The 115,343-nt window shown below is 37.9% G+C and carries 79 protein-coding genes and 1 pseudogene (2 of these 80 running past the window's edge); 37 read left to right on the top strand and 43 right to left on the bottom strand.

Annotated elements, in window-relative coordinates; genetic code table 11:
• The 6 genes and pseudogenes from ACLLO5_RS03585 to coaE all read left to right on the top strand — a co-directional run.
• Positions 1 to 340 carry the end of a methyltransferase domain-containing protein gene (locus ACLLO5_RS03585; RefSeq protein WP_413174114.1) on the top strand. It extends 503 nt beyond the left edge of the window, so the window shows 340 of its 843 coding nt (coding positions 504–843); its start codon lies off the left edge, out of view; it ends in the stop codon at positions 338 to 340.
• Positions 341 to 493: 153 nt separating this feature from the next.
• Complete coding sequence (locus ACLLO5_RS03580) at positions 494 to 1,435, top strand: homogentisate phytyltransferase (RefSeq protein ID WP_413174112.1); 942 nt, start codon at positions 494 to 496, stop codon at positions 1,433 to 1,435.
• 4 nt (positions 1,436 to 1,439) lie between these two features.
• Positions 1,440 to 1,904 (top strand): tetratricopeptide repeat protein, encoded by a 465-nt coding sequence (locus ACLLO5_RS03575; RefSeq protein ID WP_413176007.1) that lies wholly within the window; start codon positions 1,440 to 1,442, stop codon positions 1,902 to 1,904.
• 93 nt (positions 1,905 to 1,997) lie between these two features.
• Positions 1,998 to 2,708 (top strand): annotated as a pseudogene (gene cobA / locus ACLLO5_RS03570) (uroporphyrinogen-III C-methyltransferase); the annotation flags it as partial.
• Positions 2,709 to 2,846: 138 nt separating this feature from the next.
• Positions 2,847 to 3,683, top strand: a complete 837-nt coding sequence (locus ACLLO5_RS03565; RefSeq protein ID WP_413174110.1) for a uroporphyrinogen-III synthase — start codon at positions 2,847 to 2,849, stop codon at positions 3,681 to 3,683.
• A 77-nt stretch (positions 3,684 to 3,760) separates the two neighbouring features.
• The gene (coaE, locus tag ACLLO5_RS03560) at positions 3,761 to 4,348 is read left to right on the top strand and encodes a dephospho-CoA kinase (protein ID WP_413174108.1); all 588 of its coding nucleotides are present in this window, start codon (positions 3,761 to 3,763) and stop codon (positions 4,346 to 4,348) included.
• A 99-nt stretch (positions 4,349 to 4,447) separates the two neighbouring features.
• Here the strand turns inward: coaE and ACLLO5_RS03555 are convergent, their stop codons facing one another.
• From ACLLO5_RS03555 to ACLLO5_RS03545, 3 genes are all read right to left on the bottom strand, one after another.
• Positions 4,448 to 5,686: an extracellular solute-binding protein gene (locus ACLLO5_RS03555; protein WP_413174106.1), complete on the bottom strand. Its 1,239-nt coding sequence runs from the start codon at positions 5,684 to 5,686 to the stop codon at positions 4,448 to 4,450.
• Between the two features lie 128 nt (positions 5,687 to 5,814).
• On the bottom strand, positions 5,815 to 7,209 hold the full coding sequence (locus ACLLO5_RS03550) for a TldD/PmbA family protein (protein ID WP_413174104.1): 1,395 nt from the start codon (positions 7,207 to 7,209) through the stop codon (positions 5,815 to 5,817).
• Between the two features lie 61 nt (positions 7,210 to 7,270).
• Positions 7,271 to 7,687 carry a hypothetical protein gene (locus ACLLO5_RS03545; RefSeq protein WP_413174103.1) on the bottom strand — a complete coding sequence of 139 codons (417 nt, stop codon included), beginning with the start codon at positions 7,685 to 7,687 and terminating at the stop codon, positions 7,271 to 7,273.
• A gap of 658 nt (positions 7,688 to 8,345) precedes the next feature.
• Between ACLLO5_RS03545 and ACLLO5_RS03540 the strand changes: the two genes are divergently transcribed.
• Complete coding sequence (locus ACLLO5_RS03540; protein WP_413174102.1) at positions 8,346 to 8,762, top strand: DUF4351 domain-containing protein; 417 nt, start codon at positions 8,346 to 8,348, stop codon at positions 8,760 to 8,762.
• A 443-nt stretch (positions 8,763 to 9,205) separates the two neighbouring features.
• On the opposite strand, the gene ACLLO5_RS03535 is transcribed toward ACLLO5_RS03540, so the two are convergent.
• Positions 9,206 to 10,045 carry an FAD-binding domain-containing protein gene (locus ACLLO5_RS03535; protein WP_413174101.1) on the bottom strand — a complete coding sequence of 280 codons (840 nt, stop codon included), beginning with the start codon at positions 10,043 to 10,045 and terminating at the stop codon, positions 9,206 to 9,208.
• Between the two features lie 136 nt (positions 10,046 to 10,181).
• On the opposite strand from ACLLO5_RS03535, the gene ACLLO5_RS03530 reads away from it, so the two are divergent.
• The 4 genes from ACLLO5_RS03530 (at position 10,182) to ACLLO5_RS03515 (ending at position 14,625) form a co-directional block, all read left to right on the top strand.
• Positions 10,182 to 12,107, top strand: coding sequence for a lipoxygenase family protein (locus ACLLO5_RS03530; protein ID WP_413174100.1), 1,926 nt, complete (start codon positions 10,182 to 10,184; stop codon positions 12,105 to 12,107).
• Positions 12,108 to 12,242: 135 nt separating this feature from the next.
• Positions 12,243 to 12,719, top strand: a complete 477-nt coding sequence (gene bcp, locus ACLLO5_RS03525; RefSeq protein WP_413174099.1) for a thioredoxin-dependent thiol peroxidase — start codon at positions 12,243 to 12,245, stop codon at positions 12,717 to 12,719.
• Between the two features lie 94 nt (positions 12,720 to 12,813).
• Positions 12,814 to 13,440 (top strand): restriction endonuclease subunit R, encoded by a 627-nt coding sequence (locus ACLLO5_RS03520; protein WP_413174098.1) that lies wholly within the window; start codon positions 12,814 to 12,816, stop codon positions 13,438 to 13,440.
• 15 nt (positions 13,441 to 13,455) lie between these two features.
• Positions 13,456 to 14,625: an IscS subfamily cysteine desulfurase gene (locus tag ACLLO5_RS03515; protein ID WP_413174097.1), complete on the top strand. Its 1,170-nt coding sequence runs from the start codon at positions 13,456 to 13,458 to the stop codon at positions 14,623 to 14,625.
• Positions 14,626 to 14,752: 127 nt separating this feature from the next.
• Here ACLLO5_RS03515 and ACLLO5_RS03510 read toward each other — a convergent pair whose 3' ends face one another.
• The 3 genes from ACLLO5_RS03510 to lepA form a co-directional block, all read right to left on the bottom strand.
• Entirely contained in the window at positions 14,753 to 15,805 is a 1,053-nt protein-coding gene (locus tag ACLLO5_RS03510) for a cyanophycinase (RefSeq protein WP_413174096.1), read from the bottom strand.
• A gap of 163 nt (positions 15,806 to 15,968) precedes the next feature.
• On the bottom strand, positions 15,969 to 17,156 hold the full coding sequence (locus tag ACLLO5_RS03505) for a glycosyltransferase family 4 protein (RefSeq protein ID WP_413174095.1): 1,188 nt from the start codon (positions 17,154 to 17,156) through the stop codon (positions 15,969 to 15,971).
• Between the two features lie 395 nt (positions 17,157 to 17,551).
• Complete coding sequence (gene lepA / locus ACLLO5_RS03500; protein WP_413174094.1) at positions 17,552 to 19,363, bottom strand: translation elongation factor 4; 1,812 nt, start codon at positions 19,361 to 19,363, stop codon at positions 17,552 to 17,554.
• A gap of 501 nt (positions 19,364 to 19,864) precedes the next feature.
• On the opposite strand from lepA, the gene ACLLO5_RS03495 reads away from it, so the two are divergent.
• The 4 genes from ACLLO5_RS03495 (at position 19,865) to ACLLO5_RS03480 (ending at position 25,043) form a co-directional block, all read left to right on the top strand.
• Positions 19,865 to 20,101 carry a hypothetical protein gene (locus ACLLO5_RS03495; protein WP_413174093.1) on the top strand — a complete coding sequence of 79 codons (237 nt, stop codon included), beginning with the start codon at positions 19,865 to 19,867 and terminating at the stop codon, positions 20,099 to 20,101.
• Between the two features lie 183 nt (positions 20,102 to 20,284).
• A complete protein-coding gene (locus ACLLO5_RS03490) occupies positions 20,285 to 22,066 on the top strand; it encodes an ATP-binding protein (RefSeq protein WP_413174092.1) in 1,782 nt (593 codons plus the stop codon).
• Positions 22,067 to 22,439: 373 nt separating this feature from the next.
• Entirely contained in the window at positions 22,440 to 22,670 is a 231-nt protein-coding gene (locus ACLLO5_RS03485; RefSeq protein WP_413176006.1) for a NifU family protein, read from the top strand.
• A gap of 138 nt (positions 22,671 to 22,808) precedes the next feature.
• Positions 22,809 to 25,043 (top strand): glycoside hydrolase, encoded by a 2,235-nt coding sequence (locus ACLLO5_RS03480; protein ID WP_413174091.1) that lies wholly within the window; start codon positions 22,809 to 22,811, stop codon positions 25,041 to 25,043.
• 165 nt (positions 25,044 to 25,208) lie between these two features.
• On the opposite strand, the gene ACLLO5_RS03475 is transcribed toward ACLLO5_RS03480, so the two are convergent.
• From ACLLO5_RS03475 to ACLLO5_RS03460, 4 genes are all read right to left on the bottom strand, one after another.
• Entirely contained in the window at positions 25,209 to 25,604 is a 396-nt protein-coding gene (locus ACLLO5_RS03475; RefSeq protein ID WP_413174090.1) for a salt stress protein, Slr1339 family, read from the bottom strand.
• A 27-nt stretch (positions 25,605 to 25,631) separates the two neighbouring features.
• Complete coding sequence (locus ACLLO5_RS03470) at positions 25,632 to 26,237, bottom strand: vWA domain-containing protein (RefSeq protein ID WP_413174089.1); 606 nt, start codon at positions 26,235 to 26,237, stop codon at positions 25,632 to 25,634.
• Between the two features lie 47 nt (positions 26,238 to 26,284).
• Positions 26,285 to 26,890, bottom strand: coding sequence for a vWA domain-containing protein (locus tag ACLLO5_RS03465; RefSeq protein ID WP_413174088.1), 606 nt, complete (start codon positions 26,888 to 26,890; stop codon positions 26,285 to 26,287).
• Between the two features lie 85 nt (positions 26,891 to 26,975).
• Positions 26,976 to 27,581, bottom strand: coding sequence for a vWA domain-containing protein (locus ACLLO5_RS03460; RefSeq protein ID WP_413174087.1), 606 nt, complete (start codon positions 27,579 to 27,581; stop codon positions 26,976 to 26,978).
• Positions 27,582 to 28,025: 444 nt separating this feature from the next.
• On the opposite strand from ACLLO5_RS03460, the gene trxA reads away from it, so the two are divergent.
• Entirely contained in the window at positions 28,026 to 28,352 is a 327-nt protein-coding gene (trxA, locus tag ACLLO5_RS03455; RefSeq protein ID WP_413174086.1) for a thioredoxin, read from the top strand.
• Between the two features lie 369 nt (positions 28,353 to 28,721).
• On the opposite strand, the gene ACLLO5_RS03450 is transcribed toward trxA, so the two are convergent.
• Entirely contained in the window at positions 28,722 to 31,565 is a 2,844-nt protein-coding gene (locus tag ACLLO5_RS03450) for an ATP-binding protein (RefSeq protein ID WP_413174085.1), read from the bottom strand.
• A 356-nt stretch (positions 31,566 to 31,921) separates the two neighbouring features.
• Positions 31,922 to 34,753 (bottom strand): ATP-binding protein, encoded by a 2,832-nt coding sequence (locus ACLLO5_RS03445; RefSeq protein WP_413174084.1) that lies wholly within the window; start codon positions 34,751 to 34,753, stop codon positions 31,922 to 31,924.
• Between the two features lie 59 nt (positions 34,754 to 34,812).
• On the opposite strand from ACLLO5_RS03445, the gene tmk reads away from it, so the two are divergent.
• The 3 genes from tmk (at position 34,813) to ACLLO5_RS03430 (ending at position 36,865) form a co-directional block, all read left to right on the top strand.
• A complete protein-coding gene (gene tmk / locus ACLLO5_RS03440; protein WP_413174083.1) occupies positions 34,813 to 35,442 on the top strand; it encodes a dTMP kinase in 630 nt (209 codons plus the stop codon).
• Positions 35,443 to 36,396, top strand: a complete 954-nt coding sequence (gene holB / locus ACLLO5_RS03435; RefSeq protein WP_413174082.1) for a DNA polymerase III subunit delta' — start codon at positions 35,443 to 35,445, stop codon at positions 36,394 to 36,396.
• Between the two features lie 67 nt (positions 36,397 to 36,463).
• Complete coding sequence (locus ACLLO5_RS03430; RefSeq protein WP_413174081.1) at positions 36,464 to 36,865, top strand: MAPEG family protein; 402 nt, start codon at positions 36,464 to 36,466, stop codon at positions 36,863 to 36,865.
• A 636-nt stretch (positions 36,866 to 37,501) separates the two neighbouring features.
• Here ACLLO5_RS03430 and lipB read toward each other — a convergent pair.
• Positions 37,502 to 38,185, bottom strand: a complete 684-nt coding sequence (gene lipB / locus ACLLO5_RS03425) for a lipoyl(octanoyl) transferase LipB (protein WP_413174080.1) — start codon at positions 38,183 to 38,185, stop codon at positions 37,502 to 37,504.
• Positions 38,186 to 38,815: 630 nt separating this feature from the next.
• On the opposite strand from lipB, the gene hpf reads away from it, so the two are divergent.
• Positions 38,816 to 39,454 carry a ribosome hibernation-promoting factor, HPF/YfiA family gene (gene hpf, locus ACLLO5_RS03420; RefSeq protein ID WP_413174079.1) on the top strand — a complete coding sequence of 213 codons (639 nt, stop codon included), beginning with the start codon at positions 38,816 to 38,818 and terminating at the stop codon, positions 39,452 to 39,454.
• 126 nt (positions 39,455 to 39,580) lie between these two features.
• Here hpf and ACLLO5_RS03415 read toward each other — a convergent pair whose 3' ends face one another.
• On the bottom strand, positions 39,581 to 40,042 hold the full coding sequence (locus tag ACLLO5_RS03415; protein WP_413174078.1) for a peroxiredoxin: 462 nt from the start codon (positions 40,040 to 40,042) through the stop codon (positions 39,581 to 39,583).
• A 128-nt stretch (positions 40,043 to 40,170) separates the two neighbouring features.
• Here ACLLO5_RS03415 and ACLLO5_RS03410 point away from each other — a divergent pair, with 128 nt between their 5' ends.
• Positions 40,171 to 41,301 carry an acyltransferase family protein gene (locus ACLLO5_RS03410; RefSeq protein WP_413174077.1) on the top strand — a complete coding sequence of 377 codons (1,131 nt, stop codon included), beginning with the start codon at positions 40,171 to 40,173 and terminating at the stop codon, positions 41,299 to 41,301.
• 1 nt (position 41,302) lies between these two features.
• On the opposite strand, the gene ACLLO5_RS03405 is transcribed toward ACLLO5_RS03410, so the two are convergent.
• From ACLLO5_RS03405 to ACLLO5_RS03395, 3 genes are all read right to left on the bottom strand, one after another.
• On the bottom strand, positions 41,303 to 43,183 hold the full coding sequence (locus tag ACLLO5_RS03405) for an ABC transporter ATP-binding protein (protein ID WP_413174076.1): 1,881 nt from the start codon (positions 43,181 to 43,183) through the stop codon (positions 41,303 to 41,305).
• Between the two features lie 320 nt (positions 43,184 to 43,503).
• Positions 43,504 to 44,856 (bottom strand): glutathione-disulfide reductase, encoded by a 1,353-nt coding sequence (gor, locus tag ACLLO5_RS03400; RefSeq protein WP_413174075.1) that lies wholly within the window; start codon positions 44,854 to 44,856, stop codon positions 43,504 to 43,506.
• A 176-nt stretch (positions 44,857 to 45,032) separates the two neighbouring features.
• A complete protein-coding gene (locus tag ACLLO5_RS03395; protein ID WP_413174074.1) occupies positions 45,033 to 45,563 on the bottom strand; it encodes a peroxiredoxin in 531 nt (176 codons plus the stop codon).
• A 189-nt stretch (positions 45,564 to 45,752) separates the two neighbouring features.
• Between ACLLO5_RS03395 and ACLLO5_RS03390 the strand changes: the two genes are divergently transcribed.
• Both ACLLO5_RS03390 and ACLLO5_RS03385 read left to right on the top strand, forming a co-directional pair.
• Positions 45,753 to 46,193, top strand: coding sequence for a Fur family transcriptional regulator (locus ACLLO5_RS03390; protein ID WP_413176005.1), 441 nt, complete (start codon positions 45,753 to 45,755; stop codon positions 46,191 to 46,193).
• Positions 46,194 to 46,460: 267 nt separating this feature from the next.
• The gene (locus ACLLO5_RS03385; protein ID WP_413174073.1) at positions 46,461 to 46,676 is read left to right on the top strand and encodes a hypothetical protein; all 216 of its coding nucleotides are present in this window, start codon (positions 46,461 to 46,463) and stop codon (positions 46,674 to 46,676) included.
• 112 nt (positions 46,677 to 46,788) lie between these two features.
• Here ACLLO5_RS03385 and ACLLO5_RS03380 read toward each other — a convergent pair whose 3' ends face one another.
• Genes ACLLO5_RS03380 through ACLLO5_RS03370 form a run of 3 tightly spaced genes read right to left on the bottom strand, consistent with a single transcriptional unit; the run spans position 46,789 to position 49,172 of the window.
• The gene (locus tag ACLLO5_RS03380) at positions 46,789 to 47,676 is read right to left on the bottom strand and encodes a heavy metal-binding domain-containing protein (RefSeq protein WP_413174072.1); all 888 of its coding nucleotides are present in this window, start codon (positions 47,674 to 47,676) and stop codon (positions 46,789 to 46,791) included.
• Positions 47,677 to 47,732: 56 nt separating this feature from the next.
• A complete protein-coding gene (locus ACLLO5_RS03375) occupies positions 47,733 to 48,767 on the bottom strand; it encodes a heavy metal-binding domain-containing protein (protein ID WP_413174071.1) in 1,035 nt (344 codons plus the stop codon).
• A 15-nt stretch (positions 48,768 to 48,782) separates the two neighbouring features.
• A complete protein-coding gene (locus ACLLO5_RS03370) occupies positions 48,783 to 49,172 on the bottom strand; it encodes a hypothetical protein (protein WP_413174070.1) in 390 nt (129 codons plus the stop codon).
• A gap of 194 nt (positions 49,173 to 49,366) precedes the next feature.
• On the opposite strand from ACLLO5_RS03370, the gene ACLLO5_RS03365 reads away from it, so the two are divergent.
• From ACLLO5_RS03365 to ACLLO5_RS03350, 4 genes are read left to right on the top strand one after another with little or no spacing between them, the layout of a single operon-like run.
• On the top strand, positions 49,367 to 51,748 hold the full coding sequence (locus tag ACLLO5_RS03365) for a hypothetical protein (RefSeq protein WP_413174069.1): 2,382 nt from the start codon (positions 49,367 to 49,369) through the stop codon (positions 51,746 to 51,748).
• A gap of 22 nt (positions 51,749 to 51,770) precedes the next feature.
• Positions 51,771 to 53,648, top strand: a complete 1,878-nt coding sequence (locus tag ACLLO5_RS03360; protein ID WP_413174068.1) for a WD40 repeat domain-containing protein — start codon at positions 51,771 to 51,773, stop codon at positions 53,646 to 53,648.
• Positions 53,649 to 53,669: 21 nt separating this feature from the next.
• Entirely contained in the window at positions 53,670 to 54,731 is a 1,062-nt protein-coding gene (locus tag ACLLO5_RS03355) for an ATP-binding protein (RefSeq protein WP_413174067.1), read from the top strand.
• Positions 54,732 to 54,789: 58 nt separating this feature from the next.
• Positions 54,790 to 55,239 carry a DUF29 domain-containing protein gene (locus ACLLO5_RS03350; protein WP_413174066.1) on the top strand — a complete coding sequence of 150 codons (450 nt, stop codon included), beginning with the start codon at positions 54,790 to 54,792 and terminating at the stop codon, positions 55,237 to 55,239.
• A 27-nt stretch (positions 55,240 to 55,266) separates the two neighbouring features.
• Here the strand turns inward: ACLLO5_RS03350 and ACLLO5_RS03345 are convergent, their stop codons facing one another.
• Entirely contained in the window at positions 55,267 to 57,486 is a 2,220-nt protein-coding gene (locus ACLLO5_RS03345; protein WP_413174065.1) for a recombinase family protein, read from the bottom strand.
• A gap of 87 nt (positions 57,487 to 57,573) precedes the next feature.
• Between ACLLO5_RS03345 and ACLLO5_RS03340 the strand changes: the two genes are divergently transcribed.
• Both ACLLO5_RS03340 and ACLLO5_RS03335 read left to right on the top strand, forming a co-directional pair.
• Positions 57,574 to 58,887 carry a proton extrusion protein PcxA gene (locus ACLLO5_RS03340; RefSeq protein WP_413176004.1) on the top strand — a complete coding sequence of 438 codons (1,314 nt, stop codon included), beginning with the start codon at positions 57,574 to 57,576 and terminating at the stop codon, positions 58,885 to 58,887.
• Positions 58,888 to 59,124: 237 nt separating this feature from the next.
• Positions 59,125 to 60,390, top strand: coding sequence for a murein transglycosylase A (locus ACLLO5_RS03335; RefSeq protein WP_413174064.1), 1,266 nt, complete (start codon positions 59,125 to 59,127; stop codon positions 60,388 to 60,390).
• A gap of 174 nt (positions 60,391 to 60,564) precedes the next feature.
• Here the strand turns inward: ACLLO5_RS03335 and modB are convergent, their stop codons facing one another.
• Both modB and patD read right to left on the bottom strand, forming a co-directional pair.
• Positions 60,565 to 62,373 carry a molybdate ABC transporter permease subunit gene (gene modB / locus ACLLO5_RS03330; protein WP_413174063.1) on the bottom strand — a complete coding sequence of 603 codons (1,809 nt, stop codon included), beginning with the start codon at positions 62,371 to 62,373 and terminating at the stop codon, positions 60,565 to 60,567.
• A gap of 176 nt (positions 62,374 to 62,549) precedes the next feature.
• Positions 62,550 to 62,900 (bottom strand): heterocyst frequency control protein PatD, encoded by a 351-nt coding sequence (patD, locus tag ACLLO5_RS03325; RefSeq protein WP_413174062.1) that lies wholly within the window; start codon positions 62,898 to 62,900, stop codon positions 62,550 to 62,552.
• 580 nt (positions 62,901 to 63,480) lie between these two features.
• Here patD and ACLLO5_RS03320 point away from each other — a divergent pair.
• Positions 63,481 to 65,757: a RelA/SpoT family protein gene (locus ACLLO5_RS03320; protein ID WP_413174061.1), complete on the top strand. Its 2,277-nt coding sequence runs from the start codon at positions 63,481 to 63,483 to the stop codon at positions 65,755 to 65,757.
• 457 nt (positions 65,758 to 66,214) lie between these two features.
• On the opposite strand, the gene ACLLO5_RS03315 is transcribed toward ACLLO5_RS03320, so the two are convergent.
• The 3 genes from ACLLO5_RS03315 to ACLLO5_RS03305 form a co-directional block, all read right to left on the bottom strand.
• Positions 66,215 to 67,783, bottom strand: a complete 1,569-nt coding sequence (locus ACLLO5_RS03315) for an AAA family ATPase (RefSeq protein WP_413174060.1) — start codon at positions 67,781 to 67,783, stop codon at positions 66,215 to 66,217.
• A 177-nt stretch (positions 67,784 to 67,960) separates the two neighbouring features.
• Positions 67,961 to 72,664 (bottom strand): P-loop NTPase fold protein, encoded by a 4,704-nt coding sequence (locus tag ACLLO5_RS03310; RefSeq protein ID WP_413174059.1) that lies wholly within the window; start codon positions 72,662 to 72,664, stop codon positions 67,961 to 67,963.
• A 356-nt stretch (positions 72,665 to 73,020) separates the two neighbouring features.
• Positions 73,021 to 73,851, bottom strand: coding sequence for a squalene/phytoene synthase family protein (locus tag ACLLO5_RS03305; protein ID WP_413174058.1), 831 nt, complete (start codon positions 73,849 to 73,851; stop codon positions 73,021 to 73,023).
• Positions 73,852 to 74,333: 482 nt separating this feature from the next.
• Between ACLLO5_RS03305 and ACLLO5_RS03300 the strand changes: the two genes are divergently transcribed.
• Positions 74,334 to 75,542 (top strand): hypothetical protein, encoded by a 1,209-nt coding sequence (locus tag ACLLO5_RS03300; RefSeq protein WP_413174057.1) that lies wholly within the window; start codon positions 74,334 to 74,336, stop codon positions 75,540 to 75,542.
• A 245-nt stretch (positions 75,543 to 75,787) separates the two neighbouring features.
• On the opposite strand, the gene ACLLO5_RS03295 is transcribed toward ACLLO5_RS03300, so the two are convergent.
• Positions 75,788 to 77,185: a diguanylate cyclase domain-containing protein gene (locus ACLLO5_RS03295; protein WP_413174056.1), complete on the bottom strand. Its 1,398-nt coding sequence runs from the start codon at positions 77,183 to 77,185 to the stop codon at positions 75,788 to 75,790.
• 528 nt (positions 77,186 to 77,713) lie between these two features.
• On the opposite strand from ACLLO5_RS03295, the gene ACLLO5_RS03290 reads away from it, so the two are divergent.
• Positions 77,714 to 78,502, top strand: coding sequence for a DUF1868 domain-containing protein (locus ACLLO5_RS03290; RefSeq protein ID WP_413174055.1), 789 nt, complete (start codon positions 77,714 to 77,716; stop codon positions 78,500 to 78,502).
• Between the two features lie 293 nt (positions 78,503 to 78,795).
• Here the strand turns inward: ACLLO5_RS03290 and ACLLO5_RS03285 are convergent, their stop codons facing one another.
• Both ACLLO5_RS03285 and ACLLO5_RS03280 read right to left on the bottom strand, forming a co-directional pair.
• On the bottom strand, positions 78,796 to 79,575 hold the full coding sequence (locus ACLLO5_RS03285) for an RDD family protein (RefSeq protein ID WP_413174054.1): 780 nt from the start codon (positions 79,573 to 79,575) through the stop codon (positions 78,796 to 78,798).
• A 169-nt stretch (positions 79,576 to 79,744) separates the two neighbouring features.
• The gene (locus ACLLO5_RS03280) at positions 79,745 to 80,578 is read right to left on the bottom strand and encodes a glycerophosphoryl diester phosphodiesterase membrane domain-containing protein (protein WP_413174053.1); all 834 of its coding nucleotides are present in this window, start codon (positions 80,576 to 80,578) and stop codon (positions 79,745 to 79,747) included.
• 79 nt (positions 80,579 to 80,657) lie between these two features.
• Between ACLLO5_RS03280 and ACLLO5_RS03275 the strand changes: the two genes are divergently transcribed.
• The 4 genes from ACLLO5_RS03275 (at position 80,658) to ACLLO5_RS03260 (ending at position 88,135) form a co-directional block, all read left to right on the top strand.
• Positions 80,658 to 81,641 carry a stage II sporulation protein M gene (locus tag ACLLO5_RS03275; RefSeq protein ID WP_413174052.1) on the top strand — a complete coding sequence of 328 codons (984 nt, stop codon included), beginning with the start codon at positions 80,658 to 80,660 and terminating at the stop codon, positions 81,639 to 81,641.
• Positions 81,642 to 81,815: 174 nt separating this feature from the next.
• On the top strand, positions 81,816 to 82,796 hold the full coding sequence (locus ACLLO5_RS03270) for an ABC transporter substrate-binding protein (RefSeq protein ID WP_413174051.1): 981 nt from the start codon (positions 81,816 to 81,818) through the stop codon (positions 82,794 to 82,796).
• Positions 82,797 to 82,805: 9 nt separating this feature from the next.
• Entirely contained in the window at positions 82,806 to 84,599 is a 1,794-nt protein-coding gene (locus ACLLO5_RS03265; protein ID WP_413174050.1) for a diguanylate cyclase domain-containing protein, read from the top strand.
• A gap of 362 nt (positions 84,600 to 84,961) precedes the next feature.
• Positions 84,962 to 88,135, top strand: coding sequence for an MFS transporter (locus ACLLO5_RS03260; RefSeq protein WP_413174049.1), 3,174 nt, complete (start codon positions 84,962 to 84,964; stop codon positions 88,133 to 88,135).
• A gap of 227 nt (positions 88,136 to 88,362) precedes the next feature.
• Here ACLLO5_RS03260 and ACLLO5_RS03255 read toward each other — a convergent pair whose 3' ends face one another.
• Together ACLLO5_RS03255 and ACLLO5_RS03250 are read right to left on the bottom strand one after the other, a co-directional pair.
• Positions 88,363 to 91,083 carry an AMP-binding protein gene (locus tag ACLLO5_RS03255; protein WP_413174048.1) on the bottom strand — a complete coding sequence of 907 codons (2,721 nt, stop codon included), beginning with the start codon at positions 91,081 to 91,083 and terminating at the stop codon, positions 88,363 to 88,365.
• Between the two features lie 791 nt (positions 91,084 to 91,874).
• Positions 91,875 to 93,194, bottom strand: coding sequence for a DUF58 domain-containing protein (locus ACLLO5_RS03250; protein WP_413174047.1), 1,320 nt, complete (start codon positions 93,192 to 93,194; stop codon positions 91,875 to 91,877).
• A gap of 72 nt (positions 93,195 to 93,266) precedes the next feature.
• On the opposite strand from ACLLO5_RS03250, the gene ACLLO5_RS03245 reads away from it, so the two are divergent.
• Positions 93,267 to 99,584: a PAS domain-containing protein gene (locus tag ACLLO5_RS03245; RefSeq protein ID WP_413174046.1), complete on the top strand. Its 6,318-nt coding sequence runs from the start codon at positions 93,267 to 93,269 to the stop codon at positions 99,582 to 99,584.
• A gap of 40 nt (positions 99,585 to 99,624) precedes the next feature.
• Here the strand turns inward: ACLLO5_RS03245 and ACLLO5_RS03240 are convergent, their stop codons facing one another.
• The 11 genes from ACLLO5_RS03240 to ACLLO5_RS03190 all read right to left on the bottom strand — a co-directional run.
• Positions 99,625 to 100,137: a response regulator gene (locus ACLLO5_RS03240; RefSeq protein WP_413174045.1), complete on the bottom strand. Its 513-nt coding sequence runs from the start codon at positions 100,135 to 100,137 to the stop codon at positions 99,625 to 99,627.
• Between the two features lie 136 nt (positions 100,138 to 100,273).
• On the bottom strand, positions 100,274 to 100,648 hold the full coding sequence (locus ACLLO5_RS03235; RefSeq protein WP_413174044.1) for a response regulator: 375 nt from the start codon (positions 100,646 to 100,648) through the stop codon (positions 100,274 to 100,276).
• Positions 100,638 to 104,897, bottom strand: coding sequence for a PAS domain S-box protein (locus tag ACLLO5_RS03230; protein ID WP_413174043.1), 4,260 nt, complete (start codon positions 104,895 to 104,897; stop codon positions 100,638 to 100,640). The genes ACLLO5_RS03235 and ACLLO5_RS03230 overlap by 11 nt, the downstream gene beginning before the upstream one ends.
• Before the next feature lie 136 nt (positions 104,898 to 105,033).
• Positions 105,034 to 105,480 carry a response regulator gene (locus ACLLO5_RS03225; RefSeq protein ID WP_413174042.1) on the bottom strand — a complete coding sequence of 149 codons (447 nt, stop codon included), beginning with the start codon at positions 105,478 to 105,480 and terminating at the stop codon, positions 105,034 to 105,036.
• Entirely contained in the window at positions 105,470 to 107,770 is a 2,301-nt protein-coding gene (locus tag ACLLO5_RS03220) for an ATP-binding protein (protein WP_413174041.1), read from the bottom strand. Before ACLLO5_RS03220 ends, ACLLO5_RS03225 begins: the two co-directional genes overlap by 11 nt.
• A 16-nt stretch (positions 107,771 to 107,786) precedes the next feature.
• Positions 107,787 to 110,213, bottom strand: a complete 2,427-nt coding sequence (locus ACLLO5_RS03215; RefSeq protein ID WP_413174040.1) for a response regulator — start codon at positions 110,211 to 110,213, stop codon at positions 107,787 to 107,789.
• Positions 110,214 to 110,268: 55 nt separating this feature from the next.
• On the bottom strand, positions 110,269 to 110,661 hold the full coding sequence (locus ACLLO5_RS03210; protein ID WP_413174039.1) for a hypothetical protein: 393 nt from the start codon (positions 110,659 to 110,661) through the stop codon (positions 110,269 to 110,271).
• A gap of 507 nt (positions 110,662 to 111,168) precedes the next feature.
• Positions 111,169 to 112,068 (bottom strand): DUF4344 domain-containing metallopeptidase, encoded by a 900-nt coding sequence (locus ACLLO5_RS03205; RefSeq protein ID WP_413174038.1) that lies wholly within the window; start codon positions 112,066 to 112,068, stop codon positions 111,169 to 111,171.
• A 411-nt stretch (positions 112,069 to 112,479) separates the two neighbouring features.
• Positions 112,480 to 113,430, bottom strand: a complete 951-nt coding sequence (locus ACLLO5_RS03200) for an AAA family ATPase (RefSeq protein WP_413174037.1) — start codon at positions 113,428 to 113,430, stop codon at positions 112,480 to 112,482.
• Positions 113,431 to 113,608: 178 nt separating this feature from the next.
• A complete protein-coding gene (locus ACLLO5_RS03195) occupies positions 113,609 to 114,694 on the bottom strand; it encodes a DUF4350 domain-containing protein (RefSeq protein WP_413174036.1) in 1,086 nt (361 codons plus the stop codon).
• A gap of 179 nt (positions 114,695 to 114,873) precedes the next feature.
• Positions 114,874 to 115,343, bottom strand: partial view of a DUF4129 domain-containing protein gene (locus tag ACLLO5_RS03190; RefSeq protein WP_413174035.1) — the 3' portion only. Its footprint extends 139 nt past the window's final position; 470 of the gene's 609 nt are visible here — the last part of the coding sequence; its start codon lies beyond the right edge, outside the window — the gene reads right to left on this strand; its stop codon occupies positions 114,874 to 114,876.

The raw sequence follows: 115,343 nt of genomic DNA, 5'->3' as shown, positions 1-115,343 counted from the left end.
GTGTCATCGACCTACCCATGAGTTACTACTAACTCCTGATGAAAAAAAGCATTTGCACGATATTTATCGGGTCTATTGTTTACCTTATGTGATTTCGTTACCAGAGTATGAAGCGATCGCACGTCAATTACCATTAAACAACATCCGCACAGCTGATTGGTCAACTGCTGTAGCTCCTTTTTGGAATGTGGTGATTGATTCAGCTTTTACCCCCCAGGCATTTTTCGGATTACTGTTTTCTGGTTGGAGTACAATTCAAGGTGCGCTTTCTTTGGGGTTGATGCGTCGGGGTTATGAACGCGGGTTAATTCGTTTTGGGTTGGTGTGTGGGACTAAGTGACAGGTGACAGGTGACAGGTGACAGGTGACAGAAAATAGAAGTTCAGGAGTTGAACATTTTTGCTGAGTTTATATTTATGTAAATAGTGATTTTTTACATAGCTGATCAAATCTGACAAATAATCATCCAAAATATCAAATCTAAAATCGAGTAATGAATCAAATTTTTCAACAAAATTCCCCTATCTTTCCAGGAAGTCGGCTTTATGCTTTTTGGAAATTTTCTCGACCGCATACGATTATTGGCACGAGTTTAAGTGTGTTGGGTTTATATTTGCTAACCCTTGGTGTCACTTCCACAAATTTTTCTACCGTTCATATTTGGCAAATCCTTGGAACTTGGGCTGCTTGTATATCTGGCAATATTTATATTGTTGGTTTAAATCAACTGGAAGATGTAGAAATTGACAAAATTAATAAACCTCATTTACCTATAGCTTCAGGGGAATTTACCAGAGAACAAGGAAATTTAATTGTCATTATCACAGGGATTTTAGCTTTGGTTATAGCATGGCTAAATAGTCCCTATTTATTGGGAATGGTAGCAATAAGTTTGGCAATTGGTACTGCTTATTCTTTACCACCTATCCGTTTGAAACAGTTTCCCTTTTGGGCAGCATTGTGTATTTTTTCTGTGCGGGGAAGTATTGTTAATTTAGGGTTATTTCTACATTTTAATTGGTTATTTCAAAGAAGCCAAGGTATCCCTGCGGCAGTTTGGGTTTTGACAGTATTTATCTTGGTGTTTACATTTGCGATCGCCATCTTTAAAGATATCCCCGATATGGAAGGCGATAAACTTTACAATATTACTACATTTACCCTCCAACTGGGTCAACAAGCAGTATTTAATCTTGCCCTTTGGGTATTAACTGTTTGCTATATCGGCATGATTTTTGTTGGTGTGTTACGCCTAGCTGAAGTTAACCCTATATTTCTGTTTATCACCCATATAATAGCCCTAATTATGATGTGGAGACAAAGTAGAAGGGTAGACTTGGAAGACAAAAATGCAATTTCTCGATTTTATCAATTTATCTGGAAACTCTTTTTTATCGAATACTTAATTTTCCCTATGGCCTGTATTTTAGCTTAAAATGATGTTAGATAATTCACCCATTGGTAACATTGTTGCTATCTCTTTAGTAACTATTAGTATTGGATTTCTCATTTATTTTGCCTGGAAAACAGTAATTACTGCAAATTTATTCCAAAAAGGCGTTAAGCTGTGTCAAAATAAAGATTATTCTGGCGCAGAAGCAGCTTTTCGCCAAGTAATTGCCATTAACTCTACTAATGATGTAGTGCGGTTGTTATTAGGCGATATTTTAAACCATCAAGGTAAAACTGAAGAAGCAAAAGAATTATTTAGTGAAGTAATTAGTCGTAGTCCTAAAAACCCTGATGCTTACTTAAGACTGGCAAATATTTTACTGCTGCAAAACAATCAGCAAGAAGCAGTAAATAACCTCCAAAAAGCCAAATATTTATTCCAAAAACAACGCCAACCTCAGAAAGCAGAAACCATAGATAAAATTCTTCAGGATATAGGGAATAAGAAATAGGTAACTTTTAACTAGGGAATAAATAGGAAATGTCTTCTTATTCTCTTGATAGCACAGCTTGGCATCAGCCATATTTCTGAAATTCTTTTGCCAATGACTAACAATAAAGTTTATCTCGTCGGTGCAGGCCCTGGAGACGTAGCATATTTAACTGTTAAAGCCTATCGTCTCTTAGCATCTGCTCAAGTATTAGTTTATGATGCTTTAGTAGACACTGAATTATTAAATTGTGTACCTCCTGATTGTTTAAAATTAGATGTTGGTAAACGTGGAGGTAAACCCAGTACCTCCCAAGCTGAAATTAACAATTTATTAGTGAAGTATTGCCTGGAAGGGAAACAAGTAGTTAGACTTAAATCAGGAGATCCGTTTATTTTTGGTCGCTGTATTTCGGAAATTGAAGCCCTCAAAGCTGCTGGTTGTGATTTTGAAGTTATACCGGGAATTTCTTCAGCTTTAGCAGCACCTTTACTTGCAGGAATACCCCTGACAGACCCCGTTCTCAGTCGCTGTTTTGCTGTCCTGACAGCACATGAACCAGATGTTTTGGACTGGGAAGCACTATCAAGATTAGAAACTTTAGTAATTTTGATGGGGGGAAAAAATCTAGCGGAAATAGTCCATCAACTGCTAAAATATGGAGAATCGCACTCCAAACCCATAGCCATTATTCGTTGGGCAGGAACTCCTAATCAAGAAGTTTGGACAGGTGAACTGGGTAATATTTTGGAAAAAACTGGGGGTCTATCTCTCTCCCCTGCGGTGATTGTCATAGGTGAAGTTGTAGGATTACGGAAATTTCTATAAAATCTCAGATACCTAACTCTTAGAAGAAGTCGGTGATATTATCGCTAGCAAATGAGTTAGGATTGGTACATAACATGAAAAAATATAAACTATTGAATATAAACTATTATTTACTCCTCTTACAACTATAAAATCGTGCATAGCCATCATTCTATCTCCCAATCACCCCATCCTCCCACCACTCCCCTTGCAGGTAAAACCATCTTAGTTACCCGTTCAATCGGACAATCTAGTCAATTTGGCGATCGCCTTGCCGCAGCAGGTGCTACAGTAATTGAAATGCCTGCTTTAGAAATTGTTCCCCCTTCCAGTTGGAAACCTTTAGATCAAGCAATATCTAAAATATCAACCTTCGACTGGTTAATTCTTACTTCCAGCAATGGCGTAGAATACTTTTTTAACAGGCTCCAAACCAAAGGTAAAAATAAAAGCGCCTTAAAAAAGCTAAAAATTGCTCTTGTTGGTGAAAAAACAGCCCAAAGTCTTAAAAAACACGATATCCAACCAGATTTTATCCCTCCCCACTTTATCGCCGACTCTTTAGTAATAAACTTTCCCGAAAGCCTAGCAGGTAAAAAGATTTTATTTCCCAGAGTTGAAAGCGGAGGAAGACAAGTTTTAGTCAAAGAATTAACCGCTAGAGGTGCAGAAGTCATAGAAGTTCCTGCTTATGAATCTTGCTGTCCTCAGAGTATTCCCCTCGCAGCAGAAATAGCTTTGCGAAATGGAACTTTAGATTTAATCACCTTTGCTAGTTCTAAAACAGTACAATTTTTCTGTCTATTAACAGCAGCTAAATTTCCAGAAGGAATCACACAATACTTAAGCAAAACTTGCATTGCTTCCATTGGTCCCCAAACTTCTCAAACTTGCCATGATTTATTTGGTCGTGTTGATATAGAAGCAGAAGAATACACTGTAGATGGATTAACTAAAGCAATCATTCAATGGGCGCAAGGGTTACTGGGGTGATGCGGTTGATAAGGAAGATGAGGAGAAAATACTTTACCTATTCCCTATTTCCAATATTTGCTAATTAACCATGACTAATGACCAAACGTTTAATCGGTTTAACTGGTGGTATCGCTACAGGTAAAAGTACAGTGGCTGATTATTTAGCTACTGCTTATGATTTACCAATTTTAGATGCAGATATTTATGCTAGAAATGCAGTATCTGCTGGTTCACCTATCCTCGCACAAATAGCCCAACGTTACCACAAAGACATTTTACTTCCAGATGGTAATTTAAATCGTGCCAAGTTGGGAGAAATTATTTTTAATCAACCAGAAGAACGTAATTGGGTAGAAAATGTGATTCATCCTTATGTCAGGAATTGTTTTCACCAAGAAATTACTAAATCATCTGCACCCATACTAGTTTTAGTTATTCCTCTTTTATTTGAAGCCGGTTTAGAAAATCTAGTTAGTGAAATTTGGGTTGTATCGTGTTCAGCAAAACAGCAACAAGAGAGATTAATTCAGCGAAATAATTTAAGCAGTGAACAAGCAGTAGCTAGAATTAATAGTCAGTTACCAATCTCAGAGAAAATTGGACGTGCTGATGTTGTTTTAGATAATTCCTCTAGTTTAGAATCACTTTTACAACAGGTAGATTTAGTGATGAAAAGGGTTTAATACCCCCACCATATTGAAAATTTGGTGACTCTCGTTCAGGTGGGATTTGAATCCTCATCTGAACGAAATCTTCTGCCTTCTTCAAATGGTAATTTTTGGTTATGGTTGTAACTCTAGAAGAATTAATTGCTTTAATGTTTTACGAATTTCTGGAAACCCAGAATTAGGATAAGGTGCGGCATTTTTGATCACTTTTTCTAAAGTCTTATAATAGGGGTCTTTGTCCAGCGATTTGGTCTTAAATGCACTATAGGTAGCAGGAATTAAATAACGCGGTATGGCATTTTCACCTGCATCTTTACTGCTTAAAGTCCATTCTTGAGTTTTCGGATCATCTAAATAAGTTGCGAACTTATTAGCAGCATTCTGACAAGCATTATCACAGTCTTTGCGTAAAACCAAAGCATCTGCAAATAGTAGAGGATTACTATCTTCATTCAGTGGTAAAGAAGATAATTTAATTTCTGGATTTATACCATTTTTAAAGATATAGTTGAGTCTTTCTGAATAACCAAAGAAAGCATCGACTTGATTATTGATAAAGGCTTCTGCACCAATATCTATATCACCATACTTATCAAAGCAAGGATTAACATCTCCTACTTGACAATTTTGAGCAAATTTTTTGAAAGATTTGATTACAGATGGATCTAAATTAGGTGATAAAGCAGAGTTAATTCCTTTTGTACCATAGGTATCAGCCCAAGCATCTAAATACAAAGCTGGCAAATTCCAACTTCCGGTTAAATCCCCTCCTAAATTGGGTATATCTGGAGTTATGGAGTTTAAAATAGTCAAAATTTTCTCTACAGATTTGGTTTTGACTACTTTATCATTACGAGAAAAAATAAAGTGTCCACATAATAAATGTGGGATACCATAGATGTTTCCATTGACAGTAACGGCATCTAAACCAGCAGGATACCAATCTTTGATATTTTCAGGATTATTCCATACTTTAGCTACATTTGCTTTGACCAAATCACCTAGTAATAAAGTATCTATCTCTACTATATGATAACCATCTTCGCTGGTAGAATTAGATAACCATTGTTTTAAAGTGTTGATGTCATAAAATCCTTCTTCTTCAGGGTTTAGAGGTTTTAATACTAAGTCAATACTGGAGTTTTGAGATTCAAATTCACTTTCAATTCTAGTTAATAGTGCTTGATATTGATCCTGTGCAGAGTCGGGAATATAGGGAAAGAGGGCAACTTTTAAAGTAGTTTTTGTGGTTGTTTGTGCGTAGGCAATGTTTGGAAAAGAAAAAGCAGTCAGTCCTAAAAATGTTAGGGTGAAGATGAGTAAGGAGAAAAGGATATTTTGTAGTTTTTTCATGTCGCACAGCTAATAAGTTCAAGATGTTCTCAAGAACTCATTATTTATTGCTGCGGAATATTTAGTGTATTTTTTTACAAAAATTTAATACACAGCGGTTTTTATTTAAGTAATTCTTACCAAATGATTTAACTTTCTCCCCCCACAACTACATCCCGAATACGCAAACTTGGTCCACCACAACCGACGGGTAAACCATTTTGTCCACCTTTACCACATCCACCGGATTCATCCCAGTAAAAATCATCACCTATAGCTTCTATATCTGCGAGGGTTTGGAAAACATTACCGGAAAGGGTTACATCTTTGACGGGTTCAGCTATTTTCCCATTTCTAATCATCCAAGCTTCCCCAGCACTGAAGGTGAACATTTCTCCGTTTGTCATTCCACCTAACCAGTTACGGGCATATACGCCTTCTTTGATATCAGTAAACAAGTCTACGACTGGTGTATTACCTCTCTCAATCCAGGTGTTTGTCATTCGCACAATGGGGGAAAAGTGATAATCGAGACAACGAGCATTACCTGTGGGTGCTTCTTCTAATTTGCCCGCAGTTTCACGAGAATGCAAACGCCCGACTAAAACACCGTCTTTGATTAATTGTGTAGTTGTTGCTGGTGTGCCTTCATCGTCGTAAAAATAACTACCACGATGACCTTGGGGGGCTGCACCATCAAAAATTTGCAGTTCTTGGGAACCAAAGCGCCTTCCCAGGGTCATAACTTCCAGTAAATCGGGGTTCTCATAAGCCATATCTGCTTCGGAAAGATGCCCAAAAGCTTCGTGGACAAATAAACCGCTCAGTATGGGATCAATTACGACTGTATAAGTGTTGCCTTTAACTGGGGGTAAGGATAAAGCTGTAACTGCTCTTTCGGCGGAACTTTTAACTTGAGCATCTAAATTGACTAAATCTTCGTAGGCTTTGCGCGAACCGATGGTTTCTCTACCTGTTTGTACGGTGTCGCCGTTTCTGGCTGTGGCTGCAAAGCGCATTTCCATATCTACCCAAGATTGCTCAATTAGTGTTCCTTCGGAGGTAGCAATAATCACTTTTTGGGCGCTGTCACCATAGCGGACTGAGGTGGTGGTGATGCGGTGGTCAACACTTTTTAATAATTCGGTATAGCGATCGCACAATTCTTTTTTCTGTTTGAGGGGAACTGTACGTGGGTCGATACCTGTCAGCGGTAACTCACAGATGGCTTTGATTGGGTCAATGGGTGCGAGTATGGTTTCTTCATCTCCCACTATTCTAGCCGCTGCGATCGCTTCTTCTATCCGTTCTTTGATAGTAGCTAACTGGTTGAAACTACTTAACCCCCAACCTCCTTTATAACAAGCACGAACATGGCCACCGATAGAGATGCCTTCGCTGAGAGTTTCTACCTTGTCACCACGCAACAAGATATCTGTTCCTTCTGCCTCTTCTAAGCGAATCATGAGATAATCCACACGGGAGGAATAGCGGGCGATTAACTCAGAAAGTAAATTTTGTATGTCAGCAAATGTATTTGGCATTGTTGTTAGTGATGCTCACGAACTATATTTATTTTCTAACTATTTAGGTCTATTTTTCTATTTATTTAAAAACATATTTTTCAGCCACTTTCCAATAACGCGAAAATCGCTTCAAGTCAATAAATCCATCATAATCGAAAAATGCTTCTACTTCCAACACTTCTAATTCTAAAGATTTTTCAATTTGATTACAAAGCTGCTGAAAGCGGGGACTAGGACTATCTGTAGTAACGACTAATTTAGCATCATGTTCTTGAGCAAACCGGATAATTTCATCTCCTACATTTCCCCGACGAATTTCCACAGGCAATTCTAGCAAACATTCATAGATAAAAGTGATACGTTTTAAACTCAATTGCCATTCTTCTATTAATGCATCATCCCAAACCCAAATTGCTGGAGTATTAGGGTATTCTTTTAATGCGGGGTTTTGAGGACTTAAACAATCTCCATTTATCCAAATAATTGATTTATTCATATAATTTTTCAGTCTTGAAGTATTTAATCAACAATCATATAGATTTTAGCAAATCCTCTTTTGTCCCTGTGAAATGTTCCCTGTGGTAATAGTGAGAGTAACGGTAAATGGCATTTTTTTATAGTTGGTTATTTAAGGTTGTCGTAAATATTATAGTTGAGATCCCCGACTTATTGGATCAAAATTGTGATTTATTTAACATTCAATTGAGAAGTCGGGGATCTGGGAATGGGATTTTGGAAAAAAAGACTTTTTGCAATAAATGCGGGTCTATTCTCATTATTATTGAGAATAGTGTCAATAATTTAACGAATTTTGGTTATTTCAGCTTGGAGGGTTGACAGTGTTCTGAGTTTTTGCTAATATAATCTTATGTCTAGAAATCTGTGTGCGCCATATATAACAGGTTTTTATTGATCAAAATAATTATTTCCCAAATAAATCTGATCAACAAGTAATTCAGCAATTTCGGATCTTCGGTACATATTATGCAAAATCTAGGTAAAAAATCTCAAAAAGCTTAATCTGTAATAAGATAGGAGGCATAATTTTTCACATTATTAATATTGCCTCTTGCCCTTGTTAAGAGTTCCCTCTTGCCGACTGGTAATTTAGCATAACAAGTACCTATAGAACCGAAATTTCAAAATCGGAAATAATGCACACAGATACGATATTTTACCAAATCTTCCTTACTTTCCACACTCTATTATTTGAAATCCTTGGTGAACCTCCAGAAAATGCCAAAGATTATAAATTCACATCTGTATTTTCACAATTAAGCCGTCAGGAGATAGAAGCAATGTTTTTAGTGAGTGATATTAAGCAAACAAGGGTCTATCAAGAAGCAAAGCAGGAAGGTAGACAGGAGGGTAGACAGGAAGGTAAAAAAGATGAAGCAACAAACTTACTACTAAGAATATTATCTAAACGGTTTGGAAAGTTAGAAGATAGTTATACTCAAAATATCAACAGCCTGAACATAGAACAACTGGAAAAGCTAGGAGAAGAATTATTAGATTTTACAGATATTAATGATTTGGAAACATGGTTAAAATCTGAGATAGACAAGTAATTTAGATGAGTGGTTTATTTAATTGTCAAAATCAGGATATCCAGGATTCATAGGATGTACAGGATGAAATGTAATATCCAGGATTTAATAATTTTTTGCATGGGTGAAAATAATGATGTTGAAAGTTGAAAATTTTACTATATATGCGCCCACAGATTTCCACTCCTAACATGACTGTATAATAAGCTTTTCGTCTTGTCAAGCCTTGAAGCAAAAAAATGGATAAAAATTTCTATTGCTAACTTAATATCGTGCAAATCCTCAAATCCTGATATGGCTAGGCTATCAGACAAATAAAAACCCTATATATATGCGCCCACAGATTTCCACTCCTAACATAAATATACAATAAGCTTCTCGCCTTGTCAAGTCTTAAAATGAGAAAAATATCAAAATATGAAACTTCAGATGCAAACTTACATCCTGATTCTGACAATAAATTCTTACCTGCCTTTTTTCCCCTTCTGCCAACTTTGACTATTTGGCTTTTTATTAAACACCCCGTTAGGAAAAAGTCGTTGTTCTAACTCCTCATAACTGCCTTCAAAATCACATTTCCCATAAAGCGGACATTGAGAACAATAAACGCCTTTAGTGTAACGTTCTAAATTTTCCCGATTGAAAAAATAAGGTTTGTGACTGAAGGTACTCGCAACCCATTGCCATGACATATTATTGCTTGCTGGGTCGCCATCTAACAAATGTTGCAAAAACCATTTTGCCCCGGCTTGCCACTGAATATGTCGCCAATGGATAATGTAAGCTGCTAACCACATTCTGATATGGTTGTGTAAATAACCAGTTTCTCGCAACTCCTGACTAAAGCTATCAATGCAAACTCGTCCTGTTATGCCTTTTGTGATATCTAAAGGTAAATTTGCCGCGTAATCTGCTGGTTTATAGCCAGTTTTGTATTCTTCTTGATTTTGCCAAATTCCTGTTCCCAGTTTACTATATAACCTTTGCCAATAGTCACGCCAAGCTAATTCGTTAATCAGTTTAGTAGCGTCCTCTGGATTTTCCACACGCTCAAGGATATAATTTCTAACTTCTCGTAAACTCAAAACCCCATAACGAATATAAGGTGATAATCTGGTGACAGCACCTGTTAGAAAATTGCGTGTTTTTGCGTAAGCAATAGGGTCTATTTTATGTAATAATTGTTCGGCTGCTTTCCGTCCTCCCGCAGTACGGCTAATATGATCATCTCGTTCTGCAACTTGGGGAAATTGTTCGCGCAGATAAGCTACTAATTCTTCGCGGTTGGTAAAATTACGTAACATAAATTTATTGATTTAGACATTATCTTAGTGACAATCTCGATGGCAACCGTTTAAATAGGAATACCATTTTAAACAGATGGCTACAAATTGAAAGTATATACCTGACACCATCCAAAATCCACATAGGAGTAAATTTATGAAAAAATATCCATCTTTACAGGAACAACAAGGTTACTATCGCTATAATCCCACTGACTTAGAGAAAAAAGGCCCTGCACAGTTATTTTCTGACGCTGGAGAAGATGGTGCTGTACGCTATATTTTAACTAAATTGTATAAAAATCTGTTAGCACAGGGGAAACTTTCAGAGCCTTGGACTTTATTACTGAATCAGCTAGATAAAGGAATTACAGATTTAGAAGAAAATTGGTTAAATATATCAACTTTATTAGTAGATTGCCAAGTTTTTCAATCGGGATGGTTTAATTTTAATTTACCTCCCAATGAACAATTTAATAGTAGTTATATTGGAGAGAGAAAGAAGTTAATCAAAACCTTAATAGCTGTAAAAAAAGCAGTAGATACTGTGGATCAGAATCTACCTTTGTTTAAGGTAAATGCAGAACAGCGTCAAAAATTTTATCAAGCCTTATCTAAAGGTGTGTATGGTATTAAACCGCCATTCATGAGTGCAATTCATGAACGAGATGGGGGTTTGAGCGATAGAGAATTTGTTCGTCAAAGGGTAGCTGGTGCTAATCCTACAGTTATTAGACGAGTGCAAGCTATTGACCAAAGTTTTATCCAAGCTATTGCTAATCAACCTTATAAATTAGCTAATAATGGTGCTATTGATTTAATCAAATCTGCCAGTGAAAACCGTTTATTTATTGCTGACTATCCTTTATTGAGAGATTTGAAAATTACTGATTTACAACCTGGTAAATACGTAGGAAGTCCGGTGGCTTTATTTCATCACACTGATAAAGGGTTAGAGCCTGTATTAATTGAAGTTGAAAAAGGCAGAGTGATCACACCAGGAATGACAGGAGAAGCAGCTGATGATTGGATGAAAGCAAAGTTATATTTTCAAACTGCGGATGCAACCCATCATGAATTAATTGCACATTTGAGTTATACTCATTTAGCAATGGAAGCATTAGCGATCGCAACGCCAAGACAGTTACCAACTAATCATCCAGTGTATCAATTATTATCGCCCCATTTTAAATTTTTAATAGCCATTAATAACCGGGGTAATAGTATATTGTTAGCAGAAGGTTCAGGAATTGAAAATTTAACTGCTCCCACTATTGAAACTTCATTGAATTTGATAAATAAGGCTTATCGAGAAAAATCTTTCTGGTATTATTCCTTATTAAATGATATCGAAGTGCGGGGAATAGAACCGAAGTTATTGCCAGACTTTCCTTACCGGGACGATGCTCTGTTATTATGGGAAGCGATCGCCAAATATACAACTCGCTATTTACAACGTTACTATCCAGATGACAAAGCAGTAATACAAGACCCCTATTTACAAAATTGGGCTGAAGAACTCAGCGCACCTTTAAACACCCGTCCCAAATCAGACTTTCCCCAAGCACCCGCATGGTTTCCCAAAGAACTAGTAACAGCATCAGGAATCGAACCCCAAGAATTACCTTCCTACCCCCGTATACCTGGATTTACAAAAATAGGTAGCTTACAGCAATTAATCGACATTGCAACTATCACCATTTTTACCTGTGGACCACAGCACGCAGCCGTAAACTTCAGTCAATACGATTACTTTGGTTATGTACCTAACGCACCTTTAGCAAACTATAGCCGACCAGGTACACCAGCCACTTTAGAGGAAATCTTACCTCCGAAAGATAAAGATTTACAACAGATGCAATTAACTTTTGCACTTTGTGGGATTAATTGGAGTAAATTAGGAAGTTCTGAGTTTATTCAGTTTGCAGATAAAATTGATAAACAAATTCTAGCCCAATTTCAAAGTGATTTATTGGAGATTGAACGCAAAATTACAGTCCGAAATCAACAGCGTTTCATAGAAACAGGTGTTGAATATCCTTACCTATTACCATCTCGTATTCCCAATAGTATTAATATTTGAGAATATAAAGATTTATAACTAACCGCAGATGGACGCAGATAAACGCAGATAAATTCCAATTGATGTTATCTTGATATCTGTATTAATCAGCGTGAATATGCGGTTAAAAACTCTTGTTTTTATCAATTTTCTATCATGATCAACATTCCCCAAACTGGACAATCAGCACCTAACTTTTCCACCCCAGACCAAAACGACAAACTCATTTCCCTTATTGACTTCAGCGAGTGGATAGTCCTTTATTTCTACCCCAAAGACGACACCCCTGGATGTACCACAGAAGCCAAAGACTTCACCGATTTATCATCACAATTTACTGCTTTAGGAGCTAAAATAATCGGTGTTAGTCCAGATTCTGGTAAATCCCATTGCAAATTTATCGACAAACATAACCTATCAATTACCCTATTAAGTGACCCCGAACATCAATTAATAGAAGCTTATGGTGCATGGCGTTTAAAAAAGTTTATGGGTAAAGAATATATGGGAGTTGCTCGTTCAACTTTCTTGATTTCACCTGATAAAATTATCGCCTATTCTTGGCCAAATGTAAAAACCAAAGGTCATGCTCAAGCAGTATTAAAAAAAATGCAAGAATTAACCGCTAAATAAACTGTTTGTAGTGGGCGATTTATCGCTCTCTTCTTATTAATAAGAGATATATAATATAAATATCAACTCTATTGTCTTGATGTATAAATATGATATGGTACAGTTTATCCAAGCGCAAAATGTAAGTATTGCCTATTTAGAAGAAAGATTTGGTATACAACGAGTCAATGATGACAACTTCTTTACTGAATGGTGGAGAAACTTGCCAGAAATTACAGATTTAGAAAAGCAATATCTAGACAGAATCAGGGAGCATTTCCTCAGATTGATTAAGCGTCCACCAATCTTAGAAAATGCTGTAAAAATGGTAGTTTTATCTCCTCTACTAGATTTAGCAGGATTTTATGAAGACCCATTTTTATTTGCTACTGAAGAATCTATAGAACTAGCTATAGAAGATGAAGGAGAAATTATTAGAGGTAGAATTGATGCGTTAGTAATTCAAGAACAATTTTGGTTACTGATAATTGAATCTAAAAGGGCTAGTTTTTCTTTGTTAGAAGCCATACCTCAAGCACTTACTTATATGCTTGCTAGTCCTCATCCAGAAAAGCCCATATTTGGATGTGTTACAAGTGGAGAAGATTTTCAATTTATCAAACTCATTAAGCAAGACACACCTACTTATGATTTGTCTGATAAATTCACTTTATCTAAGCGGGAAAACGAACTATATCAAGTTCTAAAAATCCTGAAAAAAATAGGTCAAATATTGAGTTAATTGTTGAGTTAATTTATGTCCAGTCGTCCCATCTACCTCGATTGTCATGCTACCACACCCATAGATGAACGGGTACTAAATGCGATGATTCCTTACTTTACAGAAAAGTTTGGTAATGCAGCTAGTATTAGTCATATTTACGGGTGGGAATCAGAAGCTGCTGTTAAACAAGCCAGAGACATTTTAGCAACTGCTATTAATGCTAACCCCGAAGAAATTGTCTTTACTAGTGGTGCAACAGAAGCCAATAATTTAGCCATCAAAGGTGTAGCAGAAGCGTATTTTGCCAAAGGTCAACATATTGTTACAGTCGCAACGGAACACAAAGCGGTTTTAGACCCTTGTGAATATTTAAAAAGCATGGGTTTTGAAATTACGGTTCTTCCAGTTAATCACGATGGATTAATTGATTTAGAGCAATTAGAAAAAACCTTGCGTCATGATACAATTTTAGTATCAGTCATGGCTGCAAATAATGAGATTGGGGTTTTACAACCCTTAGATAAAATCGGTAAAATGTGTCGTCAAAAAGAAATTATATTTCATACAGATGCGGCTCAAGCTATTGGTAAAATTCCCTTAGATGTAGAAGCATTAAATATTGATTTAATGTCCTTAACAGCCCATAAAGTCTATGGACCCAAAGGTATTGGTGCTTTATATGTTCGCAGACGCAACCCCAGAATTAAACTAGCAGCACAACAGCATGGGGGTGGACATGAACGAGGAATGCGTTCTGGGACATTATATACACCCCAAATAGTTGGTTTTGGTAAAGCGGTAGAAATTGCTGTAGCAGAACAAGAAACCGAAAATTTGAGGCTACAAGAACTGCGGGAAAGATTGTGGAAACAGTTATCTACTCTTGAGGGAATTTATATTAATGGACATCCCCAAAAACGGTTAGCAGGAAATTTGAATATTAGTCTTGAAGGTGTAGATGGTGCTGCACTTTCTTTAGGTTTACAACCAATGGTAGCAGTATCTTCTGGTTCTGCTTGTTCCTCAAATAATGTTGCACCTTCCTATGTGCTGACAGCTTTAGGTCATTCAGAAAAATTAGCTTATGCTTCTGTAAGATTTGGAATTGGTAGATTTAATACTGTTGAAGAAATAGATAAAGTTGCAGAACATTTCATTACTACTGTGAAAAGTTTAAGAAGTGCTTCAGCAGTCAGTTGTTAGCTATCTTCCCTTCCTCTTTTTCTACTGGGAATGCATGAGCAAGTCTCTGACTCCAATAAAACGAAAGCCAGAGTCTTCCTTAATTCATTCCCATACAGAGTATGGGAACAAGAAAATAATTACTCAATCAATAAGGATTAGAATCAAATCTTCCCCGTTTCACACTCCTAAGATAATAACCTTTTGAGGGAATTTTATTTAAATCAAATGTCTCACCTCTAGGAACTCTCCAAATTTTATAGTCGTAATATGTCAGAGGACTTCCAGGTTGACAAATTTCTGGGGGATGATCTCCCAGTACAAAATAAGCAGAACCTCTACCTATGACTTTAGCAATACCGTTTTTATCTATCAGCAAAGATGTTTCTTCACTAATAGCTATTCCTAATGCCTTTGCTGATACACCATCTTGAATTTGTCGAGCGATAAACACCATAATTCTACCCATTCTTTTTCTTTCGTCAAAATGGGTATCAATAATTGTTCTTCGCAAATGTTTCCACTGGAATAGGTTATAGGTAAAGGTAATATTTCGATATGGGTCTTCAAGTGCTTCGTTAGTTTCAATGCTATCTTCACAAGCACAGGAATCATAAACATATTCACTTTGAATCATTGCACCTGCACTAGTACCACCAATAGCACCACCTTTATCGTAAACTGCCTTGACGGCAACTTCTAATTTAGTGTTTTTCCAGTTGCGAATATATTCACATTGATCTCCACCTGCAAAGAAGATTACTCCAGCATTTCTGACTTTATCAAAAATATCTGTTCTGTTGGCTTCTTGTCTGTTACTAATGATTAATGTTTCTACATAATTTACCCCTTTCATGCGATAAATTAATTGATTGTAATCATCGTTACCAGCAGCGCGAATAACTAAAACATTGACTTTGGTATTGGAGTTAGAACCACCTCTAACTTGATTAATCATCCACTGAATAGCGTCATCAACATCGGGACCACCTCCACCCAAATTATGTACAGGCCCAGTTAAGGTGGGCAATTTATAGGTGGTTTTAGTTTTAGTTGATGGAGGACGGACATCCTTGGAGATGCCTGTGAAGTATCGCCTCCAGTTTGCTTTCAGACGGTTTATGATGTGGTTTACCATCCTCAACAGGGTAGTTTTTGCATTCTGCAAACGCCGTGCTATATTTGGGGATGCCTTTGTCATAGTTACCTTTTGGCGCAAACAGCAATCATCCTAACTTTCGCATCAATGGGGGGGAAATTCCCAGCGTACTGGCTTTGTACTGTTTTTTTACGCCAAAAAATGCAGAGTAATGATTAATTCTTTTTACTACTCTGCAAAAACCTCAGTTTTACTTTGTGTTTAATTACCAGTCAATTTGCGATCGCTCTTTTATCACTCTCTCATATACTGCTTCCGTTCTTTTGGCTAATTTTGTCCACTTAAATCGTTTTTCTAAATCTTGGTATGCGTTATCCACCAACCATTGTCGATACCCTGGATTTCGTAAAACTTCCAAAATTCCCCAAGCTAAGGAATCGGGATTATTGACTTTGGTAACAATACCTGTTTTTGTATGCTGTACTACTTCAGGAAAACCACAAGTATCGGAAACTACAACTGGTACTCTAGAAGCAAAGCTTTCTAAAGCCACAATACCAAAGGGTTCATAAAGGCTGGGAAAAACAGCACAGTCAGCTATGGTTTGAAATTTATCCAAGTATTCATCAGATAAAAAACCAGTAAAATAGCATTTATCCCAAATTCCTAATTCCCAAGCTTGCTTTTTTAAATGGTCAGTATTACCACCACCAACTATTACAAATTTAACGTAACCTGCCATTTCCCAAAGTACCTTGGTAGCGGCATTAATTAATACAGAAACGCCTTTTTCATAAGTCATCCGACCAAGGTAATAAACTATTTTTTCATGATCTGCGGCAAATTGACGGCGAAAATCCTGAGCATGAAAATCTTTGTGATGCTGTTTTTTTTCTGGGCGAATACCATTATAAATCACATCTATTTTATGTCCAGGACTATGTAATGCTCTTGCTACTTCTGAACGCATATATTCAGTACAAACAATAATTCGCCAAGCGTTATAAGCCAAGGAGTTTTCTTTGTCACTAATATAGCTTTGGGTATCATTGTAAATACCGTTGTAGCGTCCGTATTCTGTAGCGTGAATAGTAGCAATTAAGGGGATTTTAAAAGTATGCTTGAGAGCGATCGCAGCGTCTCCAACTAACCAATCATGAGCATGGATAATATCAAAAGAGCCTTCTTCCAAAATCAACTTACCACCGTGATGTCCCATACTCTCGTTTAAATTAGCTACCCAGTGGAAAAAGTCATGACTATGGGAAACTGGTACTCGATGTACATGAATACCCTCAACAACCTCATACAGAGAAGCCTGTTTAACTTCAGGCGTAATCAGGTGGATATCATGTCCTAGCTTCACAAGTTCTGGGTATAATTCCGCTACGTGACGAGCGATACCTCCGACTATCCGGGGCGGAAATTCCCAACTTAGCACTAGTATCTTCATTAAATCGACTCCCTGATGATTTACAAAAATTTAAAAATCTATATTTATCTCAAAATAGGAAGTGTGACAAATACCATAAGGGTGATTAGGAAAAATTTTAATTTTTTAATAGTTTTTTTTCATAAAGCTTATCATATCAATTTGGGGTTTCTAGCAGCATAAAAAACCCGATTTCATCGAGAAACCGGGGTGTTCATGGTTATTAAGTTTGAAAATCATCTCCAGGTGCAGGGGAGATAGGGAGATGGGGAGCAGGGGAGCAGGGGAGCAGGGGAGCAGAGGAGCAGAGGAGCAGAGGAGAATAATGTATTGATCATCTATTCCCTGTCACCTGTCACCTGTCATCTATTCCCTGTCACCTGTCACCTGTCACCTGTCACCTGTCACCTAATAAACTAATTTTGATCTAACCGCAACACAGCCATAAAAGCTTCCTGGGGAACGTCCACCGTTCCTACAGATTTCATCCGCTTTTTACCCTTGGCTTGTTTCTGCAACAGCTTTTTCTTCCGGCTGATATCACCACCGTAGCATTTAGCTAAAACGTCTTTTCGCAAAGCCGGGATATGTTCACTGGCAATAACTTTACTGCCGATAGACGCTTGAATGGGTACTTTAAATTGATGACGTGGTATCAGTTCTTTGAGCTTTTCCGCCATTGATCTACCCACGTTGTATGCTTTATCCCGGTGGACAATCATCGCTAAGGAATCTACCGGATCACCGTTAATCATAATATCCAGTTTTACCAACGGATTTTCACGGTAGCCGATGAGATGATATTCCATACTCGCATAACCACGAGAACGGGATTTCATTTGATCAAAAAAGTCAGTCACAACTTCCGCTAAAGGTAACTCATAAGTGAGTGTAGTCCGTCCTTGGGTGAGATATTTCATATCCTTGAATACACCCCGGCGGTTTTGTGACAACTCCATTAAAGAACCAACGTAGGTTTCAGGTGTAATCATTTCTACCTGGACATAGGGTTCTTCTATTCTTTCACGTTCGTTGGGAGAAGGTAAGCGACTGGGATTATCAATGTACACTTCCTCACCTTTGACAGTGATGACCTTATAAACTACAGATGGGGCTGTGATGATTAAATCTAGGTTATACTCCCTCTCCAGACGTTCTTGGACAATTTCCATGTGCAGCAAACCCAAGAACCCACACCGGAAACCAAAACCCATGGCGCTGGAAGTTTCTGGTTCGTAATGCAAGGCTGCATCATTGAGTTCCAGTTTTTCTAAAGCTTCCCGCAGGTCTTCAAACTGGTCTGCGTCGATGGGGAACATCCCGCAAAATACCATGGGATTAGCTTCTGTGTAGCCAGGTAAGGCTTCTGTGGCTTTGGCTTTGGCTAAAGTGATGGTGTCTCCCACCCTTGCATCCGCTACTGCCCGAATTGATGCTGCTAAATAGCCTACTTCCCCAGCGTGCAGTTCTTCAACTTGCTTTTGGGTAGGAGAAAGAATACCTAATTCGTCAATTTCATATTCCTTACCCGATGCCATCAAATAGATGCGATCGCCTTTTTTCACACTACCATCCATCACCCGGAAATAAACAATTACACCCCGGTAGCTGTCATAGTAGCTATCAAAAATCAACGCCCGCAAACGTTCATTCACTCGATCAGGTGCAGGGGGTACTCTTTCCACAATCGCTTCTAAAATCTCAGGAACTCCTATTCCCTCCTTCGCAGAAGCTAAAATTGCCCCACTGCAATCTAAACCAATAATCTCTTCAATTTCACCAATTACTCGATCCGGTTCTGCTCCTGGTAAATCAATTTTATTTAAAACAGGAATAATCTCCAGATTATGCTCCAGCGCCAAATACACATTCGCTAGAGTTTGTGCTTCTACTCCTTGGGATGCATCCACTACTAACAAAGCACCTTCACAAGCAGCAAGAGAGCGTGAAACTTCATAAGAAAAATCTACGTGACCAGGAGTATCTATTAAGTTTAAGACATACTGCTGACCGTCTTTAGCTGTGTAATTCATCCGGGCAGCTTGCAGCTTAATTGTAATACCGCGCTCCCGTTCCAGATCCATATTATCGAGAAACTGTTCCTTCATCTGTCGGTCTTCTACAGTCCCAGTGGCTTGTAGCAAGCGATCGGCGAGAGTAGATTTCCCGTGATCAATATGAGCAATAATACAAAAATTGCGAATGCGAACTGCGGGAACGTCAGTCATATACTATCTTTGCTTAAAGCAAACCAAAAGTGAAATCTATTTACTTCATGTATTTTAATGCTTTCTTGGGTAATGTAATTGGTAATTGGTGATTAGTCATTGGTAATTGGTTAAGAGGCAGCAGACAAGAATTAGGGAAATACAGCAGTTTGCGTAATTAGGAGGTACAACATCTAAATTTAAACCTATACACAAAGCCAGTTTTACTCCTGACTTCTGACTCCTGACTTCTGACTCCTGACTTCTGACTCCTGACTCCTCAATTCTGCTGTAATACACAGTTTTCTCCCACACCCTTAAAGCCCACACCTCATACCCATCTCCATAGACCGATTAATTTTTAAGGTTATTTGGTACTATTTCAATGGGGTAAGGGTTAAGACTTAAAGGGGGAGGGGTGGAATTTTTTCTTACCTTGTTTAATTCCCCAAATTCCGCCGTCATTCTCATATCATTTCTTGACAAAGCTTTAGATAAAACCATTTCAGCAAATATAAACCTATGAATATGCAAAACAAATCTACCGATGCAGAAAACAAGCACCCCAACAAAGTAGAAATAGCAGTGAGCTTGGACTCCGAGTTAATAGCGCAAATTCAGCATCTTACCAATGATCCCAGCAAAGTGATTGAAGTAGCAATCCGCCAATGGTTGCGAGGAGATATACCTAGAGATGATGAGTTAACTCGTACACCAATGCGTACACCAGTTCCTCCCAGGGGTGAATGGAACGATTAAAATTTCCCATCAATTCCTCCTTAATCCATCTAAATGCTAAAAAATGTAAAATTTACCGCTCTAAATTCTAGAAAAATCAAAAATACACGATCGAAAGTGTGAAAGCTGTAAAACTTTATGCCAAAATTTAAACAGCTTTAGTAAAAGCACGGTGGAAAGCTATTTGTCTATCCAATTCGATTAATGACTATTACTGCGAACACCCAATTGCCAAATTTATTTTCTCAGAACCTGGAATCTATTAACTGTAGTTCTGATGGCTTGTTACCATCTCTCGGTTCTGAGTTGGTATATACGCAAGATGGGAGCGGGCGCTATCTAACATTTGATTGGCAGCGCAGCGAACTCCTAGAGCTAAATACTGAGAAAATCGTTGAAGCACTGAATGAAAATGAAACCTTTGCTCCAGTAGATAAAGTTGCCTATTTGGAACAATTACATCGAGTATTGAGTTCTTTAGTGCCGGAAAGGGTTCAGTGCTGGTTTAAATGCAGTCAGGAATTAATAGAGTTGGAGTTGACAATTACTCCGATTATGCCGCAATTGGGTCAAGCCGCAACCACGGTTTTGATCATGGGGAGGTTATTACAAGCTCAAGTTAATGGCAAAGTAGCAAATCACGAGGGTTCAAAACCGTCTTCACAACCAAACTGGGCTTTGCGTTGCCGTGGTGTGGGACAGATATCGCAACAACACCAAAAATTATTAACTAAAATTACCAGAAATATCCGGCGGACACTGGATATAGAAATTATTTGGCAGCAAACAGTTGACAGTTTAGGAAAAATCCTCAAGCTAGAGCGTTGTATTATTTGTCCTTATCAACCCAACGCTTCAAAAATCAAGGTAGTCGCAGAATATCACCAGCCAGAATTGGATTCCTTTCTGGGTTCAGAAATAGAGATATCTTCTGAACCAGTCTTTGCCCAGGCTTTAGCGACTCTTGAACCAATGGTGATCAAGATGTCTGTACAGAAAAAATCTCAGCAGCAGAAATTTCTGTTGGTTGCTACTAGCTATCAAGATCAGGCGAATGGTTTGGTGGCCTTAAGCTTAAGTGATGAATGCGATTTATTAACAGAAACAGAACTGGAATTAACTAAAGAATTAGCAGATCAATTGGGAACTGCGATCGCTCATGCTACCTTATACAAAGAACTAGAAGCAGCAAGACAAAAAGCTGAAGAAGCATCCCGCCTCAAAAGCGAATTTCTGGCCAATGTCTCCCATGAAATTCGTACCCCTCTCAACGGCATGATTGGCTTACTCAAGCTGATTTTGGAAGGAATGGCAGATGGACCAGAAGAACATGAGTTTGTCCAAGATGCCCATGATTTATCAATCCACCTCCTTGGTATCCTCAACGACATTTTGGATTTTGCCAAGATTGAAGCAGGCAAAATGGATATCCGCTGCGGGCCTGTCAGACTTCATGAATTATTCAATGATGTAGAAAGCTTTGTGCGTCCCCAAGCGGAGGTGAAAAACCTCAGCCTCCAGATGCAAATGCCCACTACCTCTGATGAAATCATCATCCTGGGCAACTACCAAAGATTATTACAGGTCATGCTCAATTTGGTCGGCAACGCCATTAAATTCACCCACAAAGGCGGTGTCACCATCAGCGCCGATTTAGTCCTCAAAAAAGCAAAAGGACAATCACAACCACAGCATCCCGGCATTGTGAAAGTACGGGTAGCAGATACTGGTATAGGTGTTTCCTTAGACCAACAAGATAAACTATTTCAATTATTTTCCCAAGTAGATGGTTCTCGTACTCGCCCTCATGGTGGTACAGGTTTGGGACTAACCATATCCCAAAAGCTCATCGAAGCAATGGGTGGTGAGGTACATTTCTACAGTTTAGGCGAAGAACTTGGTTCAACAGTCACATTCACAGTCCCACTTTATCAACAACCTGTCCTATGCTCCCCCAGCGAGTGTGAAATAGAAACTCTTAATTGAATTACAAAGAAGGCAGGAGGCAGAGGGCAGGAGTATGGCTTACGCCACGCTGCGCTATCAGGAGTCAGGAGTCAGGAGTCAGGAGTCAGGAGTCAGGAGTCAGGAGTCAGGAGTCAGGAGTTCAGGAAGAAGAAAGAATTAATTTTCTCCCCCATCCTCCCCATCCTCCCCTGCTCCCCTGCTCCCCATCTCCTGCTTCCTGAACTGATTGCACCACGGTATGGGGATAGAGTGTGGAGTGTTGTCAATGTAGGATTGATTTAATTCAGCAAAAGAAGAAAATTTTAGTTATTTTGGGAAGTAGACAAGGATCTTAATTCCCAATTTTCATCACCATTATTAACTTAGCAGGTCTAAAACTATGTCAGCAACTATGGAACTTACACTTGAAAACGTTGAAACAGTCTTAGATGAAATGCGCCCTTATCTAATGTCTGATGGGGGTAATGTGGAACTCGTAGAACTGGATGGACCTGTTGTTAAACTGCGGCTACAAGGTGCTTGCGGTTCTTGTCCCAGTTCAGCAATGACTCTGAGAATGGGTATTGAACGCCGCCTCAAGGAAATGATCCCCGAAATTGCGGAGATTGAACAAGTAGTTTAGGAACTAGGGGCTGGGGACTGGGGATTAGGGATTGGGGATGGGGAAGATAGGGAATTAATTTTCCCAATTACCCATTACCTATTACCATCATTCATAATTCAACATTATTAGCAAATCCCCAATAACTGATCACTCCTCATGTCCCACCCTCTATATGTCGCTTTTATTTGGCATCAACATCAGCCGTTATACAAATCTCCTGGTAGTGGTGTTTCTACACCTGCTAGTCAGCAGTACCGCTTGCCTTGGGTCAGGTTACATGGTACTAAGGATTATTTAGATTTAATCTTGCTGCTGGAACAGTATCCCAAGTTACATCAAACAGTAAATTTAGTACCATCTTTGATACTGCAACTAGAAGACTATATTGCTGGTACTGCTTTTGACCCTTATCTGACTGCCAGTTTGACACCTGTTGAAAAGTTGACCACAGAACAGAAAGAATTTATTGTTGAACATTTTTTTGATGCTAATCACCATACGTTAATAGATCCCCATCCCCGCTATGCCCAGTTGTACTATCAGAGACAGGAAAAGGGACAAGCTTGGTGTTTAGCAAATTGGCAGCCACTAGATTACAGTGATTTATTAGCTTGGCATAATCTAGCTTGGATTGATCCTCTGTTTTGGGATGACCCAGAAATTGAAGCTTGGTTAAAACAGGGACAAAATTTTACTTTAAGCGATCGCCAACGTATTTATTCCAAACAACGTCAAATCCTCAGCCGCATTATTCCCCAACACCGGAAAATGCAAGAAACTGGACAGTTAGAAGTCACCACTACCCCCTACACTCACCCAATTTTGCCCTTATTAGCCGATACTAACTCCGGGCAGGTAGCAGTGCCAAACATGACATTACCTAACCGTCGTTTTCAGTGGGCGGAAGACATTCCTCGTCATTTGCAGAAATCTTGGGATTTATATAAAGACAGATTTGGACAAGAACCACGTGGTTTATGGCCTTCTGAACAATCAGTCAGTCCAGAAATATTACCGTATATTATTAAACAAGGCTTTAATTGGATTTGCTCAGATGAAGCCGTCTTAGGTTGGACCCTAAAACACTTTTTCCATCGAGATGGGGCAGGAAATGTCCACCAACCAGAATTACTATACCGTCCTTATCGTTTGCAAACTTCAGCAGGTGATTTATCCATCGTCTTCCGCGACCATAGATTATCCGATTTGATTGGTTTCACATATAGTTCCATGCAGCCAAAACAAGCTGTAGCAGATTTAGTGGGACATTTGCAAGCGATCGCTAGAAAGCAAAAAGAGAACCCCAGCGAACAACCTTGGTTAGTAACAATCGCCTTAGACGGTGAAAACTGCTGGGAATTTTATCCCCAAGACGGCAAACCCTTCCTAGAAACCTTATATCAAAGCTTGAGTAACGAACCTCATATCAAACTTGTTACCGTATCCGAATTCTTAGAAAAACATCCCGCCACAGCCACCATCCCCGGAGAACAACTCCATAGCGGTTCTTGGGTAGACGGCAGTTTTACCACCTGGATAGGTGATCCCGCCAAAAATCGTGCTTGGGACTACCTGAGCCAAGCCAGACAAGTATTAGCCAATCATCCCGAAGCTACCGAAGAAAACAACCCCGCAGCCTGGGAAGCCTTATATGCAGCTGAAGGTTCCGATTGGTTTTGGTGGTTTGGAGAAGGTCATTCTTCAAATCAAGATGCCATCTTTGACCAATTATTTCGTGAACATCTCTATGGAATTTATAAAGCCCTAAATGAACCCATACCAGCCTATTTAACAAAACCAGTAGAAGTTCATGAAACGCGATCAGACCATCGCCCAGAAGGCTTTATTCACCCAGTGATTGATGGTAAAGGCGATGAACAAGACTGGGACAAAGCCGGCAGAATAGAAATTGGTGGTGCAAGGGGAACCATGCACAACAGCAGCCTCATTCAAAGACTTTGGTATGGAGTAGATCACCTGAATTTTTATTTACGGGTAGACTTTAAAAGTGGCATTGCACCAGGAAAAGAACTACCAACAGAGTTAAATTTACTTTGGTATTATCCAGATAGAACAATGGTTAATAGTCCTGTACCTTTAGCAGAAGTACCAGATATAGAGCCAGTTAATTACTTTTTTCACCATCATTTAGAAATTAACTTACTTACACAATCAGTTCAATTTCGAGAAGCAAGAGACAATTATCAATGGCATCCCCGTGCCACTCGCGCTCAAGCTGCTTTAAATAATTGTTTAGAAGTAGCAGTACCCTGGGCAGATTTGCAAGTTCCCCCAGATTATCCCCTGCGTCTAATTTTGATCCTAGCCGATGATGGGTGTTTCCATAGCTACTTACCAGAAAATGCTTTAATTCCGATTGAAGTACCTTAAAAAAGGAGTTCAGGAGTTCAGTAGTATGGCTTACGCCACGCTATGCCTACGGCACACTACGTGAACGCTATCAGAAGTTCAGTAGTCAGGAGGCAGAAAACAAGGATAATACATTATTCTCTTCTGCCCCGCTACTTGCAAGATTTAAACGCCCAACGGGCATGATTACCTATTGCTTTGTAGATACTCAACCGCAGCTTCTAATTTTGATGGGTATGCTTCAGCAAACCTTTCAAACCAAAGCCCTTCTGGTGAAAATGCATCTAATTTAGATAACCATTCTTTAGCTTCCTTATTCAAAAGCTCTAATTTTTGGGCTTTGAGTTGTGCTTGACGAATTTTTTCTTGTTCTAATTCCTGTTGTTTTTTCAATTCTTCAGCAGCATCTTGTTCCACAAAATCAGCTTTGACTTCTGATAACAAGTTATCTATTAAAGCATCTGATTTAGAAACAGCAGTGATAAAGGGTTTACTTGTAGTTAATTGAGGTTGCTGTGGTTGGGTTTTAGGTGCAGTATATTCAGCCTTAATTTCAGCTAATAATTTATCAATGGAATCCATCGTTACCAGTCCTAATTATGCGGATAGTTAATCATTAATCGCATTTAGTAGCACTTCAGATAAACTCATATCTTCCATATCTTCCATTGTAATTGTGTCACAGATATCAAATTTTGCCCCAGCACTTTGTAGTTCATCATCTAAAATTTTCAGAAACCGGGTAGCATTGGCATCTGAACCAACTTGAATAAATGAAATTCCTAATTCTTCATCTCTATCCATACGCCGTGAAGTTTCTATAATCACTTTCATCACTGCTTTACGATCATCAGGTTCACCATCAGTCACAACTAAAATTAGTTCGCCATTTGGCTTAATTTGACCATTAGATTTGCGTTGAAAATAATCATCTGTAGCGTGTTTCAATACACCAGCTAAATCAGTTGTACCTGATGGATCATTTTCTTGGAAAATTTGCACTACTTTACTAGAATTTACATTTTCATAACGCTTGAATCTACCAGAAAATAAATAAACAGTTATGCCATCGGAATCAAATTGTTCACATTTACTAGCTAAAGCAAAAGTTGATTCTTGTGCTGCTGACCATCTAGTTCTTCCACCTTTTTGATCGGCTGTAGCCATGCTACCACTTTTGTCGATAATTAAAGTGTAATCACGATTCTCTAACATTGATAAATTCTCCATTTTTAACTCTCAATTGATTAATTAGTAACACATTAGTCATTTATCGCATTTATCAACACATCAGTGAGACTCATTTCTTCTAAATCTTCTAAAGTAACGGTATCGCAAATATCAAATTTAGCGCCGATACTTTGCAATTGATCATCTAAAGCTTTGAGAAATTTTGTTGCTTGCGGATCTGCACCTACTTGAATAATGGAAATTCCCAATTCTTTTTCATGCTCCATTTTGTGCGTAGCATTGATGATTATTTCACATACAGATTGACGATCATCTGGTATACCATCAGTAATAATTAAAATTGTTTCCCCGTTAGATTTACTTTTACCAGCAGCTTTGCGTTGAAAGTAATTATTAATGGCATCTTGAAGCACACCGACTAAATTGGTTGTATCACCAGGAGTATTTTCCGCAAAAATCTGCGCTACTTTAGCTGAAGTAACATGATCAAATCTTTGAAATCTATGGGAAAACAGATAAACAGTTATCCCATCTAGATCAAATTCTTCACATTTGCGAGCTAGGGCAAAGGTAGATTCTTGCAAAGCTAACCATCTACTTTTTTCACCTTGTTGAGATGGTTTACCCATACTGGCACTGTTGTCGATAAGCAGTGTGTAATCACGATTTTCTAACATTAATAATTCTCCAATGATTAATTATTTAAGTTTTGATTTTGGCTTTTAGATTGATTTTTGCCAACCAATAGATAATGTAGTCAAATTAATCATTGATGGCATTAGCTAATACATCTGCAAGACTCATATCTTCTAAATCGTCTAAAGTTACGGTGTCACAAATATCAAATTTAGCGCCGACACCCTGCAACTGATCATCTAAAGCTTTGAGAAATTTTGTTGCTTGTGGATCTGCACCTACTTGAATAATAGAAATTGCTAACTCTTCATCTTTATCCATTCTTCGAGTAGCCTGAATAATGACTTCAAATACGGCTTTGCGATCATCTGGTTCACCATCTGTAATTACTAAAATTGTTTCACCGTTGGGTTTAGTTTGACCAGAAGCTTTACGCTGAAAGTAATTATCAAGTGCATTATTGAGTACACCTGCTAAGTTGGTTGTACCAGCAGGGTCATTTTCTTGAAATATTTGTGCGACTTTGGCGGAAGTTACATTTTCGTAACGTTTAAATCTGCCAGAAAAGACATAAACTGTAATGCCATCGGGGTCAAACTGTTCAGCTTTTCTAGCCAAGGCCAGGGTAGACTCTTGAGCTATATCCCATCTACTTCTACCACCTGCTTGGTCGGGAGTGGACATACTACCACTTTTATCAATAATTAATGTATAGTCGCGATCGCTCATCATAAATACCTCTATTGTTTTTTCTGTTCCTATTTTAACTCTTAGGTAATCACACTGTATCTAGATACAGAAGTATTGTATTGACGCTCCCCTGCTTTCACGTTGGGGATTCTGCACTGAAGTGTAAACACTGGCGGCTTTCATCCCTTGTTTAAAGTACGGAATGCGGCACAGTGCGCCTGTTTCTCAAGGGTTTTGGGTTTTCAGCCCGCCTTACTTATAATGATTTAAACAATTCCAAGCCAGGAACAACCCATTTTTGAGGTAAAATCGCTAAATAACTGAATATTTAAGGTGTGGAAGATTCGTCAATTGAGTATTTTAGGATTAATCTGAATCTACTCTGAGATTAATTAATCGAAATTAACTCCCTTAAATATAGGGAAATTGTTGCTTTTAGCGTAATTCGCTCATCTAGAATTACTAAATCAAATTAGGAGAACAACTATGACTGTCACCAATGTCACAGAGGCCACATTCAAGCAGGAAGTATTGGAGAGTGAGACTCCTGTCTTGGTGGATTTTTGGGCTCCTTGGTGTGGCCCTTGTCGAATGCTGGCAACCGTTGTTGATGAAGTAGCTGCTGAATATGAAGGACAAGTAAAAGTAGTGAAGCTGAACACAGATCAAAATCCCACAGTTGCTAGTCATTACGGTATTCGTAGTATTCCCACATTAATGGTATTTAAAGGGGGTCGGCAAGTTGATACTGTTGTAGGTGCAGTACCAAAAACCACTTTATCTAAAACTCTAGAGCAGTATATTTCCGTATAGTCATACTTTTACCGAAAAAATGGGTTTGAGGTTCCCCGTGTCTTTAGACCGGGGAGTGCCAACCATTTCTCACTATTCAAAATTGAAAGGGAGCATCCCAAATGTGTAAGTTTATTTTTTGCTTGAGGTCAAGACATGAAATAAACGAACCACGTTCGCGGAGCGTCCCGTTAGGGATAGGAGCGAAGGACACGTTCGCGTAGCGTGCCGAAGGCATAGGTAAGAAGAAAGAAGAGGGTTTTCAGATACTTATTCTACATTTTTGCAAAATTGGGATGCTCCCGACTTGAAACGCCTGCTATATTTTAATGATGGAGTTTCCAACAACACCAGTTGTTAGCCTGGGGGAAGCCTAGCAAAGCGCGTTTGCTACACCCTACCTCCTACACTCTTTTCATCGCTGCTATATGTTAATTGAGATGGAACTTTTTGCTGTTCTAAGGGAATCATAATTATAAATTCTGCGCCCACATCAAGCTCTGAAATACATTTTAAATTACCACTATGTTTTTCTGTAATAATTTGATAACTAATAGATAAACCTAAGCCTGTACCTTTCCCCACCGGTTTGGTCGTGAAAAAAGGATCAAATAAATGATTTTTAACATTTTCAGGAATACCTGCACCATTATCCTTGATGGAAATAATTACCTGATTCTCATTAGTAAGTTGAGTTTGAATCTCAATTTGTGGCTGATTAATTTTGTAACCATTAAGTAGCGCCTCTTCAATAGCATCAATCCCATTAACTAAAATATTCATAAATACTTGATTGAGTTGTCCAGGATAGCACTCTACTGGAGGTAATTGACCATATTGTTTAATTATCTCAATTCCTGGACGGTCTGATGTAGGTTTAAGACGACTTTGTAAAATCATCAATGTACTATCAATTCCCTCATGAATATTCACAGCTTTCATTTCTGATTCATCTAGTCGGGAAAAATTTCGCAGGGATAATACTATTTCTTTAATTCTTCGAGAGCCAACTTCCATAGAATTTAATAACTTAGGTAAATCTGATAAAATAAAATTTAAATCCATAGATTGAATAGCATTTTGAATTTCTAGCTTTGGTTGAGGATAATGTTGCTCATAAAGTTGTATGAGTATCATTAAATCATGAATGTATTGATTAGCTGGATCGAGGTTGCCATAGATAAAATTAATTGGATTATTTATTTCATGGGCTATACCTGCTACCAATTGCCCCAAACTAGATAACTTTTCACTCTGGACTAATTGAGATGCTAATTGCTGTGCTTCTTTTCTTAATTGGGCTTCAGATTGTCGTAAAATTTCTTCAGCTTGTTTGCGCTGAGTTATGTCATGGACAATAACTACATATTCCTGGAAATCTTCTTGAGTCCGGTCAGAGATAGAAACTTCTAGTGTAATGACTTTAGATTTTCGGTTCAGAGTATGTTCACTTCGTTTTAACCATACCACTGGATCTGCTTTTAATTCAGGCAATAAAGTTTGGAGATGATGTCCTATTAATTGCGATGTTTCAATTTTAAAAAAAGATTCAGTAGCTGGGTTTATTTGTTGAATAATTCCATTTTCATTGACTACTAAAATACAATCTTGGGCAACCATAAATAGATGTTCAGCCGATTCTCTAGCTTCAGTCAAAGAAATGACTTCTGGTAAGCTTGTCCAACAAGCGATCGCTACACCTCCAAATGCTACTAGCATCAGCAAAATAACAATTAAATTTTGACCATTTTTGCTGTAATTTATATTTAATTGAAAGCCAAATAAATAACCGATAAAAACAGCACTACACAACAGAAATATCAAAATGCTAACTTGTAGCATCAATGAATCCTTAGCTGGTTTTCTTCTTTGTATTTTATAGATTTTTATCCACCATGAAGACCGAAAAATTGGTAAAGAAGTATAACGGATGAACGCATCAATTATTAAGACACCAAAAGGTGCTAATAATCCAATTAAAAAATCTTGCCAACCCCAAGCATATCCAGCCACTATTAAAACCAAAAATTCCAGTATAAAAAGACCTAACGCTACTTTTGGAAACAATACTTCTGGCTTGTGTCTTTGTCGCCATAGCCCCAAATGTAAAATGATAAAAGATACAAACCAACTAACATTGCCTACAACAACCAGACGAGACAAATCTCCCCAACTTAAATATAGGAGAGACAAAAAAAGCGACAGAGCTAAACCTGAACCAAAGACACCACGTGGAGATATGGTAGAGAATACGGGAGCAATATGTTTATCTATAGCTAACTGATATAAAATGCGAGGACAATTAGAAACTGCTGTTGCTGAACCTAATAAACAAGAACCAGCTAGCAAAAAAGTTGCAATTATAGATGCATATTCTCCCCAGAATGGATGAGACGCAGCAACAAAATTCAAAAAAGGACTATCACCGAGATTGTCACCTGTTGCTAAATACATAATTACCCAAGAACCACCAATAAAGACGATGGGCATTAGCCAGGCAGCAACGTCTAAAAATTTCAAAGTTTTTTCAGGACGAAGACTATCAGCTACAAATGATGAAGCTGTTTCACACGCATAAGTTGAATAGCTAATTATGAAAAACCATTTTGCCCAATCCATAAAGCTAATAGGTATCCCATGGTGAGACACAAAGCCAGGAGAATAGCCCGAAAAAGTTAAAAAACCTAGTCCTTGTACACAAAATATTAATAGTAGCAAAAAGGCTGGAAGCGCAAAAAATAAATGTAGAACACTTAACGCACGAGTGCCACTAAAAGCAACAATAAAAGGTATTAAGGTAAAACCAACTTTCAGAATTATGTCTGGAAAAGAGATGCCGAACCCTTCTAAATTGACTTTAATAATGTCTGTCAGCACAAGGGAATTAACTGTGAGGAATGAAAGCCAGCCCAGAATATATCCTATGGCGCTATATTTACCCATGATTGGGTAACGATGCCAAAGTTGAGTTGTGTAGTTAGGAGTTCCTCCAGCTACATTGAGTAAATTTTTTCCTAGATGCTTTACCTGATAGTTCAACACCATGCCAAAAATTACAGCAGGAACATAGACAAAAATAGCTTGAGTTCCTAAAGCATGATGAATAATGGGTACAACTGAAGTCCAACTCAGATGCGCTGTGACACCAAAAGCCCAGGTTTCCCAATAACTCATGCTTCTTGGTAAACGTTGAAATAACGACTGATTAATGGTTGAATTATTTGCCTGAAACATAACTAGGAATCCTGAGATACTTGAATCAATATCATTGATCACTACATAGTTAGCTGATAAATGATAGCCGATCACTGTGAACTGATTTAATTAACTCTTTCTACTTAATATATCTGGTAGTCTACAAAAGCACTCTTTTTAAATCCATATAGGAATCCGGTTTGATGACTGTATACCTTACGCGATAAGTAAGCATAAATAACTGTATAAGCGGAAAGCAAAAGGGAATAATTACATCTTTGTTGCGTATAACAAACTTCAATTAAGTGAATCTACGTGGATACAAAAAAATTTTCAGACATTCTCTAACTGTATCTGCGATGGTTCATGAACCGGGGGGAAGGGAGTTATGGATCTCAGCTTATCTGATTTTTCGCGCTAGTTTGATTTTTAACTCTATCTGATTGCTGTTTTAGAGGAATAGTAATTATAAATTCTGTTCCTAGATGAGGATAAGAATTACATTTTAAATTGCCACCATGTTTTTCTGTAATAATTTGATAACTAATAGATAAGCCTAAACCTGTACCTTTCCCCACTGATTTAGTGGTGAAAAAGGGTTCAAATAAATGCTTTTGGATATTTTCAGGAATACCATAACCATTATCTTTAATGCAAATAGTTACTTGATCATCGTTGATGAGTTGAGTCTGAATTTGGATTTGTGGCTGCTCAATTTTCTGTCCATTCGCAATTGTTTCTTCTAAAGCATCAATGCCATTAGCAAGAATATTCATAAATACTTGATTGAGTTGACCAGCATAACATTCTACTGGTGGTATGTTGCCATATTTTTTGATTATTTCAATATCTGGACGTTCTGCTGTAGCTTTAAAACGATTTTGTAAAATCATTAGTGTATTATCAATACCCTCATGAATATTCACAGCTTTCATACCTGATTCATCTAGCCGGGAAAAGTTCCTTAAAGATAATACTATTTCTTTAATGCGTTGAGAACCAACTTCCATAGAATTTAATAATCTGGGAAAATCTGAGATCAAAAAAATTAAATCAATGTTTTCTATTTCCTGTTGAATTTCTGGATTTGCTTGGGGGTAATACTGCTGATACATTTCAATGAGTCTAATTAAATCTTGAAGATATTGATTTGCTGGGCGGATATTGCCGTAAATAAAGCTAACTGGGTTGTTGATTTCATGGGCTATACCTGCTACCAATTGCCCCAAACTTGACATTTTTTCAATTTGTACTAATTGAGTGGCCAATTGCTGGGCTTCTTGTTTTAGTTGTGCTTCAGACTGGCGTAATATTTCCTCAGCTTGTATGCGTTGGGTGATGTCATGAAGAATAACTACATATTCTTGAAAATTTTGCTGGGTGCGATCAGAAATAGAAAGTTCTAAAGTTATAGTTTTAGATTTTTGAATTAGGGTATGTTCACTGCGGTTGTCCCATGTTTCTGGATATTCGCTTAATTGAGGCAGTAAATTGTTTAGGTGTTTTCCTAATAATGCTGATGGTTTAATAGCAAATACAGATTCTGTTGCGGGGTTAGCTTGTTGAATAATGCCTTGTTGATCTAATACTAGAATACCATCTTGGGCAACCATAAATAGGTGTTCAGATGCTTCTCTGGCCTCTTCTAGGGCTACTACTTGGGGTAAACTTGTCCAGCAAGCGATCGCAACTCCCACAAATGCAATTGTGATCAATAAGATCACTAATAAATTTTTAGCAGTAGGGATAAAATTAAGATTCAAAAGCCAAACAAATGAGCAACCTACTAAAAAAGCGCCACACATCAGAAATATCAATATTCCAACTTGTATTGCTAGGGAATGTTTAAGAAATTTGCGCCGTTGTGATTGATATAATTTTATCCACCAATAAGGACGAAAAACAGGGATGGAAATATAACGGACGAAGGCATCAATGATTAATACAAATAAGGGAGCTAATAATCCTGCTAAAAAATCTTGCCAACCCCAGGCATAGGCAGTAACAGATAAAATTACAGTCTCGATAATAAAGAAAGCTAAAGATAGTTTTGGAAATAATATATCTGCTTGATTCCGTTTGCGCCACAATCCTAAGTGCATGAGCATGAACGCTACAAACCAGGCTACATTTCCAACTATAACTATTCTAGATATATCTCCCCAAATAGAATAGATTATGCAGATACATAAGCTTAAAAACAGCGATGACCCAAATACACCACGAGATGAAACTAAAGAAAATACTGGTGCTAAGTGTTTATCTATTGCTAACTGGTAGATGATACGGGGACAGTTAGCAACTGTGGTAGCTGAACCTAATAAACAGCAACTCGCTAATAAAAAAGTGCTGCTTGTTGGGGCAAAGTCTCCCCAAAATGATACAGATGCTACTGCAAAATTCAGATAGGCGTTATCTCCTAGACCTTCAATTGTGGATAAACGAATTATCACCCAAGAACCACCAATAAAAATAGGAAGCATTAACCAAGAAGCAATATCAAGGAACTTTAAAGTCTGTTGGGGATGATGACTATCAGCTATAAATGATGAAACAGTTTCACAACTGTAGGCTGTATAGCTAATAAAAAAGAACCATTTAGCCCAATCTATAAAATTTAATGATGGTAACTGTTCAGGAAAAAAGCTGGGACTATTGGGGGAAAAAGCTAGAAAACCCAGTCCTTGAAAACAAAATAATAACAATACAACTAAAGCTGGTAATGAAAATAATAGATGTAAAATATTTAAGGCTCGACTGCCACTAAAGGCAACAACAAAGGGTAGCAAAGTGAAGCCAAGTTTTAAAATTAGTTCTGGACAGCTAATACCCAATACATCTAAATTGGATTTGATCATATCTGTGATTACCACAGAATTAAGTGGCACAACGGAAAGCCATGAGATCAGATATCCAATTGCGGCATAGCGAGCAATAATGGGATAGCCTGTCCACAACCGAGTTATATAGTTAGGAGTTCCCCCAGATACATTTAATAAGTTTCTACTTAGATGTTTAACTTGATAGTTGACTAATATTCCCACAATAATAGCGGGTATCCAAACAAAAATAGCTGCTGTTCCCAGATTGGCATGAACAGTTGCTACTAATGTTGGCCAACTTAGATGGTTTGTGACACCAAAAGTCCAGGTTTCCAAGGTACTCATGCTTCTTGGTAAGCTTTGGAAGGCAAATTGATCTGAGACTGGACTATGAGAACGTGACATATTTATCTATTCTGTCTTAGGCTTAGGGTAAAAAAACGGTATTGGGAAAATTGAAAAACATGAGTGGTAAGTTAATTGTATTTGAAGGAGTAGAAGGTTGTGGTAAAACTACCCAAATGCAACTGTGCAGTCAGTGGCTAAAAAATCTAAGTGTATCAGTTTTCCTAACTCGTGAACCGGGAGGAACGGAGTTAGGGTCGCATTTACGGCAACTATTGCTAGAAAAGTCTGAGGATAAGCCTGTTGGTGAAGTTACAGAGTTATTATTATATGCTGCTGATAGAGCGCAACACATAGAACAAGAACTAAAGCCGAATTTAGCTGATGGGAAATATATTTTATGCGATCGCTATACTGACTCTACTATCGCCTATCAAGGTTATGGTCGGGGTTTGAGCATGAGTATTATTAACCAGCTTAATTATATTGCCACCAGTGGCTTAGAAAGTGATTTAACGATTTGGCTAGATGTTGATGTCGAGGTAGGACTAGCGCGGAAACGTGGTCAAGTTACACTAGACCGTATTGAACAGGAAACTATTGCTTTTCACCGTCGTGTACAACAGGGATATACAGAATTAGCTGCTACTCACCCATCACGAATTTTTCGGGTAGATGGCAGTTTAAGTAAAGAAACTGTACAACAGAGGATACAAGAAATTTTAAATACACACCTGTTGAATTCCTAAATGTTTGAAAAATTAATAGGACAAAAACAAGCCATAGAATTATTGACACAAGCTGTTAAACAAAACCGAGTTGCACCAGCTTATCTTTTTGTTGGTGCTGATGGTGTAGGCAGAAGTTTAGCTGCAAAATGTTTCATTGAAATGCTGTTTTCTAGTTCTATCCAACCCCATCAAATTGCTACTTTACAAAATCGTATCCATCAAGGAAATCACCCTGCTTTATTTTGGGTAGAACCAACTTACCAATATCAAGGACAAAGACTCACCGCAGCAGAAGCAGCAGAAAAAGGAGTGAAACGTAAAGCACCACCTGTGATTCGCTTAGAACAAATTCGAGAAATTACTCAATTTTTATCCCGTCCACCTTTAGAAGCCACAAGAAATGTGGTAGTTTTAGAACAAGCCGAAACAATGGCAGAATCAGCTGCAAATGCTTTACTCAAAACCTTAGAAGAACCTGGACAAGCAACATTAATTTTAATTGCACCTTCCCCAGAATCTGTATTACCAACCTTAGTTTCCCGTTGTCAAAAAATTCCCTTTTATCGACTTGATACGGCTGCTGTTGTTCAGGTATTGACACAAACAGGAAATGGGGAAATTTTGCAATATCCAGAAGTGTTAAGTTTAGCGGCTGGTAGTCCAGGCAGTGCGATCGCAGCTTACCAACAATTACAAACAATTAATAGTGAGTTACTCCAACAGGTAAAAAAAACACCCACATCTTACCGAAATGCTTTGGAATTAGCCAAGAAAATAGATAAAGAATTAGACACAGAAGCGCAATTATGGTTAATTGATTACCTACAACAATCATACTGGCAACAAATACATAAACGGAGTATTATCGAACAATTAGAAAAAACTCGCAAAAATTTATTATCCTATGCTCAACCCCGTTTAGTTTGGGAATGCACTTTTTTATCCTTATTGCAAATATCCCAGGTGCGTTAATTTTGAAATCAAATGCTAAACATTATGCACTATAATTTATTTAGTAATTTTCAATTTTTAATTATTTATGTCTCCTTGGACTAGCCTTGTTACAGTGCTGGCACTCATCCTTTACTTTGTAGTAACAATCAACGTTGGTAGAGCCAGATTTAAATATAAAATTATTCCTCCTGACACAACAGGAAATCCAGACTTTGAAAGAGTGCTACGCGTTCAACAAAATACTTTAGAGCAACTAATTTTATTTTTACCAGCTTTATGGTTGTTCTCTATTTATATCAACCCAATTTGGGCTTCTGCTTTAGGTATGGCATGGATAATAGGACGCATTGCTTATGCTTGGGGATATTATCAAGCAGCCGAAAAAAGAGGTATAGGTTTTGCTATTAGTTCTTTGAGCAATATAGGACTAATTTTAGGTTCACTAATTGGGATTATTTTATATTTGGTGAAACTTCCAAATACCTAGTACAGCAAGGTGAAAATTAAAAATGAAAGGGGTGTAGACTGTGGTACACCCCATCATTAAAATCAGGAATTTCAAATAGTCAAAATTTTTTTCTTCATTTTGCATCTAGAATTCAAAAAAATCACCATATATCAAATGTGACTCAATCAGCCTTGATAACATTTATTGAGCCAATACCTTTTTTAAAGGTTTTTCATAATTATCGTCATTTTTACAAAGCTGCAAGTTAGAGACCATTAATCTCAATTTAATAGCATTAATAGCACTCACAACTCAGCACACAGAAACCATCAAAGAAACTCACGCAAGAATTCAAAAGGATTATCTTCCCAACATGGTTCTGGTACTAACCAAACCAATTTACTTTGAATTTCTGCCTCAATTTCATCACTGTCATCCCTTTCAAACAGTGATATCAAAGCCTCCCAGTCACGTTCTTTAAGAGTGCTGTACGAGGAAAAGTTTACCTGTAGATTATTGGAGTAATTCACAAGCACGTTTTTGGTTAATTTATACAAAAGTGAATATATTTGCTGGCAAATGAGCATATTTTACGCATAAAGTCGTGATTTTTCCGTGATCAAGATCACAACTATTTTAATGAAATTATGTAAATATTCGAGAGTTTTATAAAGATTATGTATAGCTTTGATACTTGGATTCTATTAATTTTACGCTAAATACCTCAGAAAAACACTCTGCTATACAAGCCCTTACTTCCAGACATTTGATACCGGGAATCCAATTAGTTAAACTACCGACGGCCTTATCAGCTATACCACAGGGAACAATACGCTCAAACCCTGTCATATCAGGACAAACGTTCAGTGAAAAACCATGCATCGTCACCCAGCGACTGACTTTAATACCTATAGCAGCAACCTTATAGCCTTCTAACCACACACCAGTAAAACCAGGAATGCGTTCTCCCTGTAATCCATAATTTGCTAAAACGCGAATTAAGACTTCTTCTAGTTGCCGTAAGTACCAATGCAAGTCTTGACGATAACGGTGCAGATTTAAAATCGGATACCCAACCAGTTGCCCAGGACAATGATAAGTGACTTCGCCGCCTCTTTCAACTCTATGCACACTATACACACTTTTGTCAAAATCAAATTTGAGAAATTCTGGGTTGGCACCTTGCCCCAAAGTGTAGACAGGGGGATGTTCCAGCAAAATGAGTGCGTCTTCTAGATTAGGGTTGTTGATGCGTTCGGTGAGTAGCGATCGCTGCCATTGAAGAGCATCTAAATAAGGTATTAATCCTTGGTTATAGAAAAAACAATCATATTTTTGGGGTTCTTTACTATGGATCATGGAAAAAATCAATTGTGTAAATGACCAAATATATTTCTAAAAGCCAGCATTGAGTCAACAAATGTCAAGCTATGCAAAGGATTTTAAAGGAAAGTCAACGGAATCAGCTATGTAAACCACAAAGTGCTAATTTGAATATATAACCTCAATGGTGTTAGGAGGAATTCTCTACAATAAGCATCACGCCAAGACAAGAGGTCTAATGAAATGGCTGATGGTATCTTCAAAAGTTGTTTACATCCATCCGAATTAAAACCGCTGATTAAGGGTTTGATCCTCCATAAACAGTGAACAAGCCAACAGCACGAGAGCAAGAGCAACGACTCCTAGATTTGTAAAGGTTGTTCAAACAGAAAAATTAGGTATAAAGTAGTTAAGATTAATTGATGGAGGATTTTTTCTAGGACATCCAATTGTCTAGCAACCAGTTGGATAACAACACAGAGTTTAACAAGGTAAATCGAGGCTAGAGGTACTTATCATTAAGATGCAGCAACCTGAGAGCAGATGCAAAAGCCGTACATCAAAAGCATTTCATAATTTGTATTGGCGGCAGTGATAGACCTTACCGCAATCTCTGTTAATACAAAACACATTCACATCAAATAAATATTGAGCGGGAGAGTTTACATGAAGCTTGTCATCCACGGCAAAAATATTGAAATTACTGATGCGATTCGCGAATATGTGCATCAAAAAATTGAAAAAGCAGTTAATCATTTTCAAAACATCACAAATGAAGTGGATGTGCATTTAAGCGTGGCTCGCAATCCCAGAATTAGTACAAAACAAGCAGCGGAAGTAACGATTTACGCTAATGGTAGCGTCATCCGTGCGGAGGAAAGCAGCGAAAACTTATATGCCAGTATTGATTTAGTTGCAGATAAAATAGCCCGTCAGCTACGTAAATATAAAGAAAGAAGACAAGATCACAAAACCCAACCAATACCAACTAATGAAGCAGTAGTTGCTGAACCAGTTGCAGAGAGTTTAATAGGCGATCGCACCCCCGAACTACCAGGAGAAGTCGTCCGCACCAAATATTTTTCCATGCCCCCCATGACCCTTGCAGAAGCCCAAGAACAACTGCAACTAGTGGGACATGACTTTTATATGTTCCGTAACGCGGAAACAGGAGAAATCAACGTCATTTACGAACGTAACCACGGTGGTTACGGCGTAATTCAACCCCGCAACAGTAACGGACATACCAACGGCAAAAACGGCAAAACAGCCAATGTTGCTGCACCAGAAAAGTCTAAAGCCTGATTTTAGTTGACAGGTGACAGGTGACAGGTGACAGGTGACAGAAGGCAAAAGGTAATAGATTATTCTCCTCTGCTCCCCTGCCCCCCTGCCCCCTGCATCTTCCGCCCTTTCCCAGTTACCAGGAATTTACTTTGCAGCCAACTGTTGCAACGTTTTCAGGGTTTCCTCAACGTGACCCTTAAAGTTCAACATGGAATCAAACACATATTGAACTACACCGTTTTGGTCAATCACATAAGTCACCCGGCCGGGAATAAAACCAAAAGCGGTAGTAGCACCATATAGCTTACGTACTTGATCGCCTTTATCACTCAAAAGTGTAAAAGGTAGATTGTACTTGGCTGCAAACTTCTGGTGAGACTCGCTAGAATCTCCACTTACACCGATAACTTCAGCACCAGCAGCTTTAAATACTTCATATTGATCTCGGAAAGCACAAGATTCCGCAGTACATCCTGGTGTGTCGTCCTTGGGATAAAAGTACAGCACAACAGCTTTCTTACCGCGAAAATCTCTGAGGCTGACTGTAGACCCATTCTGTGCGGGTAAACTAAAATCAGGGGCTTGATCTCCAACTTTGATAGCCATAGTAAAAAATACAAAATTCAAACATTACTTAACAAAATTTTACCTTGTAACTTAGTATATAAATTTTCCTTGATAACGTGCATCAAGCGGAGTAGGGTAAATAGTTATCAAAAAAAACTATTCCGCTTATGCGTCTGACTTCACTTGATGTGTTTCGTGGTATCACCATTGCGGCAATGATTCTTGTCAACATGGTGGGAGTCGCAGATGATAAATATTCAATCTTAGACCATGCTGAATGGAACGGTTGTACACCTACTGATTTGGTGTTTCCGTTTTTTCTGTTCATTGTCGGTGTAGCAATGACTTTCTCACTATCAAAGTACACCGCCGAGAACAAACCTACTAAAGCGGTTTATTTACGTATCCTGCGCCGCGCTGCTATTCTTTTTCTATTGGGATTACTACTCAACGGTTTTTGGAATAAAGGAGTTTGGACTTTTGATTTCAGTAGCATCCGCTTGATGGGAGTGTTACAACGTATTAGCCTTTCCTACCTGTTCGCATCTTTGATAGTTTTAAAACTACCACGCAAAAGTCAATGGATATTAGCAGGGGTGTTACTGATTGGTTATTGGTTAACAATGATGTATGTTCCTGTTCCCGAATATGGTGCGGGAATGCTGACACGAGAAGGTAATTTTGGTGCATTTATCGACCGTTTAATTATTCCCAAAGCACATCTTTATAAAGGTGATGGGTTTAATTATTTGGGAGATCCAGAAGGACTTTTCAGCACTATTCCGGCAATAGTTAGCGTTTTAGCAGGTTATTTTACTGGGGAATGGATTAAAGATCAAAAACAGCCTAATTCACAAACTAGTATGGATTTAGTTTTATTTGGTTTGTGTTGTTTGGTAATTGGCATTATTTGGGATGTAGCATTTCCCATTAATAAGAAACTGTGGACTAGTTCTTATGTTTTATTTACCACCGGTTGGGCGTTAATGTTATTAGCTGCTTGCTATGAACTAATTGAAGTAAGGCTAATAAAACGCTGGAGTAAACCTTTTGAGATTATGGGGTTAAATGCGATCGCACTCTTTGTAGCCTCTGTTATCCTCATTAAAATTACAGCTAAAACCCAAATTGGTACAGGTGAAACCGCTATTAGTATATACAATTGGATTTACCAAAATATCTTTGCCTCTTGGGCAGGAAATCTCAACGGTTCATTTTTATTTGGTATTTTCACTGTGTTGTTATGGTACGGCTTTGCAGTTTTAATGTATCGCAAAAACTGGTTTCTTAAAGTTTAAATTAAGTTCCCAACATTTGCAAATTATGCAACGTTGCGTAAAGTCCTCCTTGTGCTAGTAATTGTTCATGACTTCCCTGTTCAATTAATTCTCCCCGCTTCAAAACAAAAATCCGATCTACATTGCGAATTGTTGATAAGCGGTGAGCAATAATAATTGCAGTGCGTTTGATTAAAAGCTGATTTAAAGCTTGTTGAATTAAACTTTCTGTGCCTACATCTAAACTAGCAGTAGCCTCATCCAATATTAAAATTTGTGGATTACGAATAGCAGCACGCGCAAATGCTAAAAGTTGCTTTTGTCCACTAGAAATATTTGTTCCCCTCTCTCGTAATTGGGTATCATAACCTTGGGGTAATTGATGGATAAAATCAGCTACATTAGTTTTTTCTGCTGCTTGTTCAATTTCTTCAAAAGTGTAGCTATCTCCTAAAGTAATATTGCTTTTGACATCACCAGCAAACAAAAATGCTTCTTGTAAAATAACTGCCATATAACGCCGCAATTCCGACTGTGGTATATCACGGATATCTATACCATCAATCAGAATGCGTCCTTGAGTCGGTTCATAAAGACGGCATAAAAGCCGGATAATAGAACTTTTCCCTGCACCTGTAGGACCGACCAAGGCGATTTTTTCACCTGGATGAATAGTAAAGTCTAAATTTTTAATTACATAATCATCATCTTTGTAAGCAAACCAAACATTCTCAAATCGGATTTCTCCTAGATCCGGTGGAGTAGTAAAATTCTGGTTTTCTAAATCCCTGATTATCTCATCTATATAACCGAATTGAGTATCTAAAATTGAAAACCGAGGATTGCTGTGATCTCTGATTTCTATGGGTTCATCTAAAATATCGTTGACCCTTTCAATGGCAGTGAAACCCGCTTGAATAACAGTGAATTTTTCAGCAAAATTCCGCAGAGGATCAAATAATTGCTGGGCATACAAAATAAATGCTGATAAAATTCCAAAGGTGATATTTTGTCCTAATAACAACCAACCACCTACCCACAACACCCCTGCGATTGCAATCAGACTAATCCATTCTAAGGTTGCAGAAACAGCAGAATCATACCAAATGGTGTCATCAAGTTCTTTAATATAAACGTTATTTGTAGCGCGAAATAATTCTGCATTAAATTTTTCTCTGCGGAACAACTGCACTACATTAATACCAACGATATTTTCTTGCAATTGGGAATTTAGTTTTGATAGTTCTTCTCGTGCTTTGTAATTAGCACGGCGATATTGCTGCTGAAAGTAAATAATTACCGAAGTAATGGGTAACAGAATTAATAGTAGTAAACAAGCCAGTTGCCATTGGATAGAAAACATTAAACCAATAATCATCAACATGGAAAACAAATCCGAGACAATGCCAATAGCACCAGTCGCAAAGACATCTCCTAAACTTTCAACATCATTGATAAGTCTGGTAATAAGTTTTCCCACGGGTGTGCGATCAAAAAAACGCACTGCTAAAGAAGTGACATGATGAAATAAATCTTCACGAATTGCAGCCGTGATTTTTTGTCCTAGTTTTTGTACTAGATAACCTTGAAAACCCGTAAGTGATAGTCTGACGACAATTGTAGCCAGAAATAATCCTTGCAGGATGCTTAACCCTTCCCATAGGGAGCGATTTTTGAGAAATTCGTAGGTGCTGGGTTCTTGACGAATCAGAGATATAGCCTGGCCAATTAATAATGGTTGGACGGAGTTAGCTACAGCAATGGGTACTAGTAAACACATTGATAGCGCCAGTAACCGCCTATTGCGACGGGCATAGGGTACTAGACGTAAAAATAACCGCCAATCATTATCATTGCGACGGTATCTGTTCTGGGATTTCTTCTGGCGTGGATAGACGACCATGTTAAATTTTAATTTTAGTTGAAATTTAAGTTTTATAAATACGAATATACTATTTCTCTCGCCAGAGTGGATAAAAAATCAATACAAGCTTTGCTCCTATTGTATAAATTCAGATATAGGAGTTTGCGTAGTTAGGAGGTATAACATCTAAAATTCAAACCTATACACAAAGCCATACGCAATTGTCACACCAAACATCTATTTTATGGTGCATCAGATATCAAATATCTGTTTATTTGCAGGATTTATGAAGTCTGACGCACCCTACTAATATGCCAGTTGCATAAGTCCTGTCTAAGTCAAGTAGCAATCACTGATTATTAGCGCATGGTAACGAATTCTTCAGCCGAGCTAGGATGAATACCGACGGTAGCATCAAAGTTAGCTTTAGTAGCACCCATTTTGATTGCGATCGCAATTCCTTGAATAATTTCCGCCGCATTTGTTCCCACCATGTGCGCCCCCAGCACCTTATCACTGTTCTGATCAACCACCAATTTCATCATGGTTTTTTCTTCTTTACCCGCTAAGGTATAGTACATGGGACGGAAGCGACTGCGATAAATTTTTACTGCATCACCATATTTTTCTCTGGCTTCAGTTTCAGTTAAACCAACGGTTGCTGCTTCTGGTGTGGTAAAGATGGCAGTAGGGACATTTTCATAACTCATGGTGCGAGATTTGCCACCAAATACAGTATCAGCAAAGGCGCGACCCTCATTAATCGCTACAGGGGTTAGATTAATAGTGTTGGTACAATCTCCAACAGCATAGATATTTTCTTCATCTGTGCGACTGTATTTATCAACAACAACTGCGCCATTATTCAGCTTAACTTTTGTATTTTCTAAACCCAGATTATGTGTATTTGGTTTGCGTCCCAGAGCAGCTAAACTCACAGCATCAACAACAACGGTATCCTCAGTTTCCCCATCTTTACGAACTGTTACTTTAATTCCTTCTGCCTCTTTTTCAATGGTAATTTGTTGGATGTTGTTGAAAATTTTAATTCCGTGGTTAATCATTCCTTGCTGAATTTCATTCCGCAAATCTTGATCAAAACCCCGTAAAATCATATCACCGCGTGTTATTTGAGTGACTTCTGTCCCCAGTCCATTCATGATACAAGCAAACTCTGAACCAATATAACCTCCCCCTAAAATAACTATGCGTTGGGGCTGTTGTTTCAAGTGGAAAATATCATCAGAGGTAATCGCGTTTTCAATTCCTGCAATTTTGGGTTTAGTAGGATAGCCACCAACGGCAATCAATATCTTATCTGCTGTTACTTGGCGCTCACCAACTAAAATTGTATGGGCATCAATAAATTTTCCATATCCTTGCAATACCTCAACTTTGGAATTATCAAGCATTTTTTGATAAATTCCATTGAGGCGAATAACTTCATTGTTGACTGTGGTGATCATCTTTTCCCAATCTAGAGAACTCTGGACAGCACCCCAGCCATATCCTTGAGCATCCGAAAATAGCTCAGGAAAATGAGAAGCGTAAACCATGAGTTTTTTAGGAACGCAGCCACGATTAACACAGGTTCCCCCTAGTCGGTCAAATTCAGCAACTCCTACCTTAGCTCCGTATTCTGCGGCACGTCTAGCAGTGGCAATACCACCAGAACCAGCACCAATTACAAATAAGTCAAAATCGTAGTTCATATTAATTTGGGATTTTAGATTTTGGATTGTATATTAAATATTCGCTTAAATATTAAATATTTATACTATCGGTTAAAAATGGGGAGATTGGGAAATAGGAGCAGGGGGAGAAAGATTAACGGTGTTTCCCAAAGTTCAAAAAATGCAATGTTTCTACCCCCTACTTCAATCACCAATTACACGCTTTTGAGGTACTTTAACATGGTGTCTGCATCTGAAACTTCAAAGGGATCAGTTGGACAGTTGTCATTGAAACCTGGCTCAACGAACATCTTTTCAATTTTGCCGTCATTTACTACCATCGAGTAGCGCCAAGAACGCATTCCAAAACCCAGGTTAGATTTCTCAACTAACATTCCCATTTTACGAGTAAATTCGCCATTGCCATCAGGTAGCAAAAAGACGTTCTCAGCGCCTTGTTGTTTACCCCATTGGTACATAACAAAAGCATCATTTACGGATATACAAATAACGCTATCTACTCCCAATGCTTGAAATTCTTTGTAGAGTTCTTCATAGCGGGGCAGATGTGAGGTGGAACAGGTGGGAGTAAAAGCTCCAGGTAATGAAAACACAACTACACGCTTACCAGCAAAAAGTTCTTCTGTGGTGCGATCTTGCCACCGGAAAGGGTTGGGTCCACCAATGGACTCGTCACGGACACGGGTTTTGAAGACGACGCTAGGAACGGTTGCGATCACAGCCATATTGACCTCTTAAATTTTGATGTGTGAAATTATGTTTGCTTTCTGCCGATGTATCTCAGAATAATTCTGATTTAAGAAATAATCAATAGTTATAAATACTCATTTATTTTTATAAGTTATATATTTTTTGAATTCGTGAATATGATAAACTATAATGAGGATAAAAAATTTCTAAACAAACCTACAATCATGCAGGAACAAGCAAACGCAATTATTCAAACCTTAAAATCTAAGGGTTTAAGGGTAACTCCTCAGCGGTTTGCGGTCTATGCAAATTTGTTATCACGCACAGATCACCCGACAGTTGAGCAAATCCTGACCGATTTAAATAAAGATTTTCCTGTTTCCTCCCAAGCGACGATCTATAGTTCTCTGCAAGCCCTTAGAGAGGTGGGACTGGTACGGGAGGTCTTACTGGAAGAGGGAGTATCTCGTTATGATGCAAATGTTCAACTCCATCATCATTTCTGCTGTCAGTGTTGTGGTGCGATTGAAGATATAGCTTGGGACACATTCAAGTGTATTGAGCTGAAAAATCTGCGTCCTGGTTTGCGTGGGGAAACCTATGAAGTGACAGTTCAGGGTTTGTGCGATGCCTGTAGCGATCGCAGCTATAGGACTCCTATTTAATTTTTGATAGCTTGCGTGGCGTAGCCATACAAACTCAGTATACCTTTATTCCTTCTTTTCTGTTCCCTGTTCCCTACCTCTGACAGTGAAGAGACTGATAACTGTTAATTAAATGACTGATAAGCAATTGTGATTTGTATCACTTATTTATCGCTGTTTTTATCACTAGAAAAATTGATAAACGTCACAACTATTTTATTAAGTCAATCACTCAAAAGGTAGAGATGTTGGGGGATATTAATATTATGAAGTTCAAGGAAAACCCCCATGCGCCACATCCAAATTCTTCCCGGTGCTGTTTCAGAAATCATCGCGACCTCTGCTGATAGTGGAGTTTTGACTTTAGCCGATCGCTACGGACTAATGGCAGCTATTTTAGACGAGTTTATAAATGATGAGGAAGAAGAAGCCCTCAATAGACTATTACGTCGTGTAATTAGAGGACGGATTCAGGTAGTAGATCAAATTTCCTGCGATCGCTAAATAGGGCTTGCTGAATATTATAATAATTTTTTATACTTTAACCCACATTCGGCAGATGTGACCCAGATGATTGATATTTTTGAAAAACCCCAGCCAGAATCTGAGTTCAATTTTAATGATCTACACTAGGAGGAGCTAAAACTGTATTAATCTGTGCTGGTGGATCATTTAATGATAATGTTAACTGTGGTGTGGGAATATGATGATCACTGCGAGTAGGTGTAACAGCAGTTCCTAAAGCGAAAAACTCAATTACATGAGAACTCCATGAATATTGATGTTCATGAATATTTGCCCCAATAATTCCTTCGGCTTGTAAATTTTCTGCTTCTACTTGCATTCTTTCCATTGCTAGTTCTCTTGCATCATACAAAGCTTGGGTAAAATTGATCATTTCCACATTTTTACCAATATTTTTAAACCATTGCCCCAATCCTTGATAGGCTACATGATATACACAATTACCCATGACTAAACCTAAAGGACGATAACCAGCACGCAATAATGTCCAAAAGTCTTGTCCTGATAAATCGCTGGTAAATGGTTTATTATGTACCGTGCGATAGGATATGGATTTATCAGTAGCTTTAACGGCTGTACCAATAGCGACAAATTCCGCCATATTTGGTTCCCAGGTCATGTGTTTAGCACTCAGACGCACTCCGACAACACCATCAGCACCGAGGGCTTCCGCTTCTTCCTGCATTCTACTCATGGCTAATTCCCGCGCATGATACATGGCTTGGGAAAGCACTGTCATTTCCATACTTTGGGTAATACCTGCCCATTGAAAACCGATATGATACATGGAACAGCCAACCACTAAACCCAAAGGTTCAAAACCGGCTTCTTTAACTAATAAAAATTCATTTACAGATAGGTCGCTAGTAAATAAATTACTTTGCTTGCCACCTTTTTGCATCATAGTTAAACGTTCGCGGGCGTGTTCTGGTAAGTCTGCTGCTATGGCGGGGTTATGATTAGGTTGTTGATTAGTCATAATAAGATAAAAGGGAACAGGGAACAGGGAACAGAAAGAAAGAATAAGGTTGAAATTTAATTTTTAGAAAGGGGTAAAAACATTAAGGTGTTAATGGGTTTCTGTACTTGTGATTCATCTTCCACAATGGCTGTACCAATAGCGACAAAGTTGGTTAAAATATCCCGAAATGGTCCACGATTTTGAAAGATGTTAATAATAGATGAGATAATGAGAGTTAATAGTACGCTGAAAAATAATAGGAAAAAAAGAATTGTTGAAGCTGTATTATCACCTGTAGCCATAGCGATAAACAAGGAAATAAATAACCCTAAGAAAAATAACCCGAAAAAACAACCTGTTTTACTCCAAGGTTGATAGGTAATTACTTCTTCACGTTTTTCAATGTGCATTCCGACAGCACCAATAGCACCTAATTGTTGAATTTCTTTTGCAAGTCGCATGATAGCTAATTCTCTGGCATCTTGAAAGCCTTGGGTTAATTGGATTAATTCTTGGTTACGGCGACTTTGACCAAATAGGCGATTCCATAGGGTAGGATTCATTAAGTTGCGAGTTGTGCGATCGCTATGCACATAATAAGAACAAGCACCAAATACTAAACCTTTCGGCCAATATCCTGCTTGTCGCAATTGCCAAAATTCCTGTCCACTCAAGTCACTGCTAAAAGGTTTATTTGTCGGTGGACGATTAGGCATTTTAATGGCTGTACCAATGGCGGTAAATTCTACCATTCCTCCTACTCCCCAACCTTTATGACGCTGTTGGAGACGTACTCCGATAATGCCATGAGCGCCTAACATTGCCGCTTCTTCTTGCATTCGACTCACAGCATTTTCTCGTGCGGCTATTTGTGCTTGGGTTAAACTTTCTACCTCGCCGGTTTTGTTGATATAACCTTGAAAGTTACCATAAAAACCAACTTGATAAAAACTCGTCCCCATGACTAAACCAATGGGTTGACAGCCAGCTTCACGGGCTAGTAAATATTCATTAGTGCTTAAATCACTAGTAAAAAACGATTTACCTGATTTTTTACTAATTTCTTGTTGTTCTTTGAGTCTTTTTCGGGCAATTTCAAATAATGCCATATTATCCCATGCTTTTTAGCCTAATGTAAATTTACTGAGGGCTTCCCGCATTTGAGTATTATTATTTGCCTTTTCTGCTAATGTTTGCGCTACTGCTTGACTCCATTCCGTCGTGGTAATTTCCGTAGTTTTAATTTTTACGCCTCCTACTATTTTAATCACCTTAGCAGTAATTTCTCCATAACGTTGACGACTAATTTCATAATGATAATCATCAAAGCAGAGAGTAATGGATTTAATTGCACCTAATCCAAACCATTGGCGTTGTATTTGCGTGTTTTTTGGTAAAGAAAGTTGTAACTTACGAGCCAGTAATAGTAAGATATCTCCTGACTCTTGACGCTCCAGGGATAAGGAAGCGGCTAAAACGTCTACTTCTAAACCTTGGTCAAAATTATCTGTCATTGATGGGGAAAGAGGATTTTTTATACAGGTGTGATTTGCGTCGCCTGACTTTTACTGGTAACACATCTATTATATGTTGTGTAGTTTTACCCTATAGATTAAAAATGGGTTAAAAATTGTAGCAGCAGCACAATCAGATTGGGTCTATTTCCTACGCTGAGAATTGCTAGATATACTCAAGGAGGTAGAATAAAATGGGTAATCTGTCCACTAAATTAAACTCAAAATCAGCAGAAGGCCAACGTTTGATATTAGGACAATTTCCTGAAAAACTATTAAAAGTTGGAAATACAGAGAAGTATTATCAAACTCTTACTGATTTTGATTTTATTTCTCTGAAAATTCAATATCCTAAATTTGGAGTAGAAGCCCTAATTAGGGATTATGCTTTAATTGAAAATCAAGAAATATTAGATAATTTAGAAGCAGACGAAAAACTAGAAACTGAAAAAATCAAAACTCTGAAATTAATTCAAAATTCCCTACAATTATCAGCCCATATTTTGAGTCAAGATCCAAATCAATTAGTTAGTCAATTATGGGGTAGATTACAGAGTTTTCAAAATTTAGATATTCAGAAAATACTAGCAGATGCAGCAGAAAGTAAAAGTGAAATTCCGCGATTTCGTCCCATTACAGCTAGCTTAATCACTCCTGATGGAAAACTACTGCGTACCCTCACAGGTCATGATAACGCAGTGAGAGCAGTAGCAATTACACCTGATGGGAAAAAAGCCGTTTCTGCTTCAGATGACTATACTTTGAAAATATGGGATTTGGACACAGGAAAGGAAATTTTTACCCTGACTGGTCATTACAGTTATGTAAATACAGTAGCTATTACCCCAGATGGGAAAACTGCTATTTCTGGTGCTGATGACAATACTTTAAAACTATGGAATTTAGAGACGGGTAAAGAAACGTTCACTCTCACTGGTCATTACAGTTGCGTTAATGCAGTAGCGATCGCACCAGATGGGAAAACTGCTGTTTCTGCTTCTGATGACCACACCTTGAAATTCTGGGACTTGGAAACTAGTTTAGAAATTTTTACTCTCACCGGTCATGAAAACTGGGTAAATGCAGTAGCGATCGCACCAGATGGGAAAACTGCTGTTTCTGGTTCTGATGACAACACCTTGAAATTCTGGGATTTAGAAACAAGTTTAGAAATTTTTACCCTGAGAGGTCATAACGGTTGGGTCAGAACAGTAGCAATTACACCAGATGGTAAAACAGCCGTTTCTGGTGCTGATGACAATACTTTGAAAATCTGGGATTTAGAAACAAGCCAAGAAATTTTTACTCTCACTGGTCATAACAATTGGGTTAGGTCAGTAGCAATTACACCAGATGGAAAAAAAGTTGTTTCTGGTGCTTATGATAAAACTTTGAAACTGTGGGATTTGGAAACAGGAAAGGAAATCTCTACCCTTGCTTCTAAACATTATACAAATAATAATGACTCAGGAAATAAATTAGACATTACCCCAGATGGGAAAAAAGCTGTAAAACTCTGGGATTTGGACACAGGAAAATCAATCTCTATCCTCACAGGATATAACGAATGGATAAATGCATTAGCGATTACACCTGATGGGAAAAAAGCCCTTGTTGGTTTAGATGATAAAACTTTGAAACTGTGGGATTTAGACACAGAACAAGAAATTTCTAGCCTAACAGGTCATAATGATTGGGTAAATACAGTTGCAATTACACCAGATGCTAAAAAAGCGGTTTCTGGTTCTGATGATAAAACTTTGAAATTGTGGAATTTACAAACAGGAACAGAAATTTTAACTCTTCCTTTGCAGGAGTATGCAAACACAGGTCATAACTCCTGGGTACAAGCAGTAGCTATTACACCAGATAGCAAAAAAGCTGTTTCTGGTGCATCTGATAATACTCTGAAATTGTGGGATTTAGAAACAGGAAAGGAAATTTATACTTTTAGAGGTCATCACGGTTCAATTTGGGCAGTTGCTATTACACCAGATGGTAAAAAAATCCTTTCTGGGTCAGAAGATAACTCCCTAAAATTATGGGATTTAGAAACAGGAAGAGAAATTTATACTTTTTGGGGTCATAGAGGTGCAATCTGGTCTTTAGCTATTACTCCAGACGGTAAAAAAGCCCTTTCTGGTTCTTGGGATAACAGCTTAAAATTATGGAATTTAGAGACAGGTCAGGAAATTTTTACTTTTTGGGGTCATAGTATGCGAGTGAAAACCGTAGCCATTACACCAGATGGCAAAAAAGCCCTTTCTGGTTCTGATGATAAAACTTTGAAATTGTGGGATTTAGAGACATTTCAGGAAATTTGTACATTCATTGGTCATGAAAACTGGGTGAGGTCAGTAGCGATTACACCTGATGGTCAAAAAGCGGTTTCTAGTTCTGATGACAAGACTTTAAAACTGTGGAATTTAGAAACAGGAAAGGAAATTTCTACTTTTACTGGTGATACATCAATCATAAGTTGTGCGGTTTCCCTAGATGGATTGTCAATTGCAGCAGGAGAACAATCAGGACGGGTTCATTTCCTGCGGTTAGAAACTCAGATTTACATTAACTAATCCAGACATAAATATAATACTTATGATGAGAGGACATAAAAATTCGGTAAATACATTAGTAATTGCACCAGATGGAAAGAAAGTTGTTTCTGGTTCATCTGACAAAACTCTGAAAGTTTGGAATTTGGAAACAGGAATAGAAATATTTACCTTGAGTGGTCATGAAGACTCTATAAATACAGTAGCAATTACCCCAGATGGGAAAAAAGCTATTTCTGGTTCTAGTGATAAAACTCTGAAAATATGGGATTTAGAAACGGGAACAGAAATCTCTACCTTACAAGGTAATAACTACTCAGTAGCAGAATTAGCCATTACCGCAGATGGAAAAAAAGTTGTTTGTGCTTTAAAAAATGAAACATTAAAAATATGGGATTTAGAACAAATAATAGAAATAAATGAGGTAAATGTTCTTTCAGATTGGGGATATGAATTAGTTATGACCCCAGATGGAACAAAAGCCATTTCTAAAGTTCGTGATCAAAATCTAAATCAAACTCTAAAAGTGTTAAATTTAGAGACAGGTCAAGTAATTTTTAATATCAATATTAACAACTATGTGCCATCGGCTTTAGCAATAACACCAGATGGAAAAAAGGCTATTGCTGCTTTTTTTGATGCTTCAGATATCATATCTTTTGTTACAGCTAAAAAACCCCCTGCTGCCGATAAACAAATGATCAAAGTGTGGGATTTGGAGACAGCGCGAGAAATTTTTATGCTGTCATCACAACGCTACGCATATACAGAAAACGGAGACTATGTAACTGCGATCGCCATGACTCCAGATGGAAAAAAGGCTGTTATTGCCCTAAATGACGCTACTATCAGGGTATGGGATCTACAAACGGATCAAGAAATATTAATTCTTATAGGTCATGATCGCTGGATCAATGCCATAACTATCTCTGTAGATGGAAAAAAAGTCATTTCTGCATCGTGCGATCGCACTTTGATAATGTGGGATTTAGACACAGCAGAAGAAATCATCTTCACTGGTCATCAAAACTCAGTCAAGACAGTAGCTATAACTCCAGACTGTAAAAAAGCTGTTTCTGGTTCTGATGATAAAACTCTAAAAGTATGGGATTTACAAACAGGTCAGGAAATATTTACGCTGACTGGTCATGGAGACTCGGTAACACAGGTGGCCATAACACCAGATGGGAAAAAAGCTGTTTCCGCTTCCGACGATAGGACTATGAAAATATGGGATTTGGAAACAGGGATGGAAATTAGTAATCTTCCTTCTCAACCATATACAAAAGCTGGTCACGACAAATCCGTAACAGAAGTAGCCATAACCCCCGATGGAAAAAAAGCCGTTTCTGTTTCTGAAGATGACAACGCTATTATAGTGTGGGATCTAGAAAAAAGTCAGGCAATTTTGATCCTTACCACTCATCTTAATTCTGTACACACAGTAGCCATAACCCCCGATGGAAAACAAGTTCTTTCTGGTTCTCGTGAAAACATAATATTATGGGATTTAGAGACAGGAACGGAAATATTTACTCTTGCAGATAATGAATATTATGTAAAGACATTAGCCATAACCCCTGATGGGAAAAAAGCTGTTTCTGGTTCTCGTGATGGCGTATCACTATGGAATTTAGAAACACAAATGCGAATTCCTAGCTCGATAGGTTCTGGCTATTGGATAAATACAGTGGCTATCACTCCTGATGGCAAAAAAGCAATTTATGATGCTTATAAAAATAACCTAGATGTGTGGGATTTTGAGAATGAAAAAAGAATCTTGACTCTGACTGGTCATCAAAAATCGGTAACATCAGTAGCCATCACACCAGATGGAAAAAAAGCCGTTTCTGGTTCTGAGGATACAACCCTAAAGGTGTGGGATTTGGAAACAGGAATGGAAATTTATAACCTTAGTTAAAATTAAAAAATATAAAAAATCATGGTAAATACAATAAATATTCCCAGATATCCCCCAGAGTTTCAGCAAATTATCACTGCTAAAAATTACAACTTTGTTGGTCGTGAGTTTGTCTTTGCTGCAATTAATAACTTTCTCCATCAATATGACCGGGGCTATTTTACTATCATCGGTGAACCGGGTATTGGTAAAAGTGCGATTATTGCCCATTATGTCAGTCAAAATCCGGGAATTGTTTATTATAATGTGGAAATTGCTGATCCCCCCCAACCCCCCTTACAAAGGGGGGAGTATGAAGAATTTTTAACTAAAATTTGCACTCAATTAATTGAAATTGCCCAAAATCAAGGTAGTAAAAATATAACTGCTCACTTGATTGATTATACCACAGAAAATAGTGGTTTTTTATCGTTGTTACTACAACAAATCAGTGATCAATTAAATCCAGAACAACGTTTAATTATTACTATTGATGGGTGTGATAGAATTGATATTAATAATCAACAACGTGGTTCAAATCTATTCTATTTACCCCGTTATCTACCGGAAAAAGTTTATTTTATCCTCACTCGTCGTCCTTTTCTGCCAGAAAAATCAGGTTTATTAATTGAAACTCCATCCCAATCTTTAGATTTATCTAATTACTCTGAACAAAATCGTGCTGATATTCAGGAATATATTAAAAGCTATTTAAGCTCTCAGGATATAAATTATAAATTACAACAAATTAACCAACATGAAAATAATTTTATGTATGTTAGCGAAATCTTGACAGCTATTAATAATAATATCTATCCTGAAAAATTACAAATTTATTATCAAAGTCATTTAGATAAAATGAATTTAACAACTAGTAATCAGTCAACGCTGGCTTTACAGGTGTTAAAGATTTTAGTAAAAGATTCATTAATTTCAGTAGAAACGATAGCGGAAAGATTAGATGAAGATGAATATGATATCAAGGTGATTTTAGATAAATGGCGGGAGTTTTTACGTTTAAAATCAAGAGAAAAAGAGATTAATTATAGTCTTTATCATCTGCATTTCTGTCATTGGTTAATGGATAAAATTGAATATGGTTAATAACTTGAGTTAAAATAGTTAAATGTCCCGATTTCAAATTGAATGAGGAAATAAAATAATGACACAGGTAAAGGTTGAAGTATCTCTATATGAGCAAGATTATCTACTCTGGATTGAAGATGTTGTAAACAAGTTACGGAATAGGGATATTGAGGATTTAGATTTTGATAATTTGATTGAGGAGATAGAAAGTTTGGGACGCTCAGATAAACGTGAACTGGAAAGTAGACTCAGGGAACTTTTAGAACATATTCTTAAGCGAAATTATGTAAATATGCCTGATTGTTATCGTGGGTGGGTGGAATCTATTATTAAACAAAGGATTGGAATTAGAAAGTTACTTAAAGATTCACCCAGTCTCAAACCTTATTTTAGCGAAGTTTTTGATGAAGTTTACGCAGATGCTCTCCAAATTGTTCGCAAGAGTTATCCACAATGCTATTTTCCTGATACATGGCCGTTTAGCCGTGATATTGAAGCAATGTTAAATGTGGACTTTTGGGAATAATTCAAATCATATATCTACGGGTAATTATTAGGAAATATTAACTGTCCCACTAGCATGAACTAATGGTAAGAGGGGACCTAGTTGTTCTTGTCCATTGACGGCTAAATTACTGTGACATAAATAAATTTTTTCACCAACACGCGCTAGTAAATCTGCTATGATACGGTGTATTCTTTGTGTTTCGGCTTCTTGTTCATCGGCTGCTGTCCAAGGTTCGCCTAATCTATCTTGCAAGAACAATGTCGCACCGTATAAAGTGGCTGCACCGCCTTTAGCCCACAGGGGTGAACCTGCATCTAGCCAAAAATGCCATTTGTGATTTCTGCGACTAGCACGGTATTGGAAAATGGTGGCTAAGGTAACGGCTTTTGTGGTGTTACCGATAAGACGTAAAGGGTAGGGGTTAGCGGTAATTGTACCACGGCGCAGGAGTTGAATAAATTCGGCGATCGCATTAGTAGTAGTAGTAGTAGTAGTAGTAGTAAGTTCTGGTGGTTGTAAGTCCGTTTGTTTTAACCTTGTGTCTACTTCCCAGTAATGTTGGGCGGTTTCTAACAGTTCTCGCAGTGCGGCTAGTTGTTGATATTGGGGATTGCTATTTTTACAGAGAAAATTTTGAATTGCTAAATATAACAGGGAAATGGGAGTGGGGATAAGATGCTGTTGTTGTGGCGATCGCACCAGGTACCGCTGTTTTTCAATCCACTGTAAAATATCTTGATAAGCTGTACTCGCCACGTAGCCAATTCTATCCCAGCGTTCAAAGGTTTTCACTTCCAGTAGGTGCGGGTTGTCTGGATGAGGTACAAAACAGTAATCTGCTATTAACCCAGCCCGGACAGGATCAATTTTCGGTTGTGGGAATTCTTTTTTCTCCCCGTCGTCTCCAGTCCCTAACTCTCCATCATCGCTATTATTCCAACTCAACACCACCAACATTTCTGCAACTTCATCTCGGTCTACAAGCCTTCCCAAGCCAGGGTAAACTAAAGCTAGTAAGGTGAGTAAAGCTCTGACAGCGGGTGAACTAATTAAAGGGCGTTGGTCATTGAGAGACTCGACGGGAATATTTTGTTTAGTTAATATCTCCATCAAAGTATAACGTGCGATCGCATCTAACCCCGGTGCAATAATCGCCACTTCTTCCGGTTCTACCATACCTAATTTGATCGCTTGAATCATCTCCTCTGCTGTTCTTCGCAACAGTTGAGCGCGTGAAGAAGTTTGAATCAACTCCACAGACTTTGGTAAGCTCAACATCGTCATTGGTTGGGTGATTAATTCCAGCATCTGTGTAGTCAGTTGATAACCCAGACTATTTTGTCTCGGACTGACCAAATTTTCTACCTGACAACGCCTTGCTAACCCTTCTAAATATTTAGGATCTGCACCTAAACCCCAGCGTACCGCCCCTTGTGGATTATAACTAAACGCCCCAACCGCACCATTATCTAACAGAAACTCAAACAAATTACGGGCTATGGCTGGATATTCATCCACATCATCTGCTATAACTCTTTGATACCGTTGCACCAATCTTTCCTGATAATCACCATTAGTTAATAAATGCTGATTGTACAGTTCTGTTATCAGTCCATAACTCAAAAATCCCCTTTCTAAACACCAATTACGCCAATCTAACAGCAAAGAACCTAAAAATTCTGGCTCTAAATTCCTGCCATTTTCCTCTAAACCTGTTTGCAAAATCTTAGCAATATCTTCACAAATCAAACCACCATAAGCTGCTAGTTGCCATAAGTCTAATATCCGCCTAACTAAGCGGTACTCATTCACTCCCGCACGTTGTAAAGTTTCTGCATCTAATTGAGAACGCCATAATTTGGTTGCTAATTCTTGCTCAGTTTCTGGGCGTAATCTGACCGGAAATTGTGCTTTAATTCGTAAAGATTCAATTAATAACGGCCAAAATAAAATCACCTCATCCTGAATAAACCCCAAAGTTGTTTTAGCACGAATTGGTGATTTTCCTGAAGTCAAAGCCACAATATTATCACTTAAGATACGGCGATTATCATCATTAGCAGCTAAAACCAAAACTCCTGGTTCTGTTTGTCGGAGATTGGCGGTTTTAATTGAGTTTTTAGCTTCTTTATTATTTTTCTTTTTCGTATAAAATATTTCTGTATGTTGATTAGCAATTTGCACCCAATGACAAAACTGTTCGGCCAAACGAGTCGTCTTACCACTGCGGCTACTACCGACAATCCAAATAGAATCCAAAACCACAAAAAAACTCCTTATATAGTTGTTAGTATAACTTTTGCGTTAGCTTAAGTTCAATAATTACCAAACCATATAAAATGATCATCGATGATGAAAAACTCTGTGCTTAGTCAAAAAATCTACTCTTTTTTATTAGCTGCTTACAGATGGTACTTGCTAACACCAGAACGATCTTTAGATGAAGCTTATCAATCAGCTTTGAAGATTAAAGAAATCGAAGATAAGCATTTTAATGGTAAAAAAATATGCCCAGACTCTGCTATGTACAGTAGTAGCGTCATGGATTATTTTTACACAGAGTTAAAGAAATTATTAAAAAATACTCGGATGCGGCTGACGGAATTTAAAGCCAGTCGTTGGTTTTCCAATGAATCTAAACAACAAGCAGCCGCTAAAACAGGCATAGAATATCCAACTCCAGTTTTAGTTTTGGAAAAGCTAGAATTTATTGATCAAGTTATTGCCAAATACACAAATGATGATTTAGAAAAAACTTCTACAAATTTAGTGCCTTCACCTAATATTGTAACAAAGAATGAGATAATTACCCAAACAACCACACCAAAATTACCAGTTCAAAACAACGATAAAACACCGAAACGAAAAACTGATACTACAGGAGTTTTACCTCGTTCAATTTTAACTACCATCACTCGTCTACAGTCGGAATTAGATCCAAATTCTGAACAAGACGTAGTGAAAACTTTTCGACAAACACAAAAAAGAACAATTATCTCTATCCGCTTTATTTTATTACTTATCATCATACCACTGCTCACCCATCAAATAGCCAAAGCTGTATTCGTCGGTCCTTTGGTTGAGCATTTTAGAAGTTCAGAAGCAGTGGAAGTTTTTCTCAATGCAGAAATGGAAGAAGAAGCACTGGTACAATTACAAAGATTTGAAGAAAGAATCAAATTTGAAAACTTAATTACTAATGCCCCAATCCTATCACCTGAAGTTCTAGAACGCCAGATGAAAGAGAAAGCACAAGAAATAGCAGAAGAGTTTAGGAGTGAAAGTTCTAATGCGATTAAAAATGTATTTGCAGATATTTTTTCCGTAGTTGCTTTTATCTGGCTGCTACTTATCAGTAAATCTTCTATTTCTGTTCTCAAAGATTTCTTCGATCATATAGTATATGGATTGAGTGATAGCGCCAAAGCATTTATCATTATATTGTTTACCGATGTATTTGTCGGCTTTCACTCTCCTCACGGTTGGGAAGTAATTCTAGAAGGCATATCACGACACTGGGGATTACCTGCTAATAGGGATTTTATCTTTTTATTCATTGCCACATTTCCCGTGATTTTAGATACTATTTTTAAATATTGGATTTTCCGTTACTTAAATCGCATTTCACCTTCTGCTGTTGCTACCTACCATAATATGAATGAATAAATTTGTGATTGGGAGCAGATAAATTAGTAAAAATTCAGGAGTCAGGAGTCAGGAGTCAGAATGCTTATGAAATGAAGAATAGTCCAGAAGTTAAATTTTTATCAAAATCATCAAACTTGACTAAAAAAGCCTTTATTATCCTGATTTTGAGTATTCTCTATCCTGAATACTTACATAAATTAGAAAAATTCTGACTCCTTCTTGCTTTTTCTCCCCCCTAATTTCTGTCTTAATTTCATGAACAAGATATTTAACACAACTCTCAGTTTACCTGTTTTTTTCACAATTTTTTTCTTGGAAATGCCAGCGATCAAAAACAAAGACATCGTCGCTCCAGAATGTCAAATCACAAAATGGGATTTACCAGTTGCTTTGAAAACTGAAAATACCAAAAATTCACCTGTACTTGTTCAAAGACTTCCCGTTACTTGTTGTGAAAATGATCCGTCTTGTTTAGATGGAAGAATTTATGGTAATGAACAGGATAATATAACAGATAAAAAAGCCTTATTAAAATCTATTGATCAAAGTTTAAAATATTTGAAAACAGGTCGCGCTGAGACTGCTTATCAAAAATATAAAATTCCAGGAATTACAAGAAATCGTGTTTATCAAAGCTTGCAAAGATTCAGACAATTAGTATTATCAACTAATTCGGCTCAAGAATTACAAGCAGCTATCGAAAAAGAGTTTATATATTATCAATCAATTGGGAAAGATAGTCAAGGTACAGTTTTGTTTACTGCATATTATGAACCATTGTATTTAGCTAGTCGGAAACCGACAAAAGAATTTAAATATCCTGTTTATCGTATACCAGCAAATTTAGGATCTTGGACTAGACCTCATCCCACACGGTTAGAGTTAGAAGGTGCGGATGGTTTACAAGGTTCTAAAGGTAAATTAAAGGGTTTAGAGTTATTCTGGTTTAGAGACAGATTTGAACCTTATATTATTCAAATTCAAGGTTCTGCTAAGTTAAAACTAACAGATGGAACGCAAACAAGTATAGGTTATGCTGGGAATACAGCTTATAATTATAAAAGTTTGGGACGGACATTAATAGATGCAGGAAAACTACCAGAAAATGGCGTAACAATGCCGACAATTTTTGAATATTTTCAAAAAAATCCACAAGATTTGAATGTTTATCTTCCCCGCAATAATAGTTTTGTCTTTTTTAGAGAAACTAATGGTAGACCAGCACAAGGTTCTATCAGTGTACCACTCACGCCAGAACGTTCCATCGCTACCGATAAATCTTTAATGCCTCCCGGTGCTTTAGCTTTAATTCGCGCACCTTTCCCGTTTGTGAATAAAAACGGTGAATTGGAACATCGCACAGTTAGCCGCTATGTATTAGACCAAGATACAGGAGGCGCTATTAAAGGCGCTGGTAGGGTAGATTACTATTTAGGTACTGGTAAAATCGCAGGCGATCGCGCTGGTGTTACAGTTAGTGATGGACAGTTATTTTATTTATTGTTAAAAACTGAAAAATAGGGAATAGGTGACAGAAAGAAGGCAAAAGGCAAGAGCTTTTGAATTTTAAATTTTGTATTTATTTCTCCCCTGCTCCCCTGCTCCCCTGCTCCCCTACTCCCCTGCTCCCCTGCCCCCCTGCTCCCCTGCTCCCCTGCTCCCTTGCTCCCTGCTCCCTGCTCCCCTGCCTCCTCATTATTCCATCAACATCAACCGCACAGGATCTAAATGTACATACCAAGGAAAAGGTAGCTCTTTAATTGTCACCCATTTTTCCTTATAAACCTCCGCTTGCAAGTGATAATCATGAACATTTTCAGCCGGAGAATGCAGTTTTAAAAATAAAGTCATCCGGTGAGGTGTTTCACTGGTTCTAACTAACCAACAGAGAAAAGTATTTTCCTGATTTGGGTCATTGGTGAAAACAAGTTGATGGGCGCGAATTCCAATATGAGATAATTTATTAGGAATTGATTCCACAACTTCAAGAGTACAATTCCAATCAATAGCTTCTACCTGTTGGGATGACATCCAAACAGCGCGAGAAAAGTTTTTACATCCTGTTATTTTAGCCACATTCATAGTAGCAGGATGCTGGAAAATCTCATATTTAGAACCATGATGAGCTTCTTTACCATGTTCTAATACTAATAAATTAGGACAAAGCCGATAAGCTTCTTCCATGTTGTGAGTAACAAATAAAGTCACACCGGAATAATCAGCTAAAGTCTCTGTCATTTGTTGTTCTAACTGACTTCGTAAGTGTGTATCAAGGGCTGAAAATGGCTCATCTAAAAGTAGTGCTTCTGGTTGACTGGACAAAGCCCTAGCTAAGGCTACCCGCTGTTGTTGTCCTCCAGAAAGTTGGTGAGGATAGCGATCACCTAAACCCTGTAATTCCATTGCTATTAATTGCTTTTCTACCTCTAATTTGATATTCCCATTCGATAATCCTTTGGGTAAGCCAAAAGCGATATTTTGTGCTACTGTGAGATGGGGAAATAAGGCATAATTTTGAAATAAGAAACCGATTTGGCGATTACGGCTAGGAAGATTAATTCCTTTTTCCGAATCAAACAAAACTCTACCATTTAGTATTATTTTTCCTTGTGTTGGTGTTTCTATCCCCGCAATGCAACGGAGAATCATACTTTTTCCTGCACCAGAACCACCCAACAATCCTAATGGTTGATTATCTGTATTAAATGCAATTTGAAGATGAAAACTTGCCAATTTTTTTTCAATATCTATAAATAAGCCAGATGCAGATGATTGATAAAGTAAAGAACAAGATTGATTTTCTGGTTTTATTTGTTTATCTTTTTCTTTATTTATGCTTCTATAATTATGTTTTCGTTCTTGCCATATATTAGTTAAAATAATCCCTGATAGAGAAATTGCCACAATTGCGATCGCCCAAAACCAAGCTTCTTTCATATCCCCAGCTTCCACAGCAAAATATATTGCCATCGGTATATTCTGCGTTTGTCCAGGAATGTTACCAGCTAACATCAAAGTTGCGCCAAATTCACCCAAAGCACGGGCAAAAGCTAATGTTGCACCTGCTAAAATGCCAGGAAAAGCTAAAGGTAAACTAACCCGCCAAAATATCGTTAATTCCTTAGCACCTAAAGTTCTCGCCACGCGCAACAAATTAGCATCAATTTGTTCAAAAGCGCCTAATGCAGTTTTATACATTAACGGGAATGAAACCACAGTTGCAGCTATAGCCGCACCATACCAAGTAAAAACTATTGTGATGTTAAATGGTTCCATCAATTTACCAACCGGACCATTTTTACCAAAAAATAGCAACAACAAAAAACCAACAACTGTAGGTGGCAAAATCAACGGTGCAACAAAAATACCCTCAATAATAGATTTGCCTTTACCTCTATATCCCAACATCCAGTAAGCAGCACCAATACCCAAAAAGAAGGTGATGAAAGTCGCTAAAAATGAAGTTTTCAGCGATATCCAAAGGGGTGATAAGTCCTGTGGCATAGTTTCTATATTTCCAACTTGGTTGGTATTATAACAGGTGACAGGGAGATGGGGAGGATGAGGGAGCAGGGGAGCAGGGGAGCAGGGGAGCAGGGGAGGATGGGGGAGATATTTTCTTCTGATCCTCCTGACTCCTGACTCCTGACTCCTGACTTCTGACTTCTGTCTCCTGCTTTTCACCCTTCTGGTGCTTCCGGTTGCAGTATGGCATGGCAATATTGAATTAGAGTAGTAAGGCGATCGCTAATGGTTTTAAGTCTTGCTTCTGCCGTTACAGACTGCCTGGCACCTTGAAAAAACATCACATCTATTTCTAACAATCGCAACTGCTTACTCATCTCCGTCTGATAAGACTGTTCTCGCCAGTCCAAATCATATATAGGGACAATTTGCTGGACAAACCATTGCTGCAACTCGCGCAGACGTTGCCGTAAAAAAGGGGCATTTACTTGGTTTTGGGTGACATCAGAGCGGAATTGCTCCAGTAATGTGGCAAATTCTTGATATTTTTCAAGATGCACAGACATAACTCCTGACTCCTGACTCTTGACTCCTGTTAGTATTGCAAAACGTCATTGCTTTCCTAGACATTAGACATATTACGTCACATCAGCTAAAATGGTTTAATGAGTTCTGTTGTCAAACAACCACTGGTCGCACTTATTTAGTCCCAAGTTCAACGTTGATGCAGCAGAATTGATTTCTGGAAAGTGAAAATCTAAAAAAAAGTCCCAACAGCTTTTAGCCAAGGGATAAGGGTTGTTTTAGTTCATCCTGTGAAGATAAAACTTCCAAACTAATTAACTGGATATTTGTCCACTATAATTAGCAACTATTAATTTCAAGAAAATTTTCTTTTACAATAAACTCTTTCAGGGACTTAATCAAATTGGAAGCCTCGAATTATTCTCTGAGGCTTTGTTTGTCATCTATGAATATTCTGTTTTATGTGCCTCGACACCCTTAATGGATGATAATCACAGGCAATTAGAAAGTCATCCTTACACTGTTTTTCTTACCCGTCCGTGGGGCAGCATCTTCTTTTGACGATGCTGTTATTTTCGTCTATATCTCTCTTATCCACCAAAAATTTATCTTTTCTCTTGTATGAGCAGCTTACTTCTTGATTCCTCAGTTGATGTCAGTCTTCCGGAATGGCTCAAGAAATGTTTACGAGAAACATCAGTAAAGAGCAGCGCAGCGGAAGATGACCGAACGCATAGCGATATTGCTTTGATTTGTCGTGCTTTTCAATTTGCCTATCAACTGCATCAAGGTCAGTACCGCAAATCTGGAGAAGCTTATATAGCTCATCCTGTAGCTGTAGCTGGATTGCTGCGTGATTTGGGAGGAAGTCCTGCTATGATAGCAGCTGGATTTCTTCATGATGTAGTTGAAGATACAGAAGTTACAATTGAAGAAATAGAAGAGCATTTTGGGGCAGAAGTCAGACAATTGGTAGAAGGTGTCACCAAGCTTTCTAAAATCAATTTCACCAGTAAAACTGAAAGTCAAGCGGAAAATTTCCGGCGAATGTTTTTGGCCATGGCGCAGGATATTCGGGTAATTGTGGTGAAGTTGGCAGACCGTTTGCATAATATGCGAACCTTGCAGTATATGTCAGAAGCTAGCCGTCGCCGTAGCGCCCAGGAAACACGAGATATCTTTGCACCTTTAGCTAATCGTTTGGGAATTTGGCGGGTTAAATGGGAATTGGAAGATTTGGCATTTAAGTATTTGGAACCTGATGCTTTCCGAGAAATTCAACAGCACGTTTCTGAAAAACGAACTGCGCGGGAAGAAAAATTGGCTAAAGCTACGGAAGTGTTGCGGAAACGAATGCAACAGGCGGGAATTCAATGTTTGGATGTTAGCGGTCGCCCCAAACACTTGTATAGCATTTATCAAAAAATGCACCGACAGCAAAAAGAATTTCATGAAATTTATGATTTGGCTGCACTGCGAATTATTGTGCAAACTAATGAAGAATGCTATCGAGCTTTGGCTGTAGTTCATGATGCGTTTCGCCCCATACCAGGAAGATTTAAAGATTACATTGGTTTGCCCAAGCCTAACCGTTACCAGTCCTTGCATACAGGGGTAATTGGTTTGACTGGTCGCCCTTTGGAAGTGCAAATTCGGACAATGGAAATGCATCATGTTGCTGAATATGGGATTGCTGCCCATTGGAAGTATAAAGAAACCGGCGGTTCTACCAATAGCCAATTAACAGGAACAGATGAAAAGTTTACTTGGTTGCGGCAACTATTAGATTGGCAAAGTGATTTAAAAGATGCTCAAGAATACTTAGATAGTGTTAAAGACAATCTATTTGAAGATGATGTTTATGTCTTCACCCCAAAGGGGGATGTTGTTCCTCTAAGTCCCGGATCTACGAGTATAGATTTTGCTTATCGAATTCATACAGAGGTGGGAAATCATTGTGCAGGGGCGCGGGTCAATGGGCGGATTGTGCCACTATCAACGCGATTACACAATGGCGATATTGTTGATATTATTACTCAAAAGAATAGCCATCCTAGTTTGGATTGGTTGAATTTTGTGCGGACTTCGGCGGCGAAATATCGTATTAAACAATGGTACAAGCGATCGCGCCGGGAAGAAAATGTGGCACGAGGACGAGATTTATTAGAGAAGGAACTCGGTAAAACTGGTTTTGATCACTTGCTGAAATCAAATGCAATGCATACTGTGTCTGAAAAATGCAATTATCACAGTGTGGAAGATTTACTAGCAGGTTTAGGTTATGGAGAAATCACTTTAAACTTGGTGTTAAATCGCTGGCGGGATGTGGTAAAAGCACAACAACCAATGGCTGATGTTATCCCTTTTATACCCAAGGAGTCCACATCCAAAACGTCGCGAGATACATCACCAACTACTTCCCGTGCTAGTGATTCACCTATTATTGGGGTGGAAGGTTTAGTTTATCACGTAGCTGGATGTTGTACGCCGATTCCTGGTGAAGCAATTATTGGCGTGGTAACACGGGGAAGGGGTATATCCATTCATCGCCAAGGATGTCATAATGTGGATAATGTGGAATGTGAACGCCTAGTCCCAGTGAGATGGAATACAGCAATTGAACATAATAGTCGTCCTCACACTTACCCAATAGATATTCAAATTGAGACTCTTGATAGAGTGGGAATATTGAAGGATATTTTATCGCGGTTGAGCGACCAAGGAATAAATGTACGTCATGCTAATGTGAAAACAGCTTTGGGACAACCTGCGCTGATGGATTTGGGAATAGATATCCGCGATCGCACTCAATTAGAACACTTGTTTGTGCAAATTAAGAAAATGAGTGATATTCTTAACATTCGTCGCGTTGGTCAAGTTGAAGATTCCCAAGTTTAGGGTTTAGGGTGTATCGGAAAAAATACCTTTTTGTTTTTGACAGATCAAAAGTAGTTGATATCCCTGCACCCCAAAAATCCATCCCACACTCCTTAGAGTGAGATGTGGGGCTTCTTTTTGTTCAAGCTAAATTTAAAGCCCACATTCTGTAGATATTGAAGCAGATTAAATAGGGTTTGCTGAAAAAGTTTTTTCGTTAGGGATAGGAGTCAGGAGGAAGAATTAGAAGAAGATAAGAATAATCTTGAACCTGGAAAAGTGATAGATTTTTGATAGTTTCAACGCTTATTCCTTGCACCTGATGCACATTTTTTAACCTTCTAACTCTTGATATATCTAAGTTTTAGGTTTATTAAGCAAGCCCTAATTATGAATGGTAAGATTGAAAAGCCTGAAAATGATGAAAAAGCAGTATAGACATTATTAATTGTCACATTGTTATTAGTGGATTTCCATGTTATTCCATCTCCTTGAGCATATAATTAGCCATACTCTTATTAACTTCTCTAAACAATTTCCTTCCTTTACCTAATTTATCTTTTCCTTTGAGAAATTCTAAAAAACTGCGATGATAAATACTATAGTAAGTTTTTTCTTCCTCTATATTTACTTTTGGAGTGACATATTCAATCCAATCATCTAAAACATCTTTAACATCATATTCATCTTCATCCAGAATATCCGCAATCATTTCACTAGAAATTGGTTCACCTCTTTCTAATAAGATATAAAGTATTTTCACTTTCTTTTCATTGGATTCTTTGTCCATTCCCATACGATTCCAATGGCTTGTATAATAATCTTGCAATCCTTGGGGTAATCCCTGTAAAGTTAAATCATTATATTTACCTTCAGCAATTCCGGGTAATAAATAGCGTAAATAAATAAAATTATTTTCACTCTTAACCGCTATTTCCTGAACAAAAGTATCTTCAGAAATATTACGTTCATTCATCCAATGTCTGAGTTTAGGTTCATTGTTCAAGAATAACTGAATATACTCTTTGACATCTTCTTGACTCAACGCTGTATAATCATCTTTTTTTAAATCTAATTCATCTACAGGAGTATCTGGAGATAAAGTTAAACGTTTTGTTTCTTGGTTATAAGGTCTTCTCGTCAGTAAAAAATAAATGCCATCAGGGAGATTTTGTGGTAAATCTAAAAGATTACTATTTCCTTCTTGTTTTACTTCATCCAATGCATCAACAACAATGACAAGTTTTTGTCCTTGGGTTAATTTTTCGCTGGCTTTTTGTAATAATGATCTTAAATCAGCGTTATCGGCATTTTGGAGGGAATAACGCTTAATTAACTGTTGACGAATATTCGCTAAAAACTGTTCTGGTTTATTGCGTCCTTCTGCAAAGACATTAAAATAACAAGGACATTTGATTACTGAAATATATTTAGCAGAAATAGCACTTTTTCCCATTCCTGCATCCCCAATTACGGTAAAATAACCTTTGGGTTGAGTTGCAAAAAAGTTATTAATAGCTTTGAAAACAAAATCACGACCGCAAAATAAGCGAGTTTTTTCAAAGATTAAGGCTTTAAATTCTTTGGGATAAACATCTAAATTCCAATCTGGATAAGGCTGATATTTGGATGATTTTGTCTGTTTTGCAACTGCAATGAAAGTCTCTCCAAATTCTTCTAATTCAGCCGAAAAATTAATTTTAGCATTGATGATTTGCGTTTTTATTTCACTATTTTGATTAAGAAATTTTTTCGTATTCTCTACAAACTGAAAGGGAGCATTATTACTATAAGCATCCCAAAAATAATCTTTAATTACTTTCTCTCTCAATAAGTTTAAAATTGCTTCTGGTTTAAATACTCCATATTTTACCAGAGTGTAGCCATAAACAGTATCAACATCATCAATAATTTGAGTAGGATTGAGTTTTAATTCTTGTAAAACTTTGATGACAGCTTCGTTTTTTTGAGCTTGTTTAATGATTAGTTGACTAGCTTGAGGAGCATATTTACTAATCACTGAAGTAATAGCGGCAAATTCTATCATGGTTTATTACCTAAAAATAAAATCAATTATTTCAACTATGAGTAGCATTATACCAGTATCTACACTAAATCCAGGTTCTGGGAATTAAGTTTCTTGAACATTTTCACACCGATCTATTTACAACTTTAAGAAGATCATTGAGAATGATCAGAAATCTAAAAATGATTTTATATAATTCTATTCACTTTTCTTAAAGCCATAATCTTTTTTACCATCTTCAAATCTATATTCGCGGTTATAAAAATCATCGGGATCATAACCAATATCACCAACAAAACAAAAGGATCTCGCTAAATTGAAAGTTCTTTTTTCAAACACAAATTCTTTTGGTGGTGACATTTTCATAAAATCATTTTTAAACTTCTTCCACTCTCTTTGATTGTGTATATCCATAAATATATCTTGTTTTTGTAACCGATTCAGCCATTGTTCTTTTTTAATTGTTACTGTATGTCCATCTGTTTCTTCAAATTCCAAATAAATTTCTTCTAATATTTTTCGTATTTCCTTGGGATATCTACCAGCTAAAGCTAAAAATGCAATTAATGTTTGCTTATATTCTGGTGTTGGTTCTTCTTTCCATGTATTATCGTTGGGAAGAGGTGTCCAGATAATTTTAATTATTTTGCAAATATTAATTAATCGCTTTGCGGTTCTCGGAGTTAAGTCAACGTGCTGACAACATTCTGATATCCATGCAAATTCTTCAACAGTAAATTTTTCAAAGCTAATTAATGGATCTGTATTTGCAAGATGTTGTATTCTTCTATTATTAGTGTTTGAGTTATTTTTTTTATTTTTGGGTTCGTCAATGTCTTGAATATTTGATGCTTTAGTAGGAATATCTACTGATGGATTTAAATTGATTTTTGTTTCTTCTTGACTATTAAAAGGTGTTGTTGGAATTTCATCTGCTGTTAAATCTTCTTGCAATTCTTCTGGTAATTCTTCTAAGTTTTTTGCAAGGATATTTTCATCATTGATTTGTTCTATAAAGCTATTTTCTTGATTTTCTGGTGAAATTAAGGAAAAATCTTCTAGATTTTCTTGTTTAATTTCTTCTTCAATGTCTACTAAAGATTTTAAATAAGTTGCTGTGATATTTTTACTAATAGGCCGCATTCTGTAAGGGATTTGGATAATTTTTTCCAAATAATCCACACCAGAAGGTGTGCCACCACGTTTTAAAACACCTCTATAAATGTGTTCTAAAGTACGACCAATATAACGATCATCTATTCCTAAGACAATGATAAAAATTTCGGTTTTCAATAATAATTGAATAGCTTCTAAAACTTGAACAACTCGCTCCGGAGGACAACGATCTAAATCATCTATATATAATACTATTCTTGCAGGACCTCTGGGAAAATATTTTTTAAGAACTTTCAGCTTTTCAGGATTTGTATTTCCTAATTTATAGGTTAAATGTTCAGATAAATCTGCTAAGTCATCTTGGATTTGGTGCATTAAACCCAACAGTTTTTGATAAGAGTTATCGTTTAAACGATTATTGACAAAATCTAATAAGGATTTATATTGAGCGGTTAAACCAACACGCTGTTTTTGTCTTTCTACCTGTAATTTTAGTTTTTCAATTTTCTGCTGTGTTTCAATTAGTTCTTGTTGGGCTAATTCTTTATTTTTGTTTATTTCTTTAATTTGATTTTGTTCATATTCTGCTTTACGCTGATTAATCTCTTCTTGGAATTTTTCATTTTTGGTTTGATTTAGTTTTTGTTTCTCTTGTTTGACATTTTCCTTAGCTAGTTGTAAAAATCTCACTGTTTTGATTTGTAATACTTGGATTCTTTTAAATATATTTATACTAGTAGATAGGGCTGGAATAGCTGATACACTAGTTAACCAAAATTTTAAGGCTGTGGATATTTCTAGAAGTGCTGGTAAAAATTTGGGTATAACTGAAATAATTAAGAAATAAGCGATAAATGGTAAGGCAATTGCACCTAAAAAGATGAGTAATATCTTTTTTTCTTTTCTAATAAATTCAATTATAGCAACGATACTACTAGGTTGTTCTTCCAGAAAATGAGTTATTTTTGGGAAATTATTAATTATGGGTTCAATTTGAATATTTTTATTTTCAATTAACTCCTGTGCTAAATTTAGAAGATTAGATTCATTTAATTTATCTAAATTCAGCATGGGAAATTGTGCTTCTAAGTCTTTTCTATTTTTAAATCCGCAGGTGTTGAGAAAATCTTTGAGGATAGAATCACCAAAATCATCTTTGAGAATTTCTTTAAGTTGAGACAAAAAAACAATCACTGTTGAGACATCTGTCATTTTTTGGTCAACATTTTTTTCAATTTGTTTTACTGTTTGATTAAATTCTTGTTCAAGTTGTTCAATTTCTTGATTAAATTTTTGCTCAATTTCTTGATTCTTATTGTTAAATTGTGTTTCTAAATCGTGTAATTCTTCTTCTGTGCGTTTTAAATTATCTTGTTCTTCTTGTCTGACTTGACTGAGAATATCCCAAAGTGCGTTACTATCGGTGTTTTGTTGTTTTAATTTAGCAAATACTTCCTGGTTTAGTTCTGATTCTAATATTGCTTTTTTATCACTTTCATTCATCTGATTGATGACACGCCAAATTTCACCTCCAGCCAGCAAATCAGAAACTTCTCCTAATTGTTGTTCTAGTGTTAATTGTCGGTCAAGTTGATCGAAAATAGTCTGCATTAAACTTGCCCACAAATCAGATTTTGCATAACTCCAGGCATTAAATTTGATTTGATAAATATGACCAACATAAGGAGAAAGATTTGGTTCATCTCCTATATCACCCCAGGTTTGGTTTGTGGTTAGTTGTTGACAGCGAATTTTGGTAATGTGTTTTTCTATGAGGTGCATTCCAAAGGATTTTCCGCTTCCCCAACTGCCTAAAATCGCTACTGCTAAAGGAGGTTCAAGACTCCGCAACATTAATACATCGGCTAAAGATTGCAGTTCTTTAGCTACATCGAGTGAGTCTTCTCCGGTCGGTTGGTCATTGCGGAAGGGTTGGGGAACGCGACGAATATTAAACCTTTGCCAACGCCAGACTTTGATACCATCTTCTCCAGCACTAATAATGTAATCTCCTTGGGGGTCAAAGGCTACGGAATACACTTCTCCTTGGTGTTCACCGATAATAATTTGTCGCTTGCGTTGAGGGTCAGAGATATCCCACAATCGCACGGTTTTGTCATGACTACTGCTGGCAACTTTACTGCCATTAATACTAAAGGCTACAGAGGTGACAGAATGTGTATGACCATAAAAAGGTTGACCGATCGCTTTTCCGGTTTTGACATCCCATAACCTCACTGTCTTGTCATCACTACCGCTGACAACTTTGCTACCGTTGGGACTAAAGGCTACTGAGGTAACGGAATTTGTATGACCATAAAAAGGTTGACCGATCGCTTTTCCGGTTTTGACATCCCACAACCTCACTGTTTTGTCATAACTGCCACTAACAACTATATTCCCGTCGGGACTAAAGGCTACTGAGTTGACAGCATCTATATGACCATAAAAAGGTTGTGCGATCGCTTGTCCTGTTTTGATATCCCACAACCGCACTGTTTTGTCATCACTACCACTGACGACTTTGCTACCATCGGGACTAAAGGCTACTGAATTAACAGTATCTGTATGACCTGAGAATGGTTGACCTACAGCTTCTCCCGTTTTCACATCCCACAACCGCACTGTGTTGTCTCTACTACCGCTAACAACCATACTCCCGTCAGGACTAAAGGCTACTGACCTCACAGAACTTCTATGACCAGATAATGGTTGACCTATTGCTTCTCCTGTGTTGACATCCCACAACTGCAAGGTCTTGTTCCAGTTACCGCTAACAATTAGATTCCCATCACGACTAAAACCTACTGAGTTGACAAAACTTGCTTCACTAGAGAATAGTTGATTGATTGCTGTTCCTGTGTTGACATCCCACAACCATACTTTATTATCCTTACTACCACTGACAACCACATTCCCATCCGCACTAAAAGCTACGGAGGTCACAGAATTTGTATGTGCAGAAAATGGTTGACCGATCGCTTCTCCTGTTTTGACATCCCACAACCGGACTGTGTGATCCCAACTGCTACTAACAACCATATTCCCATCCGCACTAAAGGCTACAGAGGTGACAGAATCTGTATGTGCAGAAAATGGTTGACCGATCGCTTCTCCAGTTTTGACATCCCACAACCATACTTGATTATCTTTACTGCCACTAACAACCATACTCCCATCGGGACTGAAAGCCACTGAATTGACAGCATTTGTAGAGAATAGTTGACCTATAGCTTCTCCGGTTTTCACATCCCACAACCGGATTGTCTTGTCTCTACTACCACTGACAACCATACTCCCATCGGCACTAAAGGCTACGGAAGTGATAGGATCTTCATGACCAGAAAAAGGTTGAGCGATCGCTTTTCCGGTGTTGACATCCCACAACCGCAAAGTCTTGTCCCAACTGCCACTGACAACCATACTCCCATCAGGACTAAAGGCTACAGAACTGACAAATCCTGTATGACCAGAAAAAGGTTGTGCGATCGCCATTCTTGTATTAACATCCCACAACCGCACCATGTTGTCATCACCACCACTGGCAACCTTAGTGCCATCAGGACTAAAAGCTACTGACCACACAGAATTTGTATGACCCTGGTAACTTACCCACTGTTCTCTAGTTAGCACATCCCAAATTTCCACAGCCCCATCTTCTAAACCCACAGCAATACTTCTTCGTCCCTGGGGTGATATCGCTACCGCTAATACAGCACTTTGAAACAGGGCAAAAGGTTTTTCAGGTTTTGGAACTGCTGCTTCTAAGTCTTGGGGTGCTTCCATGCCAGTAGTGTTACCAGTTTAGTTATGTGTGTTACTGGTTTTACTATGTTGCTGATAGGTTGTAAATACTTTTATACGTTTGTTTACAGTAATTGCTGTAACTTGATCTGAGTAACAATTTGTGTTTTTAACGCAGACATAAGTAGGTAGGCGTTGAAAATTGTCGTTATCGCAAGGCAACAGGCAAGAAGGAAGATACTTTCAGAGATTTTAGATTTTGTTACATACCTTGATTTTTTCGAGCCGACTTACTTAAATAAAAATTCAGCTAATGGGTAATAGGTGAAAATTTTACCCATTACCCACTTTTTCCATGTTCACAAATCAAAGAAGATGGCTATATATTCTTAAGATAATTAACCAGCTTTCACATTGATACTCATCAGGTTTTCAATCAAGGCATAAACATCACTACGGCTGAGTTTTTCCTTACCACTAGCCAAAGCATCAAGAGTACCATGTGCTAAAGCCAGAGGAATTTGACAGAATTGTAAAGCAGGTCCATCAGGAAGAGAATTAGTATAAGCATCTCCCAAAGCTAGATTACGACGTGCATATTCTTGAAGCTGATCGTGATTCCACCCTTTGGGAAAAAAGTCTACACCACGGGTTAAATCTTCCGCATTATTACGGAGAATGTTCACCGCTTGTAAACCCCTACCAAAGCCAATTGCTTGAGTGCGGTTAGTTTGGGTGCCATCATACCAAGACCATAAATCTGACAGTAACAAGCCCACTGCACCAGCCACACTAAATGTATAACGATCTAAATCCGATTCGTTAGTAATTTTCCAGTTAACTTGAGACCAGTCAGCCATCCTATCAGCCATTGCTGCTGTTGCATCCCAAATCCGAGGAGCAATGCTTTCAGGAGCTAAAATTGACCATTCTCTAATTCTTAAACTTACTTCTGCTAAAGAATTCTCATAGCCTCTAAACCCCACAGAGAAAGCATCTACAGGAAAACCATCAACTCCTGTTTGTAATGTATGACTGATATTTCGCAATAGATAAGTCTTTGTGGCATTATCTAATTCTGGATGATCTTCAATTTCATCAATGGCACGCATACACAAGTAAGCTGATGCAACTGCTTCCTGCAATCCCGACGGTAAAATACTGATAGGGATATAAAAAGTCCGACTAGTTTCTTTTAGGATTTGCAATGCATCTCCACGTAAATCCATTGTTTCACTCCTCTCTTGATTTTCACACCACATCAATTTCGTGTCTTTTGATGATACTGGATTTAGTTTCTACTCAAAAATCTGAAAAACTATCTAGTGTTTCATCTAAAAATTAATAGTTTACGGTATCGCAAGTAACAAAAATCTCAAATCTAAAGAATTCTAGTCTAGTATATAGGGTTTTGGTAACAACAACTTTTCTGTAACAACAGCAACAAGGGCAGAGAAAAAAATTACCATCAGCAATTAACTAGACATAATATGATTTTGCGCTTAACATACCGCTATAGCGCATCAGAAAACCTGAATCACCAACCTTTTAGGTAGTTACTCAGGAGTCAGGAGTAAAACTGGCTTGTTACTAGATTTTTGGTGTCAATTATGTGCTTAATTTACCTACTAGATGCTGTATGTGTTAGAAACATAAATCACATAAGGTTAGTCAAATAAATCACAAATTGACTCAAGAAATGGAAAAAATTATGACAGCCAAAATACTTTTGTGTAGTGTGGTGGGGTTAATTGGTATCAGTAGTTTGGTTACACAACCAAGGACACTGATTCAGAATCATCTTGAAAGAATAGTAGCTACCACAAAAAATCTGCCGCCAAATTTAGAAACAGCAGTGCGAAAAAACATGGCACAGAAATTGGCAATTAATGATAAATTACTGAAACTAACTCAATCTCAAGTAGCTCGTTGGGGAGATTGTTTACCTGATAAATCAGGATTTATTAATTCTAAATCATGTACAAATATATCCCGTTCTGGTTGGCGTGTAACCATGAGTGGTCAAGGTGAAAATTGGGTTTATTATGTAACAAATAATGGATTTATCACCCTAGATGCAACCGCAAGTTTAAATAATAATATTATTTCTAATTTATCTAAGAGATTAAGACTAAAACCCAATAAATTGCGTATTATTGCAGCAGAATTAACTCAAGGTCTGCCTCCCTGTCCCATTAATGCTACTTGCAAAGTCAAGCCAATTTTAGGATGGCATATTCTTGTAGAAGGTACAGAAAAACCATTCTTTTTGGGACTAGATGGCAAAGATTTAAATTATGGAAATTTAAGTTTATTTTTGCCAAAACAAACAGCAAAAATGCCCCAGAATATTGGCGTAAAGGTGTTAGAAGATGTTGTGAGTCGCCATGAAGGATTAACTTCTAATTTACAAGTAGAAAGTATTAAAACTACAAAATGGAATTGGTGTCAAGGTGGAGGTGCTAGTCCTTCAAAACCAGAAATGGGGACTTGTCCAAATGTAGAAGTAGAAGGTTGGCAAATGATAGTGACAAGTGGTGCTAATCGGTATGTTTACTATATTTCCAAAAACGATATTACTAACCCTAATTTTTATCCCCTACCTGATGGAATGCAGAGTTTACCCAATTCAATTGTAACGGCAATTCAAAAAGATGCTGCTAAACGAGGAAGAGTTTCAGTTGATAAGATTTATCTACGTTGGACAACTCCTCAATTTTTTGACCGTTGTTTGAATATTGATAACCGCAAATTAAATTGCCGTCAGTCAGTTCAAGCAGGATGGCAAGTTACGGTTTTAGGAGGTAATAATTCTACTGTCAATAATCTCAATTCAAGTGTTAAATGGATTTATAATGTCAATTTACTTGGTAATGATATTCGGTTTTTGCAGTCTGGTGAGTGGTATCCAGTACCTTAAAATTGGCAACAATATGATGAGCGATATTTTCTAAAAAATTATTCTTCTAAAGATGCTTGTACATTTGCCAAATTTTGAGCAGAATAGAGGTTTTTTATTTCTAGGACTTACGCAAGTGTCACACCAAACATCTATTTTATGGTGCGTCAGATATCAAATATTTGTTTATTTGCAGGATTTATGAAGTCTAATGCACCCTACTAATATGCCAGTTGCGTAAGTCCTGATTTCAACCAACACACTATTTACAGTTTTTGGCAGTCATTAATACAATACTGATCCCGTCCTTGTTGTTTGGCCTCATACAGGGCTTTATCTGCTGAAGCAATTAATATATCTGGCTTAACTTCCAAACTGGGTATCAGTGCAGCTACCCCCAAACTGACTGTAACTATATCTTTAACATGAGATTTGATATGAGGAATAGCTAGGTCATGAATTGCTTCCTGAATTCTTTCTGCTACCTTTGCTCCCCCTTTTAAATCTGTATTAGGCAAAAGTACCGCAAATTCTTCACCACCGTAACGTGCTACCAAATCAGCAGGACGATTGACATCAAGATGACGAATTAAGCTATACACAGCCTGAGCAATTTGTAATAGACAATCATCACCTGCTAGATGACCATAGTAATCATTATAACTTTTGAAGGCATCAATATCAAAAATAATTAGGGAAAGTGGGTACTGTTCTTTTGCTAATTCTTCCCATTCCTGTAACAAGCGATTATTAAAACAACGACGGTTAGCAACCTGAGTTAAAGCATCCAGATTCGCTAAGAGTTCTAGTTGTTGATTTGCCTGTTGAAGAGCCAGTTCAATTTGTTTTCGTCTGGTGATATCACGGATAGTAATAGCAAAGCCATCACCTAATTTTACAGCTACAAAATGAAACCAAAAAGACTCACCTGATGGATAGTAAAAATCTCGTTCGAGTGTCTCTGATTTTTCTACAATATTGACAAAATGGCCAAATAGTTCTGGTTCAATATGGCTAAGAAATCTTTTTAATACCAACTTACCGATTAAATCTTCTCGACTGCGTTCAAAGACTTTAGCAATAACAGGATTTACAACCAAACAACGAAAATCTTCAATATTCCCTGTGGTGGGATTCCGAACAGCTTGCATGGCAGCAATACCATCCAGAGAACTATTTAAAACACTAGCTAATAAAGCCCGAGAATGATAAAGTATTTCTTCGGCTTCTCTACGGTTATTAACTTCCTGTTTTAACAGGCGTTGCTGACGTTGAATAATTAATTGATTTTCCAGACGTGCTACAACTTCTTCAATTTGAAAAGGTTTAGTAATGTAATCTATACCCCCTGATTCAAATGCCTTGACTTTATCAAAAACATCATCTAAAGCACTAATAAAAATAACGGGAATATGTTGTAAATCCTCGTCAGCTTTGAGAGCTTGACATACTTGATAGCCATCCATTTCTGGCATCTTGATATCTAATAGGATCACATCTGGGCATTTTACTTTTACTGTCTTCAGCGCCATCCGTCCACTGGTAACGCTACGAACATTGTAGCCGAGTCTAACTAGTAAATCGCTCAGTAATTGTAAGTTTTCTGGGATGTCATCTACTAGGAGAATAGTACCTTTATTTTCAAGTTGAGAATCAAGATTCATTGCTTATCAGGGGTTCGGCTAAGTCCAACAGCTGCTCAAATACAAATTGATGAGTTTCTGTGTCTGGAATTTCTCCTAGCAGTGGCATGAAGAGGTTGTGTTAGCCTCAAGTGCAACTTTGTATAGCAGAGTAATCCATCCTTCAGGCTTACAGTTTAGCTGTGTCGATGTCAAGGGGCGTGTGCTGAATCAGCTTATTCTACAAGGACGGAGGAACTACGTAATTTAAATGTAATTTAAATTACATTGTGCTGAGTGGCTAGGAGGTACAACATCTAAATTCAAACCTATAAACAAAGCCAGTTTTACTCCTGATTCCTGACTCCTGACTCCTGATAGCGTAGCGTGGCGTAAGCCATATTCTACTGTATGTATAATGTTTGCATAGCGTCCGGTTGAAAAAATACAATGTCCTAATTTAAAAACCCTGATTTTAATTATGAGGTTTTTCACACCCTTTTATAAATAACTTGGTCAAATTGAGTAAATTTCCCTACAATTTATCAAGAGAGATCGAGGCTAAGAAGATTGGACGACAACTACCAAACCTATTTAAATCGGGTAGCACGCATGACGCTACCAGAATTTTACAGAACCCAAGTTCAGCATATCCAGGAATCTTCTAAATTTAGGCAGAATTCTGGAGTCAGAGAAGCTGCTCCTTTTCCTGGCTATACGCTGATTACCCCAGCAGCAGCAGAAGATACGGAAAATGCAGCTTTTTACACACAAATAGAGACTTATCAGCGATCGCTGTTGGAGTTACCAGTCAATGGTGATTTAATTGTACCTGTACCTCCTGCAAGCTTTCATTTGACCGTTGCAGATTTAATTTGGGATCATGCTTTTGTTCATGCCACTGAAAAAAATCCCCACTTTGAACAGGAGTTAAACTCTTGTCTGGGTGATTTGTTTAACCAGTATCAACAGTTGAGGCGCAAAGCTACTGATCCAATTTCTTGGCAAATGCTAGGACTAATAGTGATGCCAAGGGCTATAGGTGTGTGTTTAATCCCCAAAGATGAACGCTGTTATGAGGAGATAATTCAACTCCGGCGACTAATTTACCAAAATCGTAAGTTAATGGGCTTGGGTATTGAGCAACATTATAACTTTACTGCTCATATTACATTAGGCTATTTTGGTGAAATTCCCGCTGAACTAGACCGAATCCAACTCAGTAATCAGTTGTCTGATTTAAATCAACAGTGGCTGTTGAATTTTCCAGAAATTTTAATCCGTCGGGTTGAGTTGCGGAAGTTTGACAACATGACAAAATATTATCGTCAACCAAACTGGACTAGTTTAGATTTTTAATTTGTCAGGTGTCAGTTGTCAGCGGTTATTCCCCCCATTTCCCTGCCTTCTGACTTCTGATTACTAATTAGGTCTTGCTGATAGCGGAGCGTGGCGTAAGCCATATAAAGCTAAAACTGAGATATATCAAGAATTGGAAAGTTAAAAAGGTGAATCTGGTGCAAGAAATAAGCGTTGAAACTACCAAAAACCTATCACTGGATCTGATTCAAGACTCTTCTTCTAATTCTGACTCCTGACTCCTGACTCCTGACTCCTAGCCCTAATGGAAAGACTTTTTCAGCAAACCCTAATTAAAATTCTGGTTGTTGATAGGCTAAATAAACAGCTTCTAAAAAAACATCAGATGAAATATCGGCTGGCATAATTGTCAAGTTAATGATAGATTTTACCTGCTCGGATAATTTTATTGATAAAGATGCCCTAGCTTTATTGGACATTCCATTACGGCGCTGTAAATATTCACGAATAATAGCAAAATCATCAGGTAATAATTGAGATAAATCAGAAATTTTTTGCAAACTCATATAAAATAATTTTGCTTCTTCTGATATAGTCAAATTTGCAGATGTTATTACTGGTTGGGCTTGAATTACTATCGTACCTGCGACTAAATCACCGAGGCGCTTTTCACTTTTATTGAACATAATTAAAAGAGCGCCAATAAACAAAGATTCATCTATAGGACGAAGTAAAGACCGGAGTACAGCTTGTTGTATACTCAAAGGTCTGCCATCATCTCGCACTACACGAATTTTAGCAATGCGTTTACCAGGAGTTTGTCCTTGCCAAATAGTTTCAAAAAAGACAAAATAACCTGTGTAGATCAAGAACAGACTCAAGAATGCGATCGCAGTCATCCATAAACCAAAGCCTGTTCCAAAAATCTCTAACCCAATATCAATTAATTGGGCTGAAATTGATACCCAGATAAAGATGAAGAGGGCTAAACTCAAACCCAAAATGTTATAGTCAATGATCAGCGCCCAAGTCCTACTCCCTATTCCAGCCAGAGTAAATTCTAACTCAACGCTTTCTGGTGTACTGAATTTAATCCGATTGAATAGGTGCATATTAAATAATTCAAAATTCAAAATTTAAAATTCAAAATTTCTACCAAGGCTTGATATTTCTACTGTAACAAAGTTAGCAATAGATCAGCAAAAATTCACACCAGAAATTAAATTTGCGTAGCTAGTGGTCGGCACTATTACAAATTAATTAAAGGTAGTGAAATCTCAGTTAAATTTCGCGATTGCGTAATTCTAAACCTAACCCCTCACGGCGACTCCGCAAGTCATAATATAAAACAGCTTTCATTGATTGCCAGAACGGCATTACAAACATTCCTCCTACCAAACTGATCACCATAGCAATGGCATAGACAAGCCAGTAGATGCTAGAACCAGGATCTAGAGGCAGCAAGAATAAACTGGGTAAATAATTAAATAAAAACACAATTGGTAATGTCACTAGACCCGCAACTATCACCACCCCTTGAATACGAAAAGCTGAGGCTTTTGTCAACTCCCAACTTCTCTTAACACTCTCACTACCATTGATATTTTCTTCAACTGCCAAAGGTACTTCAGCTATTACCCAACGAGCATAAAACCAAGTTAGTCCCATGACAAGAATAATAACCATCAAAATAGCAACTAAAGCCGTTGTGATGATTGCTCCTGCACGACCTAATACAGTGTTCAATACTGCTGCTAACACACCAACTGTTATACCACCTGCGATCGCTAATCCCAGATACACTAATACTACATAAATACCCACCCGAAAATAAATTCCCCAAAATGACCATAAACGTGGATTAACGTGACTCCTAGCATCTTCAACACTTTCCGGTTGGTTTGTCAGTTCTCCAAACGCTAAACGCGAAATGAGTCCAGAACTTGCCGCATATTTTGCCCAACCGTAGATAGGAACTAAAGCCCACAAGTGAGCAGTGAATGCTATTCGCAGATAACTTTTCAGATGAGAACGATATAAACGAACTGCCGCACTGACTACGTTACCGATACTCAATGGTTCAGCCGGACTAGTAAAACCCCTGTTTTCATACATAGTGGTAAATGTTCCTTGATTTACAGAGCTTGATTTGTCGCTATCTTAAGGTAAATTAAACTCAGTACCCGTAAATTTTATGAATATTAAACGTTGGATAGGACGAAGAGAAGAAAATTGGCAGCGTCTGGATTCTCTATTACGCAAAGTTGAACAAAAACAGTTAAAATCTCTACGCTCAGGAGAAATTAGAGAATTAGCAAGCTTGTATCGTTCCGTAGCCGCAGATTTAGCCCGCGCTCGTACCCAAGAAGTCGGAAAGACTTTAATCCAAAGTTTACAATCCTTGACAACTCGTGCTTATACACAAATTTACCAAGGTTCTCGCAAACAAGAATGGCAAGCAGTCGGAGAATTTTATCGTTGGGGATTTCCGGCTGTAGTGCAGCAAACATTTCCATACATAGCGATCGCCACAGCTATGTTTATATTCGGTGCTTTGGTAGCTTGGTGGTATGCTTGGCAAGATCCCGGCTTTATATCGCTCATAGTCCCCGAAAGATTGATTTCCCAAGTGCGAGATAAACATGAATTGTGGATGGGTTCAATAGTTGGGATGGAACCTCTAGCATCCAGTAGCATCATGATTAATAATATTTCTGTCTCCTTTGGTGCTGTAGCAGGAGGAATTACAGCAGGGTTATATACAACTTATTTAATGATATTTAATGGTTTATTAATTGGTGCAATTGGCACTTTAGTAGGTCAAAATAATCTAGCTTATCCATTTTGGGCATTTGTATTTCCTCACGGTGCTTTGGAATTACCCGCCATTTTTTTTGCAGGTGGGTCAGGATTGTTAATAGCTAAAGCCATCTTATTTCCTGGTAAATATCGCCGTCGAGATGCCATTAAATATTATGGTTCTCTAGCTGCACAATTGGTATTTGGGATTGTGCCTATGCTAATTATTGCTGGTATTATTGAAGGCTTTTTATCTCCTAATCCCATTATTCCTGACCCAATTAAATATTTAGTAGGGATGGGATTATTTATACTTTTAGTTATGTATTGTAGTCGTAAAAATATCAGATTTATTCATAAAACTCTAAAAGTGAAATAAAGCGGTATGCACTTGAAAGAGATACACAATTAATGTCAAAAAACCCTACACTAAAAGACTTTCAACTTTATTCCCTGTTTGCTGCCATAAGAGAGCTAATGCAGTAGGCAAATCTATTATAGAATATTTATAACCTTTAATAAGCAAAAATTAGGATCTATAAAGCATTATTATATGTTAAAAATACTCAAATACATTAGTATTTGTCTCATTAGCACCTGTTTGCTATTTGCTTGTAATGCTTGGACACAAACAGAATTAAAACGCCCTCCCTTGAAAATACCAATTGTATATTTTGTTGGGGAGTATCCAGCTATCATTGCTCAAGAAAAAGGATTCTTCAAAGCCCAAGGGGTAGATGTGGAACTAATTCATAAACGATACACCCGATTAGAAGGAGCAAATTTCAGTGCGGGTAAGTATGATGGTGTTATATCTTCTTTGGGAAGTTTTATCATCTTGAGTGCTACAAATCCAGATATACAAGGCGTGATGGTTGTAGATGAATCAACAGGAGCAGATGTAGTAGTCGCACAACCACAAATTAAAACTGTCGCTGACTTGAAAGGGAAAAAACTGGGTGCAAATCTAGGCGGTTTTAGCGAAGTTTTTGTAACTGAGATGTTGAAAACTACCAACTTAACTAGCGATGATGTGAACTTAGTTAAATTAGAGGCTTCAGAAATTCCTCCACGTCTGAAAAATAATGTTATTCAAGCCGGACACACTTGGCAACCCCATCTTTCTGAAGCTATTAAATCAGGGGGACATATCCTATTTACGAGCAAACAAACCCCTGGCTTGATTTTAGATCTGATTGTCTTCCGGGGTGAAATAATTCGCGATCGCCCCGAAGACGTTCGGGCATTTGTGCGAGCATGGCTGCAAGCCTCGACTTACTGGAAAGCAAATGTTCAAGAAGGAAACGCTATCATCAGCAAAGCATTAAAAATTCCTAGCAATACAATCTCTCTGGAGGGAGTAGACCTAACAGATTTAGGTGAAAATCAAAAATTCTTTCAATCTAGCAACCCGAACTCCATTTACAAAACTGCCAAGATATATGCAGACTTTTTTATTCGCTCTGGAAATTTAACGCGCCTTCCTGAGTTAAAAAGTTTGTTCAATTCTTCCTTCTTAAACCCTCCCTCCTAGTATAAAGCCATGCAGCAGACTTTTTTGGGTGGTATACGAAGCAAGTTGATCACCTCGTTTCTAATAGTTGCTTTGATTCCGTTGCTTTTATTGGCATTTATCAACAAACAGACAACTGAAAAAGCACTAACTGAAAACGCAAAACAAGCCCTATCTGCGGCGGCTAACGAAACAGCTAACAGAATAGATGCCTTTATTGATGGAAATCTTAGTGCTGTGCGCGTAGAGGCGATTTTACCAGGTTTGGCACGTTACCTCAGCCTAACTCCACAACAGCGAAATGATACCCCCGAAATGCAATTGGCAACAGAAACATTAATCCGTCTTAGTCGCAAAGATATGCTCAACATTCTCTCATACTCTTTGCTCGACTTAAACGGGAAAAATGTATTGGATACAAATACATCAAGCATTGGCAAAGATGAATCAGTTGAAAATTATTTTAAAAAACCACTAGAAACTGAGTTATCCTATGTTTCTGGTATGAAGCGATCGCCAACAATTCCTGATCTTGTTACTCTCTTTTTTAGTAGTCCAGTTCGCAATGCCAAGGGCGATATATTGGGAGTATTGCGAGTTGCCTACAATGCTACTGTTGTGCAGCAGTTAGTAACTAGAGAAACTGACAGGGCTGGGGCAAAATCTTTTGCTATTCTTTTAGATGAAAATAATATTTATATCGCACATAGTACAGCACCAGAACTGCTTTTTAAATCAATTGTGCCTCTGCCTTTAGCTGTTGTTTCTCAACTGCAAAAAGAAGGTATTTTGTCTAATTATCCTGTTCAAGAATTGGCAAATAATGAATCAAAACTGAAGCAAGCATTAGATAATAAACAATCGTATTTAATTTCATCTTTGTCATCAACAGGTAATCAGCTAAATTTAATTGCGATTGCTCATTTAAAATATAAACCTTGGTCTGTGTTGTTCGCACAACCTCTTAATATTTCCCTAGCACCTGTACAAAAGCAAATACATGATGCAATGTTTCTCTTTGCAATTATCGCTTCAGTAGTGACAATCATTGCTTTTGTCATTGGGCAACTGCTAACAAAGCCCATAATTTACCTCACCAATATAGTTTATCAGTTTACAATAGGTAACTTAGAGATCCGCGCCAAAATTAACTCAAAGGACGAAATAGGTCAACTGGCAAGATCCTTTAACAACATGGCACGTGAGTTACAAATATCTTTGGAAACTTTGGAACAACGGGTACAGGAAAGAACAGCAGAGTTAGTAATTGCTAAAGAAAAAGCAGAAGCAGCAAATCAGAAACTAGAACAATTGGTCAATCTAGATGGCTTAACTCAGGTCGCTAACCGTCGCTGCTTCGATGAACGACTGCAAGCAGAATGGAAGCGTCTTGCGCGAGAGCAACAATCCCTGTCACTGATTTTATTTGATGTTGATAAATTCAAATCCTATAACGACTACTATGGTCATCTTGGAGGCGATGATTGTCTAATGAGAGTAGCTCAAACAGTCCAACAAACAGTGTATCGTCCTGATGATCTCGTAGCGCGTTACGGTGGAGAAGAATTTTCGGTACTCCTTCCCAATACTGACTTAGCGGGAGCAATTCAAGTAGCACAAAATATTCAGCAAGCAATTCACGGTCTGGCCATTCCCCATGCAAAGTCTGATGTCAAGGATATCGTTACCGTTAGTATGGGAATTTGTTCCCTCGTACCCTCTTTGGACATCAAGCCAGATATACTTATCAGTTCAGCCGATCAAGAACTGTACAAGGCTAAACACAGGGGACGCGATCGCTATTGTTACTCATCAGATAATTAATTTCTGCCTCCTTTAAACTTATTCCCTATTCCCTGCTGTATGTGTCGAATGGCAGAAGTTTTTACAGCAAATTAGAGTCAAGATAAAGCTAGGGTAAGTATACAAAATAAATGTATACAATTAAACCCAAATTTTACTAATTTCAAACTAGAAGCAGACAAAAACTATCAGTAAGAATTCAGGAATCAGAATATTTGTTTGTAGCAGTAAGCTACAGAAGTACGTTTTCTCATCAATTATCAAGAAGAACTCGAAAACTCTAATTCATTCTGTATTCTGTATCCTGAATCATGACAATCAATAATACCTGAAAAACGTCTTTAATTTACCCATTATTAATTTCAACTTTTAAGGATGAGATTATGATTTATCAAACTTTGTTAATGGTAGTAAATAGTTTAAAATTTGACTATTTACACTTAGGATTAGCTCCCATTAGAGCGACTGGTGAAGTTTTAACTCCAGTCCAAACATCACTTGTATTTTCTAGTCCTAGATTCTTTCTCGCATTGCTAAGTGGCATAGTTATGGCCTTAGCATTTCAACTATTATTTACAAATCTTTCTGTAGCTGCGGGAATTTCCGCCATAGGAACAGGTGCTTATGCTGATGTTGATGATGCCCAAACATTAGGAGGAAGCATTAGAAAAATTGAAGCTAAAATTGGGGTTTGGGCAATTTTTTCCTCCAGTATGGCCTTATTCATTGCTTGTTTTTTAGCAGTTAAACTTAGCTTAATTGAAAGTGCATTTTTAGGAGCAATTATTGGTGTCATTATTTGGTCTAGCTACTTCACTGTAATTATGTGGCTGGGTTCGAGTGCGGTAGGTTCATTAATTGGTTCTTTTGTTAGCACTGTGACTTCCGGTATTCAAGGTTTGCTGGGTACTGCTACTTCTGCTATTGGTGCTAATGTTGCTCAGAGACAGATGGTAACAACTGCTGAAGAAATTACCGCCGCAGTTCGTCGAGAATTAACTTCTGGTTTTGATGCTGACAGTATTAGAAATACTCTGCAAAGTTCTTTGAGTTCTCTACCGTTACCAAAATTAGATGTCAAAGAAATTAGAAATCAATTTGATCAGTTGTTAAAAGATGTAGATTTGCGAGATATTGGCGATAGTAAATTGTTGGAAAATATCAATCGTCAAACTTTTGTTGATTTAATCAGCAGTCGATCAGAATTTTCGTCAGAGGATGTAAATAAAATTGCTGATCAACTAGAAAGTGCTTGGAAACAAGTTTTAAATCGCCAAAATACGACCGAAAAGGTGATTGATTTACTGAAATCTGCTAGTCCAGAAGAATTAAAATCGGAAAAATTAGGTGAAAGACTGCAACAACTGATAACTGTTGGTGGCAATGGTAAACAAAGCAATGGAGTTATCAAACAAGCTATTCAATATGGCTTAGGTGCTGCGGGAACGGCTGTGTTAGAGAGAGTTAATCTCGCTGATGTGAATGTTCAAGAAATCACAAATGAACTGAAAAAAATTGGCAATCAAGTTCAAGATGTTGATGTCAATAAAATTATTGAGCAACTGAAACATATAGCCAGCCAAACTACTGAACAAACAAGTAAAATAGGTACTCAATTAGGTGGAAGATTTGCCAAAACTCAAAATACTATCAAGGCAGATTTAGAAGATTATATCCTTAATTCTTTTCCTTGGCATTTTAACCGCTTGACAATTCAAGATGAATTCAGAGATGTGATTTATGACCCCAATGCAGACCCAAGCACTGTACGTCGTCAGGTAGAGGAAATAAATCAAGATTATTTTGTTAACTTGCTGCAACAACGGGGTGACATCAGCAAGGAGAGAATTCCAGAAATTGCTGAACAATTCACAAGTATTCGTCAAGAAGTTTTCCAAATTGTTCAACAAGCGGAAGGAAAAGCTAAATCCCAAGACCTCCGCAGTAGAATAGAAGATTATCTGCGGAATACTAACAAAGAAGAATTAAATCCTGAAGGTATTGAACGTGATTTGACAACTTTACTGGAAGACCCGGAAGCTGGGTTTGAAGATTTACAAGAACGGTTGCGTGAAGTTGACCGTGATACCTGGGTACAATTACTTCAGCAACGTCAAGATATTAGTGAAGATGAAGCTAATAATATTGTTGGTCAAATCGAAAATACTCGTGACAATATTTTGAATCGTGCTAGAGATTTGCAAGAACAAGCTAGAAATAAAGCTCAAGAATTGCGTCACAGAGTAGAAGATTATCTGCGGAATACTAATAAAGAAGAACTCAATCCTGAAGGTATTGAACGCGATTTTCGAGTTCTTTTAGAAGACCCGCAAGCAGGAATCAATCTTTTACGCGATCGCTTATCGCAATTTGACCGGGATACACTGGTACAATTATTGAGTCAGCGTCAAGATTTAAGTGAGGAACAAATTCACCAAACTCTAGATGCTTTGGAAGGGGTACGAGACAATATTCTGCAAGCACCACAAAAAGTCGCAGAAAAAGCCAGAGAACAATACGAACAAACAACTACAGCTGTTGCTGAATATCTGCGTAATACCAATTTGGCAGAACTCAACCCAGAAGGTATTCAGCGAGATTTGCAACAGTTGTTTAGTGAACCCAGACAAGGTATTTTAGCATTGCGCGATCGCTTGTCCCAAGTTGATCGGGAAACCTTAGTTAAATTGCTTTCCCAGCGTGAGGATTTGAATGAGGAACAAGTTAACCAAATTATTGACTCTGTACAACAAGCAATTAACAACATAGTCAAAGCACCGCAACGTTTAGCACAACGCACGACTCAACAAGTGCTAGATTTTGAAGCCAATTTGGAAAACTATCTCCGCAACACCAATAAAGAAGAACTGAATCCCGAAGGCATCAAACGCGATTTACAATTATTGCTATCTTCACCACGCGCAGGTATTGGTAGTTTAGGCGATCGCGTTTCCAGAATTGACCGTTCGACATTGGTAGCTTTGCTTTCCCAGCGTGAGGATATTTCAGAAGCAGAAGCCAACAGAATTGTAGACCAAATCGAATCTGTGCGTGATTCCATCGTTGAACAATTTGAGCAGATTCAGCAACGAGTGCGATCGCTTGTGGATAGAATTTTTGGCAGAATTCGTGATTATCTCAACTCCTTGGATCGTCCCGAACTCAATTATGAAGGCATTCAACAGGATTTTGCAAAAATATTTGATGACCCACAAGCCGGATTTGAAGCCTTGCGCGATCGCTTGAGTCAATTCGACCGTGATACCTTAGTAGCTATCCTCAGTTCTCGTCCCGATATCTCTGAAGAACAAGCCAATCAAATTATCAATCGTGTAGAATCTGCACGGGATAGCGTCTTACATCAAGCCGAACGCATCCAGCAAGAAACCCAAAGAAGACTACGCACAATTAGAGAACAAGCAAAACAGCAAGCAATTGATAGTAAAAAAGCCGTTGCAGATGCTGCTTGGTTAGTATTTAATGCTGCTGTTGTCTCCCTAGTAGCGTCAGCAGTAGCTGGAGTTTTGGCTGTTATTACTCCCAATCCTATTCTTTAAAGGTGACAGGTGACAGAGTTGAAAGTCTGTCTATCTCAGAGTTTTGTCATCAATCAGATCCCCGATTTCTTCAAGAAGTCCGGGATCTGCACTTTACAGCGATTTTCAGGTAAATGAACCACAAAACAATCTTTAAAACCCTTGTAGAGACGTTGCATGCAACGTCTCTACTGTGGTCTAACTAGGTGAAAACTGCTGTAAGTAAATCGGTGTTTACATCATATTTTTTAAACAACCTCTAAACACTCCTGCAATTTTTCTGCCAGCACTCTAACATAAGGTTCATCAAGTAGGGAAAGATGAGAACCAGGAATATGATAAATATCTAATTCACCTGTAACTATCTCACCCCAACCAAATCGAGGATCGTATTTTATACCTATTTTATCACTTCGATATTCATCCTCAGTTCTAAACAAAGTTACTTTACCTGAATAAGTTGGAAATTGGTATTCCTGCAAAGCTTGGGTGTTAGCATCTATGATTTTTAAATACTTATCAGTAGCTTTTGAATTTGAGGATATCTTAAAAACTTGAAGTCCTAAATTTAAATAACGTTTGCATCCATCTTTAACAGAATATTGAGCGTGTCGGCTCCAACCTATAAGTTTTTTAACAAAGTATTTATAACCCCCTTTGATGATTTTTTCTAAATGCAAGGGAATTCGTTTCGGTAGTGATGAATGTTGGAAATACCCTGGACGACAAGTATCTAACATCGCTAGAAAACTGACTGTTTCACCTTGTTTTTGGAGTTGTCGCGCCATCTCATAAGCAACAATACCACCAAAAGAATATCCTCCTAATAAATAAGGCCCTTGTGGTTGAATAGTCCGTATTTCTTGAATATAGTGCGCGGCGATATTTTCCATCCGAACCAAAGGCGGCTGTTTTTCATCTAGTCCTTGGGGTTGGAGTCCATAAACAGGTTGTTCATTACCTAGATGTATTGCTAAATTGCGATAACAAAGTAATTCTCCACCAAGAGGGTGTATTACAAAAAAAGGTCGTTTAGAACCTTGGGGTTGAATCGCTACTAAAGATGAATGATGAGATTTTGTTGATAATGTATTTACTAAATCTTGTTTTTGACAGATAATCTGTGCGATCGCAGCTACTGTACTAACAGGAAACAGAGATGCTAACGGCAATTTTTGACCCAATTTATTTTCTATAGCTGCAAACAACCGCACGGCTAAAAGTGAATTTCCCCCTAATTCAAAAAAATTATCGTGTCTACCAATAGGTTTAACACCTAAAAATTCTTCCCATATCTTTGTTAGCTGATATTCTACATCATCAACAGGTGTTTCAAAGGTTGCTGTTATTTCTGGTTTAACTAACTCAGGTGCTGGTAAATTTCGTCTGTCTGTCTTACCATTAGGTGTTAATGGCAAAGCATCCAAAAATACAAAAGCACTAGGTATCATATATTCTGGGAGTTTATCTTGTAAATATTGTCTTAATTCTTTAGTAGTAGGTGTAGGTTTTTGCTGAGGAACAAGATAAGCTACTAACCGTTTCTCTCCGGGAATATCTTCACGTGCTATCACTACAACTTCTTTGAAATTAGCACTATGAAAAAGCACCATCTCAATTTCTGTTACTTCTATTCTGAAACCTCTAATTTTTACTTGAAAGTCTTTTCTGCCAACATGAATTAAACAACCATCTGCCTCAATATATCCCAAGTCACCAGTTCGATAAACTCTTTCAGTCCCACCTTGAAAATTAGAGGTAAATACGGCTTCTGTTAATTCTGGTTTTTGCCAATAACCTAAAGCTAAATATTCACTTTTTATAGCAATTTCGCCAATACAACCCGTTTCAACTTCTGCACCTGTATCATCCAATAACAAAACTTCCATCCCTTCCACACCATAACCAAGGGGGATATTATTAACATGGATTTTTGTATTTTTGTCAACAATAAAATTCCTAAAAGTTCCCGCTTCAGTAGAACCTAAACTCGCATACATTACACAATGATTAGCAAAATATTTTTTGTAATTTTCTACATCTCTAATTAAAGTCGCTTCTCCACCTAACTTAACTAAGCGAATTTTGCGAAATTGTTCTTCACCCGTGAAGGTATCCACAAAATGACGAAACAAAGTAGTAAATGAATGATAAATAGTAATTTCTTCTGTTATTAGGCAAGTAACTAAATTATTTAATCCCTCTTTTTTTACATCATAGGAATAGAGAGAAGCACCATTTAGCAAAGTATAGAAAATACATAATAATCCACCTAATGTACTACATGAATAGAGAAAAATTACCCGGTCTTCAGGACTAATAAGTAATGTATTTGTATCAGTCATACAGTAATGTAAAGAATTTATATGACTTTGTACTACGCCTTTTGGTTTACCAGTTGACCCGCTCGTATAAATTATATAAGCTGGATTTTCAGGTAATATGTGAATGTGGATATTTTCTGTAGAAATATGGTGAGGTATTTCATCAATATTAAATATCTGACAACTATTATTAGCTAATTGACGAGCTAAGGTTAAATTCTGATTATTGGTAATAATCAAAACAGCTTGGGTGTCTTCTAGAATATAAGAAAGTCTATCAACAGGAAATGTAGAATCTAGAGGTACAATGATTTTTCCTGTTTTCAATATACCAAAAATACTACTAATAAAATCTACACCTTTTTCTAACAGCAAAGCAATCACTTCTAATTGCTTTCCTCTTTGAGAGAGAATAGTATTAGCTAATTGGTTGGCTTTGTTATTTAGCTGTTGATATGTAAGCGTTTCTTTACTAGTTTTAAGGGCGATAGCATTAGGATATTTATTAACTTGCTGTTCAAACCGAGTAGAGATAGATTGCTCAATATCTTTACTATCGAAGTGAACAAATCCGGCTGGTGCAGTAATTAATTTATTACCAACAAATTTTTGATTGAAAATATTAGTGGTAACTAGAGAAGACATATTACTCATGATTTCTAAAAAATGATTACAGAGAGATTGTAAAGTCTTTAATTACAGAAATATTTCAGGATTATTAACCCATCAAAAATGACTCTATACTCTTACAGCAGATTGCAGATTAATGAAGTACAACATCAAAATTAAAACCTATATACAAAGCCAGTTTCATTCCTAACTCTTGATTACTGACTCCTGAATTATGCTGTATATAACTCCACTAAAAGAAATGCCCAATGTCATTTTGTATCCCTTCATGATACTCTGTGAACCTTGCACTCAACATGACAAGATAATTTACTCTGAATATAAAGACAGAAGCAACAAATATTCCACATATAATTAATGGAAGTTCATGCAGCTATACCAGTTAAAGATATTTATTTGTATGTCCTCCATAAACATTTTTATATTTATCAAAACCGATGGTATAGTCTGTTATGAGAAATTGCCAAGAGGATCTATTATTTTTTATCAAATCTTTATTTAAAGTTTAAATATAAAATTTGTATATATATTGACAATTGACACTATAATTGTCTTCTCAAAAGAAACGCACCCATTTAAGGTAGATGTTACTATAGCGATCTTATTTGAGTTAAGAACTTATCGGTGAGGGAAGGGAGCAGGGGAGCAGAGGAGCAGAGGAGCAGGGGAGCAGGGGAGCAGGGGGAAAAATTAATTCTTTCTTCTTCCTGAACTCCTGATAGCGTTCACGTAGTGTGCCGAAGGCATAGCGTGGCGTAAGCCATACTCCTGAACTCCTGAACTCCTGACTTCTGAACTCCTTCTTCCTAAAGTTGATTTCTCGCTTTCAGTTGTAAATATCGTTCCACTAATTGGTCAGAAATTTGATTTGCGGGTGCGTCAAGAACTAGGACACCTTTTTGTTTTAATTGGGCAAATGCAACTTGTCTTTGTGCTAATAAATCTAGAGAGACTGCACGGGTATAAGCTGTGGTGACATCTTCAGTAAAAGTGTCTGCTGCTTGGTCAACTTGAGGATCGCGGAGAGTGACACAAAAGGGTAAATAGCGGGGTGCTAGTCTGCAAAGAGCCGCAAGCAGTTCTGATGAGGCTGTGACATCAACTAAGTCAGTAATTACCACTACCAGCGCCCTGCGGGTTTGTTGTTTAACTACATGAGTTACAGCCCCTAAATAATCAGATTCTAATAATACTGGTTCAATGGGAGTGAGACGATCAATTAGTTGATTGAGGTGATGTTGACCGCGTTCTGGGGGAATCCAGGTATGTATTTGGCGGTCAAATACACCCACACCAACGCGATCGCCTCTGTGTAATCCTGCTAATGCTAGGGATAATGTAGTATTTAAACCCCAGTCAAATCTTTGTAAACCTTGGACTCTGGCTGTCATCAAGCGGCCGCGATCTAGTAATATCAATAAGGTTTGTTCTTGTTCTGGCTCCAAAACTCTCACCAGTGGACCAGTGTTACCATAACTACGTCTAGCGGTAGCTTTCCAATCAATAAATCTTAAATCGTCACCGCTGCGATAATTACGCAATTCTGCAAATTCTGTGCCTATGCCCATTTGGCGAATTTTACGGATAGAACCAGATGATTGCAGTGTCAAACGAATCGAGAGCGATCGCAATCCCACTAAATCAGGATATACTTTCACGCTCGTATTTTGGGGAATTTGCCAATCATGCCAAGCTAATCCCCAAAGTCCCAACTGTCGGACTTGAATATTTCCCCAAGCAAACTCTCCCCTTTGAGTTGGGTATACACTATAGGTTAATTCTTGGGTATTATTTGCAGGTAAATTCAAGCTGAGAGTGGATGCAGAAACAGCAAACTCTGTGGGGTAGAAATCACGAATTTGAATAACGGCGTTGCTAGTTCCCGATTCTACCTTCAACATCACTGGATTATCGCGTCCGATAGATAAACGTGAGGGCAATTCTCGGCTGATTTTAACCCGATCTTTTCTGACCCTCAACCCATCAACAAACACTAAAATTAAAACAACAACATCAAATAAAAAAGTTAGGGCAATGACTTGGGAAATACCCAAAATCAGAGATAAAATGGGAAACACTACTATTCCCAAACTTAATAAAAAATAAACTCTATTTGCTGGAAGCATATATTTTGTATAAAATTGGCATTATTCTAGCAATTAGTCAGCACAACCACCATTTCTGAATGAGGTAACAAGGTGGCGGCAACAATTCTTACCGACCTGAACTTAGAATCTGCGATTGCTCGCTATCCTCTGACCATCGCCCCAACCGCCTGTGTGGTAGAAGCAATTACTTTGATGAGTGCTGGTGGTACAACCTGCTCTTTTACTTGTGAGATTGATGCAGAACCAGACCTAATCATAGCTCAAGCTCAAAGCAGTTGCGTGCTAGTTGTAGAAGACAATCGGCTAGTAGGGATTGTGACCGAACGTGATTTGGTGCGATTGAGTTCCAGAGGATGCAACTTGGCAGATTTGACCATTGCGGAAGTTATGGTATCTCCAGTTATTACCCTGGAAATTTCACAATTTACGAACCTTTTTGTACCACTTAATATATTTCAGCACCATCATATTCGCCATTTACCCTTGGTAGATGAACAAGGAAAAGTGGTAGGATTGCTGACCCATGAGAGTTTGCGGCAACTTTTACGCCCCATAGACCTCTTGCATTTGCGCGTAGCGTCGGAGGTAATGACCACTTCTGTGGTTCACACCCAACCCACCGCCATGATTATGGAAATAACTCAATTAATGACGACACATCGAGTTAGTTCCGTAATTATTGTGGACTCTTCCGAATCTGATCTGATTCCCATAGGAATTATTACTGAACGAGATATAGTACAGTTTTTAGCCTTAGAGCTAGATTTTGACACTATACAAGCACAGACTGTCATGAGTACACCTGTGTTTTCTGTGCGGGGAGATATTTCTCTGTGGTCAGTACGGCTGTTGATGCAGGAACGACAAATTAATCGGGTGCTAGTAACAGACGAAGAAAATAGATTATTAGGGATTGTCACCCAGACCAGCCTGTTAAATGTGCTAAATCCGATGGAAATCTACCGCATGGTGGAAACCCTGGAAGAAAAAGTCTCTCGATTGGAATTCGAGAACCTAAAATTACTGCAAGCCCGCAATATTGAACTAGAACAACAAGTAAAAGAGCGTACTTCTGCGTTACAAATCCAGGTTAAACGGGAACGATTGCTAACCAAAATGGCTGCTCAGATTCGGTCTTCCTTGAACTTAGAGGAAATACTTAACACAGCAGTAGCAGAGGTGAGAAGATTCTTAAAGTGCGATCGCATCCTTGTTTATAAATTTGAGCCAGATTGGAATGGTATTGTTGTTGCTGAGTCCGTAGGTGAAGGTTGGACTGAATGTATTACCGATCAAATTAACGACCTATGTTTTAGCCAAAGAGCAAATGAACTTTATGGTCAAGGAAAGACTATAGCCATTAATAACATCCACCAAGCTGGCTATACAGAATGTCATTTGCAACTTTTAGAGCGATATCAGGTAAAAGCTAATTTAGTTGTGCCAATTTTGGTTTCTGGACAACTGTGGGGATTATTAATTGGCCATCACTGTGCCGATTATCGCCACTGGGACACTACAGAATTAACTTTCTTAGATAAGATTGCCATCCAACTAGCGATCGCTATTCAACAAGCCACTGCTCACCAAGAAGCAAAAACCGAACTAGCAGAACGACAAAAAGCAGAAACAGCCCTGCGGAACAGTGAAGAAAAATTTCGACAGTTTGCAGAAAACAGCCACGGAGTGATGTTACTGCGTCAAATTGACTCTGGACAATTAATCTATGTCAACCCTGCTTATGAGAAAATTTGGGGGCAAAGCTGCCAAAGTTTATATCAAGATCCTGATTCCTGGATGACTTTTCTACACCCAGATGATCAAGAACGCATCCATACTGCCCATCAAACTGCCGCAGCCAAGGGATTTTTTAGTGAAGAGTACCGCATTGTTCGCGCCGATGGTTCAATACGATGGATCTGGGGACGATGTTTTCCCATTGAGGATAGCTTTGGGCAAGTTTACCGCATTGCCGCCATGGCCGAAGATATTACCGAACGGAAACTTGCAGAAGCAGCCATACAAGAAAAAGAACAGTTTTTACGCAGCATCTATGAAGGCATAGAACAAGCTGTTTTCACCGTCAATGTGCTAGAAAATGGCGAATTTCAGTTTCTGGCATTTAACCCAGCCTGTGAACGTTTAACAGGGATGTTGACTGAAGAAATGCGAGGGAAACCGCCAGCACCAGCAATGACACAACATTATAGAGATTGTATCCAGGCTGGAGTTCCTATTTGTTATGAAGAATCTATTTCCTTTCAAGGAAAAATGACCTGGTGGATCACCACCTTAACTCCCATCCGAGATACATCATCCCGAATTTATCGCATAGTTGGTACGAGTACCCCTATTACTCAACGCAAGCATACCGAACTGGCACTACAGCAAAGTCAATCTCGATTAGCAGAAGCACAACGAGTAGCCAAAATTGGTAACTGGGAATTTGAGAATCAAACCGGAAAAATTACCTGGTCTGCCGAACTATTTCGCATTTTAAAACGTGATCCATCCTTGGGAGAACCCACATACCTAGAGAACCTGCAACTCTACCATCCTGATGATGCTGAAAAACTCCACCGAGCAGTGGAACAGGCAATTTATCAGGGACAATCTTATCAACTACTGCTGAGAGCATACCAGCCTGATGGGTCTTTTCGGTTTGTAGAGGCGATCGCCAAAGCCGAAATTGGCGAGCAGGGATTGGTCAAACGCTTGTTTGGGACAATACAGGATGTGAATGAGCGTGTTCTGGCAGAACAAACATTAGCGCAGTTAAACCAGGAACTAGAAATCAAAGTTGAACAACGAACAGCCGCACTGCGAGCCAGTGAAGAACGATGGCATTTGGCGCTTAAGGGAGCTAACGATGGTATTTGGGATTTCGATCTCAAAACCAATAAAATCTTCTTCTCGACTCGTTGGAAAACCATGCGCGGTTTTAGTGAAGATCAAATTGGTGATAGTCCCCAGGAATGCTTCTCACGCATTCACCCCGATGATTATGATCGGGTGATGGCAGCTGTTGAAGATCACTTTGCTGGCAAAACTGAGTTTTTTGAGATTGAGTATCGGATGCAATGCAAAGACGGCTCTTATATGTGGGTGCTGGATCGAGCGCAAGCATTACGGGATGAATTTGGTCAAGTCATTCGTATAACTGGCTCAGAAACAGACATTAGCCAGCGTAAACAAGTAGAAGAACAACTCCGCAACCTATCAGAACGATTGGAATTGGCACTTAATGCAGCAAAAATTGGCATCTGGGAATGGGATATTGTTAGCGATCGCCTGATTTGGGATCAACGGATGTATGAACTCTATGGGGTTGAACCTTCCAACTTCACAGGTACTTATCAAGCCTGGGAAGCCAGTTTGCATCCTGATGATTTAGCAACTAACCGTGCTATTGCTGAACAGGCAATGGCCGGAGAAAAAGACTTCAACACTGAATATAGAATAGTTTGGCCTGATGGCACTATCAAGGTGATCAAAGCTTATGCCATTGTCCAGCGTAACCCCCAAGGAGAAGCCCAACGGATGATTGGCGTTAACTTTGACATGAGCAATTTCTACAACGAGCTTCACTTACGCAAACAAGCTGAAGCAGAACTGAGAGAAATGAATACAGCAATGCAAAATGCTGTTGAGGGCATTGCGCGGTTAGATACTCAGGGACGTTATATTTCCATTAATCCTGCCTATGCACATATATGTGGCTATGAACCCGATGAGATGATTGGTATGATGTGGCAGCGCACCGTTCATCCAGAAGACATTGCTAACATGGAAGTAGCTTATGACCAAATGCTAAAAACGGGCAAAGTCGAAGCTGAAGCCAGAGGTATTCGCAAAGATGGGACGGTTTTTTATAAGCAAGTAACCATGGTTTCTGCCTATAACGAGCAGGGGGAATTCATTGGCAATCATTGCTTCATGAAAGATGTAAGTGAGCGCAAACAAGCAGAACTAGCCCTGAAAGACAGTCAACAATTTATTCAACAGATAGCTGACGCATCACCCAATATTCTCTATCTCTGTGATATCCAAGAAGGGCGTAATATCTACGTTAACCGCGAAATTGCCACCATCTTAGGTTACACGGCAGAACAAATTCAGGCAATGGGATCTGACTTATTCCCAACAGTCTTACATCCTGACGACCTAATGCGATTACCAGCCCAATATGAACGGTTACAAGCTGCCCAGGATGGAGAAATTTTAGACTATGAATATCGGATGCAAAACTCTAATGGTTCGTGGCGCTGGCTTTATAGCCGGGATTCTATATTTAAACGAGATGAAAGTGGCAAAGTCAAGCTAATCATTGGCACGGCTCAGGATATTACTGATCGCAAAGAAACTGAACTGGAAAATCAACTGCTCAAAGAACGGATGCAATTTATCCTCTCCTCCAGTCCGGCAATCATCTACACCTGTAAACCTGATGGTGACTTTGAAGCTACTTTTATCAGCGACAATATCCAAAACATTCTGGGTTATACAACAGCAGAATTTCTGGAAAGATCGGACTTTTGGACTAGTCACATTCACCCAGAAGATTTACCAGGAGTTTTTGCCAATTTACCCATTTTGTTGACACAGGGACATCATGTATATGAGTACCGTTTTCAACACAAAAACGGTGATTACCTATGGATGCAAGATGAACAACGCATAGTCAAAGACAGTGAGGGCGTAATCGTTGAAATTGTGGGGTATTTTGCTGATATTAGCGATCGCAAACGCCTAGAACAAGAACAAAACCGATTGATCGCTATCCTAGAAGCCTCAACTGATTATATTGGAATGTCTGACGCGGCAGGAAAAATCCTCTGGAACAACGCCGAGTTTAGACGACTCTTAAATGTAGACAACAACACATCGGTTAACGAAAAAATTCTCAATGATTACCATCCCCAATGGGCAGTAAGATTAGTTGTGGAAGAAGGAATACCAGGAGCGATCGCTAATGGTACATGGGTAGGAGAAACCGCATTACTAAACGCCCAGGGAGAAGAAATTCCTGTATCCCAACTGATCATTGCTCACAAATCTCCCCAGGGAGAAATAGAATTTTTCTCCACCATTTTGCGGGATATACGAGTTCGCAAGGAATACGAACAAAGGTTAGAGCGTTCCAATGCTGAACTCACCCGTGCTACCCGTCTCAAAGATGAATTCCTCGCTAATATGAGTCACGAACTCCGCACTCCCCTGAACGCCATTCTCGGTCTATCAGAAAGCTTACAAGAAGAAGTGTTTGGAGTTCTCAATGAACGTCAGAAGCATTCCCTCTCGACTATTGAACGCAGTGGTAGACACCTATTAGAGTTAATTAATGACATCCTGGATGTCTCGAAGATCGGAGCAGGAAAGCTAGAACTGGAGATGTCATCCGTTTCTGTTAACCACCTGTGTAAATCCAGTCTAGCCTTTGTCAAACAACAGGCAATGCAAAAAAGAATTAACCTGAAAACCGTTTTTCCCGAAGAATTGGAAGAAATAATTGTCGATGAACGACGAATGCGACAAGTATTAATTAACCTACTCAATAATGCCGTCAAATTTACTCCCGCAGGTGGTCAAGTGACACTGGATGTTCACCTAGAATATCTGAAAGTCTGTCAATTAGATCAAGGTTGTCCTCCATCTGAGCCAAATTTTCTCTATTCCCTGTGTTTTTCCATTATTGACACAGGTATTGGCATTGCTCCCACAGATATAGATAAACTCTTCCAACCCTTTATTCAAATTGACAGCAGTCTCAATCGCAAGTATGCAGGTACCGGGTTAGGACTAACCTTAGTTAAACAAATAGTCGAATTACATGGTGCTTCCATTAGTGTCAGCAGCGAAACAGGTACAGGCAGTTGTTTTACTGTGCGTTTACCTTACATCCCTAAACGGTCTGTAAATACTATCCCCCAAACTGTTTCTGTGCTAAATTTACCGCAACTTGTGTCCACCACAGAACAACCACCGCAGATAGATGTCATCAAAAACCAAGCTTCAGACATCGCCGATGAAGAAGTAATCACACAACCAGTCATTTTACTAGCAGAGGATAACCAGGCTAATATTAGTACCCTTTCTGCTTATCTTGAAGCTCGTGGCTATCAGATAATTCTGGCAAAAAACGGACAAGAAGCGATCGCTTTAGCTACTATGCAAACCCCTAATCTCATTCTTATGGATATTCAGATGCCAGAGATGGACGGTTTAGAAGCAATGCGCCAGATTCGTGCTAATCCTCAACTGGTCTCGATTCCGATTATCGCCCTGACAGCATTAGCAATGCCAGGTGATGAAGAAAAATGTCTCGAAGCAGGTGCGAATGAGTATTTAAGCAAACCTGTAACACTCAAACAACTTGTAGAAATGATCCAAAAACTTTTAAGAAAATAAGAACTTCCCAATGTGCCACTTGCATAACTCCTGATGGCGATTAAACCAAAATATAGCTACAGTGGTGAGTTGTTGGATTCTGTAGTGTGAGAAATGCATTTCGATGACAATATCCCTTATTTTCAGGTGATTTATAACTTTCCTCAATGTTAGATTTAGTGTTAGATTTGGGTTGGGAAAGTGAGAAATAAGAATTAATTTTTTCCATAAAAACTTGAGTGTTAAATGGTTTTAGTAAAATATCTTCGTATTTTAGGTAATTCTGCCAATTAGGAATTGTTTCTAAATCGTCTCCAGTCATCAAAATGAAGGGAATATTTGCTGTTTCTAAATTTTGGCGAATTTTTTGCAGAAATGTCCAACAAGTCTCATGGCTATTTAGATTTATACTTGAATAACCACACAAAATTAGCTGAGGCTTTTCTCGTATAGTTAACTCATAAGCTTCTTCAGGTAATGTAGTAGTAACCGCATCAAACCCATATAAATTGAGTATTTCAGCCACAAGATTCAATAGCATTGAATCTCTTTCTACTACTAAAATCTTATTCATCTCGCCACCAGTATTTGTTCTACTAAGTTTGTCTATTCATAGAAGGTAAACAAACTTTGTGAATTTTTTGTGAATTTTAGATAAAGATTGTTTTCATGGTCTGCTATTTTCTCTTCATCCCCCTCAACTCCTGCTTTTACCAGTTCAGGAGCGATCGCATTTGCTTTACTAAGTCCGGGGCTTTGAACGGTTTGGTAATTACTCCAGTCACCCCTAGTTCGCTAAATTGACGTTGTTCAGCGGTCTGAGCTTTGGCAGTCAGTAAAATAACAGGTATAGATTGCAACTCAGAATATGTTTGCATCTGTTGAAATGTAGAAATTCCATCCATTTCTGGCATCATCACATCTAAGAGGATAGCATCGGGAAGTTCTGCCATGGCCATAGTTATTCCTTCCTTTCCAGAAGCTGCAAGCAATACTTCCCAGCCAGCAATGGCTTTGAGAGCAATCAGTACAATTTGCCGGATACCTGGCTCATCATCAATAATTAAAACTCGTTTATTCCCCATTGCTTACCCTTTCTATTGGTAGAGTGACGTAAAAAGTGCTACCTTCTCCTAAAACACTTTCTGCCCAGATACTACCACCATGCTGTTGGACAATATTACGACAAATAGCCAGTCCTAGACCAGTTCCACCTTTAGAGCGCGAATCGGAAGCATCTACTTGATGGAAACGCTCAAAAATACTTTCCAGGCTATGACTAGGAATACCTCTACCCTGATCTTTAACTTTAAAAAGGAGGTAGGGAGTGTGGGGCAGGGGAGCAGGGGAGCAGGGGGGCAGGGGGGCTGAGGAGCAGGGGAGCAGGGGGGCGGGGGAGCAGGGGAGCTGAGGGGCGGGGGAGCAGGGGGGCTGAGGAGAAGAAGAAACTGCTTCTACAGTTAGCCAGACATTTGAGTCGGGATAGGAAAATTTAATGGCGTTGCTAAGGAGGTTGATGAGGACTTGTAATAGACGATCTGGGTCGGCAAGAATTTGCAAAGACAAGGTTGTAGAATTCAAGGTGATACCAGCTTGGTTTGCCATTTCTTGCATTTGGTCAATGGCGGTATTGATCAAATCGGTAGTGTTGCAAAGGCGTTTTTCGAGATTTATTTTGCCAGATTCCAGACGTTCTAGATCCAGAATATCGTTAACCAGCCGGACTAGACGATCTACACCTTCTGTTGCGATTTCAATAGTGGCTTCACCTTCTGGGGAAGATGGATCAATAATTTTTTCATAGAGTAAACTGAGTGCGGCTTGCATGGAAGTGAGAGGAGTTCGCAATTCATGGCTGACGACAGAGACAAATTCAGCTTTCATCCGCTCCAGTTTATAACGCTCGGTGATATCTTCCCCAATGCTAATTGTACCAATGGTGCTTCCCTCTGGATCTCGTAATACGGTGTTACTCCAGGCAATCATCCGTTCTTCACCTGATTTGCTTAAAATTTGATTTTGATAATGAGGATGAAAATTCTTTTCTATTACTTCTTGGAAACAAATTTTTACTAAATTTTGTTGACTTTGGGGCAAAAAATTATTAAACCAGTTTTTACCTAAAACCTCTGATTGGGTGTAGCCAGTAAGTTGCAAAAAGAAAGGATTGGCATAATCTACATTAGCGTTGGTATCTAAACCAATGACTATTAACTGTACATTATCTAGGAGTGATTTCCAGCGGCGATTTGATTCTTGCAGAGTGGCTTCAATTTGCTTTGGCTTGGTAATATCACGAGCGATAGTAGATATATATTGTGTATGGTTGCTACCAAAAGTATGAGCAATCAGCACTTGAGAAATAGGAATTTCCCGCCCTTCATGGTTTAAAAAGGCTGTTTCTCCCATCCAAACACCATGTCGGACTGCGTAAGGAATGGCCTGATTTTGAATGATTTCTAAAGCCCATTGGGGATGCACATCAGCAATACCAAGGTGACTAACTGGTGCATTCTCAGCTAAACCTACGAGACGACGGCCAGCTTTATTAATATATTCTGTTTTTTGGGTATCAAAGGCAACTGTAGCAATAATATCGGAAGTAGCTTCTATAATAGCAATCAGTTTTTCTCGCTCTATTTCTAAGCGTTTTCGCTCAGTGATTTCGATGATAATACTACCTATTGCCACTGGATTTCCTGTTTCTCCAAGAATAGGAAAATAGGAGACTAGCCAATAACCTATTACTTCTGGTTGACTAGGAACAGGACTGCTAATTTCCCAGTTACAAATCGGTTGTTTAGTATCTAGAAGAGTTTGTAATAGAGGTAAAATTTTGGTGGCAATTTCTGGTATCAACTCCATCACAGATTTTCCCAGATGCGTCTCAACAGGATAGCTGTTGATATCTGCCAATTTTTGATTAATTTTTAAGAACCGCAGATTATTATCAATAATAGACAAGCCTACATTTGCTTGACTGGCAGCATTAAAAAATCCATCTAATAATTGTTCCCGATTTCTTAATTCTCGCTCCAACTGTTCTCGCTGCAACAGTTCTCTTTGTAGTTTGTCATTAGCCTGAGCTATTTGTGCTGTGCGTTCTGCAACTCGCAGTTCTAGCTGCATATTCAATTCTTGCAGTTCTATTTCTACTCGTTTGCGTTCAGTAATATCAAGAATAATACTTAGCATTCGCACAGGTTTTCCAGTTTCGTCATACAGGAAATTGGCTTTTTCCATCACCCAATGCAGACTACCATCATTCTTCTTATAAATTCGATATTCTGTCTGATAAGGCGTTTGAGTTTGTAATGCTTTGTACAACTTTTGTTCGACTTGCTCCAAATCATCAGGATGAATTTGCTCCCGCCAAATTACATGATTAGGTAGAACCTTTCCTAACTCTAGTCCCCAAATGCGACATAGATTGTCGTTCCAGAGGCATTCATGAGTTTGCAAATTCCAATCCCTAGAACCAATACCTGTCAAATCAAGGGTGAGCCGTAAGCGTTCTTCACTAGCTTTCAAGCTTTGTTCTAGTTGTTTACGTTCAGTAATATCTTCAGAGAAAATAATAATTCCGCAAATTTCATTTTTGCTATTATACCAGGGGCGAACTTCCCAGCGTAACCATTGATTTAACCCATCCGCTCTGACAAATAAATCTTCTTCACATTTCTCGACTGCACCCCCAAGACAACGTTGATGAATTTGCCTCCATCTTTCTGGAATTTCAGAAAATATCTCGTAATGGGATTTACCAATGATGGCTGCAATAGACTCAAGTTGGTAATCATCAATCCATCTCTGACTGGCAATTACATAGCACATATTCCGGTCAAACATGGCAATACCAGCAGGTGCATATTTGGCAAACAATTCTAGTTGTTGTTCCCGTTCCCGTAGGACTGTTTCTGCTAATTTCTGCTGACGAATATCACGCATGATGGTAGAAGTGAATAATAATTCACCATCCGCAGATTTGTGAGCAACAATCAGTTGAGACACAGGAATTTCTGAGCCATCTTGATGAAAAATTGCTGTTTCTCCCAACCAACTACCAATTTCAATAGCTGTGGGTATGCCTTGATGATAAATAATATCTAAAGCCCATTGAGGATGACTTTTAAACACTGTGAAATCATTAATATCAGCAATCCCCATCATCTTCTTGGCAGCGGGATTGAGCCAAATCACTTTTCCTTCGGGTGTGGCCATGCCTACAAAGTCAGGAGTAGCTTCTAATATAGAGGTTAATCTTTGTCGTCGTGCTAGTTCTGTTTGCAGCTTTTCTATTAATAATGCTTGTTGAATGGCAATACCCACCTGAATTGCCAATTGATTCATAAATTCTACATCGGCGCTTTTCCATTGCCGGGGTGCTGTACACTCATGGGCAATAAGTAATCCCCAGAGGTTTTCCCCTTGGATAATGGGAACGATCAAATTTGCCTGAATCATCAAAGATGCTAAAAATTCTCGATGGCATTCTGTTAAGCTGGGATCTGTATTTACATCATTAATGGTTCTAGTTCTTCCTTGTCGATAAGGTTCTATCCACATTTCGGGAAAGCATTCTTCTTTAATTACCCAGTTGAGAATGGAAAATGCTGGATCAGTAACAGATTCTTTAACAACTAAGCCAGTACCATCGGCTTGAAATTGGTAGATAATTATGCGTTCGCTCTCCAGAATACTTCTAATTTCTGTAACAGTAGTATTAAGAATATCCTCTAAGTTGAGATAATTACGGATAGAAAGTGCTGTTTTGGTAATTAGTTGTTGTCGCTGTTGTTGCCATTCCTGTTGTTGAATCTGTTGAGTTTGGTGTAAAACATTGGTTATAGCTTGATGTAAGCTGGTAGCATTAATGCGGTTTTTGTCTAAATAATCTTGTGCGCCACTTTTGAATAAATCAACAGCTATCTCTGTATTACCTTGTCCCGTAATCATAATGGCGGGAATTCTATCTTTACCTGTCTGTTGCTTGAATTCCTGCAAAAACTCTAACCCATCCATATCGGGTAAAAAGTAGTCAATCAGCATTACATCTGGTAGCTGCTGCTGACACCACAGTAAGGCATCCTCAGCATGATCAAATTCGACAATCTGATAAAGATGTGGGTAATTGTGGGTAAGATATCGGTGGTAAGTGATGCGATCGCTCTCAGAATCATCCACCAGTAAAATCGTATATTGCCTGGATTCACTCACCTCCAGAGTCTCAAGGGTTTTTCTACTCAGTTTCTCTCCCTTCAAGACAGCTAATTCTGTTCTTAATACTTCCAATTCAGCAATTAATTGTGCTTTGGTTTTATAGCAATCTTCCATGCTACCTCCCATAGGGAATAATGATGAAAGCAGTGGTGCAGAGGAAAAAGAAATTCAATATTTCATTCATCAATGACAGGAATTCAAGCCTTGATGATTTTGAACTGCTTTTTTTCCATCTCCTTTGCTCCTCTGACTATTCTGGTAAAACTGAAAATTCAAACCAATATCGAATTAAAATATTGATGGTTTCTGTTAAAGCTGATATACCCATAGGTTTTAATATATAATTATTCACACCTTGCTGATAACAAAACTGTACATCTTTTTGATTAAACGATGTGGTGAACACAACAATAGGAATTAATTTTAATTCTTCATTTTTTTTTACTGTTTCCAATACCTCTCTACCATCAGTTCCAGGTAAGTTTAAATCTAACAGAATTAAATTAGGACGGGGGGCTATTCCTGGTTTAATATAGTCGCATTCTTGAAACAAAAAATCTAATGCTGTATCACCATCACAACAGCGATAAACAGGGAAAGAAAAATTCAAAGCTTTCAGAACCCGTTTCAAAGATTCAAAATCTTCATCGCTATCTTCTATTACCAATAGGCTTCTAGATTTACCCTCAATTTTCATTTTCTTTAACTAGAGTAAAATAAAATATTGTTCCTTGTTTTAATTTGGATTCTACCCAGATTTGTCCTCCATGTCGTTCAACAATTTTCTTGACTATGGTTAATCCTGCACCTGTTCCTCCTCCATACTGATTTTGTCCATGCAAGCGTTTAAAAATACGAAATATAGTATCTAAATGCTTTTCTCTGATGCCGATGCCATTATCTTTAACATAAAAAATTGGGATATTTTGCTGAAAACAAGGATGTTCTATTAATGACCATTCTGGTTTACCTATTGTCCACCCAATTTCTATTTGTTTTTCAGGCTGTTCATTATACTTAATAGAATTACTCATTAAGTTAGTATAAATTTCTTCTACTAAGATGCGGTCAGCTTCGATAACAGGAAAATTTTGAGCAATTGTTATATTAATTTTAGAGTCAGTTTGACTAATTCTGAGAATATTAAAAACATTTTCCACTAAAACATTTAAGTTAATATTGATTCGTTTTAATTCCGCACGAGATAATCGGGAAAAATGCAGTAAGGCATTAATCAGATTCTCCATACGCTTTGTTAATAGCATTAAAGTATCTAATTTATTTACACCATCTTCATCTAGTTGATGTCCATAATCTTCCAGCAAAAAATTTGCATAATTGTGAATACCTCTTAACGGTTCTTTCAAATCATGGGAAGCGATATAAGCAAAAGCATCCAATTCATTATTACTGTCTTGTAATTGTTCATTAATTAATGCTAATTCATCTGCTTTTTTGAGGATAATTCCTATAATTACACTGCGTAATTCGATCACTGCTTCAATTTCATATTTTTGCCAAGGTAAGCTTTTAAATTTGACAATTTCTTGCCATTTTTCAAAGGATTTTCGTGGTGAAAGTATAATATTACCATCTGCATCAATATTTTGTTCTTTATTCGGTTCACCTCCCCAATTCACAGTTTGAATTACTTCAGGACGAAACCAGATAATCAAGTTTCGTTGTAGCTTGGTAATAGAAACCACAATTACACCGGCGGCTAAATCTTTAAAGTGTTCTGCTGGCGGATAAACTTTGGGTAAAGTATCTGTATAATAAAGATTATTTTGCAGGTGGGGTAGTACCCAATCTATTAAGTGATTAATTTGATTTTCTGAGGGTGTTTCTCCCAATAAAACCATCTCATGAGAAATAATGGCTACTCCACTGGCTTTAACTAAAGATAGTAAACTTTTTTGATTTTTTGTTAACACTTCAACAAAATCTTCTGATTCGGAAATCTTTTCCACAAAATCAGATAGCAGAGTTTTTAATTGAATTTTCTCAGTTAAATTATCCTGTTCTTCTTTATTGCTCAATTCAATAGACATTAATTGGCCAATCAATTCACACAAAGTTCGGAGATGATAAGAAAGATATTTAGTTGTTCTGTGATGACAAGAAATTAAACCCCAAAGACGATTATTTTTTAATAGAGAAATTGACATGGATGCACCTACTTGCATATTTTGTAAATATTCAATATGCAGAGGTGATACACTTCTTAAAACAGAAAGACTTAAGTCGGGTGAAGATTGAGTGAGTGGAGAAAGATTAGGAATTAAAGCCGCAGGTTGATAATTAACATTAGGAATTAAACGTAATTTATTTAAATGATATAGTTGTTTTGCTTGTTTGGGAATATCGCTATCAGGATAATGTAAACCCAAATAGGAAGTTAAATCAGTATGCTTAGTTTCCGCAATAACTTCTCCTGAACCATCGTCATCAAACCGATATACCATCACCCGATCAAATCCGGTAATTTCTCTAATTTCTTCAGTAATTAATTGACTCAAAGTGCTGAGATCAGCTACATTTTGAATTTTTGTGAGCAGGTGACGAGTTAATTGAGAAAATTGAAAAAAATCATAAGATTCATCTTCATTACAGGTTTCAAGTTCCAGAATTAACAAATTATCAGGTGAGCGATGAACTATTCCATAAAATGGGATTGTTTCTTGTTGGGAATTTAATATTTTTAAATTGAGGGGATTTATGGTTTCAAAATCTCGTTCTAAACATTGAGCGATCGCATTGATATCTTCTGCATTTATAAGCCGATTTAAACTTTGATTTAATAACTCATCGGGTGAATAGCCTAGAAAAAATTCCGTATTATCACTGATTTGAGTAATCTGCAAGTTCTCTTCATTACAAATTAAAAGAATGCCATGGGGTTGAATTGCGTTAGGAATATGAATGGGTTCGCGATCGCAATTGGTGAGGTTAATCGGTTGATCAACAATGTAATCTATAGAAATCATGTCATCGCCCCTGCTTCTAACTGTTTAAGATTGCCAAACGAATACGATTCCGCCCCAGTGCTTTGGCTTGGTAAAGTGCGGTATCTGCTTTTTGGTAAAGCGTTTGTAAGTCTTTGCCGTCATCGGGAGTTTGAGCAATTCCCCCACTAAATGTTACCTGAAATCTAGTCCCATCCTTCTTATCTCCTCCCTTCTGTTGCACAGTGAATGAATGCTGGCTAAATTGCTGAAGCACTTGTGCTAATCGTCGCATTCCCTCTTCTTTACTTGTGCCGTACATTCCTACTACAAATTCTTCACCACCCCAACGGCCAATGACATCTTCCTGTCTGAAGGATTGATTCAGGAGTTTACCAAAATAGTTGAGGACGCGATCGCCCATTTCATGCCCATATTGATCATTGACTGACTTGAAGTGGTCTAAATCTAGCACTGCTAAACTAAAAGTTTGTTGTTGTCGTTGTGCCAATTGTAACAATCTGGTCAAATCTTGCAGAGCTTTCCGGCGCAGACTTACTCCTGTGAGCGCATCTATTTCTGTCAGTCTCCACAGTTTGCGTTGTTCTAATCGGGTTTTTACACGGGTTAGTAATTCCGTTGGTACAATTGGTTTGGTCAAAAAATCATCTGCTCCCACACTAAAACTGTGTTGAATAGTTTCTATATCAATATGGGCAGATAAAAACAAGACAGGTAAGCGATTCCAGCGGGCATCACTGCGGACTACCTGACACAAATCAAACCCACTCCAACAGCTAACTTTTCCTTTCTCACTGTTTTGATGGGAAACTACACTAAATTCAATATCCAAAATCAACAAATCAGGGACTGTTTGCTCTAGTGTTTCCCAGAATTTCTGCGGCTGATCCAATAAAGTCAGCTGATAACCAGATGGTTCTAATAGGATACGTAGAAAATTAAGAACAACTGGATCATCATCAACAATCAACAACCGGGCTGTGGACTGATTTATTTGTTCTATTACTTGGGTTATGGTCGCCAATACTTCAGATGGAACTATAGGTTTTTGTAAAAAGCATTTAATTCCTAAACGCGCTGCTTCTACCCGTTGAGTAAAGGAATCTTCAGCAGTCAACATCAAAACCGGAATTTTTGGGTACTGGTTACGCACCATTGCCAAAAAATTTAATCCATTTTCTGTGAATTCAGGAAAATTTAAATCCAACAACATCACATCATAGGAGTAAAGATCCAAGAGTTCCTGTGCTTTTTGGAAATTAACCGCAATCTCGGCTTGAAATCCCCAATTTGTTGCTTCTGTTGCTATCTGCTTGGATAGGAGCAAGTCATCATCTACAATCAGTAGAGATGCTGAGAGAATAGCAGGGTCTGAAGGTAAAAATTCTCCTTGATTGTCAATTTCACCGCTGTATTGGGAAATTTCCTGCTGTAACTGCATCACAAGTTGCCCCAGTTGTACAATTTCTGTTGAGTCTAATGCTGTCCCCCGTTTAAAAAGTTGCTGAATTTCACGGGAAATGTGGGAAGCAGTATCCAAGCCAAAGCAGCCTAAAGAACCAATTAGAGTATGTGCTTCTTTTTCCGCTTCTTGTTGCTGTGTGGGCGTGAGAGTACCATTTTGTAAGGCAATAATAGCTTGTTGTATGATAAAAAGGCGATCGCAATAAGATTGGCGATATGTTTCCCAAACAACTTTGAGTTCCGACTCAACACCAACAGCCACAACAGGTGCAGACGTTATATTTTCCTCACCATCCTTACTTATAACTTTCTGCGGTTTCAGCCGATATCCTTGTTTATAAATCGTCTCCAATATATCTACAACACCAGCTTGTTTAAGCTTCTGCCGTAAACCCTTGATATGTGCGCGTACTGCTCCCTCACTGGGAAATTCCTCCGCTGTCCACAGCCTATCTAACAACCGACTAGGGCTAAAAATTTGCTCAGGATATCGCAGAAACAGTTCCAGTATTTCATATTCTTTTGCAGCCAAATAAATCTGCTTTCCTTGGTGAGTGACTTCACAATTGTTCGGGTTTAAGCTCAAATCACCCCAAGTTAGCAAAGGAAATAAAGTTTTTTGGTTTCTTCTTAATAATGCTCGAATTCGAGCTAATAACTCATCTATATCAAAAGGTTTCACAAGGTAATCATCAGCACCAGCATCCAAAGCAATGACTTTATTTGTCACCGCATCTAACGCTGTCAGTAATATCACTGGCGTTTCCCGATTAGGATTCAGGGTAGAAGACTGATTAGCCCGGAGTTTTTGACAGAAGCTAACACCATCTAATCTCGGTAAAACTACATCTAGAAGGATCAAATCATAAGTATAAACTTCCGTCAAATCCCATCCTACTTGTCCATCCTCTGCTAAGTCAACGTGATAACGTTGTTGCGCCAATATTACCTGTAGCAACTGAGCTATATTTCTATCATCTTCGACACACAGAATTTTCACATGGGCTGAATCCGGGGCGGCTTGAATTCACCGGTATTAAACTAATGATACATTTTTATGTAACAATATAGTCAGGATTAGCATTCTCTAGCCAATCAAGATACCAGTTTTCATGAATAGAAAGCCAGCGGGAATTAGTTGCTAGTCCACGATACCAGTCAAAAGCAACTAAACTGAAAACAGCAGATGATAAATTTTCGCGCTGTGAGAAATCATACTCAATCCACACTACAAAATTCGGATTCAGCCTAAATTCTTTTACCACTAAAGTAGCTAAACTCTGAACCTCTGGAATTGTCAAGGAACCTGTTTTTGCTCTCATCTTGGAAAAGATCACTATTTGTATTTGTGGGTAAGGTAAGTATATACGCAGTTGATACTGGTGTTTTTCTGCACCAAATATTTCCTGGATTACACTGTTAGGAGAAATTTGATGAATACATTTCATGGTTTTTGACTTTGTGATGTATCTTCTTTAATGGCACAGTTAAACTAAAACTAAAGGAGGTTTTGGTAATTGCGTAACCAGCGTATTCAGACTTTTTTGCTCTAGTAATGGCATTTCTTGCCAGCAACTGCGACAGAACCAATAAATATGATGTTGGCGAAAGTTGCGAGTCATGGTGTTGGAGCAGCAAGGGCAGGTATTCATAATATTTTAAAAAGTTGTTACAAAATTTGTTTTAGTTATAAATCGAGAGAAAATGGAAGTAATCTCATTAACTTTGAAGCTAGAGCAAATTTGTGAAATATTTGTGAATAGTGATCAAATATTACAAAAATATAACAATTAAATACATTTCGTAAATACATTTAGCTTTTTGTGTATTTAAGTTACAAAAATATCAAATACTCAAAAGATAAATCCCCCACTTCTGACATCAATTTATAATTTGTGGACACAATAAATAAAAGAAGTAGAGGATCTTATCGCCTTACCTAAATTCTTACCTAATCACAATAAGTTTACACCTTCTCTGAGGTGAGGATTTAGCAAAGTCCGCCAAGCTTTAAGTTTTTTATGATAATCTATACGGCAAGTTGTTTGTCTTTGAGGGGGGATACCTATTTTATTCACTAAAACATCATATTCTTGAGGATTTTTGCCATAAACCAAACAAATAATATTATAAAATCTTTGGTAATTCAAAGAATGTTCATCCCAGAAAGATAAATCCTTACTTACACTTTCTATTTCCCTATTTCCAGACAATCCAAACTGGACAGCAGATGCTAAAGCTGCAAACTCTTGTCCTAATTCTGATAATAAAATAGTAGAAAATTCATCAACTGTATCTTCTTCTTTACCAGTTACAGGTAAATCTAATTCTTCTATCAGTGTATGTCCTAATTCATGGAAAAAAGTAAAAACAGTTGTACCAGCTACCCGACGATTAACTTTATTTATGACTTCAGGTTGATTGATATTCAGTTGCCTTGATTTGTAGTCATTCAAAAATACATCTGTGAATCTATCTATTAATTCATAACAAATAGTAATACTATGTTCAGAAGATTTATAGTAAGCATTAACAGCACCACAATCACCTAAAATAATTGTGATATCATTGGGCATAATTAAAACTTTATTTAGCTTATTTGCTAATTTTTCAAATGACTGATATTTTTGAAATCTATCTTGTCTAATAATAGAATTTTTTCGTTGTAAGGCAGCATAAATTACTTTAAATTTTCCGCTCACAAACGTGCTTTTATTGATAATTGTGGTGCTACTTTTGCTAAATAAGTTAGAATCATTTTGCTGAAAAATAGGATTGATATAAATAATCACTAACACCAGAGTTAGAATGCTGGATAAGAGTAAAATTTTTAGTAGAACCAAGATTTTCGACATCTGACGCACCCTAAAAAAGAAATTGAGTGTGACACTTACTTAAGTCCTAAACGATATTAAAAGCTTGGTTAATTGGGCAAAAATTATTTATTTCACGACAAAATTAACCAGATTAACTGAGTTTCTGAATCTGATCTTCAAGGTTTTACCTATTGGGAATTCTTACGGATTTTTTATTCTGTCATCTACTCTTTTGCTGCTAGAAAAATACAGATTAAATAAACCGCGTTCACGAAGTGTCCCGCAGGGATAGACGCAAAGGACGCGAAGAGAAGAAAGAAGAAGAAGATAGTCATCTGATGCTGGGAAGGGAGTATCACAGCTTTATATCTATCTCCAGGAGGATGATAATAAACTAAACTCTAGCAATATTTTTGTCAACTTTAAGAAAATAAAAATACTGAGTTGGGATTATCGAGGAACTGGAACTTGGCTAATTATTGCTGCAATTACTGCATCAAGTTGTAAACCATCTAACATTGCTTCTGGTTTCAACAGCAGACGATGACGCAAAAGTGGTGAAGCTACTGCTTTGACATCATCTGGTGTTACAAAATCTCTCCCAGCTAACCAAGCTGATGCTTGAGAAGTCTGTAACCAAGCACCAGCAGCACGAGGAGACGCACCCAATGCTAAATCAGGATATTGACGAGATTTTCTGACTAATTCCAACAGATAATCAACTATTGCTTCGGAAATCTTGACTTGTTTAACTGCTTGTCTGGCCTGTAAAATATCGGCAACTGTAGTTACTGATGTTAGTTGTGCAATATCTAACCGTCTAGCGGCAAAACCTGCTTGACGATTCAGCAACATTTGCTTTTCTGCTGCTTGATCTGGATAATCTACAACTAATTTAAATAAAAACCGATCTAATTGCGCTTCTGGTAAGGGATAAGTACCTTCAAATTCCAGGGGGTTTTGTGTGGCAATCACCCAAAATAAATCTGGTAATGGTAAGCTTTCACCATCTAGGGTGACTTGCATTTCTTCCATTGCTTCCAGTAGTGCGGCTTGGGTTTTGGGGGGAGTACGGTTAATTTCATCAGCCAGCAGCATTTCTGTAAATACTGGCCCTTTTTTAAGGATGAAGTCGCGGCTATTTAGGTCAAAAATATTTGTGCCTGTAATGTCTGATGGTAAGACATCTGGTGTTAGTTGAATGCGACGAAAATCCGCTTGAATTAACTGTGCTAATACTTTAACTAGGAGTGTTTTACCAGTTCCTGGTACTCCTTCCAAAATTATGTGTCCACCTGCTAACAATGCTATTAGTAATTGTTTGATGAGGTTGGATTGTCCTACAACTATTTGATTGAGTTGTTGTCCAAGACGAATTAATACTGGATGTGTTGCACTCATATAGCAGTCCTATTTGATTTGTAAAATTATGGGTGTAGGTAATAGAGTTTTGTTACATAGTCATTGAGAATTTAATTGATGGGAATTTCGGGATGGAAATTTCCGAGTTTTGGGAAAAATGGGAGAAATTGGTGCTGACAATTTCCACAAATGTTTTTTAATGCTTAATGCTTAGTGTTTAATTTTTAATTCTTCTGAGTATACGCCATTTACGCAACCAGCTTAACAGGTCTTTTTCACTGATACGGTGTTTTTTTTCTTGTAGTTTTAATACTGCATCCAAATCGGCTGCACTTATACCTGTTTTTTCTGACCACACTTGTAGTAAAACCTGATGTTCGACTGGTATTTGACCTAATCCTAATGCTTGTTGCAGTTGCAGTTGTTCTTGTTTACCTACCATTTCCAGCACAAAGTCGGTTGAGTTGGCTTTTTGTAATACTCCTGCTAATGCTTGGATATAAGCTTGGCTGTTGTCTATAACTGGTGTCTCTAAAGTTACTGGTTGACCAAAGCGACGATTTTGAGCCACAATCATTACTAGTAACAGTACACTTGACTGTATCAGTGCTGGTAATAAAGGAGTTTTGGCTAGGTAGCTTAATAAGTCACTTTCGCCTTCTTTTTGTCTAACATCAGAGTCTTTATATCCGTGAATATATTCATCTATGTAAATTTTTTGTCTACTTTTAGTGACTAAATCAGCTAAATATTGAAAATTTGCTTCATCTTGATAGGCATTAGCGGCTAAATAAGGTGTAGTTGCAAAAATTACTTTACCTTTGCCATAATTATTTTCCCAAACGACAGCACCAAAGCGATCGCCTAAAACAACTTCTTCCGGTTTAGATTTCCGATATCTTCGGCTAGTATCAATCTTGACATCACCAACGGGTGATTTCTGGTTGGTGCTAAATTCTGCTGCTGTTGTGGGCTGTTGTACTCCCAAAATCACTAAGGTGTTGCCCTTTTCTACCCACTCCCGTTCTTGTGGAGATAATCCTGCAATTTGCGGTTGACTACTGACCTGAATTAACGTTGTCAGTTGTTTTTCTGCGGCAATATCATCAAAAGGCTTTTGCCAACGTTGGATATCTTTTCCCTGATCTTGCATAAAAGCATACCAAGCACCATAACCTTCAGGTGCGCGATTATAACTAGAACCATTTTTAATTTTGCTGCTGGGAGCAAGTATTAAACTCAGTAAAATCATCACTGCGAGAGCGATCGCACCTAGCCAAATTACACGATTCCGTTGTTTCATCTGAGGGTGTTGGGTTGGGGGATGGGGGCAGGGGAGCAGAGGAGCAGGGGAGCAGGGGAGATGGGGGAGATGAGGGAGATGAGGGAGATGAGGGAAATATTTTCTTCTTATCCTCCTGATAGCGAAGCGTGGCGTAAGCCATACTCCTGCCTTCTGCCTCCTGCCTCCTGCCTTTAGCATTACGAATTAAAGAGTTCTTGATAGGCTTGTCGGCATTGTTGATAATTTTCTGCTAGAATTTCCGCATTACTAAAACATAATTGCTCATGAGTAGTAATTAAAGTTTCATAAGGTTGAATGGGATTTACCGCAGAAGTTAGTAATTGCAGATATTCTCTATCAGTGCGGCTAGGTTTTTGCAGTGCGATCGCTTTTTCATGTAATTGCTGTAAAGTAGCTAAATATAAAAAACGACAAGCTTCACGATAGTCACACTGTTGATATAATTCCTGTGCTTTTGTTAGCATCAATTGGATGGATAATTCACGGGTTTGAATTTGAGAATCCGTGATAGTTGAACCACCAATTTTTCTAATCCAAGCATAGATATAAGGATTAAATTCTAGCCATAATCGCCAACCTAACCAAACTATAAATAAACAGAATATTATCCAAGAGAAGATTTTTATTAACTCAACTACCCAAGGAC

Source organism: Anabaena azotica SJ-1, from assembly GCF_047275885.1.
Classification (GTDB): Bacteria; Cyanobacteriota; Cyanobacteriia; order Cyanobacteriales; family Nostocaceae; genus Trichormus_B; species Trichormus_B azotica_A.
The sequence above is the reverse complement of the archived record's forward strand: the minus strand, read 5'-3'. Positions and strand labels throughout refer to the sequence as shown.

Excerpts from the sequence above, each read along its gene's own strand:
- tmk (WP_413174083.1), top strand. The coding sequence starts at position 34,813 with ATGAGTGGTAAGTTAATTGTATTTGAAGGAGTAGAAGGTTGTGGTAAA.
- ACLLO5_RS03295 (WP_413174056.1), bottom strand. The coding sequence starts at position 77,185 with ATGAATCTTGATTCTCAACTTGAAAATAAAGGTACTATTCTCCTAGTA.
- ACLLO5_RS03280 (WP_413174053.1), bottom strand. The coding sequence starts at position 80,578 with ATGTATGAAAACAGGGGTTTTACTAGTCCGGCTGAACCATTGAGTATC.
- ACLLO5_RS03270 (WP_413174051.1), top strand. The coding sequence starts at position 81,816 with ATGTTAAAAATACTCAAATACATTAGTATTTGTCTCATTAGCACCTGT.
- ACLLO5_RS03430 (WP_413174081.1), top strand. The coding sequence starts at position 36,464 with ATGTCTCCTTGGACTAGCCTTGTTACAGTGCTGGCACTCATCCTTTAC.
- ACLLO5_RS03210 (WP_413174039.1), bottom strand. The coding sequence starts at position 110,661 with ATGAAATGTATTCATCAAATTTCTCCTAACAGTGTAATCCAGGAAATA.
- patD (WP_413174062.1), bottom strand. The coding sequence starts at position 62,900 with ATGTCTGTGCATCTTGAAAAATATCAAGAATTTGCCACATTACTGGAG.
- ACLLO5_RS03505 (WP_413174095.1), bottom strand. The coding sequence starts at position 17,156 with ATGAAGATACTAGTGCTAAGTTGGGAATTTCCGCCCCGGATAGTCGGA.
- ACLLO5_RS03405 (WP_413174076.1), bottom strand. The coding sequence starts at position 43,183 with ATGGTCGTCTATCCACGCCAGAAGAAATCCCAGAACAGATACCGTCGC.
- ACLLO5_RS03490 (WP_413174092.1), top strand. The coding sequence starts at position 20,285 with ATGACTATTACTGCGAACACCCAATTGCCAAATTTATTTTCTCAGAAC.
- ACLLO5_RS03230 (WP_413174043.1), bottom strand. The coding sequence starts at position 104,897 with ATGGAAGATTGCTATAAAACCAAAGCACAATTAATTGCTGAATTGGAA.
- ACLLO5_RS03310 (WP_413174059.1), bottom strand. The coding sequence starts at position 72,664 with ATGGAAGCACCCCAAGACTTAGAAGCAGCAGTTCCAAAACCTGAAAAA.
- lipB (WP_413174080.1), bottom strand. The coding sequence starts at position 38,185 with ATGATCCATAGTAAAGAACCCCAAAAATATGATTGTTTTTTCTATAAC.
- ACLLO5_RS03250 (WP_413174047.1), bottom strand. The coding sequence starts at position 93,194 with ATGCTTCCAGCAAATAGAGTTTATTTTTTATTAAGTTTGGGAATAGTA.
- ACLLO5_RS03495 (WP_413174093.1), top strand. The coding sequence starts at position 19,865 with ATGAATATGCAAAACAAATCTACCGATGCAGAAAACAAGCACCCCAAC.
- hpf (WP_413174079.1), top strand. The coding sequence starts at position 38,816 with ATGAAGCTTGTCATCCACGGCAAAAATATTGAAATTACTGATGCGATT.
- ACLLO5_RS03315 (WP_413174060.1), bottom strand. The coding sequence starts at position 67,783 with ATGATAGAATTTGCCGCTATTACTTCAGTGATTAGTAAATATGCTCCT.
- ACLLO5_RS03410 (WP_413174077.1), top strand. The coding sequence starts at position 40,171 with ATGCGTCTGACTTCACTTGATGTGTTTCGTGGTATCACCATTGCGGCA.
- ACLLO5_RS03260 (WP_413174049.1), top strand. The coding sequence starts at position 84,962 with ATGATTTATCAAACTTTGTTAATGGTAGTAAATAGTTTAAAATTTGAC.
- ACLLO5_RS03460 (WP_413174087.1), bottom strand. The coding sequence starts at position 27,581 with ATGATGAGCGATCGCGACTATACATTAATTATTGATAAAAGTGGTAGT.
- ACLLO5_RS03265 (WP_413174050.1), top strand. The coding sequence starts at position 82,806 with ATGCAGCAGACTTTTTTGGGTGGTATACGAAGCAAGTTGATCACCTCG.
- ACLLO5_RS03550 (WP_413174104.1), bottom strand. The coding sequence starts at position 7,209 with ATGCCAAATACATTTGCTGACATACAAAATTTACTTTCTGAGTTAATC.
- ACLLO5_RS03275 (WP_413174052.1), top strand. The coding sequence starts at position 80,658 with ATGAATATTAAACGTTGGATAGGACGAAGAGAAGAAAATTGGCAGCGT.
- ACLLO5_RS03340 (WP_413176004.1), top strand. The coding sequence starts at position 57,574 with ATGAAAAACTCTGTGCTTAGTCAAAAAATCTACTCTTTTTTATTAGCT.
- ACLLO5_RS03540 (WP_413174102.1), top strand. The coding sequence starts at position 8,346 with ATGCACACAGATACGATATTTTACCAAATCTTCCTTACTTTCCACACT.
- ACLLO5_RS03350 (WP_413174066.1), top strand. The coding sequence starts at position 54,790 with ATGACACAGGTAAAGGTTGAAGTATCTCTATATGAGCAAGATTATCTA.
- ACLLO5_RS03255 (WP_413174048.1), bottom strand. The coding sequence starts at position 91,083 with ATGTCTTCTCTAGTTACCACTAATATTTTCAATCAAAAATTTGTTGGT.
- ACLLO5_RS03555 (WP_413174106.1), bottom strand. The coding sequence starts at position 5,686 with ATGAAAAAACTACAAAATATCCTTTTCTCCTTACTCATCTTCACCCTA.
- ACLLO5_RS03415 (WP_413174078.1), bottom strand. The coding sequence starts at position 40,042 with ATGGCTATCAAAGTTGGAGATCAAGCCCCTGATTTTAGTTTACCCGCA.
- ACLLO5_RS03445 (WP_413174084.1), bottom strand. The coding sequence starts at position 34,753 with ATGTCACGTTCTCATAGTCCAGTCTCAGATCAATTTGCCTTCCAAAGC.
- bcp (WP_413174099.1), top strand. The coding sequence starts at position 12,243 with ATGATCAACATTCCCCAAACTGGACAATCAGCACCTAACTTTTCCACC.
- coaE (WP_413174108.1), top strand. The coding sequence starts at position 3,761 with ATGACCAAACGTTTAATCGGTTTAACTGGTGGTATCGCTACAGGTAAA.
- ACLLO5_RS03485 (WP_413176006.1), top strand. The coding sequence starts at position 22,440 with ATGGAACTTACACTTGAAAACGTTGAAACAGTCTTAGATGAAATGCGC.
- ACLLO5_RS03580 (WP_413174112.1), top strand. The coding sequence starts at position 494 with ATGAATCAAATTTTTCAACAAAATTCCCCTATCTTTCCAGGAAGTCGG.
- ACLLO5_RS03200 (WP_413174037.1), bottom strand. The coding sequence starts at position 113,430 with ATGAGTGCAACACATCCAGTATTAATTCGTCTTGGACAACAACTCAAT.
- ACLLO5_RS03470 (WP_413174089.1), bottom strand. The coding sequence starts at position 26,237 with ATGTTAGAGAATCGTGATTACACTTTAATTATCGACAAAAGTGGTAGC.
- ACLLO5_RS03395 (WP_413174074.1), bottom strand. The coding sequence starts at position 45,563 with ATGGCTGTGATCGCAACCGTTCCTAGCGTCGTCTTCAAAACCCGTGTC.
- ACLLO5_RS03465 (WP_413174088.1), bottom strand. The coding sequence starts at position 26,890 with ATGTTAGAAAATCGTGATTACACACTGCTTATCGACAACAGTGCCAGT.
- holB (WP_413174082.1), top strand. The coding sequence starts at position 35,443 with ATGTTTGAAAAATTAATAGGACAAAAACAAGCCATAGAATTATTGACA.
- ACLLO5_RS03285 (WP_413174054.1), bottom strand. The coding sequence starts at position 79,575 with ATGCACCTATTCAATCGGATTAAATTCAGTACACCAGAAAGCGTTGAG.
- ACLLO5_RS03305 (WP_413174058.1), bottom strand. The coding sequence starts at position 73,851 with ATGGATTTACGTGGAGATGCATTGCAAATCCTAAAAGAAACTAGTCGG.
- ACLLO5_RS03220 (WP_413174041.1), bottom strand. The coding sequence starts at position 107,770 with ATGATTTCTATAGATTACATTGTTGATCAACCGATTAACCTCACCAAT.
- ACLLO5_RS03515 (WP_413174097.1), top strand. The coding sequence starts at position 13,456 with ATGTCCAGTCGTCCCATCTACCTCGATTGTCATGCTACCACACCCATA.
- ACLLO5_RS03475 (WP_413174090.1), bottom strand. The coding sequence starts at position 25,604 with ATGGATTCCATTGATAAATTATTAGCTGAAATTAAGGCTGAATATACT.
- ACLLO5_RS03355 (WP_413174067.1), top strand. The coding sequence starts at position 53,670 with ATGGTAAATACAATAAATATTCCCAGATATCCCCCAGAGTTTCAGCAA.
- trxA (WP_413174086.1), top strand. The coding sequence starts at position 28,026 with ATGACTGTCACCAATGTCACAGAGGCCACATTCAAGCAGGAAGTATTG.
- ACLLO5_RS03225 (WP_413174042.1), bottom strand. The coding sequence starts at position 105,480 with ATGAAAATTGAGGGTAAATCTAGAAGCCTATTGGTAATAGAAGATAGC.
- ACLLO5_RS03390 (WP_413176005.1), top strand. The coding sequence starts at position 45,753 with ATGCAGGAACAAGCAAACGCAATTATTCAAACCTTAAAATCTAAGGGT.
- ACLLO5_RS03480 (WP_413174091.1), top strand. The coding sequence starts at position 22,809 with ATGTCCCACCCTCTATATGTCGCTTTTATTTGGCATCAACATCAGCCG.
- ACLLO5_RS03240 (WP_413174045.1), bottom strand. The coding sequence starts at position 100,137 with ATGAATAAGATTTTAGTAGTAGAAAGAGATTCAATGCTATTGAATCTT.
- ACLLO5_RS03335 (WP_413174064.1), top strand. The coding sequence starts at position 59,125 with ATGAACAAGATATTTAACACAACTCTCAGTTTACCTGTTTTTTTCACA.
- ACLLO5_RS03370 (WP_413174070.1), bottom strand. The coding sequence starts at position 49,172 with ATGACAGATAATTTTGACCAAGGTTTAGAAGTAGACGTTTTAGCCGCT.
- ACLLO5_RS03450 (WP_413174085.1), bottom strand. The coding sequence starts at position 31,565 with ATGTTTCAGGCAAATAATTCAACCATTAATCAGTCGTTATTTCAACGT.
- ACLLO5_RS03195 (WP_413174036.1), bottom strand. The coding sequence starts at position 114,694 with ATGAAACAACGGAATCGTGTAATTTGGCTAGGTGCGATCGCTCTCGCA.
- ACLLO5_RS03530 (WP_413174100.1), top strand. The coding sequence starts at position 10,182 with ATGAAAAAATATCCATCTTTACAGGAACAACAAGGTTACTATCGCTAT.
- ACLLO5_RS03510 (WP_413174096.1), bottom strand. The coding sequence starts at position 15,805 with ATGACAAAGGCATCCCCAAATATAGCACGGCGTTTGCAGAATGCAAAA.
- ACLLO5_RS03320 (WP_413174061.1), top strand. The coding sequence starts at position 63,481 with ATGAGCAGCTTACTTCTTGATTCCTCAGTTGATGTCAGTCTTCCGGAA.
- ACLLO5_RS03545 (WP_413174103.1), bottom strand. The coding sequence starts at position 7,687 with ATGAATAAATCAATTATTTGGATAAATGGAGATTGTTTAAGTCCTCAA.
- ACLLO5_RS03365 (WP_413174069.1), top strand. The coding sequence starts at position 49,367 with ATGGGTAATCTGTCCACTAAATTAAACTCAAAATCAGCAGAAGGCCAA.
- modB (WP_413174063.1), bottom strand. The coding sequence starts at position 62,373 with ATGCCACAGGACTTATCACCCCTTTGGATATCGCTGAAAACTTCATTT.
- lepA (WP_413174094.1), bottom strand. The coding sequence starts at position 19,363 with ATGACTGACGTTCCCGCAGTTCGCATTCGCAATTTTTGTATTATTGCT.
- ACLLO5_RS03375 (WP_413174071.1), bottom strand. The coding sequence starts at position 48,767 with ATGGCATTATTTGAAATTGCCCGAAAAAGACTCAAAGAACAACAAGAA.
- ACLLO5_RS03235 (WP_413174044.1), bottom strand. The coding sequence starts at position 100,648 with ATGGGGAATAAACGAGTTTTAATTATTGATGATGAGCCAGGTATCCGG.
- ACLLO5_RS03300 (WP_413174057.1), top strand. The coding sequence starts at position 74,334 with ATGACAGCCAAAATACTTTTGTGTAGTGTGGTGGGGTTAATTGGTATC.
- ACLLO5_RS03385 (WP_413174073.1), top strand. The coding sequence starts at position 46,461 with ATGCGCCACATCCAAATTCTTCCCGGTGCTGTTTCAGAAATCATCGCG.
- ACLLO5_RS03360 (WP_413174068.1), top strand. The coding sequence starts at position 51,771 with ATGATGAGAGGACATAAAAATTCGGTAAATACATTAGTAATTGCACCA.
- ACLLO5_RS03380 (WP_413174072.1), bottom strand. The coding sequence starts at position 47,676 with ATGACTAATCAACAACCTAATCATAACCCCGCCATAGCAGCAGACTTA.
- ACLLO5_RS03535 (WP_413174101.1), bottom strand. The coding sequence starts at position 10,045 with ATGTTACGTAATTTTACCAACCGCGAAGAATTAGTAGCTTATCTGCGC.
- ACLLO5_RS03205 (WP_413174038.1), bottom strand. The coding sequence starts at position 112,068 with ATGTCGAAAATCTTGGTTCTACTAAAAATTTTACTCTTATCCAGCATT.
- gor (WP_413174075.1), bottom strand. The coding sequence starts at position 44,856 with ATGAACTACGATTTTGACTTATTTGTAATTGGTGCTGGTTCTGGTGGT.
- ACLLO5_RS03520 (WP_413174098.1), top strand. The coding sequence starts at position 12,814 with ATGGTACAGTTTATCCAAGCGCAAAATGTAAGTATTGCCTATTTAGAA.
- ACLLO5_RS03575 (WP_413176007.1), top strand. The coding sequence starts at position 1,440 with ATGTTAGATAATTCACCCATTGGTAACATTGTTGCTATCTCTTTAGTA.